We start from the raw sequence: 112,902 nt of genomic DNA, 5'->3' as shown, positions 1-112,902 counted from the left end.
TGTCTGCCGGATCTGCCGCCGATCATCCAGTCGCCTGCCAGGGGAAGTCTTGCGATGAGCGATAATATCTACAACGTCCTGTTTCTCTGCAACGCCAATTCGGCGCGATCCATCATGGGGGAAGCCATCCTCAATCGGATCGGCGCTGGCAAGTTCAAGGCCTTTTCCGCTGGTTCGCAGCCGAAGGGCAAGGTCAATCCCTACGCGCTGCAGCTGCTCGAAAGTCTCAACTACGATACGAGCTTCGCCCGCTCGAAAAGCTGGGACGAATTCGCCGAGCCCGACGCGCCGGAAATGAACTTCGTCTTCACGGTTTGCGATAGCACCGCTAATGAGTCCTGTCCGATCTGGCCCGGTCATCCAATGACCGCGCTTTGGGCAATACCGGACCCCGCCAAAGCGAAGGGCACCGAAGCCGAACTTCATTTCGCCTTCGCTGATGCCTATCGCATGCTCAACAATCGCATCTCGCTGTTCGTCAACCTGCCGATGGGTACGCTCGACCATCTGGCGCTGCAACATCATCTCGACGAGATCGGCCGCGACCAGCCGAAGCCAAACTCTTGAATGCAGGCAACGACCGTGGTTCAGGATCCGGCTTCGCCACCGTCTCCCAGAACCTCGGCCACGGCCCGCTCGAAACGCGATGCTTCAGTCACCAGCCAGTCGGCCATCGCCGGCCAATTGTCCTCGGCAAAGCAGTTCACGCGCCACAGTGAATTGATGCCAAGCCCCTCGGAACGTTGTTCCGGCTTGAGCTTCAATCTGTCTTCGATCACCGTCTGAAATGGCCGCAGTCGCGCCCAGGCTTCGGTGGCGCCAAGCCTCTGGTTACGGCCGAAGAAGACGCCGGCCACGTTCTCGCTGGGCGCGACATACATGCTGATGACCAGTTGGAATTCGGGCAGCCCGCGCTGCCAGAACCATGGTCCGCGCCTCGCCAACCGGGTCTTTTCTTCCGGATGCCGCTCCGCGAACAGAGCCCAGAAACCGCGATGGCGGAACTCCGAGGCTCGACGGGCGCCGAAGTCGAACTCGCTCATGAGTAGAACCATTTTTTCAGCGACCAGGATCGCCGTTGAAGTAGGCTCCTACCCTTACACCATGCCGAGCGCGGCCTTGTAGAGGTCGAGGATGGATTCTTCCTCCTGCCGCTCGGCCTGGTCCTTCTTGCGTAGCCGGATGATCGAGCGCATCGCCTTGGTGTCAAAGCCGGTGCCCTTGGCCTCGGCAAACACTTCCTTGATGTCGTCGGCGATGGTCTTCTTCTCTTCCTCGAGCCGCTCGATGCGCTCGATGAAGGCGCGCAACTGGCTGGCGGCAACAGTCTGGCTGGTCTCGGTGATGTCGTCGGCCATATTTCTCTCCGCGTCGTTTCTCGCCGCGACTCGAATGTGAGCGGCGAATTTGCAGCGGGTTCGATGCCCGACCGGGCGCGGCGGGTCAAGATATTATCGATGCGGCATGAAGTGCTGCTGCCAGGCGCAGACAAAGCTCCCCGACAACTACCCGAATGCGATCAGCAGATCCTTGGCATCGATCTGGTCACCGGCTTTGACCAGCACTTCGGCGATCACTCCGTCACGTTCGGCATGCAGCGCCGTCTCCATCTTCATCGCCTCGATCGACAGCAGCACGTCGCCGGCCTTAACCGCTTGGCCGGCGGCAACCGCAAGCGCCGAGACGACGCCCGGCATCGGCGCGCCGACATGCGCCTCGTTGCCCGGCTCCGCCTTGCGTCGCGCCTTGGCGGCGGAAGCGCCATGCGCCCGGTCAGGCACCTTCACCCGGCGTGGCTGGCCGTTGAGCTCGAAGAACACGGTGACCATGCCCTTCTCATCGACGTCGCCGATAGCCAGGCAGCGCACCACCAACGTCTTGCCCTTCTCGATGTCGACGAAGATCTCATCTTCCGGTTTCATGCCGTAAAAATAGGTCGGCGTCGGCAGCACGCTGACCGGACCGTAGGTCTCCTGTGCAGCGGCAAAGTCAGAAAACACCTTCGGATACATCAGCCACGAGGCGAATTCGAACTCGCTGAGCTTGCGCTCCAGCTTCTCCTCGATCTCCTTGCGGCTGGCCTTGAGATTGGCTGGCTTGAGCAGCGAGCCGGGCCGCACCGTGATCGGCTTGTCGCCCTTCAGCACCTTCTTCTGCAGCGCCGCTGGCCAGCCGCCCGGCGATTGGCCGAGATCGCCGCGCAGCATCGATACCACCGAGTCCGGGAAGGCGATGTCCTTGTTGGGGTTCTCGACATCGGCGACCGTCAAGTCCTGGCTCACCATCATCAGCGCCATGTCGCCGACCACCTTGGACGACGGCGTCACCTTGACGATGTCGCCGAACATCAGATTGACGTCGTGATAGGTCTGCGCCACTTCGTGCCAGCGCGTCTCCAGCCCGAGCGAACGCGCCTGTTCCTTCAAATTGGTGAACTGCCCTCCCGGCATCTCGTGCAGATAGACTTCCGAAGCGGGTCCCTTCAGGTCGCTCTCGAAGGCGGCGTACTGGTTGCGTACCGCCTCCCAGTAGAACGAGATGTTCCGGATCCACTGCGGGTCGAGGCCCGGATCCCGCTCGGTGCCCTTCAGCGCCTCGACGATCGAGCCCAGGCAGGGCTGCGAGGTGTTGCCGGAGAAAGAATCCATGGCAGCATCGATGGCGTCGACGCCGCTCTCCACCGCCGCCAGCACCGTTGCCGCCGACAGGCCCGATGTGTCGTGGGTATGGAAATGGATCGGCAAGTCGGTCGCCTCGCGCAGTGCCTTGAACAGCACGCGGGCAGCGCTCGGCTTCAATAGCCCGGCCATGTCCTTGACCGCGACGATATGGGCGCCGGCCGCCTGCAATTCCCTGGCCAGCGCGACATAATATTTGAGGTCGTATTTGGCGCGTGCCGGATCGAGTATGTCGCCGGTATAGCAGATCGCCGCTTCGATCAGCTTGCCCTCGGCGCCGACCGCGTCCATGGCGACGCGCATGTTCTCGACCCAGTTCAGGCAATCGAAGACGCGGAACAGGTCGATGCCGCCATCCGCCGCCTGGCGGACGAAATGCTGGACAACATTGTCGGGGTAGTTGGTGTAGCCGACGCCGTTGGCGCCGCGCAGAAGCATCTGCAGCAACAGGTTGGGTGCTGCCTCGCGCACCAGCGACAGCCGCTCCCAAGGATCCTCGGTGAGGAAGCGCATGGCGACGTCGAAGGTCGCACCGCCCCAGCATTCGAGCGACAGCAGTTGCGGCAGCGCGCGCGCATAGGTGCCGGCAATGCCGGCGATGTCATACGTGCGCACCCGGGTGGCGAGCAGCGACTGGTGGCCGTCGCGCATCGTCGTGTCGGTGACCAGCACCTCTGTCTGATCGCGCATCCAGGCGGCGAATTTCTCCGGTCCGAGCGCATCGAGCTTCTGCTTGCTGCCATCAGGCACCTTGCCGTTGAGATAGGGCACCACCGGTGCAGCCGCATCGGCCTTCGGCATGGGCCGGCCGCGCGTCTCGGGATGGCCGTTGACGCTCACATCGGCCAGATAGTTGAGCAGCTTGGTCGCACGATCCTGCCGTTTGACCTGCTGGAACAGCTCCGGCGTCGTATCGATGAACTTGGTGGTGTAGGAATTGTCGGCGAAGCTCGGGTGGTTGATGATCGCCTCGAGGAAGGTGAGGTTGGTCGCCACGCCGCGGATGCGGAATTCGCGCAGAGCCCGGTTCATGCGGGCGATGGTCTCGACCGGCGTCGGCGCCCAGGCCGTCACCTTTTCCAGCAGCGGATCGTAGAAACGGGTGATGACCGCGCCCGAATAGGCAGTGCCGCCGTCGAGACGGATGCCGAAGCCGGTGGCGCCGCGATAGGCGGTGATGCGGCCGTAGTCCGGGATGAAATTGTGCTCGGGATCCTCCGTGGTGATGCGGCACTGCAGGGCGTGGCCGTTCAGCCTTATGTCCTTTTGCGCCGGCACACCCGATTCCGGCGTGCCGATGGCAAAACCGTCGAGGATGTGGATCTGCGCCTTTACGATGTCGATGCCGGTCACCTGCTCGGTGACGGTGTGCTCGACCTGGATGCGCGGGTTGACCTCGATGAAGTAGAACTTGCCGGTATCGGCGTCCTGCAGGAACTCGACCGTGCCGGCGCCGATATAACTCGTTTCACGCGCAATCTTCAGCGCGTGGCCGCAAAGCTCTTCGCGCTGCGGCATCTCGAGGTATGGCGCCGGCGCGCGCTCGACAACCTTCTGATTGCGGCGCTGGATCGAACAGTCGCGCTCGAACAGATGCACGGCGTTGCCGTGCATGTCGCCCAGCACCTGCACCTCGACGTGGCGGGCGCGCTCGATCAGCTTCTCGAGATAGACCTCGTCCTTGCCGAAGGCGGCCTTGGCCTCGCGCTTGCCTTCAGTCACCTCGCGGGCGAGATCGGCTTCGGCGCGGATGGCGCGCATGCCACGGCCGCCGCCGCCCCATGATGCCTTAAGCATCACCGGATAGCCGATGGTCTTGGCGAGTGCTTTTACCGCTTCCATGTCGTCCGGCAAGGGATCGGTGGCGGGAACCACCGGCACGCCGACCTCGATCGCCAGATTGCGCGCGGCGACCTTGTTGCCGAGCCTGCGCATCGTCTCCGGCCTGGGCCCGATGAAGGTGATGCCGGCGCTGGCGCAGGCTTCGGCGAATTCCGGGCTTTCGGACAGAAGCCCGTAGCCCGGATGGATGGCATCGGCGCCCGAAAGCCTGGCGACGCGGATCACCTCCTCGATCGACAGATAACTTTCGATCGGTCCCATGTCCCTGGCCAGATGCGGCCCGCGCCCGACCTGATAGCTCTCGTCGGCCTTGAAGCGGTGCAGCGAATATTTGTCCTCCTCGGCCCAGATCGCCACGGTTTTGAGGCCGAGTTCGTTGGCCGCACGAAAGACGCGGATGGCGATTTCGGACCGGTTGGCGACAAGGATCTTCGTGATTGCCAAGGACAAGGCTCCAGACGGACGGGATGGGGGCTGAGGCAATGATTAACGTGAAAATGCTGCAGTGCAAACAAAATCGCGAGAAGATTAAACCGATTTAAATCGTTTCCCAGCGTTGAAACGCTCCGCCGCTGATCCAGCGAGCGCGGGCACTGTCGATCCGGTTTTTCGGAAAGGCCGGTTTTTTTGAAAGGATCGCGCTTCACACGAAAAATGCCCGGCGCAGAGCGCCGGGCATTCGGGATTCGAAGACGTTTGCCGGCTTATTGTTCGAAGTAGGTGTACTTGCCGTCGTCACCCTTCTTCCAATTGTACATCACGTAGTCGGGGCGGGTGATGTCGCCCTTCGCGTCATAGCCGATCTCGCCTATGGCCGTCTTCCACGGGCCGCTCGCCTTGATCGCTTCGGCAACCTTCTGCGCGTCGTCGGAGGCGCCAACCTTGGTGGCGGCGGCGGCAACGATCTGCATCGCAGCGTAGGAGTAGAGCGTATAGGCTTCAGGCTCGAAACCGGCGGCGCGGAACTTCTCGACGAGGTCCTTGGCGTTCGGGTTCTTGCGCGGATCGGGAGCGAACGTCATCAGCGTGCCATCGACGGCGTCGCCGGCGATCGAGGCCAGTTCGTTCGACACGATGCCGTCGCCTGACATGAACTGCGCCTTGAGGCCCTGGTCGGCGAGCTGGCGCATGATCAGGCCGGCTTCCGTGTGCAGGCCGCCGTAGTAGACGACGGAGACGCCGGCGTCCTTCATCTTGGCGATGAGCGCCGAGAAGTCCTTGTCGCCGACATTGATGCCTTCATACATGGCTTCGGTCACGCCATTGCCGTTGAGCGCCTTCTTGGTTTCGTCGGCGAGGCCCTGACCATAAGGCGTCTTGTCGTGGACGACAGCGATCTTGGCATCCTTGAAGCGCGCGGCAAGATAGTCGCCGGCAACCTTGCCCTGCTGGTCGTCGCGTCCGCAGGTGCGGAACGTATTCCACAGGCCGCGCTCGGTCAGCTGCGGATTGGTCGCCGAAGGCGTGATGACGAGAATGCCGTTCTCTGCATAGACTTCCGACGCCGGGATGGTAACGCCCGAGTTGAAGTGGCCGATGACATACTTGACGCCGTCGGCGACGAACTTGTTGGCGACCGAGATGCCCTGCTTCGGATCGGACACGTCGTCTCCGACTTCGAGCTTGATCTTTTCGCCATTGATGCCGCCGGCCGCGTTGATGTCGGCGGCAGCCTGCTCGGCGCCCTTCTGCAACTGGGCACCGAACGCTGCGTTCGGGCCAGTGATCGGACCGGCAACGCCGATCAGGATGTCAGCCCACGCGCTGCCACTGAACGCGACAAGCGCGGTCACGGCGACGGCGGACAAGAGTGACTTTTTCATGTAAAACGCTCCCATTTACCGAACGGGCGTGGATGATGCTTTCATGCGATGCCCGCTCTTACTCGCAGAAAGCGTACTTTGCCGATTTTCAGGCACTTGTCACGCCGATTCATCCCCGAAACGGCGTTAATTATGAACGTCAACCTTTCGGTTTCCAGCTCAAGAGAGAAGCTCTTTCGTAGAGCCAATTATATTGTGTCACCATCTGGTTGGTGCGTGTGTATTGGTAGCCGATGAAGCCCAATATCATCAGCACGATTGTGTCGACGATATAGTAATGCAGCGAGAACATCGTGCCGCCGAACAGCGCATGATGGATGAATCTTATGCCGATGCCGAGACCGAGCATGTAGACGAACAACTGGGTGAAGCTGCGCCATGTCTGGGCGCAGGCCTTGCCCGTCATCCACGCCGCCCAGCCACCGAGCAGGCAGGTGACGAAGAAGAACTGCCAGATCGAGGGTTCCTCGTGGAGAATGCCCTGCATGATGAAGACTCCTGAACTCAGTGATGGCCGCCTTCGAGATAGGCGGCGCGCACTTCCGGATTGGCGAGAAGTTCCTTGCCGGTGCCGGTCATCGTCACATTGCCGTTGACCATGACATAGCCGCGCGTGGCGAGCTTCAGCGCGCCGAAGGCGTTCTGCTCGACCAGGAACACGGTCAGCCCCTGGGTGCGGTTCAGTTCGCGGATGGCATCGAAGATCTGTCTGACGATCAACGGCGCCAGCCCAAGCGAAGGCTCGTCGAGCAAAAGCAGCTTCGGCCGCGCCATCAGCGCGCGTGCGATCGACAGCATCTGCTGTTCGCCGCCGGACAGCGTGCCGCCGCGCTGGGTAATGCGCTCCTTGAGGCGCGGGAACAGCGTGAACACCTTCTCGACATCCTCGTCAAAGTGCTTGAGGTTGTCGAGGCTGGCGCCCATCTGCAGGTTTTCCATCACCGTCATGCGCGGGAAGATGCGGCGGCCCTCCGGCGATTGCGCGATGCGCATGCGCGCGATCTCGTGGGTCGGCATTTGGGTGATGTCGGTGCCGGCGAAGGTGATGGTGCCCGCGCGGGCGCGTGGGGCACCAAAAATGGTCATCATCAGCGTCGACTTGCCGGCGCCGTTGGCACCGATAAGCGCCACGATCTCGCCCTCCTTGACGGTGACATCGACGCCGTTCAGCGCCCTGATGTTGCCGTAGTAGGTCTGGACGCCCTTGATATCGAGCAGCGTTGTTCCGACCATTATTTACGCCCTCCGCGCTTGCCCGCCGCAGGCCCGGTGGTCTTTCCGGAAGCGCGGCCAGAAGGAGCCTTGGCGGCCGGTTTTGCCTTGGACGATTTCGCCGCGGAAGATTTCGCCGCCGACTTGGCTGCGGGCGATGCGGCCTTGCTTGCCGCCGCCTTTGCACGCTCGTCGACCTGGCCCGCTCTCGAGGCACCCTTCGACACCGTGACGCGCTCACCCTCGCTATGGCCGATCGTGTCGGTCACCGGTCCGGCAAGATATGAGGACGACGTACCCGGGCCGTGTGCCGAGTCGGGACCGGCATCCAGTTGCTCGATGACGTCTTCGTCGCCGACCTCGGTCAGCACCGTCTCGACCTCCTCGTCGTCGACACCAAGATAGGCGGCGATGACGCGCGGGTCGGTCCGCACCGATTGCGGATCGCCGTCGGAGATCTTGCGTCCGTATTCGAGCACCACGACATGGTCGGAAATCTGCATGACCACGGACATGTCGTGCTCGATCAAAAGGATGGAGGTGCCGGTGTTGTCCTTGATGTCCATCAGCAGCGCATTGAGCGCCGCCGATTCCTTCGGATTGAGGCCGGCGGCCGGCTCGTCGAGGCACAGAAGCTCCGGCCCGGTGCACATGGCGCGGGCGATTTCCAGACGCCGTTGCGCGCCATAGGGCAGGTCACCGGCCGGATCGTCGGCGCGGTCGACGAGGTTGGCCTTCTCCAGCCAGTGCCTGGCCAGTTCGATCGACTCGGCCGAAGCCTTGCGATAACCGCTGTAGCCGAACAGGCCGAGGATGGTGTAGCCGGATGCCTTCATCAGCTTGTTGTGCTGGGCGACCAGAAGGTTCTCCAGCAGCGTCATGCCGGAGAACAGCCGGATGTTCTGGAACGTGCGGGCCACCTTGGCACGCGCCGGGATCTCGTGGTTCGGCAGGCGCTCGAGCAGGAAGTTGTTGCCGTCGCGCAGATTGAGCGTGATCATGCCTTCCGACGGCTTATAAAAACCGGTGATGCAATTGAACACGGTGGTCTTGCCGGCGCCGTTCGGGCCAATCAATGCGGTGATCTCGCCGCGTTTGGCCTGGAACGACAGGTCGCCAATGGCGACCAGGCCGCCGAACTTCATCGACAGATGCTCGACCTGGAGGATGGCGTTGTTCATGGATGAGCTCGCATTCATCAGCCGTGTCCTTCCTTGGTGAAGGACCCTGATACGGCTCTGCGTATCTTGAGGAAGGCGGTCGGCTCACGGCTGCCAACGAAGCCGCGCGGCTTCCACAGCATGACGATGACCATGGCCATGCCGAACAACAGCATGCGGTAGAGTTCCGGCGTGAAGTCGGGACCGAAGATCCGCTTCAGGAAATCGAGTTCGCGCAGCGCCTCGGTGCCGCCGATCATCACCAGCGCGGCGACGGCGATGCCGACAAGCGAGCCCATGCCGCCGAGCACGACGATAGCGAGGATGATCGCAGATTCCAGGAACACAAAGGATTCCGGGCTGACGAAGCCTTGCCTTGCGGCGAAGAATGAGCCGGCGAAGCCGCCGAACATGGCGCCGGTGGCGAAAGCGGTGAGCTTGGTGGTGGTGGTGTTGATGCCGAGCGAGCGGCAGGCGATCTCATCCTCGCGCAGCGCTTCCCAGGCGCGGCCGACCGGCATGCGCCTGAGCCTTACCGTGACGAAGGCGGTCAGCAGGCAGAGCCCCAGGATCAGGTAGTAGAGGAAGATCTTGTAGTAGGCGCCCGACTGGGCGATGCCGAGAACCTTGGCGATGTAGTTCGGATCGGAGACGTTGAACGATATCAGGCCGAAGAATGAGACCTTCGGGATGCCGGAAATACCGGCCGAGCCGTTGGTCACCTCGCGCCAGTTGACGATCACCAGCCTTATGATCTCGCCAAAGGCGAGCGTCACGATCGCCAGATAGTCGCCGCGCAAGCGCAGCACCGGAAAGCCGAGCATGACGCCCCAGAACGCGGCCATGGCGCCGGCGGCCGGCAGCAGAATCCAGAATGACAGGCCGAAATGCGTGCCGAGCAGCGCATAGGCATAGGCGCCGACGGCGTAGAAGGCGACATAGCCGAGGTCGAGCAGGCCCGCGAGGCCGACGACGATATTCAGTCCCCAGGCCAACATGACGTAGATCAGGATCTGGATGCCGAAATTGTCGACCCATTTCAGCGAGCCTTGGAAACCGCCGACCATCGATCCCGTATAGAGAGCAATCACCAGCACCACGACGATCGGATAGAGCGCCAGCGCGGTTATGCCCAGGGCCGAGAAATGTGCAAGAATGAAGACACGGAAATAATAGATCACCCAGGCCAGTGCATAGATGATCGCCAGCGCCCGCACGAACCGCGCATAGTCTGCGAGATCCGGCCCCACCAGCCCATCAAGGGAGCCAGCCAGAAGCAGCAGCACGACGGCTATGGCGATGGCCGCGATGAAATACGGCAGCCGGAAGAACCGCGTCGCCACGCTTTCCGGCAGCAAGCCGGTGGCGACGTCGACGATCTTCTGGTTCGCAAGGAAGGGCTGGCCATAGGCGACGTAGAGGAAGCGCCCGACCATGGTGGCAATCACCACGGCCGCGAGCAGGCCCCAGCGCTGCACCAGGATCAGCTCGTTGGAAATGTTCTGATCGGTCCTCAGGCCGATGAACAGCACGAACAGGCCAAGCGAGATGGCCCCCGCGTAAAGCGCCTCGCGCGTAGCGCGTTGGACGGGCGTGGCGACGACGTCGCTTTCCGGAGACACGGTAACCGCCATGATCTCAGACCTTTTCGACTTCGGGCCGGCCCAGAATGCCGGAAGGCAGGAAGATCAGCACGATCGCCAGGATGGAGAATGCGGCGACATCTTTGTAGTCGATCGAGAAATAGGCCGACCACATGCTCTCGATGAAGCCGATCATCAGCCCGCCGAGCACGGCGCCGGGCAGCGAGCCGATGCCGCCCAGCACGGCCGCGGTGAACGCCTTCACACCAGGGGTGAAGCCGTCGGAAAACACCACGACACCGTAATACATCAGGAACAGCGTGCCGGCGACAGCGGCAAGGGCGGCGCCCATGACGAAGGTTATCGAGATGGTGCGGTCGACATCAATGCCCATCAGTGCCGCCATCTTGCGGTCCTGCTCGCAGGCGCGTTGCGCTCGACCAAGCGCGGTCCTGTTGACGAGATACCAGAAGATCGCGAGCAGGATCACGGTGACAAGGACGATGATGATCTGCTTCAGCGACACGCTGATGCCGTCGATCGTGTAGACCCTGGACACCATCGGCGGCACCGGCTTGTTGCGCGGCCCTTGCGTCACCTGGACGAAATTGGACAGCGCGATCGACATGCCGATCGCAGTGATCAGCGGCGCTAGCCGGAACGAACCGCGCAGCGGCCGGTAAGCCACCTTCTCGATCGTCCAGTTGTAGAGGCTGGTCAAAAGCATCGCCACGATCATCATGATCAGCAGCGCGATGACGATCGGCACCGAATAGAACAGTGCGCCAAGGATGAGGAACACGATGAGGGCGGCGAAGGCGCCGACCATGAAGATGTCGCCATGGGCGAAATTGATCATGCCGATGATGCCGTAGACCATCGTGTAACCGATTGCGATCAGCCCATAGATCGATCCCAGCGTCAGCCCATTGATAAGCTGCTGGACAAAATACTGCATGCTGCCGTAGCTCCCCTGGAATGTCGCCCATGCAGACGCATTCCTTTTCGTATTTCCCCTAGTCGTAAAGTTTCGAGCCCGGATTGCAACGTGATTTTTCGATCGGAACGCGTGTTTTCGCCGCACGCTGCCCGATCGCCCGTTCTTTTCCTATCCGACCCCTGGACCATCGCGGACCCTATCATTGGCACAACGCAATGTCTTTGACGATTCAGCGGCATCATGCACCCCGTTTCGAAGAAATCGCCGTCAAAATAAGTTGATGAGCGGGATCGTTGCGTCACTGAAGGCAATCCCTTTTCGCCCCTTTCGCTTCCGTCAGGTCAAAGAATCGCTCACTTGACGACGAAACCATGCGCGAACGGATCGCGGTCGTCGATGAAGATGGTGTTCAATCCGGTCATGCGCGCCCAGCCACCGATCGAGGGAATGATTGCCGGCTTGCCTGCAACGGTGACTTCCTTCTCGACCTTGCCGTTGAACAGCGAGCCGATGATCGATTCATGGACGAAGCTATCGCCGGCCTTGAGCTTGCCCTTCGCATGAAGCTGCGCCATCCGCGCCGAGGTGCCGGTGCCGCACGGTGAGCGGTCGATCGCCTTGTCGCCGTAGAAGACGGCATTGCGCGCATCCGCCTTGGGGTCGGTCGGCTTGCCGGTCCACAGCAGGTGTGACAGCCGCTTGATGCCAGGATTGTCGGGATGCACGAAGGGGTATTTTTCGTTGAGCCGCTGCCGCACCACCGGGCTCCAGGCGATGAGGTCGCCGGCCGAATGGTCGGCCATGTCGCGATAATTCTTCTGCGGCTCAACGATGGCGTAGAAATTGCCACCATAGGCGACATCGACGCTGATCTCGCCGAGCTGCGGGCACTCCACCGTCAGCCCCTCGGCATGGAGGAAGGACGGCACATTGGTGATGCGCACCTCCTCGACGTGGTCGCCGACCTGTTTGTATTCGGCGATAACCAGACCGGCCGGCGTGTCCAGCCTGAGCACGCCAGGCGTCTTCGGCTTGATCAGCCCCTGCTCGATGGCAAAAGTCACCGTGCCGATGGTACCGTGGCCGCACATCGGCAGGCAGCCCGAGGTTTCGATGAACAGGATGGCGATGTCGCAATCCTGGCGCGTCGGCGGATAGAGGATCGAGCCGGACATCACGTCATGGCCGCGCGGCTCGAACATCAGCCCGGTGCGGATCCAGTCATATTCAACCAGGAAATGCGCGCGCCGCTCCATCATCGTCGCGCCGTTCAGCAGCGGTCCGCCGCCGGCGATCAGCCGCACCGGATTGCCGCAGGTGTGGCCGTCGATGCAGAAGAAGGAATGACGCGCCATTTTTCGACCCTTGTCAGAAACGGTTCGGAGAGAAAGCAGATAGGTCAAGCGCAGGATTTTGCCCGAGAACGAGGTCGCGGATCAACCGTCCGGTCGCCGCGGCTTGCGTGAGGCCGAGATGACCATGGCCGAAGGCATAGCTCACCGCCGGGCTTTTCCGCGCGCGCCCGATGACGGGAAGCGAATCCGGCAGCGATGGCCGGAACCCCATCCATTCGCGGCCGCCTGACGGATCGAGCCCCGGCAAAAAGCTCTTGGCTTTCTTCAGCATGGCTTTCGAGCGGGCGAAGTTCGGCGGGCGCTCCAGGCCGCCTAGTTCGACAGCGCCGCCAATGCGCAGCCCGGCTTCGAGCGGCGTGATGACGAAGCCATGCCCGGAGAATATAAGCTGCCGCTTCACATCGAAAGCGGTCTTGGGCAGCGTCGTATTGTAGCCGCGTTCGGTTTCGAGCGGGATGCGGTCGCCGAGATTTTCCGCCAGCAGATGCGACCATGCGCCTGCCGCGATGACCAGGTGCTTTGCCCGCCGGATCGCACCGTCGGCCAGCGTCAGCGTCGCTTGATCCTGCCCGGCGTCAACATGCTCGATCCGGGCCTTTTCAAAACGCGCACCCTTGCTCTCGGCATAGGCCCAGACCGCCTTGCCAAGCAGTTTTGGGTCGGCGACGGTCTTCCATCCCGGCACGAACGTGCCCTTGACGAAACGCGGCGAGAGCCCCGGCTGCAAGGCTGTCAGCTCCTCGCCCTCGACATGGCGGAAGCCGATGCCGAAGCGCTGCCTCGCCGCCCAACCGGGCAATGATGCCCTGAACTCGGTCTCGCTCTCGTAAAACTCCAGCGAGCCGTCTTCGCGCAGCATCGGCCGCGCACCCGAGCGATCGAGCAACGGCATCCATTCCGCTTCGGCGAGCTTCATCATCCCGGCCTGCGCGGCAAGGCCGGCCTCGTAGCGATTGCTTCGCCCGGCACGCCAGAAGCGGATCAGCCAGGGCATAAGTCTCGGCAGGTAGGCGGGCGGGATGCTGAGCGGGCCGAGCGGGTCGGCAAGCCATTTCGGCAATTGCCTGATCATGCCCTTGTGGGCAAGCGGCAACACATCGGAAAAGGCGAAGGCAGCGGCATTGCCGGAACTGGTTTCCTCGCAGATGCCGGTGCGGTCGAAGACAGTGACGCGACGTCCCGCTTCGGCCAGATAAGCGGCGACGCAGATGCCTATGATGCCGCCACCGACAATTGCGATGTCGAGTGCAGCATCACCATTCATGGCCGGGTTAGGAGGCATAAAGACGAATGCTCTACTGTTGCTTCAAAACGCCGGCAGTTCCGGCCGCACCGCCATGGCGCCCTTGACGATCTTTTCGACCGTCTTGCGGCACTCGCCCGACAGCGGCTGGCGCGGCATGCGCACGCGGTCGTTGCTGTTGATTGCGAACACTTCCGCGAGCTTGATGTTCTGCACTAGGTAGGTCGACACGTCGAGGTCGAGCAGCGGCCGGAACCAGCGGTAGATCTTCAGCGCCTCCTCACGGCGGCCCTGCTTCATCAGCTGGTAGATCGCCACCGTCTCGCGCGGGAACGCGGTAACCAGGCCCGCCACCCAGCCGATGGCGCCGACCGACAGCGCCTCGAAGGCGAGATTGTCGACGCCGGTGAACAGGTCGTAGCGGTCGCCGAAGCGGTTGATGATCTCGGTCGAGCGTCGGATGTCGTCGCAGGACTCCTTGATGGCGACAAAGCGCTTGTCCGCCGCAAGCTCCTCCATCTGGTCGACGGTGACGTCGACGCGGTAGGCAAGCCGGTTGGAGTAGATCATCACCGGCAGGTCGCCGGCCTCGGCGACAGCGCGAAGTGCTACGACTGTCTCCTGCGGATTGGTATGGTAGATTGGGCTCGGCACCACCATCAGCCCATTGGCGCCTTCCTTGGCAGCACGGCGCGCGATGCTTACCGCTTCGCGGGTGCCGGGCTCATTGACCGTCAGCAGAACCGGCTTGTCGCCGGCGATCTTCTGCGCCGTCTTCAGCACCTCGATCTTCTCGTCATGCGACAGCATCGGCCCCTCGCCGAGCGAACCGCAGACGATGATGCCGTCGCAGCCAGCCTCCATCTGCAGCGCAAAGCAGCGCTCCATCTCGGCGTGGTCGAGGCGGTCGTCCTCGGTGAATTTGGTCGTGACGGCGGGAAAGACTCCGGTCCACATAGCGGTTGCTCCATCTGATATATCAGTGATATATTTCATGCGCGAAGGCAGCTGTCAATGCGTAATCCGCTATGATATATCCAAAATATATCAGGAGACATCCTTTGGCACTGGTCGATGAAGGCTCAAGCGCCGAGCCGGTGGCGGCGAAGGCCTACCGCACGCTCGAGCACATGATCGTGACGCTCGAACTGGCGCCCGCGAGCTTCGTTACCGAAGGCGCTTTGATTGAAAGGCTCGGGCTCGGCCGCACGCCGGTGCGCGAGGCTATACAGAGACTGGCTTGGGAGGGTTTGCTGGATGTCCGGCCGCGCGCCGGCATTGCCATAGCCCCGCTTCATCCCGGCGACTGGCTGCGCGTTCTCGATGCCCGTCGCGGCGTCGAGGTGGTCCTCGCCCGCTCGGCCGCCCGCTTCGTCACCCGCGAGGCGGCCGACCTGTTCCATGATGCGGCCCTTGCCATGCAGAAGGCAGTGATAGCAGGCAACGTGCTTGCCTTTATCCAGGCCGACAAGGCGCTCGATGAGGCGCTGGCGCTGGCAGCCGACAACCCTTTCGCCGCGCGGCTGGCGGCGCCCTTGCAGACCCACAGCCGCCGCTTCTGGTTCCGCTACAAGGCCGACACCGGCCTCGTCGAATCAGCCGAGCATCATGTTGTGCTGATCCGCTCGATCCTCGCCGGCGACGAGGAAGCCGCGGCCAAGGATGCCAAGCGCCTGATGGCGCTGCTGCGCGGCCATGCCGAGGCGGCTGCCACGCGCTGAGCACCGCCCGCTCCCTATGAGTTCTGGCCGGACAGAGCCACCACGCTTTCCCAATTGTCGCCGGCCGCGACGATGCAGCTTCTGCCGGCAACGTCGGTCACGATGATTGTCCAGCTTCCGCTCTCGGCGACAAAAACCTCCATAATCGCCTCCTGACCGATCAGCCCGAGAGCAAACTGTCTTTCCTGGAAATTCTCAGTCAGGTGGGCGACGAGGTCGCCATGTTCAACACAGTATTGATATTGGGCGCTTGCGGCGCTCGCACCCGTCGCGAATACGCCTGCAAGAGCCAGGGTCTTCACCCATCCTACCAGCGATTTGCGTGCCATAGGGCACCTCCTTTGCCATCACGTTCCGGCAAGGGAGGCGGTTGACGGTCTCATTTTGCCGGAGCGATCCAGGCCGGTTCCGACGTCATCATCGCGTCGCTCCTTTCTGTGTTCCGGTCTGCCGTCAGCGGGAACGATTTCTCGGTGTTCTCGCTATGTTCCATATATGGTACGACGACGGGAAATAGCAAGCGTGCCAGCAAAACCGTTTCGAGGTTGTCGCAGAGAAAATGAAGCCGCAGGCCATGGCCTGCGGCTTTGAAGGGATCAACTTGTCAGTTCCGCGTCCGGAAAAAACGCGCCAGCAATCGTTCAGATCCCGGGCAGCGCCGCCGTCGTCATCGCGCTCTGCCAGCCTTCACCAGCAGAAAGCACGCAGCTTTGACCTTGTGTGTCGGTGGCGAGGATGGTCCAGGTGCCTCGCTCTGAAACGAAGACTTCCACGATCACATTCGGATTGATCATGCCGACAGCCGCCGCATTTTCATGAAACTTTTCACCGAGCGCCTTGACCATGTCGGTACGTGCCGCGCATTGCTCGGCCGCCGCTGCCGGGGCGATGGAAAACGCCGTAGTTGCCGCGAAAACCATAGATGCCATAAGGCGTGTCATCTGACACCTCCTTGCGCCAGACGATCCCCTCGGAAGCTGTCGCCAGCGCCATTGGTTGATCACCGCGCCTCCTTCGCGGCAGGATTGCTGTCTAAGGCCGTTACGGCCCGCTTGGTTCCATCACATTAGCGATCAGGCAACAAAAAGCCCGGGTTCCGGGCCCGGGCTTTTTCGTCTTCCGTCTTCAAATCTGTCCGGCTAGTTCATCGTCGGAATGACGAACTCCGCACCGTCCTTGACCCCGGACGGCCAGCGCGAGGTCACCGTCTTGGTCTTGGTGTAGAAGCGGAACGCGTCCGGCCCGTGCTGATTGAGGTCACCGAAGGACGACGCCTTCCAACCGCCGAAAGTATAATAGGCGATCGGCACCGGGATCGGCACGTTGATGCCGACCATGCCGACCTGGACCCTCGACGCGAAGTCGCGCGCCGCATCGCCGTCGCGGGTGAAGATGGCAACGCCGTTGCCCATTTCGTGCTCATTGGCGAGCTTGATCGCGTTCTCATAGGTCGGCGCACGCACCACCGAGAGCACCGGCCCGAAGATCTCCTCCTTGTAGATGCGCATGTCGGCGGTGACGTTGTCGAACAGGCAGCCGCCCATGTAGTAGCCGTTCTCGTAGCCCTGCATGGAGAAGCCGCGGCCGTCGACGACCAGCTTGGCGCCTTCCTTGACGCCGATGTCGACGTAACCCTTGACCCGCTCCAGCGCCTGCGCTGTCACCAGCGGGCCGAAATCGGCGGAGGAATCCGTCGACGGACCGACCTTCAGGCTTTCGACGCGCGGGACCAGTCTTTCCATCAGCCGGTTGGCGGTGTCGTTGCCGACCGGGACAGCCACCGAGATCGCCATGCAGCGCTCGCCGGCGGAGCCGTAGCCGGCGCCGATCAGTGCGTCGACCGTCTGGTCCATGTCGGCGTCGGGCATTATGATCATGTGGTTCTTGGCGCCGCCGAAGCACTGCACCCGCTTTCCGGCCGCGCAGCCGCGCGAATAGATGTACTGGGCGATCGGCGTCGAGCCGACAAAGCCGATGGCCTTGATGTCAGGATCGTCGAGGATGGCGTCGACCGCCTCCTTGTCGCCGTTGACGACGTTGAGGATGCCCGCCGGCAGGCCGGCCTCGATGAACAGTTCGGCGATGCGCAGCGGTACGCCGGGGTCGCGCTCCGAAGGCTTCAGGATGAAGGCATTGCCGCAGGCGATGGCCGGCGCGAGCTTCCACAGTGGGATCATCGCCGGGAAATTGAACGGCGTGATGCCGGCGACCACGCCGAGCGGCTGGCGCATCGAATAGACATCGATGCCGGGGCCGGCGCCGTCGGTGAATTCGCCCTTCATCATGTGCGGCGCGCCGATGCAGACCTCGACCACTTCGAGGCCGCGCTGGATGTCGCCCTTGGCGTCGGCGATGGTCTTGCCGTGTTCGCGCGCCAGGATATCGGCTAGCGCGTCATAGTCCCTGGCGACCAGTTCGAGGAACTTCATCAGCACGCGCACGCGGCGCTGCGGGTTGGTCGCCGCCCATTTGGACTGTGCTTCCTTGGCGTTTGCAACGGCTGCGCGCAGTTCCGCCTGCGATGCCAGTGCCACTGTGCCGCGCACCGTGCCATCCATCGGCTGCATGACATCCTGCTTGCGGCCGCTGGTCCCAGCGACATGTTTGCCGCCGATGAAATGACCGTATTCGATCATGATCTCTCTCCCTGTGTTGTGATGACGCATTGTCCGCCTTTGCGTTGTCGATGGCAACGCGAGCGAGAACGCAACCGCTGTGCAGAAAATAGATAACGGTAGAAGCCTGTGCATCAATTCCCGCAAATGGTAGGGTGTGATCGTTATCCCTGGAGCTGTTAAGTTGAGTCCCTTCGCGCCCCCCTCTGTCCTGCCGGACATCTCCCCCACGAAGGGGGAGATTGCCCCGTCATCTCTGCTTTCGCTACTCACCACTGTTGCTAAGGGGGAGCTGTCGGCGAAGCTGCCGATCTCCCCCCTCGTGGGGGAGATGTCCGGCAGGACAGAGGGGGGCGCGAAAGAGCTCAGCCTTAGCTATCGTAATCCGGACCACTCCCATGAACTGGGATGACGTCCGCATCTTCCTGGCGGTGGCGCGCGCCGGCCAGATTCTGGGCGCAGCCAGGCGGCTGGAGCTCAATCATGCCACCGTCTCGCGCCGAATCGCCGCACTCGAGGACGCACTCAGGACAAAGCTTTTTCGCCGGCTCACCACCGGCAGCGAGCTGACCCCGGCGGGCGAGCGTTTCCTCGATATTGCCGAGCGTATGGAAGGCGACATGATCGCCGCGCGCTCGACCGTGGCCGGCGAAGGCGACGACGTCTCGGGCACCGTGCGCATCGGCGCACCGGACGGGTTCGGCGTCGCCTTCCTGGCCAAGCGCCTCGGCGCGCTGACGGCGCTTCACCGCGAACTCACTATCCAGCTGGTGCCGGTGCCGCGATCATTCTCGCTGTCCAGGCGCGAGGCCGACATCGCCATCACCGTCGAGCGGCCGACGGAAGGCAGGCTGGTGGCGGGGAAGCTGGTCGATTACACGCTCGGCCTGTTCGCGTCCCGCGCCTATACCGAGGCGCACGGCTTGCCGCAAACCGCCGACGAGCTTGGCCGGCACACGCTGATCGGCTACGTGCCTGACCTTATCGTCAGCCCCTCGCTCGACTATGCGGCCGAGTTCAGCGCCGACTGGCGCACCAGCTTCGCCATTTCCTCCGCACTCGGCCAGGCCGAGGCAGTGCGTTCCGGCGCCGGCATCGGCATCCTACACACCTTCGTCGCGCGCTCGATGCCGGAGCTGGTGCCGGTCGACATGGTGGCGCCCATCCGCCGCGCCTACTGGCTGGTCTACCACGAATCGGTCAGGCCGCTGCGCCGCGTCCAGATCGTCGCCAACTTCATCACCAAGGCAGTGGAGCGGGAACGAAGCCTGTTCGTCTAGCTCAGAACGCGGTGAAGGAAGTCTTCTGATCCTAGCGTTGGTACCGTTCCGGCCCGAGATCACGCACGTTGATGTCCGGCACCCGGCTGGAGATGATGTCGGCCAGCACCTTGGCCGAGCCGCAGGCCATGGTCCAGCCGAGCGTTCCGTGGCCGGTGTTGAGATAGAGGTTGGAAAACTCGGTGCGGCCGACCAGCGGCGGCCCGTCTGGCGTCATCGGCCGCAGCCCGCACCAGAAACTTGCTGCCCGCATATCGCCGCCACCCGGGAAGAGGTCACCGACCGAATGCTCGAGCGTGCGACGCCGTGTTTCATGCAGCCTCAGGTCGAAACCTGAGATCTCCGCAGTACCGCCGACACGGATGCGGTCGCCGAGCCTTGTGATCGCCACCTTGTAGGTCTCATCCATCACCGTCGACGCCGGTGCGGCGGCGGCGTCCTTGATCGGTACGGTGATCGAATAGCCTTTCACCGGGTACACCGGGATCGGCCGTTTCAGCATACGCATGAATTTCGCCGAATAGCTGCCCATCGCCATCACATAGGCGTCGGCACGCAGCCAGCCCTTGCTGGTGGTGATGTTGGCGATGCGGTTGCGGTTCTTGATGATGCGCCGGATCGACACGTCGTATTCGAAGGTGACGCCGCGCGCCACGCAGAGCTCGGCCAGGCGGTCGGTGAAAATCTTGCAATCGCCTGTCTCGTCGCCCGGCAACCGCAGGCCGCCGACAAACTTCTCGCGCACGCCGGCCAGCGCGGGTTCCGCCGCGATGCAGCGATCCGGATCGAGTATCTCGTAGGGAACACCGTATTTCTTCAGCACCTCGACATCGCCGGCGGTGCCATCGAGTTGTTGCTGCGTGCGGAAAAGCTGCAGCGTGCCCTTCGTCCGCTGGTCATAGGCGATGCCGGTCGCCTCGCGCAGCGCCCTCAGCGTGTCGCGGCTGTATTCGGCCAGCGGCACCATGCGCGCCTTGTTCACCGCATAGCGCTCAGCCGTGCAGTTGCGCAGCATCTTGGCCAGCCATATCCACATATGCGGGTCGAAGGTCGGCCGCACCACCAGCGGACCATGCTTCATCAAAAGCCACTTGATCGCCTTCAGCGGCACGCCGGGTCCGGCCCAGGGCGAGGCATAGCCGGGCGAAATCTCGCCGGCATTGGCAAAGCTGGTCTCCAGCGCCGGACCTTTCTGGCGGTCGACCACCGTTACTTCGTGGCCGGCTTCGGCGAGATAATAGGCCGTGGTGACCCCGATCACGCCGCCGCCCAGCACGAAGATCTTCATCGCATAGCTCTCCACAACGAGGTCTTGTCAGGGGATTGGGGGCTGGGGCTGTCGTTGCCTTCTATCTGCCGGATTTTACGCCGTCCGCCAAGTGCCTGCGTGCGTGTCTTATCCGTTCACGTAGCGCCGATGGAAGCGGTGTCCCAGGCTGGTCAGGATCTCATAGCCGATCGTGCCGGCATGGCCGGCCGCGTCATCGACACTCTGGGACGGGCCGAGCAGTTCGACGAGATCGCCTTCCCTGAGCCTGCTGGGCGGCAACGCCGAAACGTCGAGGATGATCGAATCCATCGACACGCGTCCAAGAAAGGGCAGCCGCGCATTTTCGAACCAGGCGGCTGATGCGGCGCGGCGGTGCCAGCCATCGGCATAGCCGAGCGAAATCGTTGCCGCTCTCAACGGCTCTGTCGTACGAAATGTATGGCCATAGCCTACGCCTGCACCCTTTTCGAGGCTGCGCGTCTGGATGACTTTTGCCTGAAGCCGCACCACCGGCAGCATCGGGTTTGGCTCGGCCGGTGTTGGATTGATGCCGTAGAGCGCTGCACCGGGGCGGGCAAGATCGTGGTGAAAGGGCTGCCCAAGAAAGATGCCGGAGGAATTGGCGAGCGAAGACGGCGCCTTCGGCAGCATCCTGCGCAGCCGCTCGAATTCCAGGCGCTGCTGTTCGTTGGCCGGATTCTGCGGTTCGTCGGCGCAAGCCAGATGGCTCATCACGAAGGCGACGTCGATGCCGTCGAAGGCTTGCGGATCAGCGGTAACCGCTTGCACCTCTTCCGCAGCCATGCCGAGCCTCGACATGCCGCTGTCGACCTGCAGCGCAGCCGATAGCTTGCGGCTGGCCCGTTGTGCCGCCGCACGCCAGGCGGCCAGTTGGGCGGCGCTGTTGATGACGGCACCGAGCTCCGCTTCGACCGCCTCGCCTTCGGCGCCTGGCTGAATGCCGTTCAGCACATGGATCGCCGGCTTTGAGCCAAGCGCCTTGCGCAGCAGGACGCCTTCGGCCAGATGCGCGACGAAGAAAATGTCGCAGCCCTCGGCCGCCAGCGCCGCCGTCACCGGCCCGGCACCGAGCCCGTAACCGTCGGCCTTGACCACGCCCGCACAGCGCACGCCGCGAAGCCGCGCCTTCAACCGCCGATAGTTTTCACGGATCGCACCAAGGTCGATGGTCAGGATCGCTCCTGCTGCTGCTTCGCTGATCAGCCTGCCGTCTTTGGCGGTGATGCTTTCCGAGGGAGGTTCTTTGGAGGCGCCGTTCATGCTGACCCCTTGTTTGCAGTAGACGGGCCATTGATAAGGCCACCGCGCCGGCGCAGCAACCATGGTCGGCGCCATCGCTGCCGCCGACGGCTATGCCACCAGATGCCGGAACGTCGCCACCACATCCTCATAGACCTTGCGCTTGAACGGCACGATCAGGTCGGGCAGGTCGCGCATCGGCCGCCACGCCCATTGATCGAATTCAGCCGTATGGCCACCCGGCGGCGGGTTGATCTCGATCTCGCTTTCGTTGCCGTGAAAACGGTAGGCGAACCATTTTTGCGTCTGGCCGCGATATCGCCCCTTGAAAGCGACGCCGACCAGATGCGCCGGCAGGTCGTAATTGATCCAATTCGGCGCCTCGGCCAGCAATGAGACGCTGCGCATGCCGGTCTCCTCGTAGAGTTCCCTCTCCGCCGCCCGCAGCGGCTCCTCGCCCTTGTCGATGCCGCCCTGTGGCATCTGCCACAGCTGCGTTGTGCCGGCAAATTCGCTATCGGCCTCGGCAATGCGACGGCCGACCCAGACCAGCCCGTCGCCGTTGAGGACCATCACTCCGACGCATCGGCGGTAAGGCAGCGTCTCTGGATCGACATTTGTTCTTGCCATCAATCAATCTTTCCAGCGGTTTCTGAGAATTTGGCTCAGTAGGCGAAGCGGGTTTCGAGACGGCTGCTAGCCTTTTTCCGGGTCTACCGCCACCGCCGAGATCGGCACGATCTCGATGCCGCGCTTCTTGGCCTCGAGCACCCAGGACGACACGGTGTCGACCGTCAGGTCGAAGGCCGAGCCTATGCCGACGGCATAGCCTTTTGCCCGCGCCGTGGCTTCCAGCCCGTCCAGCTTCTTGAGGATCGCGCCGCGGTCCTGCACGGCATCGATCGAGGTGTCGCCGGCGACAAACGGCACGCCGTTCTTCAGCGCCAGCTCCGGTGCCAGGCTGCGCGCCGACGAACCGTCGTCGACATAGGCAAGGCCACGCTTGCCGAGCTCGGCCATCAGCGGCCCCATCGCCATCGCATCGGCCGAGAAACGCGCACCCATATAGTTCATGATGCCGGTGTAGTTGGTCGTCCGTGACAGCGCCCAGCGCAGGTTCTTCAAATTCTCGTCCGGCGTCGCCGTGACCGTCAGCGTGTTGCGGCCGGGATTGACGTTGGGATAGTCGAACGGCTCTAGCGGCACCTGCATGACGATCTCATGTCCGCTTTGCCGCGCCGCCTGCATCCAGCGGCCGATGCTGTTGCCCTGCGGCGCAAAGGCCAGCGTCACCTCCGCCGGCAGCTTGGCGATGGCCGCCTGTGTGCCTGTCTGCGACACCGCCAGCCCGCCGACGATGATCGCCACGCGCGCGCCGCGCGCGCCGGACCACGGCCGCGCGTAGACATCGAACGGCCGCCTGCCGTCGGCGGCACGAACCGGCAGCGGGCCGGTTTCGGTGGCCTCGATCAGCGCCCTGTCGGGAAGATGCGCGACCTTCAGGTTCTGGCCGACCGTCGACGGATCGTGGATGACAATGGCTGCCTTGGGCGGACCGTCGCCCTCCTCGGTTTGCACATGGATGATCTGCGGCCCGCCTGCCTTGGCTGGTGCCGGCTTGGGCGCCGCCGTCGCCGCCTCTGTGACCGGCGCCGTTGCCGGCTCTGCCGTCACCCTCGGCGTCGAAACAGCGGCTTCCTGCGGCTTGCGGAACGGCTTCTCGCGCAGCGCGATCGCACCGGAAACACCAACCACGGCCAGCACGACGAGAGCGGCCGCGACCGCACCGGCTCTGATCCCTCGCGATATGGCGCGCGGCGGCCGGATGGTCTGTCCGAGCGGGCGTTCGATGTCCTTGCCGATGTCAGCCACGCCACATCCCCGGTTTTCGAAAAGTGGGCACTCCCCGGAAGGACCATGCGCAAATTCAAACTGTTGGCGCGTTCCCCGAGACGCGACGCTCCCGCCGCGGCTCCCCCGAATCAAACTGCCGGAACCTCGCGGTCCCGGCAGCATCGCATCGCTTCGATCAGACGGCCAGAGCCGTTCGATCTTACTGGTTGAGCACGGCCTTGTCCGGATTCGGCGGGAACGCCGGATCGGTCTTCTGGCCGCGCAGCAGCTGCTCTGCATAGATGAGCTGCAGGTCGTCCTTCGGCTCCGGTGGCACATAGGCGGCCGAGCCCGAACCGGTATCGCCCTCGTCGGCGCCCTTGATATGACCCTTGAGGTCCGATTCGCCGCGCGTCAGGTCCCTGCCCTGCAGGTCCGGCGGCAATGGCTGGTCAACCTTGATGTCGGGCGTGATGCCCTTGCCCTGGATCGACTTGCCGGACGGCGTGTAATAGAGCGCCGTCGTCAGGCGCAGCGCACCGTTCTCGCCAAGCGGGATGATCGTCTGCACAGATCCCTTGCCGAAGGACTGCGTGCCGACCACCGTGGCACGGCGCAGGTCCTGCAGCGCGCCGGCGACGATTTCGGACGCGCTGGCCGAACCGCCATTGACGAGCACCACCAGCGGCTTGCCGCCGATGTCGTCGCCAGCCCGCGCATCGAAGCGAGTGACATCTTTCGGATCGCGGCCGCGCGTCGAGACGATCTCGCCGCGGTCGAGGAAGGCGTCGGAGACACTCACCGCCTGGTCGAGCAAGCCGCCCGGATTGAGGCGCAGATCGAGCACATAGCCCTTGAGCTTATCTTTCGGCACCTGCTTCTTGATGGTGTCGATGGCGTTCTCGAGGTCGTCATAGGTCTTCTCGGTGAACGAGGTGATCTTCATGTAGCCGATGTCGTTCTCGACCCGGAACTTGACCGCCTTGACCTTGATGATGTCGCGCACCACCGTCAGCTCGATCGGCTTGTCGGCGCCCTGGCGCAGGATGGTGAGCTTGATCGGTGTGTTGACCAGGCCGCGCATCTTCTCGACCGCATCGTTGAGGGTCAGGCCGCGAACCTCTTCGCCGTCGATCTTGGCGATATAGTCGCCGGCAAGCACGCCCGCCTTGGCGGCCGGCGTATCGTCGATCGGCGTGATCACCTTGACCAGGTCGTTCTCCATGGTGACCTCGATGCCGAGGCCGCCGAACTCACCCTTGGTCTGCACGCGCATGTCCTGCGCCTGCTCGGCATTCATGTAGGAGGAGTGCGGGTCAAGCGAGGTCAGCATGCCGTTGATGGCGTTCTCGACCAGCGACTTGTCGTCGGGCGGGGTCACATATTGTGCCCGCACGCGCTCGAAGATGTCGCCGAAGATCGCCAGTTGCTTGTACGTCTCGGAGCCCGCAGCGTTCGCCGTCGAGCCAGGCGCACCATAGACCAGGCTCATCGCTGATGCGCCCATCAGCGCGCCGGCAAACAGAAGCGACAGTTTCCGCATCATTTCACGTCCTTCCAGAAAAACGGTCCGCCCACCATGGGGCCGGATCGACGGGTTTTCCATCCTTGCGGAACTCGACATAGAGCTCCGGCGTGGCATTTCCATTCTTCGAAGCCGAGGTGCTCGCCACCCGGGCTTCTCCCATCGCGCCGACCGGCTCTCCTGCGAGCACCGACTGGCCAGACGCGACGCTGATTCTGCTCATCCCCGCCAGGACGACATGATAACCGTCGCCTGCATTCAGGATCAAGAGTTGACCATAGGAGCGAAACGGCCCTGCATAAAGCACATTTCCATCCGCCGGTGCGGTCACGATGGCTCCCGATTGTGTCGCAACCATGTCGCCAAGCATCACTGCGCCGTTACCGTCGTCGGCTCCAAAGCGCCGCTTGATCCTGCCGGTGACAGGCAGCGCCACTTGGCCCTGAAGCGCCGAAAACGGCGCGGCGGCGGTGAGCCGGTTGCTTTCCGGCACCGGCAGCGCCGCCAGTTCCGCCGGCGCCGCGGTCTTGCCGTCGCCGGCCGCTTTGGCGTCATTTGCCGCCTTTTCGGGGGCTGCCTGGCGCGCCGCTTCCGTCGCCTTGCGGTTCTTGTCGGCCTCGGCCTCGAGCGATGCGATCAATTCCTTCAGGCTGCCGGCCTTGGCCGCCAGCGCCGCGGACCGCTGCTTTTCGGCTGCCAGCGCCGATTCGGCATCGGCCTCGAGCTTCCGCTTGGCTTCGAGCAGCATCGTCAGCCGCTTCTTTTCCGCCGTTTGCTCGCCGACCGCCTCCGTCAACCGGGCCCGCTCGGCCTCGATCGAGGCCGTCACTCGCGATTGCTCCTTGAGATCGGCCAGCAATATGTCGGTCTGCTGGCGCAGTTCCGGCACCACGGCGCCGAGCAGGATGGCGCTGCGCACCGACGACAATGCGTCCTCCGGCTTGACCAGGATCGCCGGCGGCGGGTTGAGTCCCATGCGCTGCAGCGCGCCCAGCACTTCGGCCAGAACGTCGCGCCGCGCCGTCAGCGAGGCACGGATTTTCTGCTCCTGGCTCTTCAGGCCCTCCAGCTTGGCGCCGATGTCCTCAATGTCCTGGCCAAGCTTCTGCTCGGTCATCGCCGACTGGATCAGCGCGGCGGTGATCGAGGCATGGTCCTTCTTGACCGCGGCGATGTCGGCGGCGAGCTTGGCCAGCCGCTCCGACGACAGCGTGATTTCTTTCGACACTTGTTCGTATTCGGCCCGGCTCTGGTCGGGGTCGGGCGCCATGTCGAGCGTGTTCTCGGCTCGCGCGGCACCGAACGAAAGCATGACCGCCGCCACAGCGATGCCGCAGCGTGCGCGCCAGGAGCCCGTTCTCGATTTCCAGCCTTCAGACATTGAAATCAGACTCTATCTGCGGCTTCGTTAACGAACCATCAACCATGTTCGACAGCCTGCCTGCCCCGTCAATCTCATCGCGCATTGGGGCGGAAATCCGGGCGACGCGCTGGTTTTGATCACGATCGGTGATAGGGATGTCCGGAAAGGATCGTCGCGGCGCGATAGAGCTGCTCGCCCAGCATCACGCGGACCAACTGGTGCGGCCAGGTCAGTGCGCCGAACGACACCACCAGATCGGCCTGGTCGCGCAGCGACTGATCGTGACCGTCGGCGCCACCGATGGCGATGACAAGTGCCTTGCGGCCGCCATCACGCAACAGGCCGATGCGCCCGGCGAAATCCTCGGACGAAAAACTCCTGCCGCGTTCGTCGAGCAGCATCAGCGCGATACCAGGCTGCAACTGCGTCTGCAGTTTCTGGCCTTCCTCGCGGCGACGCTCGTTGGCGGTCTGGGCGCGGCCCTCCGGAATCTCGACAACCCCTGAGAATTCAAGCCCCACTGCCGGCCCGCTTTTGGCGAAGCGCTCGAAATAGCGGTCGGCAAGCTGCTTCTCGGGGCCGGCTTTCATCCGGCCCACGGCATGAACAGTAATTTTCATCCCTGCCTCGAAGAGCCGCTAGTGCATGTCACCCGAAAAGTGGTCACCGGTTTTGGGAAACGACATGCATCAACCAAATACGGCTCAGTGGAGGGTCTCCTCCTCGAGGTCCGGCGCCTGCCACATCTTTTCGAGATTGTAGAATTCGCGGACTTCGGGACGGAAGACATGAACGATAATGTCGCCCGAATCGATCAGGACCCAGTCGGCGCTGGCCAGACCCTCGACGCGCGCCATGCCGAGCCCGGCATCCTTGAGCGCCTTGAGGAGATGATCGGCGACAGCCGAGACATGGCGGTGCGATCGGCCCGACGCGACGACCATGTAGTCGCCGAGGCTCGATTTTCCCTGAATGTCGATTGAGACGATGTTTTCGGCCTTGGAGTCTTCCAGACTGGCAAGGACTGTCTTGATGGCGCGGGACACGGCGTCGTTTACGCTGATCCCGGCCGGCGAAGGCACGATGTCGGCCTTCTTCCGCAGTGCTGTTCTCAGTGTATTTCCTTTCGCAGCAAGAACAACCAAATCACCCATCAAATCAGGTGACACCACTTAGATAGGCAGAGTTCCGTTGCAGTTTCAAGACGGCACGTCTGCCATCGCCGAACGCACTGCCGATCCTTCGGTTCCGCAGCCCAAGAAAAATCGGAACCCTTGTCGCCTTGCCGGGGTTATCGCCGCATTGACCAATCGAGTTTTTGTCATGCCGATCGACCCCCAGGACACCCTTCTCACCGTACAGGCAGGCCTTGCGCAACTCAGCACGCTTATCGTCTCCTACTCCTTTTCGGCCATCGGGGCCATTATCCTGCTGATCGTCGGCTACATCGTCGCCGGCCTCGCCCAGCGCTCGATCTACGCCGGGTTGGGCCACATCCACGGCTTCGACGAGACGCTGCGCCACTTTTTCTCGAGGATCGTCCGCTACACCATCCTGATTCTCGTCGTCATCATGGTGCTCGGCCAGTTCGGCGTGCAGACGGCCTCGATCATTGCCGCCATCGGCGCCGTCGGCCTGGCGATCGGCCTCGCACTGCAAGGCACGCTGCAAAACATTGCCGCCGGCATCATGCTGCTGGCGCTGCGACCATTCCGTATCGGCGAATACGTCGAGGTCGGCGCAATTTCGGGAACCGTCGAGGAAATAGGGCTATTCGCCACCAAGCTGAGGACAGTCGAGGGCGTCTACATCCTCGCGCCCAATTCGACATTGTGGAATCAGCCTGTCCGCAACTATACGCGCAACGGCGTCCGCCGCAGCGACATCACGCTGACCATCGGTTCGTGGAACGATATCGATCTTGCGCAAAAGACCATGCTCGGCGTCGCCAATGCCGAACGGCGTGTCAGGCGGGAACCGGCGCCGATTGCCTTTGTCGCGACCGTCGGCGACAGCACCGTCGCGATCACCTTGCGCTACTGGACCTCGGCGGCGGATTTCTTCGCCACCCAGATCGATCTCACCAAACGCGCCAAGCAGGCCTTCGACGTCGAAGGCATTTCGATTCCGGTGCCGCCGCCGGCGCCACCGCAGGAGGCCTCCGACACCAGACAGTGAGATGACCAATTCCCAGCCTAGGATCAAACACCTAGGTCTACTTGTCCGCCCGGCGCTGCTCTTCCGGCGCAAAGGCAAGCTCCACCGGCAGCGGCGCTTGCGCCGTCATCGGCGCAAAGCTGCCGGTCTCGGCTGCGGGAACCGGTTGCACCATCACCACCCGCCACAGCACGAACAGGCAAAAGCCTGCGGCAATGCCGATCGCCACGTAGATGAAGGTCTGTGTTCCGTAGATGGCGGAAAGCGCCGTCACGATGCCCGGCACGACGAAACCCGACAGCGACCATGCGAACAGGAGCGAGCTGGACAGCGCCACCATGTCGTCCTTGCCGGCGCGATCGGCGGCATGTGCGCTGGCCAGCGAATAGATCGATTCCGACGCCCCGTCCCAGACCACGTAGATCAGGACCAGCGCCGCCAGCGCGCCGCCGTCGAAGCCAATGGCAAACAGCCCTGCCACCACGGCGAGCGCTGAAGCGGCGGCCAGCACGTAACGCCGGTCGGTTCGGTCGGAGATCCAGCCGAGGGGGATCTGCAGGATCAGCGTGCCGACCGGCATCGCCGACAGCAGCAGTGCCACGTCGGCCTGGCTGTAGCCCTTGGTCGTGGCATGGATCGGCACGAAGCCCGAAATCGCCATCGACAGGCCACCGACGGCAAGCATGCCGGCGACGCCCACGGGTGAAATCCGCCAGGCCAGGCCGAGCGCAACGGATGCAGCCTGCGGCGGCGGCGGCTGGGCGAGCCGCGTCAGCCCGACGGGAAGGATCGACAGCGCGGTGAAGGCGATGCCGATTAGCGGCGCGTCCGCTGCCCCGATGTCGATCGCCGCCAGCGCGGCATAGCCAACACCGAGCCCGGCGACGTAGGCGACGTAGAACACCGCCATGACCCTGCCGCGTACGGTGTTGGCGACGGCATCGTTCAGCCAGCTCTGCGCCACGATGAACAGGCCGCATATGGCGAAGCCGTAGAGCGCGCGCGCCGCCAGCCACAGCACCGGATGCGGGCCGGCGCCGACGGCGGCGTTGGACAGCGCAATCAGCGCCGACAGCACCATGAACGCGCGAGCATGGCCGACCCTTCGCACCAGCGGTCCGGTGAGGATACAGCCTGCGAGACCGCCGGCGGAAAGGCCGGTGACGATCAGCCCGGCCCAGGTCGGATCGAAGCCCTCTGCGCCAAGCCGGACCGGGATGTAGGCGAACATCAGCCCGTTGCCGACCGCGACCAGCGCCATAGACAGCACGACGCTGGCAATGGCGATCGCGGGCGCCGGCTGGCTACCCTGCTCAGGATCGGTCTGGGTCTGGTGGAGAATCGTCATGTCTGCTGAAGATTGCCCACAAAACAGGCAAAGGCAGCCGCAAAAGCGACATGCTCGGACTTGCCTTCTCCCTCTGTGGGAATCCGTGCGGCCCTATTCGTTCGCCGAATTGCGGATCGCGGTCGACGACAGCGACGAGCGCGGGCCGTGGATGAAGGTCCAGGCCGGCGCCTTCATGCGGGCGAGCCGCGGGGCGTCGCCCTCGTCGACGCGGGCGTAGTCGAAGGTCTTGGCGACCACCGACGACAGGAACGACAGCGTCGCGCCCGGCCGGTCGATCACCGCGATCGGAAACGTCATCACGATCTGGCGCCAGCGCTGCCAGTGGTGAAAATCGCGAAGCGAGTCGGCGCCCATGATCCAGACGAAGTCGACACCTGGGTTGCGCGCCTTGACCAGCGCCAGCGTGTCGGCGGTGAAACGGACATGGTGGGCGGCCTCGAAGGCGGTGACCTTGATCCGCGGGTTCCTGGCAACCTGCTCGGACAGGTTCAACCGCTCGGCCAGCGGCGCCAGTTCGTGCGCGTTCTTGAGCGGATTGCCCGGTGTCACCATCCACCACAGCTGGTCGAGCGCCAGGCGTCTCAGCGCAATCTCCACGACCAGTGCATGACCGGCATGGGGCGGGTTGAACGAGCCGCCGAACAGGCCGACCGCAAGGCCCTTGCCGGCATACGGCATGCGCAGATAGCAGGGGGAGATAGGAAGCTTGGCAGATGACAGCATTGTGCTAGGCGCCCCCCTCTGCCCTGCCCTCTTTGCCAAAACTTGGCATCTTCCCCTCATGGGGGGAGATTGGCAGCTTCTTTGGCGGCGCAGATTTTGCGAGGCTGGGAATTGGCGAAATCACAGATGACGGCCAATCTCCCCCCTTGAGGGGGAGATGCCCGGCAGGGCAGAGAGGGGTTGATGCGCGCAACGCCCTCAAGCTCTAGCGGCAAACAGCTTCAAGGCCTCACCTGTCCCGACCCGCGTACGCGGTATTTGAACGAGGTCAGCTGCTCGACGCCGACCGGCCCGCGCGCATGCATCTTGCCGGTGGCGATGCCGATCTCGGCGCCCATGCCGAACTCGCCGCCGTCGGCGAACTGGGTCGAGGCGTTGTGCAGCAGGATTGCCGAATCGATCTCATTGAAGAATTTTTCGACAGCCTGCGCATCCTCGGCGACGATTGCCTCGGTGTGGTGCGAGGAAAACATCTCGATATGTTCGATTGCGCCGGCAACGCTGTCGACCAGCTTCACCGCTATGATGGCGTCGAGATATTCGGTCACCCAGTCGGCATCGGTCGCGGGCTTGGCGTCGGCGAACGCCTTCAACACCTCGGCATCGGCGTGGATTTCGCAGCCCGCTGCCCGCAGCGCTTCGAGGATCGGCACCAGATGGGTGGGGGCGGCAGCCCGGTCGACCAGCAGCGTCTCGGCGGCACCGCAGACACCGGTGCGCCGCATCTTGGCGTTGACGGCGATGTTGACCGCCATGTCCAAATCAGCCGAGCGGTCAATGTAGAGATGGCAGATGCCTTCGAGATGGGCAAAGACCGGCACCCGCGCCTCTTTCTGCACACGCTCGACCAAGCTGCGGCCGCCGCGCGGGATGATCACTTCGAGATTGCCGGAAAGTCCCTTCAGCATCTCGCCGACGGCAGCGCGGTCGGCGGTCGGTACCAATTGTATCGCGTCTTGCGGCAGCTTGGCCGCCTTCAGCCCCTCGACCAGGCAGGCGTGGATCGCAGCGGAAGAGTTGAGCGAATCCGAGCCGCCGCGCAAGATCACCGGATTGCCGGCCTTGAGGCAGAGCGCCCCGGCATCGGCCGTCACGTTCGGCCGGCTCTCATAGATCACGCCGATAACGCCGAGCGGCGTGCGCACCCGCTCGATATGCAACCCGTTCGGCCTGTCCCATGCGGCGATGACGTGGCCGACCGGATCGCGCAGTTCGGCGATCTCGCTGATCCCGTCGGCGATGGCGCGGATGCGGGCCGGATTGAGCTTCAGCCGGTCCATCAGCGCCGCCGACAGGCCGGCCTCCTCGCCATTCCTGACGTCGATGGCGTTGGCGTCGAGAATATCGCGCTCGCGGCGAAGGATTGCCTGCGCCATGGCGACCAGCGCGGCATGCTTGCGCTCGGCCGTGGCGACGGCCAGCGGTCGGGCCGCGGCACGCGCGCGGCGGCCGATATCGGCCATCAGCGCGACAGTATCGTCCTGGGACTTTTCATGCAGCTTCAGCATGGCTCATCCTCCGCTGGGTAGTTGCTGGCCGGCCCGTAATTGGTCAGCGGCCCGTACTTGGTCACCGGGATGGCTCACCACAAGGTCGTCGCGGTGGATCATCGCCGAACGCGCTTCGTAGCCGAGCACGGTTTCGATCTCGGCCGTCTTCAGGCCCGCGATCCTTACGGCATCGGCGGCATCATAGGCAACCAGCCCGCGTGCGATCTCGCGACCTTCGGGCGACAGGATCGCCACAGTGTCGCCACGCGAGAAATTGCCGCTGACCAGTTTCACCCCGGCCGGCAGCAGCGACTTACCCGACAGCAGCGCGCCGATGGCGCCGGCATCGACGGTTAGCCGCCCTGCCGGTTCGAGCTGCCCGGCGATCCAGGTCTTGTAGCCTCTGACCGGATTGGCGCTCGGCCGGAAGAAGGTTGCCCGCTCACCGCGCTCGATCGCCATCAGCGGCGACTGGCGGGTGCCGGCGGTGATGATCATGGCGGTGCCGGCGGCGGTGGCGATCTTGCCGGCGTCGAGCTTGGTGCGCATGCCGCCGCGCGACAGCTCAGAAGCGGCAGCACCCGCCATCGCCTCGATCTCGGGGGTGATGCGGTCGACCACCGGAATGAACTTTGCTTGCGGGTCGCGCGCCGGCGGCGCCGTGTAGAGCCCGTCGATGTCGGACAGCAACACCAAAAGGTCGGCACCCATCATGGTGGCGACGCGCGCCGCCAGCCGGTCGTTGTCGCCATAGCGGATCTCGGAGGTCGCCACGGTGTCGTTCTCGTTGATGACCGGAACCGCCTTCATCTTCAGCAGCGTCGAGATCGTCGCCCGCGCGTTGAGGTAGCGGCGGCGCTCTTCGGTGTCGCCGAGCGTCAACAGGATCTGGCCCGATTTCAGGCCATCCTTGCCGAGCGCATCCGACCAGGCGCCGGCCAGCGCGATTTGTCCGACGGCGGCGGCGGCCTGGCTCTCCTCGAGCTTCAGCGCCCGCTTACCGAGGCCGAGAATGGTGCGGCCAAGCGCAATGGCGCCGGAGGATACGACAAGGATTTCGGCGCCGCCTGCGGCCAGCCCGGCGATGTCGTCGGCAAGCGAATTCAACCAGTCGCGCTTCAGGCCTGTCGAGCGGTCGACGAGCAGCGCCGAGCCGATCTTGACGGTGATGCGCCGGTATTTCTTCAGCGACTGAGTGGTCATCGCCAGCGCGTCTCGACCGGAGCGGCAACGGCCTCGCGTGCTTCGGCGACAACCGCCATCAGCGCGCGCAACACCGCCTCGACGCCTTCGCCGGTGACCGCCGAAAGCAGCATCGGTGCGCGGCCGGCGGCGCGCTTCAGCGAAGCAGCCTTCTTCTTGCGCGCGTCTGCATCAAGTATGTCGACTTGGCAAAGCGCGACGATCTCGACCTTGTCGGTCAACCCGTTACCATAGGCTTCGAGCTCGGCGCGCACGGTCTTGTAGGCCTTGCCCGGATTTTCTTCTTGCGCGGAGACAAGGTGCAGAAGGACGCGCGTGCGTTCGACATGGCCGAGGAAACGGTCGCCGATGCCGACGCCCTCGTGCGCACCCTCGATCAGGCCCGGAATGTCGGCGATGACGAATTCGCGCCCGTCGACGCGGGCAACGCCGAGGCCGGGATGCAGCGTTGTGAAGGGATAGTCGGCGATCTTCGGCTTGGCCGCGGTGACCGCAGCCAGAAAGGTCGACTTGCCGGCATTGGGCAGCCCGACCAGGCCGGCATCGGCGATCAGCTTCAGCCGCAGCCAGATGTTGAGCTCCTCGCCCGGCAACCCTGGATTGGCCCGGCGCGGCGCCTGGTTGGTCGAGGTCTTAAAATGCTGGTTGCCGAAGCCGCCATTGCCGCCCTTGGCCAGCAGGAAACGTTGGCCGACCACGGTCAGGTCGCAGATCAGCGTCTCGTTATCCTCGGCAAACACTTGCGTTCCCGCCGGTACTTTCAGGGTCACGTCGGCGCCCTTGGCGCCGGTCATATTGCGGCCCATGCCGTGCGTGCCGGTCTTGGCCTTGAAATGCTGCTGGTAGCGATAGTCGATCAGCGTGTTCAACCCGTCGACCGCCTCCAGCCAGACGTCGCCGCCGCGGCCGCCATCACCGCCGTCCGGTCCGCCGAACTCGATGAATTTTTCGCGCCGGAACGACACCGAACCGGCGCCGCCGTCGCCGGAGCGGACATAGACCTTGGCTTGATCGAGAAATTTCATCGGATCGCTGAGTTTCTGCTAGTGGCTTTGCGGGATTGCTCTAAACCAAGGCGGGGCGAAGGGCGAGGCCGTTTTGCAACTACAGCGCGGCGCACCCCTTTGGATCCGTAAGATGCCAGCGCCGGAGAGATGTCGGAATGAAGCTTGTAACTTACAACATCCATTACGGCATCGGTCTCGACGGCCGCTACGATGTCGGCCGCATTGCCGACGCCGTGCGCGGCGCCGATGTGATCGCGCTGCAGGAGGTCACTCGCGCCAATCCCAACAATGAAGACCACGACATGGTGGCCGAGCTCGGCGAGGCGCTGCCCGACTATTTCGCCGTCTACGGCAGCAACTTCGAGGTCGACGCCGGCTCGCGCCTGGAAAACGGCCGCGCCATCACCACCACCTTCCAGCTCGGCAACATGGTGCTGTCGAAAACCCCCATTCATCTGTCGCGCAACCTCCTCTTGCCGCGCAGCCGCAGTTTCGAAGCGATGAATTTCCAGCGCGGCGCGCTGGAAGCGCTGATCAAGACGCCGCTTGGTTTCATCCGCTGCTATTCCACCCATCTCGACCACCGCAGCCCGGTCGAACGCACCGGCCAGCTCCGGTTTCTGCGCCAACGCCTGTTGAACTACGGCTTCGAAGGCGGCGGGCTGTCCGGCGTCGCCGAGGTTGGCCTGCCCGAGCTGCCTTGCCCCGAGGCCTTCGTCGTCATGGGCGACTTCAACATGCTGGCCGGGTCGCCGGAATATGTCGAATTTGCCGGCCGCCCTGATCACGAATTCGGCATGCCACTGACCGCCGATCTCGCCGTCGATGCCGCCGCCCGCCTAGCCGTCGCCGGCGCCGATCTGGTCACCTGGGTCGACCCCAAGCGGCCCGAAGACACCAGCCGGCACAAGTGCATCGACTATGTCTTCACCAGCGCCTCGCTCGCCGGATCGCTGAAGCGCCTCTGGGTCGACCGGCAAGCGGCCGGCTCGGACCATCTGCCGGTCTGGGCCGAATTGGCCTGACCGGCGCAGAGTCCCTTTCGCAGCGTCAGAAATGCACCCAGTTCCTCAGGCTGGTCCAGGTCTTGCGGTCGAGACGGTAGCGCTCGACCGGCACCTGGCCGGCTACGATCGAGTTCAGCATGCCCTGGCCGGCATACTGGAAGCCGCATTTGTGGATGACACGGCGTGAGGCCGGGTTGATGACCCGCGTCGAGGCGTGCAGCACCTGGATCGCCGTCTTCTGGAAGGCGAGGTCGACCAGCGCATGCGCGGCTTCCGTCGCATAGCCGCGCTTCCAGTAGGGCTCGCCGATCCAGTAGCCGAGTTCCAGCCCGCGATCGGTGGTGTTGAGGCCGGCGCAGCCGACGAAGATTTCGGTGCCGGCCAGCGTCAACGCATAGGCAATTCCCGCCCGGCGCGCTGCAGTCATCGCCAGAAAGGCGCGTGCTTCGGCCTCGCCGTAGGGGTGCGGCATGCGGGCCAGCATTTCGGCGACATGGCGGTTGTCGGCGAGCGCCACCAGCTGCTCGATATCCCTTTCACGCGGGGGCCGCATGACCAGCCGCTCGGTGGCCAGGACCGGGCAATCTATCGCGTAACTTTCGTCGTCTGAGTCTTCCGCTTCGGCAACCATGTCAAAAGTCCTCCAGGCACAAGAAAAAAGGGAGATGGAAACCCATCTCCCCTGATCCTTTTCCTGGCTTGGCCAGACACCGGTCCCGAGATGGGTGCCGGTGTTCTCGTGCGGAACCGGCTACTCCGCTGCCTTCGTCATCGGGTTCACCGATACGTAGGTTCGGCCATTGGCTTTTTTGTTGAAGGTGACTGCGCCAGCCTCGAGCGCAAACAGCGTGTGGTCCGTGCCAATGCCGACATTGGTGCCCGGATGCCATTGCGTGCCGCGCTGGCGAATGATGATGTTGCCCGGAATCACGGCTTCGCCGCCGAACTTCTTCACGCCGAGCCGCTTGGAATGGGAGTCGCGACCATTGCGCGACGAACCGCCAGCTTTCTTGTGTGCCATCTAACTAACTCCGATGCGCCGCAAGGGCGCTTGAAAGGTCTTATGAACGCGTTCGCGTTCCGTTTCAAGTCCGATCCGGCGACGATTGCGCCGGATCGCTTTACTTCTTCGCCAGCTCCTTGGCCTGCTCGCGCCAGTCCTTGATCTGGTCGGCGCTGAACGGCATGTGCTCGTCGATCTTGGCCACGTCCTTGTCGGCGAGCTTGGCGAGCTGGGCGAAGGTGGTGATGCCCTGCTCGTTGAGATCCTTGGCGGCGACCGGGCCGATGCCCTTGATCACGGTCAGGTCGTCCGGCTCGCCCTTCGGCGCCTTGAACAGCGGCGCAGCGGCGGCTTCCGTGGCCTTGGCCTCCTTCTTCGGCGCTGCTTCGGCCTTGGCTTCCTTCTTCGGCGCGGCCTCTGCCTTCGCCTCAGGGGCAGCCTCTGCCTTGGCTTCCGGCTTCGCAGCGGCCTTCTTCGCCGGCTTGGCGCCACCCAGCAGGATCTCGGCGATCCTGACCGTGGTCAAAAGCTGGCGGTGGCCGATCTTGCGACGCGAATTCTGCCGGCGGCGCTTCTTGAAGGCGATGACGGTGCGGTTCTTGCCCTGTTCGACGACTTCGGCGGTAACAGTCGCGCCATCGACGAACGGCGCGCCGAACGTGACATTCTCGCCCTCGCCATGCGCGAGCACCTGGCCGATCTCGACGATATCGCCGACCTTGGCTTCGACTTTTTCGATCTTCAGAAGATCGTTGGCGGCGACGCGATACTGCTTGCCGCCCGTTTTGATGACTGCGAACATTTTTTTGCCTTTCGCTGTTCGGTCGGCCTTGATGAACCGCATCTCGCGGTTCGGCCGTCTTTTTGTCAGTCTGCGGGTTCAAAAAACAAGCGGCGCGGAAGAAGCCTCCACGCCGATTGCGCGCTGTCCCTAACCGAAGGTTGGGCGCAAGTCAAGGCAAGCGCCGGCAAGCGAGCAGCCGCAGGTTCAGGCTACCGTCCTGCGTCGGGCTTCCTACGTCCGGCCATCCTGCGCCGGGTTGCGAAAGGAAGCTGCATCGCCGGGCAGATTTGGCCTTGTAACCTGCCGGTCCAGCCGTTATCTAGTGCGCCGCGCCGGCAACGGCCGACCATGACCGCGGAGAGGTGGCAGAGTGGTCGAATGCACCGCACTCGAAATGCGGCATGGGTGCAAGCCCATCGGGGGTTCGAATCCCTCCCTCTCCGCCAACGTCCCAACTGTACGGCCCGGAGACATGGGTAACAGTTTGTACCTAAGACATGGTGGACAACCTCGTGCCGAACGGGTTGTCGATGGTCTGCAAGGTTCTCTGTTCCAGGTCGATATATTCCAGATCATAATGCATGAAGCTGACGAGCCAAATGCCGTCGTCATAGAGACGCTTCAGGCGCAGTTCGGCCTCGGCCGCCCGCTTGTTCAATTCGGCTATATGTTCGCGGCGCCGCTCGGCGTGATCCTGCCGGCGGTCGATGACCAAGGCCAGAACCTCCTCCAGCCGCTCGGCGCCAGCACCCGATCCTCGATATAGCTGGCGACCAGGCCGTCCAGCTTGTCCATCGGGATCGCCTGGCAAACATATCGGTCTCCTTTCCAATCCTTAAGGACAAGGGTGGGTCGTTCTGTTCTGTCGATAGATTGGCGAGCCGACACTAGCGGCTGACAGCATCTCTGATCGGATCGGTGATGGCTTAAGATGGCGGGCATATGCACCCTTCCGCCGCAATTGGCTCACGCTCAGCCACACCGCCGAAACTAGGAAGTAGAAGGCGCCTACTGCGGCATAGCCGGCCACGTCGGTGATGGATGGCGGCATCGGCATCCGTGCCTGCACGATGAAAAACGTGCCTGCCAGCGCTGATTGCCCTCCGCTCAGGACCATCGCCCACTGCGCACCATAGCTCTTCCAACGGCGGACTGCGGTGCCGAGTTGAAACAGGCCAGACAGGATCGCCCATACGCCAAACACCCCGAGCACCCAATTCATGCTCATCTCCAGCGCGAGAACCACCGCGAGCGTGGTCGCCACACTGACCACGACGTTGATAGTCTGCGTGCGATTCTGTCCCAATCCTCCGCTGCGCGATGCGTCGACAAAATTGGCGAGGGCATCCCATGCAGGATAAGCCACAAGTAAAACCGCCGCGATCACCCAGGAATGTTGTCCCACCGTAAAGGCAGCCGCCATCCAGACAGCCGAGAACGCTGTCCGAGCGAAGTAATAGAGCTTGAGCCATTGTTCCTGGCTGGCGCGAGAAAGATCGCCACTGTGAACCGTCATCGGATCGTCCTTTCGACTAGTAGGTAGATGCTCTCGACGAACGTCGCAGAGCGATCACGGCTATGGTTATTTGAGATCTAGGACCGTATCTGGAGGGAAGCGCGGAGCGAGTCGCTGCAAGAGCGGGCCTGTCACGACGCCGAATATCTTCGGATCGCCATAGGCCCGCGCCGAAAGCATCGCGCCGTGAACCGTCGCCATGAACGCTTCAGCCTCGGCACGAGGGGTACTCATCAGTTGAAGTTGACCGTGCCGCGCGCCGTGCTCCAGTACGGATGTCAGCCACGCTGACAGGGAGCGGAAATGCGCCCGGACCTCTAGGCAAACTTCCTCGGGCAGATCGGGGAGCTGGCTTGCCAGCAGCGCGCAGACACAAAACGGAGCGCTGGCGTCCGCGATGCAGGCTTCCCAATACCCAGCGTAGAACCGAAGCTGTTCGAGCGGATCGGATACCTGAAGTTCGAGATGCGCCATCCCCGCTTCAGCTTCTTCCCGATATCGCGCAACCAGCGTTCGGACCAGATCGACCTTGCTTTGGAAATGGTGATGGATGCTCGCCTTACGAATCCCGACCACATCAGCGATGTCGGCATAACTGAAACCGTTGTAGCCGCCAGCGACGATCAGACAACGCGCACAAGCCAGGATGTCGTCAGAGGTGGTAGATAAGTTGCTCATGCCTTAACCTACCTTCTGGTAGGATGGCTGCCAAGACCCCTCGCAACGCGAGCGACAAACAGGGAGGGATCAGTAGCGTGGAATTAGGTAGCTATTGGCGTAGACGTAGTTCTCATCTTCATTGTTCTCGGCCCGCCAGTCCAGAGCAGAACTGCGAACGCAAAGCGTAGCCGGTTCCCGCCCGACTTTTGAACAGGGTGGCCGATACTTGCGGCGCGCGCCTTCACGGGCTTGCGATCGAGCGCAGATCAGGCGGCGTTGGGTAACGGGCGGGCACGTTCGATCCGCTCGCGTTCCTTCGGGTCATGCATCGCCGCCCACAGATCGCTGCGTCGCTGCACGTTGAGCCAGAAGTCGGGGCTGTTGCCGAACACGCGCGCGAGGATAAGTGCGGTTGGTGCGGTCACGTTGCGACGGTTGTTGCAAAGTTCGTTGACGTGCTTGCGCTGCACGCCCATCGCCTCGGCCAAGGCGGCCTGCGTGAGGCCCATCGGCTGCATGAATTCTTCCACCAGAATCTCGCCGACCGTGGCCGGCTTGCGCTTGGTCGTCAGCATGCTCCACCTCACCTGTAGCTGTGGTCGTCGAGATAGACGCCCGATGCCTCGCCGCGACGGCCATCCCATTGGAAGACCAGCCGACATTGCTTGTTGACGCGGATCGAGTGGAAACCCTCTAGATTGCCGCGCAGCTTTTCGAAGTGATTGCTGGGCGGCGCGCGCAAGTCCTGATCGATCGTCGCGTCGTCGATCATCTGGAGCTTACGGAACAGCCGGCTCTCAAGGCCGGATGGAATATTCCTGGAGTGCACATCGTCCACGAAAAAGGCGCGCAACCATTCATCCCGAAAGCCAACGATCATTACGTCATCCGATGCAGAGGCATAGTACTACTCTATAGTACAGACGGCAAGCGGAGTGGACTGGCTATCCCCAACGCCTCCGGACATTCGATGAAGCGCCCCTTGGCGTGCGGTTCGCCATCGGAAACTCGCTGGAGCAGGCTTTTTTTTCGGCATTGGTCATTGCGGTGATCGTCCGTCGAACCATATCCGGTGGCGCCCCGCCTGGACCTGCGACCGGAGTTCGCTCCGCCACTGCCTGGACGAGATCGCGGTCGATACAGAAAAATTCGGCGAAGCTTCGTGCGCACTGGTCGATGGCCATTCCCGGCATCGGCTCTCCGGGTCACCCTGGGCAAGCAAGTTTAATACGAACTGATACCCGAGTAGCTGCGGTCATCCAGATAGATGCCAGCCGCCTCGCCCTCTGCACAGGAATCTGCCGACCTGCCTTGGACGAGCTGTTGAAAGGCTGATCATCCGGCGTAGATTTGGCAGAGGCGAACGAACGAGGACGGCATGAGGAAGGAAGAACTGGAATCTATCCTTGGCCATGGCAAGCCCGGCTTTGATCTTGGTCCGATAGAAGACTACCTGCACGCCGTGGCAAGCGAACGGCAATTGCCGGATGTCGCAATCATTCACTGCATCGCAAGGATTGAAGAATCCGCTCCAGCGCTGCGGCAGTCCTGACAAGAGCAGCCGATGGCGAAGTTCTGTCGGGAGAGGAGGAGGTGCTCCTCTTCAGAGGCCTGTACATCCTGGGTGGCGCGCGCGACAGCCAGGCATGCCAGCCCCTGCTGCGCCTGTTGCGTCGTCCGCCGGAGGAGGTCGAAAGACTGCTCGGCGATGCCGTAACGGAAGGCTTGGCGCGCATCACTGCTGGCGTGTTCGATGGCGACGTCAATAGCCTCTTCAGCATCATCGCCGACTCAAGCCGCGACGAGTTTCTCCGCGATGCGCTGCTGGGCGCAGCGACCTTTCTGACCTGGGAAGGTCGTATCGAGCGCGACCGGATGCAGAGTTTCCTCAAGCGGTTCTACGAAGAACGGCTGGCTGCCGACGACGACTTTGCCTGGATTGCCTGGCAGGAAGCGATTGACCTGCTCGCCTTGCCCGACCTGGCGCCGCTCGTCCACAGTGCGTGGGATCAAAACCGCGTACCAATGGGCATGCTTGAGCTCAGCGATTGCGAAAACGACCTCTTGGACGCCGAGCAGAGGCCGAACGACATTGGCCGATTCAAACGCGCCAATCTCGGCTATATCGACGATGTGCTGGAAGAGCTGGCCTCCCGGATCAGCTATGCGGAAGACCTTGACGAAGAAGATCCGCAATCACCTTTGCCAGACGAAACCTGGGATGCACCTTGGGCGGACGCAACGCCGGCGATCAATCCTAGGCGTGATGTCGGGCGTAACGATCCATGCCCCTGTGGAAGCGGCAAGAAATTCAAGAAATGCTGCCTTGCGAAGTGACAATCATGGCGAAACCGCCGGCAAAATCGATTCCGACTTTCGAGATCATGCGTTTGTCTGGCTCTTCTTGATCGAGTCCTCAGACCGATGCACCGGATTGATGCCCGGCGATCGCGCTCAGAAAAATCTGCCCGAATTCCCTAAGCTTGGCGGCGCCGACGCCGTTGACTTCGGCGAAGGCGTCGAGGTTGCGCGGGCGGCGCTCGGTCATGTCGATCAGTGTTCGATCGGAGAAGATCACGTAGGCCGGCACCTGGCGCTCCCTCGCCAGGCGCAGCCGCAGCGCCTTGAGCGTCGCCAGCAGCGAAGCATCCAGGCCTTCCGTGTCCGCAGCGAGCCCCTGGGCGGAGCGCATCTTGCCGCGCGAGGTGCTGCTCCGCACCTCGACGCGGTAGTGGAACGAGGCTTCGCCACGGCCAAGTGCATGGCCGCTTTCGGCGATGGCGAGACCGCCATGGCCGCTTGGATCCGGTGCCAGAAAACCACCCGCGATAAGCTGGCGGATCAGGGACAGCCACATGTCCTTCTTGTGCGTCAGCCCGCTCCCGAAGCTAGCAAGCCTGTGATGCCCTCTGGCCACGATCTTCTCGGTTTCGTGGCCAAGCAGAATGTCAATGACATGGGCAGCGCCGAAGCGTTCGCCGCTCTGCGCGATGGCGGCGAGGATGATCCGCGCCTCCGCCACGCCATCCGCACGCGGCGCCTGGTCAAGGCAGTTGTCACAATTGCCGCAAGGTGCCGCTGTTTCACCGAAATAGCCGAGCAGCACCTGGCGGCGGCACTGCGCCGTCTCGCAGTAGCCGATCAAGGTGTCGAGTCGGCCATGAGAGCGCCTCTTGTGCTCCGCCGGCGCGTCCTCGTCCTCGATGAAGAGCCGGCGCATGCGGATGTCGCCGAGGCCAAACAGCAGATGCGCCTCCGCAGGCCGCCCGTCGCGGCCCGCACGCCCGATTTCCTGATAATAAGCTTCAAGGCTGCCCGGCAGATCGGTATGGAAGACGTAGGCGACATCCGGCTTGTCGATCCCCATGCCGAAGGCGATGGTCGCAACCATCACCACGCCGGACAAGGTCATGAAGCTGTTCTGGTTGGCATCGCGGGCCTCTTTGCTCATGCCGGCATGATAGGCGAGCGCGCGAACGCCGTTCCGGTCGAGGAACGCCGCCGTCTCTTCCGTCTTCTTGCGCGACAGGCAATAGACGATTCCGCTGCGACCGGCATGGCGCTCTACGAAGCTCAGCAATTGACGCTTGCCGTCCTGCTTGGCCTCGATGGCAAGCTTGATGTTCGGCCGGTCGAAACCCAGCACCAAGGTTTCGACACGCGCGGCAAACAGCTGCGCGGCGATGTCGGTGCGCGTGGTCTCGTCTGCTGTCGCCGTCAGCGCAATGATCGGCACATCAGGGAAAATGGCGCGCAGCCGCGACAGGTCTTCATATTCGCGCCGGAATGCCGGGCCCCATTGCGAGATGCAATGCGCCTCATCGATAGCAATCAGGCGGACATCGAGCCTGCCAAGCGCCTCGAGCATCCGTTCGGTCATCAGCCGCTCCGGCGCAAGATAGAGCAGGCGTGTCTGGCCCGCCGCGACGCGGCGCCATGCGGCGATATTGGCATCACGGTCGAGTGAGGAATTGATCGTATCGGCCGCCACGCCGGCAAGACGCAACGCGGCGACCTGGTCCTGCATCAGGGCCACCAGCGGCGAAACGACAATGGTGAGCCCGCCGAGGACCAGCGCCGGGACCTGGTAGCAGAGCGATTTGCCAGCGCCGGTCGGCATTACCACCAACATATGACGCCCGGCCAGCAGCGCCTCCATGACCGCAGCCTGGCCGGGACGAAAATCATCGAAGCCGAACACATCCTTCAAGACGCGCCGCTTGGGATCCTGAGCCGGGAGGCTCGCCGATGTCTGCATCACGGAATTCTTGCAATCGGCGCCGCCCGAAAAGCGGGAACGGTGGGGGACGAAATCCACGCCGGCTCGCAATGGGTCTCGACGCGGGAGCAAAATAGGCTGGGATTGAAATTCCGCGGATTGGGGAAGACGTGGAAACCGATCAAACTACCCTCCCGCAAGCCACTTGCCTTAGCGCAGCTGTCTTCGAACCACAACAAGAACAAGTTCCAGCGCGCCTAGGCATGGCGCGATCTGGCAGGCTGCAGGAAATGTCGGAATGGTTCTGGAGCGCGCCGATACGCGCCCTCGGCGTCATCACGCTTTCCGTGGTGATCTGGGGTGCGCATCTCTTGCAGTTCTGGCTGTTTTCGCAGGCTTTGAACGGCCATGTGCCGGTTCTCGAAAACGCCGCGTTCGCCACACTGTCGATCCTGGTGGGTCTCCTGCCGTTCACGTTTGCCGGCATCGGCACCCGGGATGCGGCGATTGTCTTTTTCTATGCGCCGTACCTGTCTCCCGCCGCAGCGGCTCTGCTTGGTATTCTCGCCACCTTGCGTTACGTGCTTCCGGCCATCGCCGGAGCGCCTTTCGTCGCCGATTTCCTCGGGCTTCTGCGGCCATCCGAGAAGATCGGCAGTAATTCGCGACAGCCGCAGGGGCGGAAAAGTTGAGCGTCCGATTGTCTATGACCCGCCGCTTCAGGGTGTCTGCTTTCCCGGGCTTTCTCAGGGCGCGCTTGGAGCGCCGCGATGAGGACCATATCTGGTTACCAATGGCATTGGGACTTGGGCTGATCGCCAGCCTGTCTTTCCTGGTAGCGGTGTTTCGGATCGAGGGATCCGTTCAGGACGACGCGCGGATGTTCCTGTCGTGGATGGGCCGCTGGGACGATCCCGACGTCCTCAAGGGGGACCTAGTCGCGGACTACTGGTACTCGGTCAGCCCCTGGTTTTACCGCGGCGTCTACCGCGCAGCCTGGCTGCTTGGCGTCAAACCGCTTGTTTTCGTCAAGATTCTGCCGGCGCTGCTGTTTCCGCCAATTGCGTTTTTTAGCTACAGGCTGCTTAGGGCGATGCAGGCCGATCCGCTCGCCGCGTTCTTTGTGACGGTCTTTATCCTGCACGTCATGGTACGGCATGAGATAGTGGTCAGCGGCACCCCACGCGCCTTCTGGCCGTTGCTGCTGCTGATCGGGCTGGATGGCCTGGCACGATCGAAGATTTTGCAGGTTGCGCTGGCCCAACTCCTCATGGCGGGCGTTTATCCGCAAGCCGCGCTTGTCATGGCGGCGGTGATCGGAATGACCGCCTTTACACCTTGGCGAAGTCCGTTGGTCGATTTCAGCCGTCGACAACTGGCGCTGATTGCGATTGCTGCCGTAGCAACGGTCGTCGGCGTTGCTCCCTTCCTGCTTAGAGCTAACCAGTTCGGCCCCGTCTTCACGCTCGCTGAAGCCAGGAACATTCCGACATTTCTATACGAGCAGCGGGGTGCGGTCTTCGAACCGGATGGCTCAGTCGACCTCTTGTGCCAGAAGCGGATTGGCATTTTCGCGGCAGAATGCAGTGGCTTGCTGGATCCTCGGCTGGCTCTGCTCGTCCTTGTCAACTTCGCTGGACCCATTTTCCTGTTTGCCAGAATGTTCCGGCCTGGGCCGCCCTTTGGCTCGCGCTCGCCCCTGCCACTCTTTCTCTTGGTGAGTTCTCTTATGTGCGCGGCGCTATCGGCCGCAGTTATGTTCAGGCTGCACGTGCCCAACCGTTATGCGTCTGTGTTGCGGCTGCTGCCCTATCTGGCGACCTTGCCAGTTCTGTTCGACTGGATCCGTTCGCGGCTTTCGCCTCAGGCTTTGATCGAGCGGTATCACGGCAGAACCCTATTGATCGGCACCTGCATTGTGATGACAGTCTGTGTGCTCGCGGTCAGCATCGTCCATACCTCCAACAAGTCGCCGGCCAATCGTGAACTGATTTCAGCGATCCGGGCTTTGCCGAAGGACGCGGTCGTTGGCGGCTTTGTTGACGACCTCGATTTTTCGCCGGTTCTGACCCAGCGGTCGACGTTGTTCGGCCGGGAACTCTCCGTTGCCTACGAGAAAGGGTACTATCAGCCGGTGTACCGGCGGATGGAGATCGTTCGAGATATCGTTCTGGCGACAGACGCCATTGTTCTGCTCGACCGAATGCAGTATCTGCCGATCGACTGTCTCATTGTCGCGAAAGAAACTCTTGTTCATCCGCGGGTTCCCACGTCCTTTCGAGGGTTTTTTGGTGCTGACCTCTTGGACATGGAGACCCAGGCTGCTCAAAACGGACCGACGCTCGTTGCTCGGTTGGCGCAGGGATGCACGACGGGCGTTTATCGTGATGTTGTGATGTTAAGCATGCGTTGCTTGCTCCAGGAAGCAACGCATGACCTTGATCGACAAAGAACGCGCGGCGCGATCAACAAAGATCGATCGGCTGCGGCAGCAGCGAGCACCGACCCGAGTTTGGTTGGTTCGACGCCTGCGCCATCTACAACCCAACCTTGAGTGCGAGATAGGGAGCCAGGGCAAGCGAATAGCTCGCAGTCAAGTGATGATGATCCCGCCAAACGATAATGTTGCCGACAACGGCCGGGCATAGTTGCGGCCCGCATAGGGCATCGATCATATCCACGACAACCACATTTTTCTGGGTCCTCGCTGCCAGCGCCAGGATGTCGCTCGGCTCAGCTTCGCTTCGCCTGGTGAAGCATTTCGTTGGTGTGGCGCTCAAACAATCGCCGGGATCGAACTTCATATAAGGCGTATTGCGGATTGCGACGATCTGCGAGCCTGCTTCCGTTAGTTTGCTCCAGATGTTTTGCAAACCCTCAACCATCGATTCTTGCGGAACGGTTCCGTAGTTGGACTGACTGGTAAAGATCATGTACGGCTTCAGTTTGATAATCTCGACGAGCACCTCCTCTCGCCACTCCTCGCAGGAGGAATAGCGCTTACCATTTTCTATGATGGCCACGCGGCTGAACGGGCAGGCGGATTTTGTAAAGCTGACTAGTTTGAGTTTGCGGTCCTTGGCAATCTTGTTCAACGCCGGAATCCATTGGGTAGCGTGAGAGTCTCCCACGATGACAATGGTCCTGGCTCCCGCCGGATCGCCGAGAGAACATCTTGTTGGTTTCGAGCTTCCCTCCCTCTGGTGACACTTCGAGACGTACACAATTGGGACGTCCTGTTTGAGTCGGGCCAGCGGGGGAAGAGTATCCACATCGTCCGGAACTGAGGTGCCAGACAGCAGCGCAGCAGGCCCGGGATAAGAAGGCGTTCCGATCAACGCCGTGTTGATGCTTTCGGTGTTGAGGGCGTAGAGGAGAACGCCGGAGGTGAGCCCGCATGTGAGGACCGCGAGCGTGCCATATGCCAGCGGTTTCCACCACACGTCGGTTGGGACTTTTCTATATCGTTGTTCGACATGTCGGTAAGACAGGTCCGATAGCGCAATCGTCAACGCAATCAGACCAATGCCACTGGCGAGCGTCCTGGAAATGCCTTGCGCCACAAAGAACGTTATCAGTGGCCAATGCCAGAGATAGACTGAATACGAGCGATCGCCAATGAAGCGAAGCGCCCTTGAATCAAGTGCGCGAAACCGCCCGAACTCGACTTCGCCAGCCAGAATGACAAGCACGGTAGCGAAGGTCGGCAACAAGGCGCTTGCACCTGGAAAGGGCGTTGCCGCGGAAAACAAGGTGGCGGATGCGACGATGCCTGCCACGCCTGCGATCACCAATGATTGCCTTGCGAATGTTCCCAGCCGAAACCGATGCTCGGTGAGCACCAGCAGCCCTCCTAGCGCCAATTCCCATATGCGCGTTTGGCTCACGAAATAGGCCTGGGCGGGGTCGATTTCCGTCAAGACAACCGAGGCGATCAGCGATCCGGCGAAAACGAGTGACAACGCCCCGACCAATGAACGTCTCAGCGGAACGTTCTGGCGGCGCGACAGCCAGATCACCGCGATCATCAGGATCGGCCAAACGATGTAGAACTGCTCTTCTATTGAGAGCGACCAATAATGCTGGACGGGGCTGGGGAGGCTATCGGCATCAAGATAGCTGACCGCGATCGAGGCCAACCGCCAGTTCTGGACATAGAACGCGCTCGCCACGATCTGGGTGGCCGTTTCCTCCCAACGCGCCTTCGAAACGAACAACAGCGTTCCACACAGCGTCGCAAGCAGCACCAGAGTGGCTGCCGGCAGAAGCCGCCGGATCCGTCGCGAGTAGAACCCGATCAGCGAGATCCGGCCATCGCGCATTGCCATCTGCGCGAGCACGCCGGCGATGAGATAACCCGAAATGACGAAAAAGACGTCGACGCCGACATATCCGCCTGGAAGAACATTCGGCCACACGTGAAAAACAACGACCAGAGTGACTGCCAGGCCGCGTAGCCCCTGTATCTCGGGCCGAAACCCACGCCCATCGTGCACTGACTGCAAGATGCCTCCGAATCCGATTTGTTCTTATATGAATGGCGTAGCGCACAGATTTTGCTTTGTCTGCAAACATGCGAAGGATAGCCGTTCCGAGTCCTTCTTTGTCATCGGATCTCTGTAGTCCACCTCACACCCGTCGGATGCAGCGGCACACTGTCTTGCGCTCAATCCCGTGCAGTCAGCCGAGGAAATCGGCGCGCTGCGGGGTGAAGCTGTCGACCAGGCGTCCAGCCTCGAGCGCCTTGACGCCATGGACCAGGTTGGAAGGGACGATGAAGCTGCTTCCGGCGTCCAGGATTTCGGTCCTGCCGTCTATCATCACCTCGAAGAGGCCTTCGGCGACGTAGCTCGCTTGGACATGCGGGTGCGAATGCAGCGCGCCGACGCCGCCTTTGTCGAAAGCGAACTCGACCAGCATCAATTCATCCGTATACAGGAGAACGCGCCTGCGATTGCCGTCCGGGGTCGGTGTCCACGCGCCCTCGCCGGCATGCGAAAAGTTTTTTGTTCCTGTCATCGCCAGATCCTCAGCATCTGCTATCGCGCCAGCCAGCCACCGTCGACCGGCACCACGGCGCCATGCATGTAGTTGGACGCCGGCGCCAGCAGGAAGACGGCCGCGTCGCCGATGTCCTCCGGCGTGCCCCAGCGCCCGGCCGGGATGCGCGCCAGGATGGCGGCGCTGCGGTCGGGATCGACGCGCAGTGCCTCGGTGTTGCTGGTCTCGATATAGCCGGGCGCGATGGCGTTGACGTTGATGCCTTTTGCCGCCCACTCGCAGGCCAGCAATCGGGTGATGCCGAGCACGCCGTGCTTCGAAGCGGTGTAGGAGGCAACGCGGATGCCACCCTGGAAGCTCAGCACCGATGCGATGTTGACGATCTTGCCGCGCCGTTCCGGATCGGCAAGCACGCGCCTGGCGAAGCTCTGGCTGAGAAAGAAAACCGTCTTCAGATTGACGTCGATGACGTCGTCCCAGTCGGCTTGCGTCAGATCGACGGCATCGGCGCGCCTTATGATGCCGGCATTGTTGACCAGCCCGTCGAGCGGTCCCGTATCGCCCCAGATGCGATCGAGCATCGCCTGGGCGGCGGCATGGTCGGCAAGATCGCAGCGCACGGCCTCGAAGCGTCCGCCCGCCGCCGAGACCTTCTCAGCCGTCTCGTCCATCCCCGAACGGCCGACGCCGACCACCGCGCCGCCGGCGCGTGCGATCGACACGGCGATGCCTTGGCCGATGCCGGTGTTGGCGCCGGTGACGAGGATGCGCCTGCCGGCGAGGCTGAAGGCGGAGAGGTCGCTCACCGCAGCTCTTCCATCGACACCGGATCGACATCGGTATAGTCGACATTGTCTCCGGCCATCGCCCAGATGAAGGCGTAGTTGGAGGTGCCGGCGCCCGAATGGATCGACCATCCCGGCGACAGCACCGCCTCCTCGTTGCGCATCACGAGATGGCGGGTTTCGTCCGGCTCGCCCATGAAATGGAACACCCGGGCCGCCTCCGGCAGATCGAAATAGAGATAGGCCTCCATGCGCCGGTCGTGCACATGGCACGGCATGGTGTTCCAGACCGAGCCGGAGGCAAGCTGCGTCATGCCGACGACCAGTTGGCAAGTTTTTACGCCTTCGGCATGGATGAACTGGAAGATCGAGCGTTCGTTGCAGGTCGCCTGGCTGCCAAGATCGAGCCGCTTGGCATCGCCGATGCGGATGAGGCGGCTGGGATGGCTGTGATGCGCCGGCGCGCTGAGCAGGTAGAATTTGGCCGGCTCGGCAGAATTCGCCGAAGCGAACGACACCTCGTTGGCGCCCATGCCGAGATAGAGCATGTCGCGCGCCTGCAGCTCGTAGGACTGGCCGCTGGCTTTCACGACGCCGGTACCGCCGATGCTGACGATGATCATTTCGCGGCGATCAAGAAAATTCGCGGTTCCTGTCGGCTTGATCGCCTGCAGCGGAAGCGGCGCGGCGACGGGCATGGCGCCGCCGACGATCATGCGGTCGTAATGGGTGTAGGTCAGGCTGATGCACCCAGGCTGGAACAGGCCTTCAATCAGGAAATTATGCCGAAGCTCGTCCGTTCCCATTGCCGCGGCGGCAGCCGGATCGATGGCAAAGCGCGAGGTGAAATCCGTGTGGTTCTGGTTCATTGCTGCCCTAACTGGAAGATGGTTATTCGGTTGCCGCCGCCTTTACCGAGTCGGCATAAAAAACCTGGCGTGCGTGCAAACGCTCGCGATAGCGCTGCTGGCTGGCTGAGAGGTGCGCGCGCATCGCCTCGCGAGCCGCCTCGGCGTCACCGGCCGAGATGGCATTCAGGATCGCCAGGTGCTCGCGCTGCAGCCCCCGCTGGTAGCTGTCGGACTGGGCGAGTTCGGTGGACCAGGGCGACGTCACGTCGCAAGGAATGGCGCGGCGGCCAAGCACGTCGAGCATTTCGATATAGAACGGATTGTTGGTTGCGCTGGCGATGGCGCGGTGGAAGGCAAGGTCGGCCGGACCTGTCGGCTCGCCATTCAGCAGCAGCCGTTCGAACTCGAAGAAGGCTTCCTGGATCGCTGCTTCCTGCGCGGCGTTGTGGCGTATGGCGGCGAGCCCGGCGGATTCGATCTCGATCGCCAGGCGCACTTCGAGCACGTTGAGCGCGATCGAGTCCTTGCTGCCCATATCCGCGGCCAACGCCCCGAACATCGTCGAGATATGCTCGGTGACGAAGACGCCGGCGCCCTGGCGCGGCTCGACCAGCCCGTCGGCGGCAAGCTTGGCCAGCGCTTCGCGGATGACGGTGCGGCTGACGCCAAAAGTTTCGGTCAGCTGGCCTTCGGTCGGCAGCTTCTGTCCCGGCTGGATCTCGCCCGCCTGCAATTGCTTGCGGAGCGCCGCCACAACGGTCTCCGAAAGCTTCGGCTTGCGTTCGACCCTGAGGTCCATTGCGGTATCCGATGCCATGTTGCACCCCTATTTGAAGACGCTCGGCAACCAGAGCGAAATGGCCGGAATGTAAGTGACGAGCCCCAGCACCACGAGGCCTGCCGCATAAAACGGCCAGATCGAGCGCATCGCTTCCCAGACGGATATCTTGCCGACTGCGCACGCCACGAACTGCACTGCGCCCACCGGCGGGGTGTTCAGCCCGATGCCGAAGTTGAGGATCATGATGACGCCGAAATGCACCGGATCGACGCCGTAGGCCTGCGCCACGGGCAGGAAAATCGGCGTGCAAATGATGATCGTCGGCCCCATGTCCATGAAGGTGCCGAGGAACAACATCAAGACGTTGAGCAGGAGAAGTACGATCAGCGGATCGTCCGAGATCGCGTTCATGGAGGCTATGAGCGCTGCCGGCACTTTCAGGAAGGCCATCAACCACGAGAACGCCGCCGCCATGCCGATGATGAGCAGCACCATCGCCGTGGTGCGCACGGCACCATGGGTGGCATGAACGAAACCTTCCCAAGTCATCTGCCGGTAAACGAAAACAGTAACGAGCAACGCATAGATGACGGCAATGCAGGAACTCTCGGTGGCCGTGAAAACGCCCGATCGTACGCCGCCGAAGATGATGGCGATCAGCAGCAGGCCAGGCACTGCGACAGCGAAGAGATGCGCGACGGCGATGAAGCCTGGAAACGGCTCGGTCGGATAGCCGCGGGAGCGCGCCACGAAATAGGCGGTGATCATCAGTGACAGGGCCAACAATAGGCCTGGGATGATGCCGGCGGTGAACAGGTCGGCGATGGAGATCTTTCCGCCTGCCGAGATCGAGTAGATGATCATGTTGTGCGACGGCGGCAGGAGCAGCGCGATCAGCGCCGCCATCGACGTGACGTTGACGGCGTAATCAGCTCCATATCCACGCGCCTTCATCTGCGGGATCATCAAGCCGCCTACCGCCGCTGCCTCCGCCACCGCGGAGCCCGAAATGCCGCCGAACAGTGTAGCGGTCGCGATGTTGACCTGCCCGAGGCCCCCGCGCAAATGGCCGACGAGCGAGCCGGCGAAGGCAACGATCTTGCTGGCGATGCCGCCGCGCACCATCAAGTCGCCGGCGTAGATGAAAAAGGGGACGGCCAGCAGCGAAAAGACGCTCATGCCGGAGTTCAGGCGCTGGAACACGACGAGCGGCGGCAGGCCCATGTAGAGGACCGTGGCAAAGCTTGCGACGCCGAGGCAGAAAGCGATCGGCGTGCCGATAAGCATCAGAAGGGTGAAGACGCCGAAGAGTATCCAGAGTTCCATGGCGTCAGACCTTCACTTTCGCCGTGTCGAGTTCGGCTGCGACTTCCGCCGGCGGCAGTTCATCGAGCGCATCGTCGATCGGCGCACCGGAGAGGCGAAGCACGATGCGCTCCAGCGTGAAGAGCACGACGAGCGCGCCTCCCGCGACAAGCGGGATGTAGTCCCAGCCCCCCGATATGCCGAGCGATGGCAGGGTAGTGCCCCAGGTCAAAGCGACCAGCTGGCCGCCATACCAGATCATGCCGATGCCGAAGGCGAGCGCGACGAGGTCCGAGATCATCCTCAGCCAACGCTTGCCGCCTTTCGGCAGCACGTAGAGCAGGACGTCGAAGCCGAGGTGATAGTTCTCGCGCACTCCGACGGCAGCGCCGAGGAAAATGAACCAGCTCATCAGCATCACCGAGCCCGGCTCGGTCCAACTCGGCGAGCGGTTCAGAACATAGCGGCCAAACACCTGCCAGGCGACGAAGGCGGTCATCAGCACTAGCCCAATGCCGGCGATCCACAGCGCCGCCGTGCTGACGCGCGACATCACGCGCGTAACGCCGGACAGGGGCGGTCTTTGTTCTGGGCTGGAGGTCATCTGTTCTCTCCCGACGAGGATGGCGGCGCGGAATGCCCGCGCCGCCGCTTGATCACTGCACGGCCCTGATCGCCTCGACCATGGCCTTCAGCTTGTCGTCCTTGACGTGCTTCTCGTAGACCGGACCCATCGCATCGATGAAGGGCTGCTTGTCCGGCGTCGTGATCTGCGAACCGGCCGCCTCGACCTTGGCGCGCGATTCCTTGACCTTGGCGGCCCACAGCTCGCGCTGCTTGGCGACGCTTTCCTTGGCGGCCGCCTTGAAGATCGCCTGGTCTTCCGGCGTCAGCTTGTCCCAGCTCGACTTCGCCATGACGAAGGCTTCGGGCACCATCGTGTGCTCGTCGAGCGAATAGAACTTGGCGACTTCCGCATGCTTGGCGGTGTCGTAGCTCGGAAAGTTGTTCTCCGCGCCGTCGATGACCCCGGTCTCGATCGCCGAATACACCTCGCCATACGGCATCGGCGTCGCGTTGGCGCCGAGTGCCGCCACCATGTCGACGAAAATGTCGGACTGGATGACGCGGAACTTCATGCCGGCCATGTCGGCTACAGAGTTGATCGGCTTCTTCGAATTGTAGAAGGAGCGCGCGCCGCCGTCATAAAAGGCGAGCAGCACCAGCCCGACCTGTTCGAAGGCCGCTGCGATCTGGTCGCCGACCGCTCCGTCCATCACCTTGTGCATATGGTCTTCCGAGCGGAAGATGTACGGCAGCGAGGGCACGGTGGTTTCGGGGATGAGCCCGTTGAACGGCGCCATCGAGACGCGGTTGAGGTCGATCACGCCGGTGCGCACCTGCTCGATCGTGTCCTTCTCCTCGCCGAGCTGCGCGGAATGATAGACCTCGACCGCATAGCGGCCGGCCGTGCGCTCCTTCACAAGCTCGCCGAAATATTTGACCGCCTCGACCGTCGGATAGCCGTCCGGGTGCGTGTCGGACGAGCGCAGAACCGTCTGGGCGCTTGCCGTTCCGGCCATCAGCGCGGCGGCAAGTAGCGCAGCTCCCGCCAATCTTGAAAAATGCAACATGACTTCCTCCCTTTTTAGACGTGGCGCCCGGCTCAGAGCCGGTACGCCTTCTTTGCAAGCGTGTAGGCAAGTTCCTGCGCCAACTCGTGCGCCTCATCTTCGCCGATCCGATGCTCGGCAACGAGACGCGCGAGAAAGGCACAATCGACCCGGCGCGCCACATCGTGGCGCGCCGGTATGGACGGAAAGGCGCGGGTGTCGTCATTGAAGCCGACGGTGTTGTAGAAGCCGGCCGTTTCCGTGGTCATCTCGCGGAACCGGCGCATGCCCTCGGGGCTGTCGTGGAACCACCAGGCCGGCCCGAGCTTCAGTGCCGGATAGACGCCGGCGAGCGGCGCTAGTTCGCGCGCGTAGCTGGTCTCGTCGAGCGTGAACAGGATGATAGTGAGGTCGCGCTCCAGCCCGACGCAGTCGAGCAGCGGCTTCAGCGCCGTCACATAGTCGGTCCGGGTCGGGATATCGAAACCTTTGTCCCGGCCGAACTTCTGAAAGACGGCAGGCGAATGATTGCGCCAGGAGCCGGGATGGATTTGCAGGACGAGCCCGTCGTCGCGGCTCATCTTGGCCATCTCGGTCAGCATCTGGGCGCGAAATAGCTTTCGCTCGCGCTCGTCATCCGAGCCACGGCGGATGCGGCTGAACAGCTCGGCGGCGACAGCGTCCGACAGGTTGGCGGTGTCCGCCGTCGGATGGCCGTGATCGGACGAGGTCGCGCCGAAACTTCTGAAGAAAGCACGCCGCTGGCGATGTGCATCGAGATAACCGGTCCAGCTGCCGGTGTCGCAGCCGGTGATGTCGCCAAGTCGATCGAGATTGGCCGAAAAACCTTCGAAGTCGGGATCGACGACAGCATCCGGCCGGTAGGCGGTGACGACGCGGCCCTGCCAGCCGCTGTCGCGGACCGCCTTGTGCCATTTGAGGTCGTCGAGAGCGCTTTCCGTCGTCGCGATGACCTCGATGTTGAAGCGCTCGAACAGAGCACGCGGGCGGAAATTGTCACGCTGCAGCAGCGTCGCGATCGTGTCGTAGTGCCGATCGACCGTCGCAGCGTTCAGCGGCTCTTCAATGCCGAACAGATGGGCAAGCACGTGGTCGAACCACAGCCGCGTCGGCGTGCCACGGAACAGGTAATAATGCTCGGCGAAGCGCCGCCAGATCGCCCTGCCGTCGGTCTCCACCGGCGCGCCGTCGAGGCTCGGCACGCCTAGATCTTCGAGGCGCACGCCCTGGCTGAACAGCATCCGGAAAATGTAGTGGTCGGGCACGATCAGCAATTGCGCCGGATCGGGAAACGCCTCGTTGAGCGCATACCAGCGCGGATCGGTGTGACCGTGCGGGCTGACGATGGGCAGGTCCTTGACGGCAGCGTAAAGATCGCGGGCAAGCGAACGCGGATGCGCCTCTGACGGAAACAGCAAGTCCGGATCGGTCAATGCGGCCAAGTCGTCCTCCCAATCCGGTCATCGGTAGGGTCGGACAGAAATAATGTCAACATACAAAAAATGGATTGTTGTATGATGACTTTAAGCAGCGACTGCCCCATTGTGCGGGAAAGAAACGGATGTTACGCCGCATGCCATCATGCCCCCGGACGATCTCGATCAGGCACGTCGCACTATGACAAACAGACGCCTTTCCGACAGTACGCAGCAGGCGTTACCGGCTTCGGTCGCAGTTCCTCGATACGAACGCAACAGTGTATCGCCCGGCATTGTCCATCTCGGCGTCGGTGCATTCCATCGCGCCCATCAGGCGGCCTATGTCGATGATTGCCTGGCGGCGGGGGAAACCGGCTGGGGCATAGTCGGCGTCTCGCTGCGCAGTCCCGACACTCGTGACGCGCTGGCGCCGCAGGATGGGCTCTACACGCTGGCAATCACAAGCAGCGGTGGCGAAAAGCTGCGCGTCATCGGCTCGATCCTGGCGATGCTGGTGGCGCCGGAGGATCCGGCCGCGGTGCTCGCCGCACTGGCTGACCCGCGCACCCGCATCGTCACCCTGACGATCACCGAAAAGGCCTATCTGAGGGCAGCCGGCGGCGGTCTCGACAAGATCCATCCCGACATCGTTCACGATCTGGCGAACCCGCAGGCCCCGCGAACGGCGCATGGCTTTCTGGCCGAATCTCTTTCGCGCCGCCGCGCCGCCGGCATTCCGCCTTTCACCGTGCTCTGCTGCGACAATCTCCCAGCCAACGGCGCCACGCTGCACCGGCTGCTGGTCGAATTCGCCGCGCTGCGTGATGCCAGGCTCGCGGCACCCAGCGATGCCAGGCTCGCCGGCCATATAGCCGACGGCGTGGCGTTTCCGTCGAGCATGGTCGATCGCATCGTGCCGGCGACCACCGATGCCGACCGGGCACGGATCGCCGGCCAGCTTGGTGTCGAAGACGCCTGGCCGGTGATGACCGAACCGTTCTGCCAATGGGTGATCGAAGACGATTTTCCGGCAGGCAGGCCGGCCTGGGAAAAGTTCGGCGTCACCATGGTCGGCGATGTCAGGCCATTCGAGGACATGAAGCTGCGGCTGCTCAACGGCTCGCATTCGGCGATCGCCTATCTCGGCCTGCTCAGCGGCCATGCGACGGTCGACCGCGCTTTTGCCGATCCGGCGATCCGGCGGTTCGTCGACGGATTGTGGGCCGAGGCCATTCCGACGCTGCCGCAGAATGCCGAGCTCGACACGGCCGGCTACACGACTGAGCTCGCCGAGCGTTATTCCAACACCGCACTCGCCCACCGCACGGCGCAGATCGCCAATGACGGCAGCCAGAAATTGCCGCAGCGCATCGTTGCCTCGGCGGTCGAGCGGCTGACTGCCGGTGCTTCGCCCGCGCATCTCATGCTGGTGGTGGCGGCCTGGATCGCCGCTTGCGAGGCGCGCGGCAAAGCCTTGCCCGAAAGCCATTTCACCGATCCGCTCGACGCGCAGCTGGCTTCTCTCGCCCACAGGCAGCTGTCGGCTGGCGAAGCGGCGATGGCAGTGTTCGATCTGGCCGGTTTTGCCAGGGACCACGCCGAGCGCCAGACGCTGATCGAACTGACAGCCGCCCATCTCGAACGCTTGCGAACCGGCGGTCCGGCCACAGCTTTCGCAGCCCTTGATATCGCTTAATCCCTCAGTGTACGGAGTGAAGAATCATGAGACAGACCTGGCGCTGGTTCGGACCCGACGACCGGGTCACGCTCGCTCATGTCCGTCAGGCCGGCGCTGTCGGTGTCGTCAGCGCGTTGCATCATCTGAATGACGGCCGCGCCTGGCCGGCGGATGAGATCGCCAAGCGCAAGGCCGAGATCGAGGCAGCAGTCCTGACCTGGGACGTGGTCGAGAGCATCGTCGTCCATGAAGACATCAAGACGCGCAGCGGCCGCTGGTGCGAGCTGATCGACAATTACAAGGCCTCGATCCGCGCCGTCGCTGCCGCCGGCATCAAAACCGTCTGCTACAATTTCATGGCGATCACCGACTGGACGCGCACCGATCTCGACTATCCGATGCCGCATGGCGGCACGGCGCTGCGGTTCGACATCGTCGAATTCTGCGCCTACGACGTCTTCGTCCTCGAACGCAAGGGCGCCGAGGCCGACCATCCGCCGGCGCGGATCGAAGCCGCGCGTGCGCGGCTGCAAGGCATGAGCGAAAGCGACTTGGCAAGGCTGGAGCGCAACCTGATCGGCTGGGTGCCGGCGCGCGAATTCATCTTCGACCGGGCAAGCTTCCGCCGCGCGCTCGACCTCTACAAGGACATCTCCACCGAAGGCTTGCGCGAAAACCTGTTTGCCTTCCTGCGCGAGATCGTGCCGGTGGCGGAAGAGGCCGGCGTCAGGATGGCGATTCACCCCGACGATCCGCCCTTCCCGCTGTTCGGCCTGCCGCGCATCGTCTCCAAGGCTGCCGATGCTCGCGCTCTGCTCGAGGCCGTCGCTTCGCCGGCCAATGGGCTGACGCTATGCACCGGCTCCTATGGTGCGAGCGCGCAGAACGACCTGCCGGCAATGGCCAAGGAATTCGCGGAAAACATCCATTTCGCCCATCTGCGCAACGTCACCAAGGAGCCCGACGGCTCCTTCCACGAGGCCGAGCACCTCGACGGCGACACTGACATGGTCGCCGTGGTTTCGGCGCTGCTGGCTGAGGAGCGGCGGCGCAAGGCGGCAGGCAGGGCGGACTGGGAGATGCCGATGCGGCCGGACCATGGCCATGCCATCGTCGACGACATCGGCAAGAAGGTGAACCCCGGCTATTCCTGCATCGGCCGGCTGAAGGGCCTGGCCGAACTGCGCGGCGTCATGCGCGCGGTTGAAGCGCTGACGGTTTGAGGCAGCGCCTGATGGGCAAATAAAAAGCCGGGCGATGCCCGGCTTTGAGTGACGACAAAATGAGCTTTGCCTACGCCGGCGGGATGGCGCTTTCGAGCGTTGTGAGCTGGCTGAGGAACTGTTCCGCCTTGCTGCGGACCTGGTCGTCCTTGGCGTCGGCGGCGTCTTCCCGGGCTTCCTGGATGCGGCGGGCAAGGTCGGCGCGGTCGATGTCGCCGACGGCCACCGCCGATTCGGCGAGCAGCGTGCAGCCGGCCGGAACGATGTCGGCGAAGCCGCCGAACACCACGTAGCGTTCTTCCTTTCCGGCTGCGCTTTTCACCGTGACGACGCCCGGCTTGATCGTGGTCATCACCGGCGCGTGATGAGCCATGACGGTCATCTCGCCTTCGGCGCCCGGGATGACGACGGACTCGACCTGCTCGGAAACCAGCAGGCGCTCCGGCGAGACCAGTTCGAATTTGAAAGCTTCAGGCATGCCAACTTAGCGAATGGTGAATGGTGAATGGTGAATGGTCAGAAAAGAACGACCGTCCCTCAGTCCCGATTTCCTGTCCGCTACTCCCCATTCACCATTTCACTATTGACCATTCACTCTTTAAGCTGCTTCGGCCGCCAGGCGCTGTGCCTTCTCGACCGCCTCGTCGATGCCGCCGACCATGTAGAAGGCAGCCTCCGGCAGGTGATCATAGTCGCCATTGCAGAGGCCCTTGAAGCCCTTGATGGTGTCGGCCAGGTCGACCAGCTTGCCCGGGGCGCCGGTGAAAACTTCAGCGACGAAGAAGGGCTGCGACAGGAAGCGCTCGATCTTGCGGGCGCGGGCAACCGTCTGCTTGTCCTCTTCCGAGAGCTCGTCCATGCCCAGGATGGCGATGATGTCCTGCAGCGACTTGTAGCGCTGCAGGATCGACTGCACCTGGCGCGCGACCTGATAGTGCTCTTCGCCGACGACCATCGGGTCGAGCATGCGCGAGGTCGAATCCAGCGGGTCGACGGCCGGGTAGATGCCCTTTTCCGAGATCGCGCGGTTGAGCACGGTCGTCGCATCGAGGTGGGCGAAGGAGGTCGCCGGCGCCGGGTCGGTCAAATCGTCGGCCGGCACGTAGATCGCCTGCACCGAAGTGATCGAGCCCTTGGTTGTCGTGGTAATGCGCTCCTGCAGCGCGCCCATGTCGGTGGCCAGCGTCGGCTGGTAGCCCACGGCCGAAGGAATACGGCCGAGCAGCGCCGACACCTCGGAGCCCGCCTGCGTGAAGCGGAAGATGTTGTCGACGAAGAACAGCACGTCCTGGCCCTGGTCGCGGAAATATTCGGCAACCGTCAGGCCGGTCAGGCCGACGCGAGCGCGCGCACCCGGCGGCTCGTTCATTTGGCCATAGACCAGTGCCGCCTTGGAACCGGCGCCGCCGCCCTTCTTGTTGACGCCGGACTCGATGAACTCGTGATAGAGGTCGTTGCCTTCGCGGGTGCGCTCGCCGACGCCCGCGAACACCGAGAAGCCGCCATGCGCCTTGGCGACGTTGTTGATCAGTTCCTGGATCAGCACCGTCTTGCCGACGCCGGCGCCGCCGAACAGGCCGATCTTGCCGCCGCGGGCGTATGGCGCAAGCAGGTCGAGAACCTTGATGCCGGTGACCAGAATCTGCGCTTCCGTCGACTGCTCGACATAAGTCGGCGCCGGCTGGTGGATGGCGCGCATCTCGATGCCGTCGACCGGGCCTTCCTCGTCGACTGGCTCGCCGATGACGTTGATGATGCGGCCGAGCATGCCCGGGCCGACCGGCACGGTGATCGGCGCGCCGGTGTCAAAGACCTCCTGGCCGCGGACTAGACCTTCGGTCGAGTCCATGGCGATGCAGCGCACGGTGTTCTCGCCGAGGTGCTGGGCGACCTCGAGCACGAGGCGGTTGCCGACATTGGTCGTCTCCAGCGCATTCAGGATCGCCGGAAGATGGTCGCCGAACTGCACGTCGACAACGGCGCCGATGACCTGGCGGACCTTGCCAGGCACGCCCACTTTGACGGAAGCGGTAGGCGCCTTCGCCGCAGCGGTCTTGGCGGGTGCGGCCGCCTTCTTGGCCGGGGCGGCCTTCGCCGCTGCTGCCGGTGCCTTTGCCGGTGCCGCCGCCTTCGGGGCCACCTTCTTGGGGGTCGCTGCTTTCGCCATCGTCTTTACCCTTTTTCGTCTCTTTGTTTCTCACGCAATCCGCTGGAAGGTCGGCGACCTTCCCGGGATCGCGCCTAGAGCGCCTCGGCGCCCGAAATGATTTCGATCAATTCCTTGGTGATCTGCGCCTGTCTCTGGCGATTGTAGGTGATCGACAATTTGTTGATCATTTCGCCGGCGTTGCGCGTCGCATTGTCCATGGCGCTCATCTTGGCGCCCATCTCGCCGGCTGCGTTTTCAAGCAGCGCGCGGAAGACCTGCACGGAGATGTTGCGCGGAATGAGGTCGGAGAGGATTTCGCCCGGCTCCGGCTCGTATTCATAGACAGCATTGCCGCCGTCCGTTGCCTCGGCGGCAGCGGAAGGTGCACCCGCCGGGATGATCTGCTGCGCCGTCGGGACCTGGCTGATCACCGACTTGAACTGCGAGTAGAACAGCGTGGAGATGTCGAAACCGCCCTCGTTGAACAGGTGGATGACTTTCCTGGCGATGGCATCGGCATTGGCAAAGCCGAGCGTCTTCACCTCGCGCAGGTCGACGCGTTCGAGGATCAACGCTCCGTAATCGCGGCGCAGGATGTCGAACCCCTTCTTGCCGACGCAGATGATCTTGACCTTCTTGCCGTCAGCCAGAAGCTTGCGGATGTGATCGCGGGCGAGACGGGCAATCTGCGAGTTGAAGCCGCCGCACAGGCCGCGCTCGGCGGTGCAAACGATGAGCAGATGCACGTCGTCCCTGCCGGTGCCGGTCATCAACGCCGGGGCATCGCCACCGCCGCCGACCGCTTGGGTGATGTTGGCCAGCACCGCGCCCATGCGCTCCGAATAGGGACGCGCCGCTTCCGCGGCTTCCTGCGCACGACGCAGCTTGGCCGCGGCGACCATCTGCATCGCCTTGGTGATCTTCTGCGTCGCCTTGACCGAGGCGATACGGTTACGAAGGTCTTTTAATGAAGGCATGCTTCAAACCTGATCCCGTCCGTCCGGCTTCGTTCAAGCAAAGGTCTTGGCGAAAGCGTCGATTTCCGCCTTCAGCTTGGCGCGCAGATCGTCCGACAGCGCCTTCTCCTTGCCGATGCTGTCGAGCACGTCCTTGCCGGCCGAGCGCATATGCGACAACAGGCCATGCTCGAACTTGCCGACTTGGTTGAGCGCCAGCTTGTCGAGGTAGCCGTTGACGCCGGCAAAGATCACCGCGACCTGCTCCTCGACCTTCAGCGGCGAGAATTGCGGCTGCTTCAGCAGCTCCGTCAGGCGTGATCCGCGGTTGAGCAGGCGCTGCGTGGCAGCATCGAGGTCCGAGCCGAACTGCGCGAAGGCCGCCATTTCGCGGTACTGCGCAAGCTCGCCCTTGATCGAACCGGCGACCTGCTTCATCGCCTTGATCTGCGCCGAGGAACCGACGCGCGACACCGACAGGCCGACATTGACCGCCGGGCGGATGCCCTGGAAGAACAGGTTGGTTTCCAGGAAGATCTGGCCGTCGGTGATCGAGATGACGTTGGTCGGGATATAGGCCGACACGTCGTTGGCCTGCGTCTCGATGATCGGCAGCGCGGTCAATGAACCGCCGCCATTGTCGTCATTGAGCTTGGCGGCGCGCTCCAGAAGGCGCGAATGCAGGTAGAACACGTCGCCCGGATAGGCTTCGCGGCCCGGCGGGCGGCGCAGCAGCAGCGACATCTGACGATAGGCGACCGCCTGCTTCGACAGATCGTCGTAGCTGATCAGCGCATGCATGCCGTTGTCGCGGAAATATTCGCCCATCGTGCAGCCGGCGAACGGCGCCAGGAACTGCATCGGCGCCGGATCGGAAGCGGTGGCGGCGATGATGATCGAATAGTCGAGCGCACCGCGCTCTTCCAGCACCTTGGCGAACTGCGCCACGGTCGAGCGCTTCTGGCCGACGGCGACATAGACGCAGTAGAGCTTTTCCTTCTCCGGTCCGTTGTCGTGCACCGCTTTCTGGTTGAGCATGGTGTCGAGAATGATCGCGGTCTTACCGGTCTGGCGGTCGCCGATGACCAGCTCGCGCTGGCCGCGGCCGACGGGGATCAGCGCGTCGATGGCCTTGAGGCCGGTCGACATCGGCTCATGCACCGACTTGCGCGGGATGATGCCGGGCGCCTTGACGTCGACGCGCTTGCGCTCGGTCGCCTTGATCGGGCCCTTGCCGTCGATCGGATTGCCGAGCGCATCGACGACGCGGCCGAGCAGGCCGGGGCCGACGGGAACGTCGACGATGGCGCCGGTGCGCTTGACGGTGTCGCCTTCCTTGATGTCGCGGTCGTTACCGAAGATGACGACGCCGACATTGTCGGCTTCGAGGTTGAGCGCCATGCCGCGGATGCCACCGGGGAATTCGACCATCTCGCCGGCCTGGACATTGTCGAGGCCGTAGACGCGGGCAATGCCGTCACCGACGGACAGAACCTGACCGACTTCGGAGACCTCGGCCTCCTTGCCGAAATTCTTGATCTGGTCTTTCAGAATTGCGGAAATTTCCGCGGCGCGGATGTCCATCAGCCGACCTCTTTCAGTGCAAGCTTGAGCGAATTGAGTTTGGTTTTGAGCGACGTATCGATCTGGCGCGAGCCGATCTTGACCACCAGCCCGCCGAGCAGCGACGGATCGACGGTGACGGCGATCGCCACATCCTTGCCGGCGACGCTTTTCAGCGCCGCCTTGAGCTCGGTCTGCTGGGCCGCCGTCAGCGCGTGCGCCGAGGTGACCTCAGCGGCGGTCTCGCCGCGATGCTCGGCGGCGATCTGGCGGAACGCCTTGATCATGCCCGGCACCGCGAACAGCCGGCGGTTCCTGGCGACGACGCGCAGGAAATTGCCGGTGAGGCCGGTAATCCCTGCCTTGTCGGCGATCGCCGCGATCGCCTTGGCCTGGTCCTCGCTGGAGAACACCGGGCTCTTGATCAGGCGGGAAAGGTCGGCGCTGCCTTCGAGCATCGCTGCGAAACTATTGAGGTCTGCCTCGACCTTGGCAACCGAGTTTGCCTGCAGCGCGAGCTCGAACAGCGAACCCGCATAGCGTTCTGCGACACCTGAGATTGGCGATGACGATTGGGCCACGGACCGTCTTTTCTCTTGTCTGACAGGCCGCAGATTGTTGGCGCGAGCGAAAACTCTGGCTAAATCTTTGACCTTACTGCATTTTTCCAAGCACGGAGGCGCGGCTTCCGCTATCCCCGGCCGAAAGTCGATTGCCGTCTAGCACAGGGCTTTTAAGACCGCAATGCATCGTCCTGCATGGTTTCAGGCACTATTGTCGCATCCGGCGGCGGAGTTCAACAGCCGGTCCCGGATTAGCCCCTGATTCAGGGCAAAAAGCCGAAGGCGAAGCCGAGTGGCAGCGCCGCCAGCACCAGTTCCACGACGATGGAAGCCCAGTTGAAAGGCGTGTTGGCACTGTCCGACATCATCGACAGCAACCGGCCGAAGGCGGTGAACAGCCAGGAAAAGCCGAGCGCCATGTAGAGCAGCGGCTGCGCCAGCAGGATGCAGCACAGGCTGACGCCGAGATAGAAGCCGGACATCCTGCCGCGCCCCTCGGCGATCGCCGCCGCTTTCTCCGGCTTGACCTGTAGCCGCAGGATGCGGAAGGCAAGCCCCGGCGCCAGGAACAGCAAAAGGCCGAGCAACAAGGTAACGACGGCGCTCGACCATGCCAGCCACTCGCCCTGACTCACCGGCCATGGAAACGCAAATTCCATCTTGTCCCTCGAAAATGCCTGTTCGAAATTCCGGGCATTCTAACGAACGAAAAGACCTGCGCCAGATGGCGGTTGGCAATTTAGGAGGAGCGCATCAACCCAGAACGAATTCGATCGCCGCCTCGGCATGAAGGCGCGTCGTATCGAACACCGGAATACCGAAATCCGGCTGACCGATGAGCATGGTGATCTCTGTGCAGCCCATGATGACGCCGTCGATCTTTTCCTCGCTCCGCATGCGGGCGACCTCATTGAGATAGGCCGCTTTCGATTGTCCGCTAACGATGCCCTGGCAGAGCTCGTCATAGATCACCTGATGCACCATTTCGCGCCCGGCCTGGTCCGGCACCACCGGCTCAAGGCCATACTTCTCCGTGAGCCTACCCTTGTAGAAATCCTGCTCCATGGTGAACCGCGTCGCCAAGAGAGCCGGGCGTTTGACGCCGGCTTCAGTGACCGCGACGGCGGTGGCGTCGGCGATGTGGATCAGCGGGATCGACACCGCAGCCTGCACCTGGTCGGCGAGCTTGTGCATGGTGTTGGTGCAGATCAGCAGGCATTCGGCGCCGGTCGCTTCCAGCTTGCACGCCGCCTCAACGAGAAGCACCTCGGCGCCTTGCCAGTCACCGGTATGCTGCCGCTCTGCAATCTCGGCGAAGTCGAACGACCACAGCAGCAGCTTGGCTGAATGCAGCCCGCCCAGCCGCTCACGCACAATCTCGTTGAGCAGGCGGTAATAGATCGCCGTCGATTCCCAGCTCATGCCGCCGATCAGGCCAAGGGTTTTCATGACGGGCTGCTCCTTTTCCTGTGCAACCCCTATATTGTGACCACATGAGACCACAAGGAGGTCGAAGTGAAAACGATTCAGCTTCGAGAGGCCAAGGCAAGACTCTCGGCACTTGTCGAGGCCGCGGGGGGCGGTGAGCCTACTATCATCACCAACCATGGCAAGCCGACTGCCATGGTTGTCCCGATTGATGAGGGGCGAAAGCTCTATCCACAAGACAGCCAAAAGGCCTTTGTGGACTTTCTGCTTCAGTATCCCGGCGGCATCGAATTTGAGCGAAACGAATCGCCATCGCGGGAAGTTGAGTTTTGAGCAACTATCTGCTCGATACATCTTTTCTCTCGGCCTTTGCGTCTGGCCACCCTGCGCTTCCGTCACATGCGCAGAAGTGGGTTGCTGAACAGCGAGAGCGTGGCTCCTGGCATATGTCGTCGATCGTGGTTTTGGAGGTGGAAAGAGGAATCGCGAAACTCGAGCGATCAGGTGGCCATGCTAAGGCAGAACGCATCAGTCTCTGGTTCGAAAATCTGGTCATCGAGTTCAACCAACGCATCCTCCCAGTCGACGCGGCCGTCGCGCGAGAAGCTGGACGGCTGGAGGATGCCACTATCGCGCGGGGCTTCAGTCCGGGCCTGGCAGATGTCGTGATTGCAGCGACTGCCCGTTTGAACGACCTTTCTGTGCTGACAGCCAACATCCGGCATTTTGCCGCTCTCGATGTGCCTTACCTGAACCCGTTCGCCGAGGGTGGTGCGGCAGTGTAACCCTTCGTCCTGGTCCTTACAAAAAGCTTTGTGGGTCGATGTCGACCTGTACCCTGACCGAGCCGCGCTGCTTCGGTCCCTCGGCCAGCATAGTGCGGATGAACCCCTGCATGTCGGCGCGCCGCTCGCCCTGGATCAACAGGCGAAAGCGATGGCGGCCGCCGATCAGCGATAGCGGCGCTTCGGCCGGACCGAGCATGGACAGGTCGGTAGCCTGCGGCGCGGCGCGGCGCAGGCCCCTTGCATGCGCCTCCGCTTCCGCCCGCGTCGCAGCGCTGACGATGACGCCGGCGAGCCGGCCGAAGGGCGGCAGCGCCGCCCGCTCGCGCTCGGCGATCTCGCGCTCGTAAAAGGCCTCGGCATCGCCGGAAACGATCGCTCGCATCACCGGATGGTCGGGCTGGAAGGTCTGCAGCAGGCCGAGGCTCTTCTTGCCGGTGCGGCCGGCGCGGCCGGTCACCTGGCTGAGCAGTTGGAAGGTGCGCTCGGCGGCGCGCGGGTCGCCATTAGCAAGCCCGAGATCGGCGTCGACCACGCCGACCAGCGTCATATCAGGGAAATTGTGACCCTTGGCGACGAGCTGCGTGCCGATGACGATATCGGCCTCGCCATTGGCGATCGCTTCGAGTTCGAGCCGCAGCCGCCGCACGCCGCCCATCAGGTCGGACGACAGCACGATGGTGCGCGCGTGGGGGAAATGCGCAACGACCTCTTCGGCGATGCGTTCGATGCCCGGCCCGCAAGCGACCAGATGGTCGAGCGTGCCGCATTCCGGACAGGCCTCGGGCCGCCGCTCATTGTGCCCGCAATGATGGCAGACGAGCTGGCCGCGGAAGCGATGTTCGACCAGCCAGGCCGAGCAGACCGGGCAGCCGAAGCGATGGCCGCAAACCCGGCATAGCGTCAGCGGCGCATAGCCGCGGCGGTTGAGGAACAGCAGCGATTGCTCTTTTCTCTCCAGCGTCTGCCGCATCTGGTCAAGCAGCACTGGCGACAGGAAGCCGCCGCGCGCCGGCGGCGCTCGCCGCATGTCGATCGTCTTCAGGTCGGGAAGTGCCGCCTCGGCAAAGCGTGCCGAAAGCACCGCCCTGCTGTAGCGGCCTTGGCTCGCATTGACCCGGCTTTCGACCGACGGCGTCGCCGAGGCGAGCACGACCGGAAAGCCGCCGATATGGCCGCGCACCACCGCCATGTCGCGCGCATTGTAGAAGACGCGATCCTCCTGCTTGTAGGCAGGGTCGTGCTCCTCGTCGACGACGATCAGGCCGAGTTCCCTGAACGGCAGGAACAATGCCGAGCGCGCACCGGCAACGACCAGCACGCCGCCTTCCGCCACCTGCCGCCAGACCCTTTCGCGCATCCTTGGCGGCAGGTCCGAGTGCCATTCCGCCGGCTTGGCGCCAAAACGCTGCTGGAACCGCTCGAGGAAGGCGTGCGTCAGCGCGATCTCTGGCAGCAGGATCAGCACCTGCTTGCCCTGGTCGAGCGCCGCTGCCACTGCTTCGAAATAGACTTCGGTCTTGCCGGATCCGGTCACCCCGTCGAGCAAGGTGACGCCGAACAGGCCGGCCGCGACATTGGTGCGCAGCATGTCGGCCGCATCGGCCTGGTCCGGCATCAGCGCCGGTATGGCGTAGCTCGGATCGGGTGCTGCGACCACTGGTCGCGGCGGGATCATCACGGTCTCGAACACGCCTTGCGCCTTCAGCCCGTCGATGACCGTCGACGACACGCCTGCTGCATGCGCCAGGCCGGACCGCGTCCAGGCGAGCCCGCCTTCGGCTGTCTCCAGCACGCGCGTCCTCGCCTCCGTCATCCGGTCAGGCTGGGCGAAGGTGCGTTGCAGCCCCTCGATCCACGGTTCCGGGTCGAAGGCTTCCGGTGCCCGAAGCAGCATTCGCGCTACCATGCCGGGCGGCGACAGCGTGTATTGCGCGACCCAGTCGACGAAACGGCGCATGGCGCGGTCGATCGGCGGGCAGTCGAAGACCTGCTCGATCGGGCGCAGCTTTTTTGCATCGACCTTTTCGACGGCGCCGTCCCAGACGATGCCGGCAACCTGGCGCGGACCGAGCGGCACGCGCACGATCGAGCCCGGCACCACACGCATGCCGGCTGGCACGGCATAGGTGTAGGGCCGCTCGGCGGGCATCGGCACCAGCACCGGTGCGGCTGCGACAAAGGGCGAATCTTCGATCATGAGGCGTGACCTTGCCCCGACTTTCGTCTAGATCAAAGTCCGACGCCAAATGTGCCTGCCGGCACTAGAGCGACGTGCGTCCATCCGGACGCACAAAGTACGCTCTAGAACTTTAAACCTCGCATCGGCCCGAAAATCGAATTCGATTTTCGGGCCGATGCGACAGAAATCTTCAGGAGACCGTCATGAAATTTTTTGTCGACACCGCCGACGTCAAGGAAATCCGTGAGCTGAACGATCTCGGGCTGCTCGACGGCGTCACCACCAATCCTTCGCTGATTCTGAAATCTGGCGGCAAGATCTCCGAGGTCGTCAAGCAGATCTGCGACATCGTCGACGGCCCGGTTTCGTCGGAGGTCGTGGCGACCGAATACAAGGACATGATGGCGGAGGCCAAGATCCTGGCCAGGATCGCCGACAATGTCTGCATCAAGGTGCCGCTGACGCTGGACGGGCTGAAGGCCTGCAAGGCGATCCGCTCGGAAGGCAGGCTGGTCAATGTGACGCTGTGCTTCTCGGCCAACCAGGCGCTGCTGGCGGCCAAGGCCGGCGCCTCCTTCATCTCGCCTTTCGTCGGCCGCATCGACGACACCGGCTCCGACGGCATGGAGCTGATCGCCGAGATCAAGCAGATCTACGACAATTACGATTTCCCGACCGAGATCCTGACGGCTTCGGTGCGTACGGTGAATCACGTCAAGCAGGCCGCGCTCATCGGGGCGCATGTCATCACCGCCCCGCCGGCGACGCTGAAGGCGCTGGTCAAGCACCCGCTGACTGACAAGGGCCTCGATGCCTTCCTCGCCGACTGGGCAAAGACCGGCCAGACGATCAGCTGAGATGACGATCAGCTGAGATCAAGACCGCATATGCAAAAAAGGCCGAACAATCGGCCTTTTTCGTATGCGACCAATCTCAGGCGAGTGCTCGGCGATAAGCAGAACGGGTTCGATTCCGGCCGAACAATCCTAGCTTGCTGCCGTCTTTCCGTGCTTGACCAGATCCTGGGCAATGGACAGCCGCAGCAGATCGGCAAGTTCGCGCGCCGCGCGGTTCTCGGCATCGATCTGCGCCCTGTATGAGGCGAACTCCTGGCGCGGTCTGTCGAACGACGATGGTACCGAGCGCTTGCCGGTGGCGATCACTGCACCGGTCCTGGCGTCGGTCAGCACATAGTTCGCAGTCAGCGTCACCGTGCCCGCCGTCGGCTCGTCCTCGTCGGTCTGGACCTGCACCAGCGCGGCTGATTCGACCAGTTCGCTTACACCAAGATCGAGCGAATAGACCGGTGAGGCCGGCTCGCCCGCACCCTGGCCAAGCGCGAAGATCAGATTGTTGCGCACCTGCTGGGCATAGCGGGTCCCGACCGGCTTGACCGAAATCGACGCCAGTTCGGCCGCGGCACCGACCTGTGAGCCGGTAGTCAGCGGCGCGCTCGAATAGAGCGGACGCACGGTGCAGGCGGATACCAGCGCAACCGAGGCGACCAAGCCGCAAAGCGCGATGCGGCGCAGCAGGAGCGTCACTTCTGTCTTTTCCGGATCAGGCAACGACATTGACGATCCTCTGCGGCACGATGATCACCTTGCGGGGCGCCTTGCCTTCGAGCGCTTTCTGCACGAAGTCGAGCGCCAGGACCGCCTTTTCGACCGCACCTTGGTCTGCGTCGCGGGCAATTGTCAAATCGCCGCGCTTCTTGCCGTTGACCTGGACCGGCAGCACGATCTCGGCGTCGACGATAAGCGACGGATCGTAGGCAGGCCACGGCCGTTCGGCGACCAGGTCGGTGCCGCCGAGCGTCTGCCAGCACTCCTCGGCCAGATGCGGCATGACAGGCGCGATCAGGTGCACGAGGATCTCCACGGCTTCGCGGCAGGCAGCTTGCAGCGTCGGATCGGCCTTGCCTTCGGCCGCCTCGTTGAGCGGCGTGGTCAAGGCGTTGGCAAGCTCGTAGATGCGGGCGATGGCGCGGTTGAAGGCGAGTTTCTCGATATCCTCACCGACAGACTTCAGGATCTTGTGCGCTGCCTTGGAGACGGCGCCAGCCTCGCCCTCTTTCGCCGCCGCCGGCTTGATCGCGGCAAGCGTTTCTGACGCCATCGAGACCAGGCGCCAGATGCGCTGGACGAAACGGTGCGCGCCGGCAGCGCCTTCATCGGTCCATTCGACATCGCGCTCCGGCGGCGAATCCGACAGCATGAACCAGCGGGCGGTGTCGGCGCCGTAGCTGTCGGTGATCTCTTCCGGGCTCACCGTGTTCTTCTTCGACTTCGACATCTTTTCGAGCGGTCCGATCGTCGCCTCGTCGCCGGTGGCGATTTCGAAGGCGCGGCGTTTGCCGTCGGCCTCCTCCAGCCGCACCTCGCTCGGCGCAAGCCAGCGGCCATTCGATGCGCCGCCGACCCGATAGGTCTCGTGCACCACCATGCCTTGCGTGAACAGGCCCTTGAACGGCTCGGCCAGGTCGAGATGGCCGGCTTCGCGCATAGCGCGGATAAAGAAGCGCGAATAGAGCAGATGCAGGATCGCGTGCTCGATGCCGCCGATATACTGGTCGACCGGCAGCCATTCATTCGCCGCCTTGGGATCGGTCGGATCGTTCGCAACGGGAGCGGTGAAGCGTGCGAAATACCACGACGAATCGACGAACGTGTCCATCGTGTCGGTCTCGCGCCGCGCGTCCTTGCCGCATTGCGGGCATTTGACGTGCCGCCATGTCGGATGGCGGTCGAGCGGGTTGCCGGGCCGGTCGAACTCGATATCGTCCGGCAGCTTGACCGGCAGGTCGGCCTTCGGCACCGGTACCACGCCGCAATCCTCGCAATGGATCATCGGGATCGGGCAGCCCCAGTAGCGCTGGCGCGAAATGCCCCAGTCGCGCAGGCGGAAATTCACCTTGCGCTCGGCCATCGGCCGGTTGCCGACGGTTTTTTGCTCGAGCAGCTTCGCAACTTCGTCGAACGCCTGATCAGGCTTCATGCCGTCGAGGAAGCGCGAATTGATCATCACGCCGTCGCCGACATAAGCCTCGTCAATGATCTGGAAGCTTCCTTGATTCTCGCCTTCCGGCATCACCACCGGAATGACCGGCAGGCCGTATTTGTTGGCGAAGTCGAGGTCGCGCTGGTCACCGGACGGGCAGCCGAAGATGGCGCCGGTGCCGTACTCCATCAGCACGAAATTGGCGACGTAGACGGGCAGCGTCCAGTTCGCGTCGAACGGATGGACGACACGGATGCCGGTATCGAAACCCTTCTTCTCTGCCGTCTCCAGCGCCGCCACCGAGGTGCCCATGTGGCGGACGTCCTCGATAAACTTCGCCAGCGCCGGATCGGTCTCGGCAGCCTTCCTGGCCAGCGGATGATCGGCGGCAACCGCCATGAAGGAGGCGCCGAAGATGGTGTCCGGCCTCGTCGTGTAGACTTCCAGCTCATCTTCGCCGTCGACCGGCGCGGCCAGCGGCCAGCGGATCAGCAGACCTTCCGAACGGCCGATCCAGTTCGCCTGCATCAGCTTCACTTTTTCCGGCCATTCGTCGAGGCCGTCGAGCGAATCCAGCAGATCCTGCGCATAGTCGGTGATCTTGAAGAACCATTGCGTCAGCTCGCGCTGTTCGACCAGCGCGCCCGAACGCCAGCCGCGTCCGTCGATGACCTGCTCGTTGGCGAGCACCGTCATGTCCTCCGGGTCCCAGTTGACCTTGGAGGACTTGCGCGTTACCAGCCCCATCTCGACGAAATCGAGGAACAGCATCTGCTGGCGGTGATAGTAGTCGACGTCGCAGGTGGCGAATTCGCGTGCCCAGTCGAGCGACAGGCCCATGACCTTGAGCTGCTCGCGCATGGCGGCGATGTTCTGGTAGGTCCAGTCGTTGGGATGGACCTTGTTCTGCATCGCCGCGTTCTCGGCCGGCATGCCGAAGGCGTCCCAGCCCATTGGGTGCAGCACGTTGAAGCCCTTGGCCCGCTTGTAGCGCGCTACCACGTCGCCCATCGTGTAGTTGCGGGTGTGACCGATGTGGATGCGTCCCGACGGATAGGGGAACATCTCCAGCACGTAGTATTTCGGACGCGGGTCGTCGTTATCAGCTTCGAACAGCTTCTTGGCGTCCCAGGACTTCTGCCATTTGGGCTCTGACGCGCGTGGATTGTATCGTTCGGTTGCCATGACCGGTTTTTCACTTACAAGGGCGGCTTGAATGGGTTGGCCGGACCTTCACCATGGTTTGCCAAACCCGTCAACCATATGGGCACGCCGAGCGTTCAAAAACAGCGGGCCAAAACTAGCGGGATTTGGATATGGTCGATGCCGTCGAACAGTTTTTCGCCGTCAAGGCCAGGATCGCCGCCGCCGAGCACGAGGCCGGACGCGAAGCCGGCGCGGTGACGCTGGTTGCCGTTTCGAAGACCTTCGATGCCGCCGCCATCCGCCCTGTCATCGGAGCCGGCCAGCGTGTCTTCGGCGAGAACCGCATCCAGGAAGCTCACGCCAAATGGCCGGCGCTGAAAGAAGTATTCCCCGATATCGAACTGCACCTGATCGGCCCGCTGCAGTCGAACAAGACAAAGGAAGCGGTCGCGCTGTTCGATGTCATCGAGACGGTCGACCGCGAGAAGATCGCCGCCGAGCTCGCCAAGGAGATCGCCAGGCAGGGGCGGGCGCCAGGCCTCTATATTCAGGTCAACACCGGCTCTGAACCGCAAAAGGCCGGCATCGAGCCGCGCGAGGCCGTCGCCTTCGTTGCCCGCTGCCGCGCGGTTCATGGCCTCGCCATAGACGGGCTGATGTGCATTCCGCCGGCCGACGAGAATCCCGGCCCGCATTTCGCGCTGCTGGAAAAGCTTGCGCACGAGGCCGGCGTCGAAAGACTGTCGATGGGCATGTCCGGCGACTACAAGACAGCGATAGCCTTCGGCGCAACCAGTGTCCGGGTCGGCTCGGCGATCTTCGGCAGCCGTTAGCGGACACATCGTTGTTTGGCCGGGGCTGCCATCCTTGATATTCAGGCGTGTCGGGTATATATCTAGCCAAGCTAGCTAGAACATTCACCATGAACTGGCATCTTCAGGACGCGAAGAACAATTTTTCCAAAGTGGTCCAGCGCGCGCGCAGCGAGGGACCGCAGACGGTAACCCTGCGTGGCGAGCGCGCTGCGGTGGTGCTTTCTGCCGAAGACTACGACCGTTTGGCGGGAAAAAAGAAAACGCTGGCCGAGTATCTTTTGACCGGACCGGTCTGGGACGATGATTTCGCCGAGGAGGTCACACGTCGCTCGGATACGATGATCCGGGATGTCGACCTATAGTGTATCTGCTCGACACGAATATCGTTTCGGACGTGCAGCGGCGCCTGCCCAAGCCGACCGCCTGGTTGGCTTCGATAGATCCAGCTTCGGCGTATCTCAGCGTTATCACCATCGGCGAGATCGAGCGCGGGATCGTCGAGCAGCGCAAGGCCGATCCCGAAAGGGCCAAGCGTCTTGACATTTGGCTGCGAGAGCTTCGCCGAGGCAATGCCGATCGCATCCTTGCGGTTACCGAGGAGGTCGCTTTGAGTTGGGGCCGCATTTCGGCTGGCCGCACCAAAGGCAGCGCCGATACGCTCATCGCCGCGACCGCCCTTGTCCACGATCTCATCCTGGTTACACGCAACGTCGCCGACTTCGACGATACCGGCGTGACGGTTCTCAACCCCTGGGAAATCTGACCCCATTTTCCATGATGGTGCGGCTGACTGACCGCCAAGCAAGCCGCGAGACCTTTGAGCCAGCCGAGCAAGTCTGAGGCAGGGCGGCCGCGTCATAGCACCGCATTGCGAGGCCCGGGTCGCGTCTTACGTTTTTGTTAAGACCAAGATGAAGACCACGAGCGACCAATCATGGCCGTTCCTTTGCGATGTCGAAGGAGGGCACCATGAGCAAAGAACGCGTTTACCATAACCGGTATGTCTCCGACGGGCTGCATCCATATGTCTACCGGGCAATGATCGGGCTTGTCGTGTGGTACGCGCTGTCGGCCTGGGCAGGTTTCGGCGGCGGCAGCTACGCCAACTATCTTCTCGTCGTCATGACCGGATTCCTCATCATCTCGGTGGCGTTGCCAGCCATTGCCGGCCGCCTCTGGCTTCGACACCATCACCGGGAGCCGCAACCGCCAGCAACTTCGAGGACTGAATCGCCGGCGAATTCGATACCGGAGAGGGTCGCATGGATGCCAAGACGGCGCTGATCGAGATCCTGCTGCCGCTCGCCGCCGTTGCCTTCGGCATGACCGGTTTCGCGATTGTCACGCGCCTGGGTAGTGGTTGACGGCATGCCTGTGCGGTTGCCTCCACAAGAGCGAGCATACCGCGCCGTGGCGATCTCCTGCGCCCGGCAAACACGCGAAAGCGGAATCACGACCTCGCAGCAGAACCGCGCCGGCGTCAAATTGAATGTTCTTCATCGACAAGGATGGAGACCAAGCAGTCACGCTCGCCGTCGCGGCGTGGATTGCGCCGCAATCCCAGCGGGGCCGTGTCCGGATTAGTTCTGGAATTGACGTTCTCGGGATCGCGCGCGAGTTGCCCGAGTTGCCGTCGGCGCCCGGAGGGGCAAGCTAGGGCCGGCCGCATAACTCCGCTCTTCCGATAATGAGCCCCAGGTCGCCAGCACGCACGTCACTGGTTTCGGTCGCAAATGCCTGGTTGACGAGATAGATCTTGGCGGCGAAGTGCGCGATGCTCGCGGAATTAAGCAGATCCCAAGGTTCCCCATTCGCGTAGAGCTGCCAACTCGATATAAGGCGTGTGTCGGAGGCGTAGAGTCCCTTGTTCGTGGGCCAAGAGATCTGGCCGTCCTGTTCTGTCACCAGAAAGCTGCGGCCTTGATTGATAGCCAAGCGCGGCGGTCCGATCGCAATTTTTGAAGTCATCGCGGGCATTTCTCACTGGGACGACAGATCCTGTGCGCAGCAGCGTTCAAGTCCGAGGCGGGGATCGCTGGCTCCACGGTGTCGACGCGATTCTCTGGCTCGTTGCTTTCAACCATAGGTATGATTTGGATCACCGGCGAAACTAGGCAAGCGGCTGGGGCAGCACGCGCCGAAGACAGCATGGGCGGCCTGCAGGACAAGTTTCACCATTCGGCCCAGTCCAGAAATTCTTTGTGACAAACCTGGAAACGAAACGTATCGTTCCTATATGGTTTGAAGTCGTCATCACACCTCTGGAGCCGCACCATGCGCTACAATCAACTTGGGAATACGGGGATGTTCGTCTCCGAACTTTGCCTGGGCACCATGACCTTCGGCGCCGCCGGCGAAAACGCCCAATGGGGCCTGATCGCCAGCCTCGACCAGGATGGCGTCGACAGGATCGTCGAGCGCTCGCTCGCCGCCGGCGTCAATTTCTTCGATACTGCCGACGTCTATTCCTTCGGCGCGTCGGAACGGTTGCTCGGCCAGTCGCTGAGGAATCTCGGCGTCAGGCGGCAGGACGTCATCATCGCCACCAAGGTCCAGGGCGCCATGGGCAACGGGCCCAACCAGCGCGGCTCCTCGCGCGGCCACATCATGGATTCGATCGACGAGAGCCTCGAACGATTGCAGCTCGACCATATCGATCTCTATCAGCTTCACGGCACTGACACGGTGACGCCGATCGACGAAACGCTGCGGGCGCTCGACGATCTGGTTGCCAGTGGCAAGGTCCGTTATGTCGGCGTCTCGAACTGGCAGGCGTGGCGCGTCGCCAAGGCGCTGGGCATCGCCGACCGCAAGGGCTTTGCCCGCTTCGAGACTGTCCAGTCCTACTACTCGATCGCCGGCCGCGATCTGGAGCGCGAGATCGTACCCCTGCTCAACGAAGAAAAGCTCGGGCTGATGGTCTGGTCGCCGATGGCGGGTGGTCTGCTATCCGGCAAATACGGGCCCGGCGCGCCCGGCAATGGCGAGGGCCGCCGCGCCAGCTTCAATTTCCCGCCGGTCAACGAGGATCGCGCCTGGGCGGCGGTTGCCGTCATGCGCGAGATCGCCGGCAAGCACGGCGTCGGCGTCGCCACCGTGGCGCTCGGCTATGTGCTGGCAAAGCCGTTCGTGATGAGCGTCATCATCGGCGCCAGCCGCATGGAACAGCTCGAACAGAACCTTGCCGCCACCGAGCTGAGGCTCGATGCCGACGATCTCGCCCGCCTCGACGAGGTCAGCGCGCTGCCGTCCGAATATCCGGGCTGGATGCTCGAACGACAGGCGGCAGGCCGGCGACCGGCGCCGTTCACGCCAAAGGCTTGATTTCGATTAACGTCACAGCCGGACAGTCTCGACCAGAAAATCGAGAAAGGCCCGCACCCGCGCCGGCAGATGTTTGCCCTGGCCGACATAGACGGCGTGGGTGAGTTCCTCGTCGCCGGGGTTGAACTCTTCCAGCAGCGGCATCAGCCGCCCGGCGGCGATGTCGGCCTCGACATGCCAGCGTGCCAGCCGGGCGATGCCCGTGCCGGAGAGCGCCATCAGCCGCATCGCCTCGCCATCGCTGACCAGCGCGTTTCCGCTGATCGGGACGATGAATGCCTCGCCGGCCGCGTCGACGAAGGGCCAGCCGTCGATATGCCGCGCGAAGCAGAAGCCCATCCGGTTGTGGCGATCGAGATCGGCCGGCGTCTGGGGCGCGCCATGTGTCTCGAGGTAGGATGGCGCCGCGATGACAACCACCGGACTTTGCCCGAGCTTGCGCGCCACCAGCCGCGATTCTGCGAGCGGCCCGGCACGGATGGCGACATCGGCGCGCTCCTCCATCAGGTCGATGACGTGGTCGGTCAAGACGAGGTCGACCGAGATTTCCGCATAGCGTTCGAGGAAGCGCGGCAGAAGCGGGATCAGCCGGTGCTGCCCGAAAGGCACATAGCTGTTGACGCGCAGCCGTCCTCGAGGTGCTGCGCCCGCCGCCGCCTCGCGCTCGGCCGCCGCCATGTCGGCCAGGATGCGCAGGCCGCTTTCGTAGAAGGCGGCTCCTTCCGGCGTGAGTTGCAGCTTGCGCGTCGAACGGCTGACCAGCCGCGCGCCAAGCCGTGCCTCCAGCCGCGCGATCAGCTTGCTCACCGCTGACGGCGTCATCCGCAGCATCCGCGCCGCAGCCGAAAAGCTGCCTGCCTCGACGACGCGGACGAACACTTCGATCTCGCCGGAGCGGTTGATGTCAGGCCTGGTCATTCGTGAATCTATTTCACAGAAAATGTGCCCCTAGCAAGGCTGGTTCACAATTCACTGCAACACGATCTTCCGGGCAGGGCGCGGGAAGACACGGGCGCCCGTCGTCAAACTGGCCGTCAACGAACCGGAAGGTCGCCATGCCTGTTGCTCTCTACGCCCTCGCCGCCGGTGCCTTCGGCATCGGCGTCACCGAATTCGTCATCATGGGCCTGCTGCTCGACGTCAGCACCGACCTCGGCGTCTCGATCTCGGCTGCCGGCCAGCTCATTTCGGGCTATGCGCTCGGCGTCGTCGTCGGCGCACCGCTGCTGACCATCGTCACCGGCCGCTGGCCGCGCAAGACCGTGCTGCTGGCGCTGATGGCGATCTTCACGCTTGGCAACCTCGCCTGCGCGCTGGCCCCCGACTATTGGACGCTGATGGGCGCTCGGGTGCTCGCTGCCTTCGCTCACGGCACCTTCTTCGGCGTCGGCTCGGTGGTGGCGACCGGGCTGGTGGCGCCCAACAAGAAGGCCTCAGCGATCGCCCTCATGTTCACCGGCCTGACCATCGCCAACATTCTTGGCGTTCCCCTCGGCACCTGGCTCGGCCAGGCCTTCGGCTGGCGAGCGACCTTCTGGGCGGTGACATTGGTCGGGGTCGCGGCCTTCGCCATCATTTTCCTGCTGGTGCCGCGCAGCCAGGCAGCGCCCGAAAAGAGCGACCTGCGCGGCGATCTCGCCGTGCTCGGCCGCAAGCCCGTCCTGCTTGGCTTCGCCACCACGGTGCTTGGCTATGCCGGCGTCTTCGCCGTCTTCACCTACATCGCGCCCTTGCTGACCGAGATCAGCGGCTTCCGGGAAGCGGCGGTGTCGCCGATCCTGCTCGTCTTCGGCGGCGGCCTCATCGCTGGCAATTTGCTCGGCGGCAAATTCGCCGACCGCTGGCTGGTGTCCTCCGTGCTCGGCAGCCTTGTCGTGCTGGGGCTGGTGCTCGGCACGATGACCTTTGCCCTGCACAGCCAGTTGACGGCTATCATCTATGTTGGCCTGCTCGGCGCCGCCGCCTTTGCCACCGTGGCGCCGCTGCAGATGTGGGTGCTGGAAAAGGCTGAAGGCGCCGGCCAGAGCCTCGCCTCATCCTTCAACATCGCCGCCTTCAATCTCGGCAATGCGGCCGGCGCATGGCTCGGCGGCGTCGTCATCGCCCATGGCCCCGGGCTCGGCGCCGTCACCTGGGTCGCCGCCCTGCTGCCGCTCTTCGCACTCGTGGTGGCGGCGCTGGCGCTGCGCCTCGACACTACAGCGCCGCGCGTCCTCTTGGACGCGCAAAGGACGCTGTAGCACTTTGATTTTGCGCATGATCCTTTCCGAAAATCGACTTCGATTTTCGGGGTCATGCGCTGGTCCGCTGCTTGCCGCACCTGCATCCATCCGGTCGAGACGATCCCAGCCAAGCCATCTTTCGACATCACAACATCACAAGGAGCAAGATCATGGACTATCGACGTCTCGGCGCCTCCGGCCTGAAGGTGCCGGCGCTTTCATTTGGCACCGGAACCTTTGGCGGTTCGGGGCCGCTGTTCAGCGCCTGGGGCAACAGCGACGCCAGGGAAGCGCGGCGGCTGCTCGACATCTGCCTCGAGGCCGGCGTCAACCTGTTCGACACCGCCGACGTCTATTCGAACGGCGCTTCCGAAGAGGTGCTCGGTGATGCCATCAAGGGCCGCCGCGATGTCGTGCTGATCTCGACCAAGACCTCGCTGCCGATGGGCGACGGGCCGAACGACGCCGGCTCCTCCCGTTCGCGGCTGATCAAGGCCGTGGACGACGCGCTGAAGCGTCTCGGCACCGATTACATCGACCTTTTGCAACTGCACGCCTTCGACGCCGGAACGCCTGTCGAAGAGGTGTTGTCGACGCTGGACAATCTGGTGCGCGCCGGCAAGCTGCGTTATGTCGGCGTCTCCAACTTTTCCGGCTGGCAGGTGATGAAATCGCTCGGCCTGGCCGAAAAGCATGGCTACCCGCGTTACGTCGCCCATCAGGTCTATTATTCGCTGGTCGGCCGCGACTATGAATGGGAGCTGATGCCGCTCGGCCTCGACCAGGGCGTCGGTGCGCTGGTGTGGAGCCCGCTCGGCTGGGGCCGCCTGACCGGCAAGATCCGCCGCGGCGAACTGCTACCGGAAAATAGCCGGCTGCACGACACCGCGAGCTTCGGGCCGCCGGTCGAGGACGAGCAGCTCTACCGGGTCGTCGACGCGCTTGACGCCGTGGCCGAGGAAACCGGCAAGACGGTGCCACAGATCGCCATCAACTGGCTGCTGCAGCGGCCGACCGTGTCGTCCGTCATCATCGGCGCCCGCAACGAGGAACAGCTGCGCCAGAACCTCGGCGCCGTCGGCTGGACGCTGACATCAGACCAGATGAAAAAGCTCGATGCCGCAAGCGCGGTCACAGCGCCCTATCCCTATTTTCCCTATCGCCGCCAGGAAGGCTTCGCCCGACTCAACCCGCCGGCAGTCTGACCGTCGCGATACATCAAACGTCCGGGGATAAAGGTGTGTCGAGATTCAGGTCAGGCCGAGCCGAGAGAGTGGCTTCCGAGAACCGGAGCGGCGGCCTCACCTGAATATCGACACGCCCTAATGCAGCACGAACTCGCCGTCCACCTTGCGCCATTCGTTCGGCGCGATCAGCTTCTGGTGCGTGTAGACAACCGAGTGCAGCGGCCCCTCGATCCTGGTTTTCCAGAATTCGATGAACCGGACCAGCACCGGAAAGTTCGGCGCGATGTCGTAGTCCTGCCAGATGAAGCTCTGCAGCAGATGCGGATGATCGGGAAAGTGATAAAGAATCTTGGCCGTGGTCAAGCCATAGCCTTTGAGCATCAGGTCCATTTCGGAAAGGTCGCGCATCGCGGTCCCTGGTTGATTCTCCTTTCCTCCCAGCATTGGATTCTGCGCGCCGTTGCTTAACTGTCTATTGATTTTTCCTGATCGAAGCTGGGTTTTTCACGCGAAAACATGTAGTTAGCAGCGATCGCATGCGAGTGCTGACACTACAGCGCCGCGTCTTCTTGGACGCGCAAAGGACGCTGTAGCACTTTTGATTTGGCGCATGATCCTTTCCGAACCGAAGGTCAGCGAAGCAAAAATCGGTCCCGATTTTCGGGGTCATGCGCTAGCGGAGAAGACGGCTGCGGCATCCCGCCGCGCGAATCCAACGTCTAATATTGCCGTTATCGCGGAACTGTTAATAATGCGCGCGAATTCGCGGCCGCATCGTCGCGAGCCCGCCCGCGGTCAAGCCGGCGGCTTGATTTGGGGAGGAAAGTGAAGAAATGTCCGATGCTCATGTCCATCGCGTCCAGCCGGCGTGGAAGAAGAACGCGCTGATCGACAACGACACGTACCTGAAATGGTATGCTGACAGCGTCAAGAATCCGGACAAGTTCTGGGGCAAGCACGGCAAGCGCATCGACTGGTTCAAGCCTTTCAGCAAGGTCAAGAACACCTGCTTCGATGGCAAGGTCTCGATCAAATGGTTTGAGGATGGCAAGACCAACGTATCCTGGAACTGCATCGACCGGCATCTGAAGAAGCGCGGCGACCAGACCGCCATCATCTGGGAAGGCGACAACCCCTATGACGACAGGAAGGTCACCTACAACGAGCTTTACGGACATGTCTGCCGGCTCGCCAATGTGCTGAAGAAGCACGGCGTCAAGAAGGGCGGCCGCGTCACCATCTACATGCCGATGATCCCCGAAACGGCCTATGCGATGCTCGCCTGCACGCGCATCGGCGCCATCCATTCGGTCGTCTTCGGCGGCTTCTCGCCGGACGCGCTGGCCGGCCGCATCGACGATTGCAAATCGACCTTCGTCATTACCGCCGACGAGGGCCTGCGCGGCGGCAAGTCGATCCCGTTGAAGGACAATACCGACAAGGCGATCGAGATCGCCGCCAAGGCCGGAACCAAGGTCGAAAAGGTCATGGTGGTGCGTCGCACCGGCGGCAAGACCGGCTGGGTCGCCGGACGCGACGTCTGGTATCACGACGAGGTCGCGACGGTTAAGGCGGAGTGCAAGCCGGAGAAGATGAACGCAGAGGACCCGCTGTTCATCCTTTACACCTCAGGCTCGACCGGCAAGCCGAAGGGTGTGCTGCACACCACCGCCGGCTATCTAGTCTATGTCTCGATGACGCACCAATATGTCTTCGACTACCATGACGGAGACATCTACTGGTGCACTGCCGATGTCGGCTGGGTCACCGGCCACAGCTACATCGTCTACGGCCCGCTCGCCAACGGCGCCACCACGCTGATGTTCGAGGGCGTGCCGAATTATCCGTCGCAATCCCGCTTCTGGGAGGTCATCGACAAGCACAACGTCAACATCTTCTACACCGCGCCGACGGCGTTGCGCGCGTTGATGGGTGCCGGCGACGCCCATGTCACCAAGACATCGCGCAAATCGCTGCGCGTGCTCGGCACGGTCGGTGAGCCGATCAATCCCGAAGCCTGGGAGTGGTATTTCAATGTCGTTGGCAACGGCAAGGTGCCGATCGTCGACACATGGTGGCAGACCGAGACCGGTGGCATCCTGATAACGCCGCTGCCCGGCGCCACCGACCTCAAGGCGGGCTCGGCGACGCGGCCCTTCTTCGGCGTCAAGCCGCAGCTGGTCGACGGTGACGGCAAGCTGCTCGAAGGCGACGGCGACGGCAATCTCTGCATCGCCGATTCGTGGCCGGGCCAGATGCGCACTGTCTATGGCGATCACGAGCGCTTCGTGCAGACCTATTTTTCGACCTACAAGGGCAAATACTTCACCGGCGACGGCTGCCGCCGCGACGCCGACGGCTATTACTGGATCACCGGCCGCGTCGACGATGTCATCAATGTCTCCGGCCATCGCATGGGCACAGCAGAGGTCGAATCGGCACTGGTCAGCCACGACAAGGTCTCCGAGGCAGCCGTTGTCGGCTACCCGCACGACATCAAGGGCCAGGGCATCTATTGCTATGTCACGCTGATGGCCGGCGAAAAGCCGAGCGAGGAGTTGCGCAAGGAACTTGTCGCCCATGTCCGCAAGGAGATCGGCGCCATTGCTAGCCCGGACAAGATCCAGTTTGCGCCGAGCCTGCCCAAAACCCGGTCGGGCAAGATCATGCGCCGCATCCTGCGCAAGATCGCCGAGGACGATTTTTCCACGCTCGGCGACATCTCGACGCTGGCCGATCCGGCTGTGGTCGACGACCTGATCGCCAACCGGCAGAACAAGAAGGCCTGATGCAGGCAGCAATAGGCGTCGTCGCCCAACTTTGGCGCTATCCGGCGAGTTCGCTCGCCGGCGAGCGCCTTGACGCGATCTCGGTCGGTCCGGAAACCATCGACGGCGACCGCCTGTTCGGCCTTGTCGACGCTTCGAACGATGAGATCGCACGGCCCGATCGCGACGCGAAATGGCACAAGGTGCCGCGCATCCGGACCCGGCTGACCGGTGACCGCGAACTTGAAGTCGCCGTCCCCGGTGGCGACTGGTTGTCCGCGCCGGCAGCCGAAAGCGACCGCGCCGTCTCCGCCTATCTCGGCTTTGCGGCCTCGATCCGGCCGTTTCGCCGTGAAAACGCCGCGTCCAGCTATTCCGGGCCACTGACCGCCGAGCGTTACCGAAAAGCCCCCATTCACCTCCTGACTACGGCCTCGCTGGCTCGCTTGAGAGCGTTGCATCCAGAAGGCGCTGCCGATCCGCGCCGTTTCCGCGCCAACATCGTCGTCGACATGCCGGCGGTCGAGGGCTCGTTTCCCGAGACGGAATGGATCGGCCGCAAGCTGGCGATCGGCGAGCTGCTGTTGACCATCTCCGAACCGTGCCGCCGCTGCGGCTTCACCATCATCGCCCAGGGTGGCTTCGAAAACGACCCGGCAATCCTGCGCAATCTGGTCCGCCACAACGCGCACAATCTCGGCGTCTACTGCACAGTCGGCCGGCCCGCCCATGTTGAGGTGGGCGAGATGATGCGGTTCGTTTAGTTCCTCGACTCATGCCTTCGTCATCCTGGGCGAAGCAAGGAGCGAAGTGACGCGGCGCAGACCCCAGGATGACGAAGGCGTGGGTGGCAACAGCCTCCGTTCTATCGTCTAGGACGGACATCCTCCCGGTACAAATCCGCCCGCGTCGGCGGCAGGCCGCTTGGCCCCCGCGCGCGCTTGGTGACGACTGTCTGGAAAATCTGCGCCGAGGCGCGTTCGAAAGTGATCGAACAGCCCGTCAGATAGAGCAGCCACAAGCGCGCCCTGGCTTCGCCGACCTCGGCGATCGCCTCGTCGAAGCGTGCGTGGAGGCGCTCGGCCCAGAGGCGGCAGGTGCGGGCGTAGTGCTCGCGCAAATTCTCGACGTCGTAGACGAGGAAGCCGTGCGCCTCGAGATTGCCGAGCGTCATGCCGATGGTGTCGAGTTCGCCGCCGGGGAAGATGTATTTGATGAGCGCCTTGTATTCCGGCCCCTTGCGAAGGGTCTTCCGCATATCGCCCTTGCTGCGCCTGGTGATCGCGTGGTGCAGATAGATGCCGCCCGGCTTGAGCAGGCGATGGATCGTCGAGAAGTAGGCGGCATGGTTGACGAGGCCCAGATGCTCGAACATGCCGATCGACGATATCTTGTCGAAGGAGCCGGAGAGCTCGGCATAGGATTTTATCTCGATGGTGATGCGATCCTCCAGCCCTTCGGCGCGAATGCGCTCGCGGGCGAGTTTCGTCTGGGCCTCCGACAACGAGACGCCGTGGCCGACGACACCATAGTTTTTCGCGGCGTGCATGAGCATCGCTCCCCAGCCGCAGCCGATGTCGAGCAGCCTTTCGCCCGGCTTCAGCCTGAGCTTGCGGCAGATGTGGTCGAGCTTGTCGATTTGCGCCTGGTCGATGTCGTTGGAGAAATCCTTGAAGTAGCCGCAGCTGTAGACCATGCGCTCGTCGAGGAAGAGCCGGTAGAAGGCATTCGAAATATCGTAGTGATGCTGGATCGCCTCCTTGCTCGAACCGCTGACGAAAGGATTGCGGCCGGAAAGATCGCTGCGCGCCGTCATCTGCTTTCGCGAAAACAGCACCGCCGGCAAGTCGCGCAGGATCGCCAGCTTCGGCAATGACTTCAGCTTTGTCCTGAGCTTGCCTTGCGAAGGCAAGGCGTAGAAGTCGAACAGCGAACCGTCCTCGATGTCGACCGTCTTGGAAATCCACATCTCGATCAGCGTCGACAAGGAGGGCCGGCGCAGCATCTGCCAGACGATGTCCTGGTCATTGATGGTCAGCACCGGCCCGCTGGCCGGGCCGATCCGCTCGCCGGTCCACAGCCTGACCGCAAAGCCCGGCTTCAGCGTTTCGATGACCGTTCGAACGATCCGGGCTGCCCTCTCGGCTGCCTCCATGCCTGTTCCCTCCCATATCCGACCCATATCCGGCGACGATCTTGCCTGTCCGCTCGGCCGGCCGCAACCCGCTGTGGCGCGGCAGCAACCCAAGCGGCTTTTTCAGTACGGCGCCTTGCCATTTGCCGAGCCGCACCCCATCATGCGGGCGTGTTCAACAAATCGAAAGGAGGTGATCCGATGTCGAGTGATTTCGTTTTCCAGAACGTGGCCTCAGCGGATCGCACTTTCGGGAAGCAGTCTTCCCGTTAAGGCGCGAGATGCGCGGCTGGCGACGCCTAGAGCGCCGCGCGTCCTTTGGACGCCCAAAGGACGTTCTAGCATTTTGAAGCGTCGCCGCCATGAGCCGCGCCATGGACGGAAACACGGAAGGCCGCCGGCTTTGCAGGAAGCGGCGGCCTTTTTCCTTTGGCTCGCTACTTGGTGCGGGCGATCTCCTTGAGAAGCGCTTCGACGCCGCCTTCGCGGCCTATGCCAGCATCTGCGTGCTGATCGTCCTGTTCACGCCGTGATAAGGCGGCTTGAACAGATTGCGTTCCTGCTCGTAGGTCCAGACCTTGAACAGGCTGAGCCGGTGCTGGCCGAAACTGTGCAGCAGCGGCACGTCGGTGGCGTCGCGACCACGCGCGATGACGACGCGGCCGATCCTCGGTTTGTTGTGACGGGGGTCGAACGTGTACCATTTACCGTCGAGGAACACTTCCAGCCAGGCCGAGAAATCCATCGGCGCCGGGTCGATCGGCACGCCGATGTCGCCGAGATAACCGTTCACGTAGCGGGCCGGGATGTTCATGCAGCGGCAGAGCGTGATCGCCAGATGGGCGAAATCGCGGCAGACGCCGACGCGCTCCTCATGCGCCTGCGCCGCGGTGCGGGTCGGACGCGCATAGCCGTAACCGAAGGACAGGCGGTTGTGGACATAAGCGACGATCGCCTGCACCCGTGCCCAGCCGGGCGGAAGTGGGCCGAAAAGCTGCCAGGCCAATCCGCTGAGGTGATCGGTCTCGCAATAGCGGCTGCCCAAGAGATAGCCGAGCACGTCGTCCGGCAACTCGGCCACCGGCACTTCCCTGGCCAGCGTGTTGACCTCGTCCGTTTCGCCGCTGTCCTCGATGACCGCGTCGTAAAGGATGCGAAAGCCGCCGGCCGGCGCCGTGAAACGGCGGCAGGCATTGCCATGGACGTCGTGATAGACCCTGGTCGGCACCGCAGGCGACGTCAGCACGCGCGTCTGCCGCTTGATGTCGGCCTGACGGTCCCTGTGGATGTCGAGCAACGAGATGACCGGCGTGGCTTCAGCACATTCAATGGCGATTTCATAGCCGAGCCGGATCAGCATCACGGTTCCCCCCTTCGGTCATGATGGAAGACAGTTTTGCTCAACGCGGGGAGGTGACCATGGTTCCCGCTGGAACCATCGAAAAGTCGCCGCGCGCCTTCCAATCGAGACGCCGCGACGTTACCGTCGATCGACACGCCGTGATCCTCCCGAAACGACCCAGGACATCAGATGTTTGCAGGCAGAGAATTCGCAGCCTTCCTGTTCGATATGGATGGCACCGTGCTCAATTCGATTGCCGCGACAGAACGGGTCTGGGCACATTGGGCACGTCGGCAAGGTCTCGACGTGGCCGCATTCCTGCCGACCATCCACGGCGTGCGGGCGATCGAGACCATCGGCCGGCTGGCGCTGCCAGGCCTCGATCCTGTCCGCGAAGCCGATTGGCTTTTGAAGGCCGAGGCGGCCGATCTCGACGGCATTCATCCGATCGCCGGTGCGGTAGCGTTTCTGGCTTCGCTGCCGCCCGAGCGCTGGGCCATAGCCACGTCGGCGCCGCGCGAGCTCGCCCTGCTGCGCATGAAGGCCGCCGGCATCCCGGTCCCCGCCGTGCTTGTCGCCGGAGAGGACGTTTCACGCGGCAAACCGGCGCCTGACTGTTTCCGGCTCGCGGCCGAGCGGCTCGGCGTCGACGCCCGAGACTGCCTTGTCTTTGAGGATGCTCCGGCCGGCATAGCGGCAGCCGAAGCTGCGGAGGCAGCGGTCATGGTGATCAGCGCCACACACCAGCAGCCGTTGCAGACGCCGCATGCCGCCATCGCCGGATACGAAATGATCAGCATCGCCGTCGACGACCGCGGCTGGATCGCCATCGAGCCCGCGCGTTCGGCGGTCTACCTGGATTAAAAATCGCTGGCCAGGCCCTTGACCTCCCAGTCCCCGTAGCGGCCGGGCTCCTTGCCGCCGCGGCCACCGATCTCGTTCGGCATTGCGGCTTCCTTCTCGCGGTATTTTTCGCGCCTTGCTTCGGCTTCTGCCAGAGCGCGGCGGGCCGCCGGCGACAGCGTCTTTTGCGGCGTCTGACCGGGGTTGGCTTCGGTTTTGCTGGTTTCGTCGATCATGCGATATTCCGGGCGGATTGAAACAGGCCCGATTGAAACGTGGGCCGGCATTTCCCATCCTATAGCGACGAGTAGCGCATGACCCCGAAAATCGGAATCGATTTTCGGATAGGATCATGCGCAAAATAAAAGTGTTACAGGCGTCCTTTGCGCGTCCAAAGCACGCGCGGCGCTGTAAGGGGATCGACCCTTTTTTGCCAGTCGGGCTGAAATGGAGCAGACGATGAACACACTTCGCACTGCCATGCTTTTGGCCGCGATGACGGCACTGTTCATGGGCGTCGGCTATATGATCGGCGGATCGGGCGGCATGGTGATCGCGCTGCTGATCGCCGCCGGCACCAACCTTTTCAGCTACTGGAACGCCGACAAGATGGTGCTGGCGATGAACCGCGCCGTCGAGGTCGACGAAAAGAACGCGCCCGAATATTTTGCCATCGTGCAGGGTCTCGCCAACCGGGCCGGCCTGCCGATGCCAAGAACCTACCTGATCGACAACCCGCAGCCGAATGCCTTCGCCACCGGCCGCAACCCGCAGAATGCGGCGGTCGCCGCCACCACCGGCCTGCTGCAGCGGCTCTCGCATGAGGAGGTCGCCGCGGTGATGGCGCACGAACTCGCCCATGTGCAGCACCGCGACACGCTGACCATGACGATCGTCGCCACGCTTGCCGGTGCAATCTCGATGCTCGGCAATTTCGCCTTCTTCTTCGGCGGCAACCGCGACAACAACCCCTTCGGCTTTGTCGGCGTGCTGGTGGCGATGATCGTGGCGCCTTTTGCCGCCATGATCGTGCAGATGGCGGTCAGCCGCACCCGCGAATACGAGGCCGACCGGCGCGGTGCCGAAATCTGTGGACACCCGCTCTGGCTCGCATCGGCCCTTGACAAGATCGCCGGTGACGCCGAACGCATCCGCAACCCGGATGCCGAACGCAATCCGGCCACTGCCCACCTCTTCATCATCAATCCTCTTTCCGGCGAGCGCATGGACGGCCTGTTTTCCACCCACCCGAGCACCGACAACCGCATCGCCGCCTTGCAGGCGATGGCGCGGAACATGGGCGGAGCGCCCGAAGCAGCCGTGGCGCCTCAGCAGGAAGACGAACGGCAGCCGTCGGGCCCGTGGGACAGGGCCGCGCAGCCCGAGCCGCCGGCCGAACCGGCCAGGCCGAAATCCAATCCCTGGGGGCGCAATCCGACCGGACCCAAAGGTCCGTGGTCGTGAACGAAGCCAAGCGCCGGCACGGAATTTCAGGCGATCGTGAAGACAATGCAGGCGGCAAGCCCGTTGCCGGCCTCGCCGCGCGCAAGGCGGCCGCCCGTCTGCTTGCCGCCGTCATCGATGCCAGGACCCCGCTCGACGGGCTGACCGACCATGAGAACGGCCATCCGCAATACAAGGCGCTAGACCTGCGCGACCGCGCGCTGGTGCGCGCCATACTTGTCACCGCGCTGCGCTACCGCATGACCATATCAGGGCTCTTGGCCCGCCGCCTGGAAAAGCCGCTGCCGCCCAACGCGACCGCGCTGTCGCATATATTGCATGTGGCGGCGGCGCAGATCCTGTTCCTAGACATTCCGGACAGCGCTGCCGTCGACCTTGCCGTGACCCATGCCAAGTCCGATCCACGGACCGTGCGCTTTTCAGGCCTCGTCAACGGCCTGCTGCGCACGCTGGTGCGTTCCAAGCAGGCCGAGCTGGCCGCAGCGCTTGCCGCCACCGACGAGGCGCCAAAATGGTTTTCCGACCGGCTGAAGGCAACCTACGGCACTGACAAGGCCAGGCAGATTCTCGCGGCCCACCGCCACGAGGCGCCGGTCGATTTCACCGTCAAATCCGACCCCGCGCTGTGGGCGGAAAAGCTCGGCGGCATTGTGCTGCCGACCGGCACGGTGCGAGTGGAAAAGCTCAGTGCTTCCGTCCCCGAACTGCCCGGCTTCGTAGACGGCGCCTGGTGGGTGCAGGATGCGGCGGCCAGCCTGCCGGCCCGGCTGTTCGGCGATGTCAAAGGGCTTGGCGTCGCCGATCTCTGCGCCGCTCCCGGCGGCAAGACCGCCCAGCTCATCCTCGCCGGCGCTCATGTCACCGCCGTCGATAGCTCGAAGAACCGGCTGGCGCGGCTGGAGCAGAATCTCGATCGGCTTGGCCTGTCGGCAGAGATCGTCCAGGCCGACCTGCTCAAGTACCAACCGGAGCACCTATTCGACGCCGTTCTCCTTGACGCGCCCTGCTCTTCGACCGGCACGGTGCGGCGCCATCCCGACGTGCCTTGGACCAAGACGCCGGCCGATATCGAAAAGCTCGCCGACCTGCAGGTAAGGCTGCTCGCCCGCGCCGCCACTTTGGTCAAGCCAGGTGGGAGGATCGTCTTTTCCAACTGTTCGCTCGACCCGCTCGAGGGCGAGGAGCTCTATCGCTCCTTCCTCGCGGGGACGGCGGATGTCGTCGACGATCCGATCCGGATCGGCGAAATTGCCGGCATCGATCCATTTCTGGCGCCGCAAGGCACGCTGCGCACCACGCCCGCCGATATGGCGCTCGATTCACCTGGGATTTCCGGCCTCGACGGCTTCTTTGCCGCCCGCATGCGCAAAGCCGGCTAAAGACTCCAGCCTCTAAAATTTGTCGACTGTTTTAGGGAGGACATCCGGCAACAGCGTGAACTCTTTCACGTCCACGGAATTCGCCTTCGCATAAGTTCTTGAATCATATAATCTTGTCTCCGGGGTATGAGACGATCTGGAGGGTTTTTGGCATTCGTTGCCGGCAACACGGCGCGTCTATGGACGCTTGTCGCGAAGGAGTTCTGGCGCAAGACGCGCCGGCGCCTGCGTGCTGGTCCCGTCTATCGCTGGCGCTATTCCGGCCGCACGCCTGAACGTGTTTTGATTGCGCCGCCGGACCTGCGGCTCGCCGACCCACAGATCGCGCTCGAGATCTATTATGGCCGCTATCCGCTGTCCGGGCATCTGGTCGAGACCGGTGGCAAGTCGCCGTTCCAGATCGACGTGCCCAATCGCGGCTGGCAAAAGTCGCTACACGGCTTTCGCTGGCTGCGCCACATGCGCGCCGCCGGTACCGAGCTTGCCGCCGCCAATGCCCGTGCCCTGGTCTCCGACTGGATCGCCATGCATGGCAGCAATATTTCCGGCATCGCCTGGGAGCCCGGCACGACGGCCAAGCGCGTCATTGCCTGGCTGCAGCATTCCTCCGTCGTGCTGCAGGGCGCCGAATTTCCCTTCTACCGGGCCTTCCTCAAATCGCTGGCCATGCAGATCCGCTATCTCAGGTCGATGGCGCGCGAGATGCCGGACGGCAAGGACAGGCTGCGTGCCCGCATCGCGCTTGCCTTTGCCGCCCTGTCGTTGCCGGCTCCGGCATCGGCGCTGCGTGGCGCCACCCGCAACCTCGCCGAGGAGCTCGACGGCCAGATCCTTCCCGACGGCGGCCACATTTCCCGCAATCCGATGGCCGTCCTCGAGCTTCTCGCCGACCTACTGCCACTGCGCCAGACCTACGCCAATCAGGCCGAAACACCGCCTGCGGCCCTGATGGGCGCCATCGACCGCATGCTGCCGGCGCTGCGCTTCTTTCGCCACCAGGATGGCAGCCTTGCCCGCTTCAACGGCATGGGCGCGACCATTCACGACCGCATCGCCACCATCCTGCGCCATGACGACACGGCCGGCGCGCCGTTGCTGCATGCGCCGCATTCGGGCTATGAGCGCCTGTCCATGGGTGGCGTGACGGTGATCGCCGATACCGGCCTGCCGCCGCCCGTCGACGTTTCCAATGCCGCCCATGCCGGCTGCCTGGCCTTCGAACTGTCCTCCGGCAGCCAGCACTATGTCGTCAATGCCGGCATAGACACCTATGGCGCCGCGGAATTCCGGCCGCTGGCCCGCGCCACGGCAGCGCACTCGACCGCCACCATCAATGACACCTCGTCGGCGCGGTTCAGCCATTCGCTGCGCGTCAACGACCTGCTCGGCTCGCCGCTGATCGGCGGCCCGCAGCATGTGCCTTGCAAACGCACCGACCAAAAGGGCAGCCAGGGTTTTCTCGCCCGCCACGACGGTTATGTCGTGCGCTTCGGCTTCCTGCATGAGCGTGAGCTGACATTGTCGACGAACGGCAACGTGCTCGCCGGCAGGGACCGTTTCCTGCGGCCCGGCGGGGCGGCGATCCGCAACAACGGACGTGATCTCGTCGCAGTCCGCTTCCACATCCATCCCGACATAAACCTGCTCCAGGACGAGCACGACCGCCTGGTGCTGACCGCCGACCAGGCCGACACCTGGGTGTTCACCTGCGGTGAAATTGTGCCGGAAGTGGAGGAATCGATCTATTTCGCCGGCCTTGGTGGCCCGCGCCGCAGCCGGCAGATCATGCTTGCCTTCAAGGCATCGGAGATCGTCGAGGTTCACTGGCAACTGACGCGGACGGTCATCGCCGGCCAGCGGGAAAACAACTGACCGTGTCTGCCGGGACGGCGCTTCCGGCTTGATTTCCAGGCGTCATGTGCTACGGCGCGGACATCTCCCACTAGTGAAAGGCCGCCAGCCCATGGCCGTCGCCGCCAAGAACATTCCTGCGCCCGACCTCGTTCCCGTCCGTCGCGCTCTGCTTTCGGTTTTCGACAAGACCGGCCTGATCGATTTCGCCAGGGCGCTGGCAGCGGCCGGCGTCGAGTTGGTCTCCACCGGCGGCACCGCAAAGGCGATCGCCGCGGCCGGCATGGCGGTGCGCGATGTGTCCGAGCTGACAGGCTTTCCCGAAATCATGGATGGTCGCGTCAAGACCTTGCACCCGTCGGTGCATGGAGCGCTGCTCGGCGTGCGCGACGATCCCGAGCACGCCGCCGCGATGCGCGATCACGGCATAGAGCCGATCGATCTCGTGGTCTCCAATCTCTATCCCTTCGAGGAGGTCCGCCGTTCCGGCGCCGAGTATGCCTCGATCGTCGAGAACATCGACATAGGCGGTCCGGCTATGATCCGCGCCGCAGCCAAGAACCACGCCTACGTCGCCATCGTCACCGATCCCGACGACTATGCCCCGGTGCTCAACGCGCTGGAGATGAATATCGGCTCACTGTCGCTGGACTTCCGCAAGAAGCTGGCGGCCAAGGCCTTTGCCCGCACCGCTACCTACGACGCGGCGATCTCCGGCTGGTTCGCCGAGGCGCTGGAGATCGAGCATCCGACATGGCGCGCTTTCGGTGGCAGGCTGGCAACGGTGATGCGCTACGGCGAGAACCCGCACCAGGGCGCCGGCTTCTACGTCGATGGCGACAAGCGGCCGGGTGTCGCCACCGCGCGCCAGCTTCAGGGCAAGCAGCTGTCCTACAACAACATCAACGACACCGACGCCGCCTTCGAGCTGGTCGGCGAGTTCGATCCGGCCCGCTCCGCCGCCGTCGCCATCATCAAGCACGCCAACCCGTGCGGCGTCGCCGAGGATGTGTCACTAAAGGCAGCCTACGCCAAGGCGCTGGCCTGCGATCCGGTTTCGGCTTTTGGCGGCATCGTTGCCATGAACCGCATCCTCGATGCCGAGGCCGCCGAGGAGATCGTGAAAACCTTCACCGAGGTCATCATCGCGCCGGACGCCTCCGAGGAGGCCATCCACATCGTTGCTGCCAAGAAAAATCTGCGCTTGCTGGTCACCGGCGGCTTGCCCGATCCGCGCGCCGCCGGCACCACCGTGAAGTCCGTCGCCGGCGGACTACTCGTCCAGGGCCGCGACAACGCGGTTGTCGATGACCTCGACCTCAAAGTGGTGACCAAACGCGCCCCGACGCCGGCCGAGATAGCCGATCTGAGATTTGCTTTCCGCATCGCCAAGCACGTCAAGTCCAACGCCATCGTCTATGCAAAGGACGGCGCGACGGTCGGCATCGGCGCCGGCCAGATGAGCCGCGTCGATTCCTCGCGCATCGCCGCCCGCAAGGCGCTCGACGCGGCCGAGGCCGCGGAGCCGCTGACCAAAGGCTCGGTCGTCGCCTCCGACGCCTTCTTTCCATTCGCCGACGGGCTGTTGTCGGCTATCGAAGCCGGCGCCACCGCTGTCATCCAGCCGGGTGGCTCGATGCGCGACGACGATGTCATCGCCGCCGCCGACGAGCATGGCATCGCCATGGTGTTTACCGGCGTACGACATTTCAGGCATTGAGCCCTTTCCTTCTCCCCTTGTGGGAGGAAGGGCCTACTCGGCCGGCCGGTCCGCCGGATAGGGCGTGCGGACCAGGATCGCGATGCCGACGCCAAGGAACAGGATGATCACCGACATGCCAAGCCGCGCCGATCCGCTGACAGCGGTGATCGTTGCGAACAGGAATGGCGCCAGGAAGCTGGTTGCCCGTCCGGCCAGCGCGTAGATGCCGAAATAGCGGCCCGATTCCGCTGCGGTGACGCTGCGCGCCATGTAGGAGCGCGAAGACGCCTGCACCGGCCCGAAGGCAAGCCCGATGAGCAGGCCGTAAAAGATGTAGGCCTTTTCCGCCGCCGTGCCGAACAGGCCGCCAGAATCGGCGGCGGAAAACGGCAGCGCGCCGAAAAGCGTGTAGCCCGGCCCGGTCGAGACGACGCCGACGGTGGCGGCCGACAGCATCACCAGGGCGATCAGCACCACCATCTTGGAGCCCAGACTGGTATCGACGCGGGCCGCGATCCAGCAGCCGAAGATGGCGACGACGTTGAGGATGATGCCGAACAGGCCGATCTCAGTGATCGACCAGCCGAACATTGCCGCCGCAAACGTGCCGCCCAGCGACAGCAGCGCATTGACGCCGTCCTGATAGATCATGCGGGCGACAAGGAAGCGGAAGATGCCACTGCGCTTGCGCACTTCGGTCAGCGTCGATTTCAGTTCCGACAGCCCCTCGCGCACCGCAGGTCTGATCGGAATGCCTTTGATGGCGTCGGGTGTGAACAAGAACATCGGCAGGATGAACAGGAAATACCACGCCGCCGACAGCGGACCGGTGGCCCGCGCGTCCTCGCCGAGTTTCGGGTCGAGCCCGAGGATCGGGTCGAGGCCGAGGATCGTCTTGCCGGTCTCCGGCGAACTGGCCATGACGGCGACGACGAAGATCAGCGCGATCATGCCGCCAAGATAACCAAGGCCCCAGGCGATATTCGAAATCCGGCCAATCTCGCTCTTCGGCACCAGGCGCGGCATCATCGAATCGTTGAACACGGTCGAGAATTCCGCCGCCACCGAGGCCAGCGAGAAGAACAGCACCACCAGGAAAAGGTTCGAACCCGGCGCAGCGAACCACAGTAGGCTGAGGCAGGTGATCTTGATTGCGGCGAAGAAAGCGATCCACGGCTTGCGCGGCCCGGTCTGGTCGGCAATCGAGCCGAGGATCGGCGACAGAACGGCGATGACCAGCCCCGCCGCAGCGATGCCGTAGCCCCAGGCGGCCTGGCCCGTCTCCGGGTTGCTTGCCATGCGCGAGACGAAATAGGGTCCGAAGATGAAGGTGGTGACGACCGTAAAGAACGGCTGCGCCGCCCAGTCGAATAACATCCACCCCCAGATGCCGCGCCCCGAGGCCCGCTGCACTGCCATCTCCGTCATGTCCCCTCCGTCATTTTTGTTGATCTTGCCCGAAACCGGCTCCCGCTTTTCGCTGCCGCGGACCTGCGGTTCGGGATCATGCCTGGCGGAACCCCGAAGCAGGGCGCCGCTTTGCTCTATAGCGCAGTTCTTGCCGGCAATCTTGCAGGATGCGGCCAGCAGTCATCGCACCGTCAGGTCGCTCATCAGCCCCGACGCCACCGATAGCCGCGACACCGTAATCTCGCCACCCTCGGTCAAAGCCTGCAGCCGCTCGCGGATGCGCGCCACCCGCTCGCCGCCGGCCTCCAGCCACGCTGCGACCGGGTCCGCCGCCTTGGCATGGCCGGTAAGCGCCGCCTCCGCGATGCCGCGCCTGGCCGCGCCGATCGTGTCGCTGGCACGGGAAAGAGCCAGTTGGTCGTAGTAATCCGAGGGTGAGATCGAGCGCGCCGCGTCCTCGACGCGCGGAATGCGGAAGGCATCGCTGACCGCGAAAAACGCCTTCGCGGCGGCGACGATGTCGGCATTCGCGGTGCGAGCGGTCAGCGCGATATCGGGGATGACTCCAGCGACATCTGTCAGCGCCAGCTGTTCTGCCAGGCTTTCGGGCGCACCGTCCTTGAACAGGCCGTGCCGCCGCTCTTCGATCCGCTCGCGCGAGAAGGCCGGCAACAGCGAAACGAGCTTCGGATCCAGCGCCTTGCGCGCCTCCTGCAACTCGGCGATCCGCTGGCCAAGGGGTGCTGCGCCGGTATCGTTCTTCAGATACCATCCACTGGTCGTATAGATCAGCCGTCCGACCGCCTGATAGAGGTCGAGTTGCACCTGTCCGTCGATCTGATTGTCGAGCGCGTCGATCTCGCGATAGAGCGCCGGCAGCGCAAAACCGTCCCGCACCACGGCGAAGGTGCGAACCACGTCGGCGGCGCTGCGGCCGCTTGATTCCTGCAGCCTGTTGACGAAGGACGGCCCGCCGCGATTGACCAGGTCATTGGCGACGACACGGGCGATGATTTCGCGGCGCAGCCGATGGCCATGGATTTCGGCCGCGTATTTCTTCGCCATGCGAGCCGGGAAATAGCCCATCAGGTCGTGGTCGAAATGCGGATCATCGGGCACGTCGCTGGCGACGATGTCGGAAAACAGCACGATCTTGGCATAGGCAAGCAGCACGCCAAGCTCGGCCCTGGTCAACGGCTCGCCGCGCGCCTCGCGTTCGGCAAGGGCTGCCGGCGACGGCAGCGTCTCGACGGCGCGGTCGAGCAGGCCGCGCGCCTCCAGCGCCGTCATGAAGCGGCTCTGGTGGGCTATGTCGGCGAGGCCGCGCTTGCGGGCGATGGAAAGCGCCAGCGTCTGCTGGTAATTGTTGGCCAGCACCAGGGCGCTCACCTCGTCGGTCATCTCCGCCAGCAATTTGTTGCGCGCCGGGCGGGTCAGCGATCCCTTGCGCATGGCGGAGGCCAGCGCGATCTTGATATTGACCTCGACGTCGGAGCAGTTGACGCCGCCCGAATTGTCGATGGCGTCGGAATTGCAGCGGCCGCCATGCAATCCGAACTCGATGCGGGCCCGCTGCGTCGCGCCAAGATTGGCGCCCTCGCCGATGACCTTGGCGCGCACCTCGAGCGCGGTGACGCGGATGGCATCGTTGGCACGGTCGCCGACCTCCTGGTTGGTTTCGGTCGATGCCCTGAGATACGTGCCGATGCCGCCGAACCACAGGAGATCAACCGGCGCCTTGAGGATGGCGTTCACGATCTCGACCGGCGTGGCGGTCGTCTTGCTTAGGCCGATGGCCGCGGCGGCAGCTGCGTGCAGCGTGATCGACTTCTGGCCGCGCGAGACAATGATGCCACCTTCGGACAGCTTCGTCTTGTCGTAGTCCTGCCAGCTCGAACGCGGCAAATCGAACATGCGTCGGCGTTCGGCCATCGAGGCCGCCATGTCGGGATCGGGATCGATGAAGATGTCGCGATGGTCGAAGGCGGCGATCAGCCGGGTCTGCTCCGACAACAGCATGCCGTTACCGAACACGTCGCCCGACATGTCGCCGACGCCGACGACGGTGAAGGGCGAGGTCTGGATGTCGCGGTTCATCTCGCGGAAATGCCGCTTGACCGCCTCCCACGCGCCCTTGGCGGTGATGCCCATCTTCTTGTGGTCATAGCCGGCCGAGCCGCCGCTGGCGAAGGCATCGTCGAGCCAGAAGCCATGTTTCTCGCTGATCGCATTGGCGATGTCGGAGAAGGTCGCCGTGCCCTTGTCGGCGGCGACGACGAAATAGGGATCGTCCGGATCGCGCCGCACCACGCCGGCCGGCGGGATGACCTCGTCGACGCCGATATTGTCGGTGATCGACAACAGGCTGGAAACATAGTTCGTGTAGGCCGAGGTGCCGGCCTGGAAGATGGCGTCGCGGCCGGCGCTCATCGGCAGCTTCTTCGGATAAAAGCCGCCCTTGGCGCCGACAGGCACGATCACCGCGTTCTTGACCTGCTGCGCCTTGACCAGGCCAAGCACCTCGGTGCGGTAATCCTGGGCGCGGTCCGACCAGCGCAGGCCGCCGCGGGCGACCGGGCCGAAGCGCAGATGCACGCCCTCGACCTCGGAGCCGTAGACGAAGATCTCGCGCCATGGCCGCGGCGCCGGCAAGCCAACGACCGCCTGCGAATCGAGCTTGATCGCCAGCGATTGGCCTTTCTCCTTCTTGTCGGCAATGAAATGGTTGGTGCGCAGCGACGCTTCGATCAGGTTGAGGTAGCGACGGATGATGGTGTCGTCATCGATGTTGGGAACCTCTTCCAGCGCATCCCTTGTCTTGGCCTTGAGATGCTTGGCCGCCACGACGCCTTCCGTCTCGGCCGTCGGTCCAAGGCGGGCAACGAACAGCCCATACAGGCCGCGCGCGATCTCCGGATAACGGTTGAGCGCAGCGGCGATGAAATCCTGGCTTTGCGCGATGCCGACCTGCTGCAGATAGTGGCCATAGGCACGCAGGACGGCGATCTCGCCCGACCACAGGCCGGCGGTCTGAGCAAGGCCGTTATAGCTGTCATTGTCGGTGTCGCCGCGCCAGACGGACAGGAACGCGTCTTCGAACAGCGCGCCACCGTCGCTGAGGTCGATCGGCTGGCCGTAGCTGTTCTCAAGCTCCATGTCGTGGATGAAGACCATGCCCGAGGCATCGTCGCCGACCTCGAAGGTGCGCTCGCTGATGACGCGGAAGCCGATGTTTTCCAACACCGGCACCCGCCGCGACAACGCCACCGGGCTGCCATGGTGATAGATCTTCAGCGCCGCCTGATGTGGCTGCTGGTCGCCATGGCGGTAATAGTCGATGGCGATCGGATTGGCAGCATTGATCCCGGCGATGCGCCTGGCATCGGCCAGCGCCACGGCCGGCGGGAAACTGTCGCGATAGCTTTCCGAAAAGCGTGAGGCAATCGCCGTGAGCGTTGCATCGGTGCCGGTTTCGGCCGCGGTCTCGCGCAGCACGTCATCCCAGGTCCGCACGATGTCGCGGATCGCCGCTTCGATCGCCGCCTGCTCAACCTTCGGTGTCTTGCCGCCGGAACGGCCGATGATGAAGTGGACGCGGGCCAGCCCGCCTTCCGGGAAGGCGGGGTAATAGGCCGACAGCCGGCCTTGGAATACCGTCTTCAGGTACGTGCCGATCTTCTCGCGCACGACGCTGTCGTAGCGATCGCGCGGCACGAAGACGAGGATCGAGACGAAGCGGTCAAATTGGTCGGCGCGCACCAGCGCCCTGACGCGCGGCCGTTCAATCAGCCCCAGAATGGCTTCGGCATGCTTGCGCAGGATCGGCACCGGGACCTGGAACAACTCGTCGCGCGGATAGCTCTCCAATACGTTGATCAGCGCCTTGCCGGAGTGGTCGCCTGGATTGAAGCCGGATTTGGCGATGATGGTTTCGGCCTTCGAGCGCAGATAGGGGATTTTCATCACCGAGCGCGTGTAGGCGGTCGAGGTGAACAGGCCGACGATGCGCAGTTCGCCCGCAAGCACCCCCTTGGCGGTGTAGGTCTTGACGCCGATGTAATCGAGATAGATGCGGCGGTGCACCGACGACTTGGCGTTGGCCTTGGTGACGATCAGCGGCTCCGGCCCATGCAGGAAGGCGCGGATTTCCGGCGTCGTCGACACCGCTTCGGTGCCGCGCCGCAGCACCAGCACGTCGGGATCGGACAGGATGCCGAGGCCGGGCTTTTCGGCACGCTCCAGCATGCCGCTCTTCTCGCCGCCGGTGTAGTTGAACTCGCGCATGCCGAGGAAGGTGAAATTGTCGTCGCGCAGCCATTCGAGGAAGGCGATCGCCTCGGTGACGTTAGCCTTGTCGAGCGGCACCGGCGAATAGCGGAATTCGGAAATCGCGTGGTCGAGGCGGGCCAGCATCGGCTTCCAGTCGGTAACGGCGGCACGCACTTGGCCCAGCAGCTTCTTCAGCCGTCCGGCCAAAGCCTCGGCCTGGTCGGCCGAAATGCGGCCGATATGGACGTGGATGACGGAGAGCCGGTCATGGCTTTCGTCGCCCTTGGCGAAGCCACCGTCACCAAGGATTTCTTCAACGCCGCCCTTGCCATGCCGCACGACGATGACCGGGTGGGTGACCAGCAGAGGCTCGCCGGCGCTCTCTGTGACCTCGCCGAGGATGGAATCGAACAGGAACGGCATGTTGTCGTTGACGACGGTGATCACCGTCATTGGCCGGCCCTGGCGGACGACGCCGGAATCGACGTCTATGGCGACAACGCAGTCGCCCTTCTTGTGCCTGGCCACAGCGCGCCCGGCGAGATCGGCGGCGCGTTCGAGGTCTGCGACATCGTAGGCTGCGACGTCTTCAGCCGGCGTTCGGGCGAGCAGGTAATCGGCGAGCCTGCCGGGCCTTTCGCCCCCCTTTGCCACGCCTCCCTTTATCGGACCCCCCTTCACCGGACTCGTCTTTTTCGGCTGGCTCGCGGTTTTCAGGCTGGCCATGGCGCTAATTCCCTCCCGTCATATGCTTTTACGACTATGGTAGCAGATGACCGCCATTTGGCGACAAAGGTTTGACGGCTTGCAAAGAATTATCGGAATTCGGCGACGGACCGGTGACTGCGACCATCTTCGCCATGTCGAACGGGGCGGGGCTGCAATCGATATACCGCGCCATGGCGCGGTGACGGATGGCGGTTCGAACCCAACCGCGCCGTATATTAGCTGCCTCGCATTCTTCGTTGCATGTTTGCCAGTTTGGTCCGATGATTGGTGTGCGGCATGACCGCATGCCGGTTCGATGCCGCTGATCAAGGAGGAGAACATGGCGAAATTTCTCTACGTCTATCACGGCTCGGGCAAGATGCCGACCGAGGAGGCCGAACGGAAAGCGGCAATGGACGCCTGGAACGGCTGGTACGGCAAGCTTGGCTCGGCCGTGGTCGATGGCGGCAATCCGGTCGGCATGTCGAAGACGGTGCTGCCCGGCGGCAAGGTCGAGAACAATGGCGGCAGCAATCCGACCGCTGGCTATACAATCATTGAAGCAAACGACATCGACGATGCCGTCGGCAAGGCCAAGGATTGTCCCATTCTGATGGACCCGGCTTTCAGCGTCGAGATTGCGCCGATCATCGAAATGAGTTGACGCGCCGTTTGTTTGAGCATGATCTTTCCGAACCGAAGGTCAGCGAAGCAAAAACCGGGTCCCACTTTTCGGGATCATGCTTTACCGCGCCGCTATCGCCGCTGCGGCCCCTGCCATGGTCGTGGCGCTGACGCGATTGGCGATCTTCATCGCCCGCTTGCTTTTGAGCAGTTTGCGCGCCTGCGCTGCGGCGAGCACCCAGGCAAGATCGATGGCGACCAGGACCACCGCCATGGTCAGCGTCAGCTCGGCCCAGCCGACGATGCTGACCGACGCAAGGTCGATGATCGTCGGCAGCAGCGCCAGATAGAACATCATGATCTTGGGGTTGCCGAGCGTCACCGCCATGCCGGCCAAGAACAGCTTGGCCGGCGAATCCTCGCGCGGCATCTCGCCTTCTCTTGCCTCGACCGGCGCGGTCCACATCTTCCAGCCGAGGTAGGCGAGATAGGCGACGCCGAGCCATTTCACGATGACGAAAGCGAAGTGGAAGGTCTGCGCCACCACCGCCAGCCCGAACACTGCCAGCGACAGCCAGATGCCCTCGCCGATCCACATGGCAAGCAGGAACGGGAACACGTCGCGAAAACCTTTGGCGATGACCCGTGCCACAAGTGCCGCGATCGACGGGCCGGGCGAACCGGCGGCGACAACCAGCGCCCCGGCGAAGATCAGGAGAGAGGTGAGATGCATGACCAGGATCTCTGTTTAAGAGGTTCGATCCATCAACACTAACCCAACTGACCCGGCGGCGGTAGCACCGGCAAGACGGAGACTTGCTGGCCCGCCACCTCGCAGCTAGAAGTTCCGTCCCGACACAATTTCGAGCATCACTTTGCCTACGTAATCACCGGTCTCGTCAACTCCCCCGACACAATGCAGGGCGTCGCATTCGCGATGCCTGTTTTTCATCATGTGTTCTTCAGGGTGGCGGTTCGAGACCGGTTTGGCACTGCTGAACCGTCGTCGTGCCCCTGTCACCCACGACGCCTGACTTTCCGATCGCCGCTGATTTTCCGATCGCCACAGCTTCTCGCCACGCCGTGCCCGCATGGGCATCTCGACATCGCCGGCTTGACGAACTTCCCGACGGGAAGGGCTTTTCGGCATGTCTGCTCTATTGCGTATCCGCTGGGCGATCGCACCCAGGACCGCACCTCAACCTCACATCAACTGCAATCGCTGCGGCGGCCTGAAGGCCTATCGCTGCAGTTGGAAATTCCGCGTCAACGCCAACGGCAAACGCATCGACGCGTGGCTGATCTACCGTTGCGTCGATTGCGACAACTCCTGGAATTTCGGCATCCTGGAACGGTGCAATCGCCGCGACATCGAGCCGGCATTGCTCATGGCGCTCGAAAGCAACGATCCGGCCCTGGCGCGCCGCCATGCCTTCGATGTCATTGCGCTGCGAAGCCGGATCGGACGCGTCGAGGAATTTCCAGAAGTCGCAGTGCACAAGCAGATGCTTGGCGACAGACTGGAAAATACGACGGTACTGGAGCTGCAGCTCGGGCTCGAAATGCCGACGTCGTTGCGGCTTGACCGGTTGCTCGCCAGTGAACTCGGCATCTCCCGGTCGAGGCTTCAGGTATGGCAACAGCGGCAATTGCTGGCCATCGGCCCGGATGGGACCAAAGCCTTGCGCAAGCCGGCCCGAATGGGGACGGCGATCCGCATCGACCTGGCCGGCGAACCCGACCGGAACGACATCATTTCGGCTGCCAGCGCATAAAAGCTGCCAGCGCATAAAATAAAGGGAGGGAGCACGCACGTGCTCCCTCCCGGTAACTCACTTCGATGATGAGAAAAGCTTACGCCGCGCCGACCACTTTCGCCGACTTCTCGAAACGCTTGCGCTCGTTCGGATCGAGATAGAGCTTGCGCAGCCGGATGGTCTTCGGCGTCACCTCGACCAGCTCGTCGTCCTGGATCCACGCCAGCGCCCGCTCCAGCGTCATGCGGATCGGCGGCGTCAGCTTCACCGCCTCGTCCTTGCCGGCGGCGCGGATGTTGGTCAGCTTCTTGCCCTTCAGCACGTTGACCTCAAGGTCGTTGTCCCGGCTATGGATGCCGATGATCATGCCTTGATAGACCTTGACGCCCGGATCGATGACCATCGGGCCGCGGTCTTCCAGGTTCCACATGGCATAGGCCACCGATTCGCCCTGTTCGTTGGAGATCAGCACGCCGTTGGTGCGGCCCGGCAACTCGCCCTTGTAGGGCTCGTAGGCATGGAACAGCCGGTTCATCACCGCGGTGCCGCGCGTGTCGGTCAACAGTTCCGACTGATAGCCGATCAGGCCGCGCGTCGGCGCGTGGAAGACGATACGCTGGCGGTTGCCGCCCGACGGACGCAGCTCGACCATCTCGGCCTTGCGCTCCGACATCTTCTGCACGACGACGCCGGCATGCTCCTCGTCGACGTCGATGACGACTTCCTCGACCGGCTCCAGCAATTCGCCGTTGTCGCCCTTCTGCATGACGACGCGCGGCCGCGACACGGCGATCTCAAACCCTTCGCGGCGCATCGTCTCGATCAGCACGGCAAGCTGCAATTCACCGCGTCCGGAGACGAAGAACGAATCCTTGTCCGGCGATTCCTCGATCTTCAGCGCGACGTTGCCTTCGGCCTCGCGCAGCAGGCGGTCACGGATGACGCGGCTGGTCACCTTGTCGCCCTCAGTGCCGGCGAGCGGCGAGTCGTTGACGAGGAACGACATCGTCACCGTCGGCGGATCGATCGGCTGCGCATGCAGCGGCTCGGTCACGGAAGGGTCGCAGAAGGTGTCGGCGACGGTGCCCTTCGACAGGCCGGCGATGGCAACGATGTCGCCCGCCTGCGCCTCGTCGATCGGCTGGCGCTCGAGCCCGCGGAAGGCGAGGATCTTCGAGATGCGCCCGGTTTCGACCTGGGTGCCGTCATGGTGCAGCACCTTGACCGCCTGGTTGGATTTCAGCGTGCCGGATTCGATGCGGCCGGTGATGATGCGGCCGAGGAACGGATTGGCTTCCAGGATGGTGCCGATCATGCGGAACGGGCCGGGGTGAACGACCGGCGCCGGCACATGCTTGATGACGAGATCGAACAGCGGTGCCAGGCCCTGGTCCCTCGGACCTTCGGGGTTCTCGGAGACCCAGCCGTCGCGGCCTGAGCCGTAAAGGATCGGGAAGTCGAGCTGCTCGTCGGTCGCGTCGAGCGCCGCAAACAGGTCGAACACTTCGTTGACCACCTCGACATGGCGGGCGTCCGGCCGGTCGATCTTGTTGATGACGACGATCGGCTTCAGGCCGACCTTGAGCGCCTTGCCGACGACGAACTTGGTCTGCGGCATCGGCCCTTCGGCGGCGTCGACCAGCACGATGGCCGAATCCACCATCGACAGGATGCGCTCGACCTCACCGCCGAAATCGGCGTGGCCGGGGGTGTCGACGATGTTGATGCGGGTGTCCTTCCAGTCGACCGAGGTCGCCTTGGCCAGGATGGTGATGCCGCGTTCCTTTTCGAGGTCGTTCGAATCCATGGCGCGCTCGGCGACGCGCTGGTTGTCGCGGAACGAGCCGGACTGCTTCAGAAGCTGGTCGACGAGGGTGGTTTTCCCATGGTCGACGTGCGCGATGATCGCGATGTTACGAATTTTCATGTTGTGGTCTCGGGAGCGTTGCAGGCAGCGGGCCAAATGGCGCCGCCTCTTTCGGTTGCGCGGCTCATACAGGGTTTTTCGCATTTGCGAAAGAGGAGGTCGATAACCAAATACGTGGTCACCAAATCTTAAGCGTCTGCGTGTGTAATGGTTTTGTTAACCAAGGCGGAACCTTTCGCGGTCCGGGCAGTTTGATTTTTCATGACACATTCAGTCAACAATTTCCGGACGATCGTGTGGGCAACCCTTGCCGTCGTCCTCGCCGTTGGCGCCGCGCAGTCGGCAGCAACGCTTAAAGAGCCGCGGCCGGCCGCGCCGCCCAATACGCAAACCGCCGAGCAGCTTTTCGCCGACGCCCCCGACGGCGTCGACCCGGTGGTGACCGGGCCGGTCAGTGCTGCCTTCAAGCAGCGGCAGCAGGCCGCCAACTGCGACAGCGCCGTCTGGCCGAAGATTCCAACCGTTTGCTATCCCGACTAATACCTCACGCCGACCGTACCGGATCGAGCGTCACCTTGTAGAGTTCGTTGTCGTCGCGATCCATCAGCCGCACCGTCATCTGCTCGGTGGCGCCACTGATATCGACGAGGCCGAAGAACTGCAGGCCCGCTGACGGCGGCAAATTCTGGCCCTGCTCGGCAGTCGGCGCCTTGATGAACTTCAGTTCCGGACCGAAGGTCATGTCGAAGTCGTTCGGGCCGAAGGTGCCGGCGTGGAGCGGACCGGAGACGAATTCCCAGAACGGATTGAAATCCTGGAACTGCGCCTTGTCCGGATTATAGTAATGCGCCGCCGTGTAGTGGACGTCGGCAGTCAGCCATACGGTGTTGCTGATGCCGACATTCTTTATATAGCGAAGCAGGTCGGCGATTTCCAGCTCGCGTCCCTTTGCCGGGCCGTTGTCGCCGTTGCTGACCGCCTCGGCCCCGACCTTCTTGGTGCCGTCGTTCCAGACGATGAGGCCGAGCGGCATGTCGGCGGCGATGATTTTCCAGGTCGCGTTGGAGTTTGCCAGTTCGCGCTTCAGCCACTTCATCTGCTGTTCGCCGAGGATACGCGATTCCGGCGTCATCGTGTCCTGTATGTCCGGACCGTTGGGCCCACGATAGGCCCGCATGTCGAGGAAGAACACGTCGAGCAGCGGCCCATAGGCGATCTTGCGGTAGACGCGGCCGGGCTCGGACGGCTCGTAGCGGATCGTCGTCATCTCGTGGAAGGCGCGCGCCGCACGTGCCGCCAGAACATGGATGGATTTCTCGCTGTAGCGGTTGTCGCCCGTCAGGTCCTTCGAATCCGACCAGTTGTTCAACACCTCGTGGTCGTCCCACTGGTAGAAGGTCGGGCAGATGGCGCTGAGCCCCAGCACGTTTTTGTCCATCATGTTGTATTTCCACTGCGCCCGGTATTCCTCCAGCGTCTCGGCAACCTTGCGCTTTTCGTCGACGAGGACCGTGTTCTTCCACTTGCCGCCGCCGGGCAGGTCGACCTCGTCCTTCATCGCGCCGTCGGCATAGATGGTGTCGCCGGAATGCAGGAAGAAGTCGGGCGTGTGCTTGCCGATCGTGGCGTAGGTCTTCATGCCGGTGTCGTCGATGCCCCAGCCCTGGCCTGCGGTGTCGCCCGACCAGGCGAAACGAATGTCGCGCTTCGAGGCCGGCGCTGTGCGGAAGCGACCGACGATCGGCTCGGAGACGGCGTTGATGTCGGCGAGATCGGCCGCGGCCATGCGGTAGAAGATGTCCTGGTCGGAGGCGAGGTCGGTGAGCAACCGCTTCACCGTGTAATCGCTGGCCGGCGACGTATCGAGCGGCGCAAGGCGGGTGGCATTGGCGAAATTCTCGGTCGACGAAACTTCGAACATGACGCGTGACGGGCGATCGGTGCGCGTCCACACCATGCCGCTGGTGGCGTCGACATCGCCGGACTGGATGCCATGGGTAAAGGCCGGCCGCTGATTGGCGCGCGAATAATAGGGCAGTGCAAGCCCCGAGGCGCCGACGAGGCCAATGGCGCTGGCGGACGTGACGAAGGCGCGCCGCGTCATCGAATTCTTGTTCATGGCTGTCTCCTGGATGGCGTTGAACGTCCCCGCCAAGGTCCAGCGTCAATGTTTCAGGCACATCTCGAAACCATGAAGGTTTCATTACAACCAACAGCCAAGCTGCCGATCTCCCCCCTTGTGGGGGGAGATCGCCGGCAGGCCAGAGGGGGGCGCTGCCCCTCCGACATAGAAGGATTGGACAAGCCGCAGACTGTTTGAAGCAGAACTCAGGGGAGGGTTAGAGGCCGGCGATTCTTCGCGCCCCCCTCTGCCCTGCCGGGCAACTCCCCCACACGGGCCCACACGGGGGGAGATCGGCAATTTGACCGACAGCGCTCAAGCCGCTTGCGGTTCCGGATCGAAGGCCGGGCGGCTGGTGTTGATCAGCAGCGAGATGCAGGCGGCGGCTATTGCCGTCATGCCGGCGATGAGGAAGGCAAGCTCGTAATTGCCCTGCAGCTCGCGCATCGTCCCGCCGAAGAAGGCCGCGGTCGCCGCACCAACCTGATGGCCGGCGACGATCCAGCCGAACACGATCGGCCCGCTGCGGTCGCCGAACGCCTCGTTGGAAAGCCGCAGCGTCGGCGGCACCGTGGCGATCCAGTCCAATCCGTAAAGCACAGCAAAGATGATCAGGCTGGCCGCCGAGAAGCCGGAATAAGGCAGATAGATCAGCGACAGGCCGCGGATGCCGTAATAGACGCCGAGCAGCTTGCGTGGATCGAAGCGGTCGGTGAGCCAGCCCGACAGTGTCGTGCCGATCAGGTCGAAGATGCCCATCATCGACAGCAGACCGGCGGCCTGCACCTCGCCGATGCCCATGTCGCCGCAGAAAGCGATAAGATGCGTGCCGACCAGCCCGTTGGTGGTGAAGCCGCAGACGAAGAAGGTAGCGAACAGGTACCAGAACACGCGTGTGCCGGCGGCGCGGCGCAGCGTGGCGAGCGTGTGCGTGAGGAAATTGCCCTGCGACGCCGGCGGCACAGGCGGCACGTCGTCGGCCTCCGCGCCGTAGCGCACCATGCCAATCGAGGCTGGGCGCTCCGGCACCAGCAGCCAGACCAGCGGCACGAGACAGGCGGTGGCGACCGCAATGGCGATGGCGACCGGCTTCCAGCCGCCCGATTGGGCGAGTGAGGCAAGCAACGGTAGGAACACCAGCAGGCCGGTGGCGCTGGAGGCCGACATCAGCCCCATCACCAGGCCGCGATTGGTCTTGAACCAGCGGTTGACAATGGTGGCGCCGAGCACGGTGGCGACCGCGCCCGAACTAACGCCGGAAAATACGCCCCAGGTGACGAGCAGATGCCAGGGCTTGGTCATCAACAGGCTGAGCGCCGTCGAACCCGACATCAGCAGGAGCGCGGCAAGCAGAGTGCGGCGTAGCCCGATCCGTTCCATCAACGCTGCAGCGAACGGCCCTGTCAGGCCGTAAAGGAAGATGCCGATGGCCGCAGCCAGGGAGACGACATCACGCCGCCAGCCGAAACTTTCTTCCAGCGGCAGCATCATGACGGAGGGCGCCGAACGGAGGCCAGCTGCGATCAGCAGGCAGAGGAAGATGACGGCCACCACGACGAAAGCGTAGCGCTGGCCAAACGGTCGGGATTGAGCTATCATGTTACTGACCGGTACGTTGCAGATGGGTCAAAGGTATACGTACCGATCGGTAACATTGTCAACTAGGCAACTGACATGTCGAGAATGAAAAGCATTGATCCATCGATCAAGCCGGGTGAAGCAACCCCGCCCCGCGCCGCCGAAAGGATCCTCGGCGTGGCGCGCGACCTGTTCTACCGGCGAGGCATCAGGGCGATCGGCGTCGACGAGATCGTGCGGCGGGCCGGCGTCACCAAGCCCAGCCTCTACCGCAGCTTTCCGTCCAAGGATGAGCTCGCCGCATCCTATCTCCGGCAATATGATCTGGAATTCTGGGAACGCTTCGACGAGGCGGTGGACGCCCATCCCGGCGACCCGCGCGCGCAGATCAAAGCCTTCCTGATCCGCGTCGGCAAGCGCACGCAAAAGACTGACTATCGTGGCTGCGGCATGACCAACGCTGCGGTCGAGTACCCCGAACGTGGCCACCCGGCCCGCGTGGTGAGCGAAGCCAACAAGCAGGAGTTGCGGCGGCGCCTGCGCGCCATGGCAACAGCGATGGGTGCCGGCGACGCCGACACGCTCGGCGACGGGCTGCTGCTACTGATCGAGGGCGCTTATATCAGCGGCCAGTTGTTCGGCGCCGGCGGACCGGCGCAATCGGTGGCTCGCAACGCCGACCTGCTGATCGAAGCGAGCTTGAAGAAATAGCGTTTGATATTAGAGCCTGTTCCATCCCGATAGAATCGGGATGGGGCTCTATCTTTTTGTTTGAGCATGATCTTTTCCGAACCGAAGGTCCGCGCCGGCGAAACCGGATTCCACTTTTCGGGATCATGCTCTAGGCTGCGGCAGCCCGAAACGGAGTTGTCGGCCATGCGCGCGCTTTTGATCCCGCTTGCCCTCGCCGGTCTCTGCCAGGCGGCCCAGGCCGGCGACATATCCAGCGTCTACACCGATCTCGACTGGAAGCAGGACTGTGTGACCTATGCGCAGGCGGAGGAAGGCGACGGCGACTGGGCCAGCCTCGCCTGTTCGGGCTATCGCGGCTACCCGGTGCTGGTCGCATACGACGACGCCCGCGAATCGCTGTTCTACGGCTTTCCGTCCAGCGACATGACCTCGGTCTGGGAAAGCTTTTCCAGTTTCAACTCGGCTAGACCCAAGGTCGAGTGGCGGATCGAGACCAAGGGCGATGTCGCCGTTCCTTTCGCAGTCATCCACCGCCGCTCGATCAGCAATCCCGACGACGACAACAAGCCGACCGAAGTGCTGCTCGTCGCCAAGGTTGCCCAGCCCGACAGCCATGAGGGCTGTACCGTCGGGCTGGTGCTGGCCACCGGCAATCCCGACGCCAACGATCAGGCGCGTAAGCTCGCCGACGACAAGGCGCGGAGCTTTGCTTGCGGCACGGACAGGCATGTGGTGATCGGCAAGACCCCGGATTTCGGCCGCGTCGACAACTGATGCATGTCGCCCAAAAGTGCGCAGCGGTTTTGGGGTAACGACATGCATAAACACAAAAATTTGAGGCGCGTCGCCTGAATCCCTCCAGGCGCGACGCGCTTGAGCAGTCGGACTACTTGCGCTTCGCCCGTTCGATCGCCTCGACGATCATCCTCTTGGCATAGACGGAATCGTGCCAGCCCTCGATCTTGACCCATTTGCCGGGCTCGAGATCCTTGTAGTGTTCGAAGAAGTGCTGCACCTGCTGCCGGGTGATGTCGGGCAGGTGCGTAAATTCGGTCACGTTCTCGTAGCGCAGCGTCAGCTTGGGCGAGGGCACGGCGATGATCTTCTCGTCCAGGCCGGCATTGTCTTCCATGACCAGCACGCCGATCGGCCGCACATTGATGACGCAGCCTGGCACCAGCGCGCGCGTGTTGCAGACCAGCACGTCGATCGGATCGCCATCGCCCGACAGCGTGTGCGGCACGAAGCCGTAATTGCCGGGATAGCGCATCGAGGTGTGCAGGAAACGATCGACGAACAGCGTGCCGGCCTCCTTGTCCATCTCGTATTTGATCGGTTCGCCGCCGATCGGCACCTCGATGATGACGTTGACGTCCTCAGGCGGGTTCTTTCCGGTGGCTATGGCTGCGATGCGCATGGCTCTTTCCCTCTCTCGATTTCAAAACCGAATAGCGGGCGGCGCGGCACGGTGCAATGCGGCGAATGGTGCCGATCGGGCGGAGTACTCAACCGCGCAGCGCGCCCTTCTGGACACGCAATGGAGATTGCCTTGATTTGCAATAATCGTTTCGGAACCGAAACCGTTTCGGGATCATGCGACAGCTGTCATTCCCAGACGAAAGCGACCTTCTTCAGTGCCTTCTGCTCGAAGATCTCGACACCCTCGGCAACATCGCGGCCGCCGGCACCGGCATAGAAGGCGAGCGCGTTCTGGTTGTCTTCCAGCGCCCACACCACCATGCCTTTCAGCCCGTGGTCGGCCAGGCGGGCGCGCGCTGCCTTGAACAGCCGGCTGCCCAGCCCGATGCCTTGATATTCGGGGCGCAGGTAGAGCTCGTAGATCTCACCCTGCTGCTTGAGTTCGCGGGCACGGTTCTTGCCGATGGTGGCATAGCCGGCGACCTTGCCGCCGATCTCGACGACCAGAACCGTAGCGGCACGGCGGATGGCGTTCGCCCACCAGGCGGGGCCGCGGCGGTTGATCATCGATGTCAGCGTGCGGTGTGGAATGATGCCGGCATAGGCGCCGAGCCAGGCTTGCTGGTGCACGTCGGCGATCGCGCCGGCGTCGCGCGGCTCAGCTTTCCTTATGTCGATGGTCACCGTGTTCATGATTCATTAACCATAAGCCGGCATCGCGCGATTGCAAGAGTCCGGCTGAAGGGCGCGGCGCTTTCGCACAGGCGGATGGAGACACTCCTGACATCGGAGAACCTGCCTGGAACGCGCTCTGCCGAAGCGGATGGCGCGGTTTACGAGAACCGAAGCGCAGCGGACATCTGGTACTTTGATTTGCGCATGATCCTTTACCGAAATCGAACTCGATTTCGGGGTCATGCGCCTGGTTCTCAGATTTCGACTAGGTGATCGTCCAACTCGTTGCTATCGCCTGGTGAAACGGGGAAATGCTCGGCCAGCACCCGCCCCATCGCTTCGATCGCCTTGACGAAACCATCGGCGAGACGGTCGTCGCCGGCATGCGCGGTAAGGTCGCGCACGGCATCGTCCCAGACATGCTGGCCGACGCGGCTGTTGATACCGCTGTCGGCGACCACTTCGGCATAGCGCTCGGCGATAGACACGAACACCAGCACGCCGGTGCGCGCCGTGGTGCGGTGGACATTGCGGGCGAGGAACTGCTTGACCGCGTTGGCATGCGCGGCCTGGTAGCGCAGCCGCCTCGGCACGAGATGGATGCGCAAGCCGGGCAGCGCCCAGAGCAGAACAAGCACCGAGGCGAGCGCCAGAAGCTGGGCGAAGACAAAATGCGGCAGGCGGATCGACAGCCACCAGGCTTCCAGCCCGTAGCCGACGGCGAGACTGACGATCAGCATGGCTGATGTCGCCATGAACGCGGCCGGGAAGAAATAGCCGTCGCTGGCATGCGCCACCACGCAGTATATCTCGCCATCGGTCTTTGATTCGGCGGCGCGGATCGCCGTGGCGATGCGCTCATGATCCTCGTGGCTGATCGGTCGTGTTGCCATATGTCTCACCAGCTTCCTGAAGAACCGCCGCCGCCGGACGAGCCGCCGCCACCTGAAAATCCGCCACCACTTGAGCCGGAAGACCAGCTGCTGCCGGAACTGCCTGACGACCAGCCGCTGCCGGACGAGGAGCCCGATGTCCAGCTGCCACCCCGGGACCATGACCTCGACCCATGGCTGTAGCTGAAGGTCATGCCAAGCCATTTATACACGCCCGGCGACAGCTTTGTGCCGAAGACCGGCGGCAGGAACGCCATCGCCAGGCCGCCCAGGAACAGCGTCACCCACAGGATGACGAACAGCGCGACGATCGGATCGATGGAGATGGTATCAGGCGGGTTGCGGGCGCCGCGCGCCTCCAGCTCCTCCGGATTGCCCTCCAGCACCATGACCATGTCGTCGACGGCCTTGCTGATGCCGCCGGAGAAGTCGCCGGCGCGGAATGCCGGCACCATGTCGTTTTCGATGATCAGCTTGGTATGCAGGTCAGTCAGCGTGCCTTCCAGCCCGTAGCCGACCTCGATGCGCATCTTGCGGTCGTTCTTGGCCACCAGCAACAGCACGCCATTGTCCTCACCGCCCTGTCCGAGCTTCCAGGCGCGGAACAGCCGGTTGGCGTAGGGTTCGATCTCCTCGCCGTCGAGGCTATTGATTGTCGCGACAACGATCTGGTCGGAGCCTTTTTTTTCGAAGTCGGCGAGCTTCTGGGTCAGTGCCGCCCTGGTCCCGGCATCGATGATGCCGGCATCGTCGACGACCCGCCCGGTGAGTGCCGGCAGGTCTGCGGCGACAGCCGTGAAGCTGACGAGCAACAGCGCCATGGCAATCAAGGCGGCGCTGATCGTGGTTGCGAGGCGGTCAGGCTTTGGCGGTGTGATCACGTGTCCTGTCATGCCGTCACCAGCTTCCCGAAGAGCCGCCGCCACCTGACGAGCCGCCACCACCGGAAAAGCCGCCGCCGCTTGAACCCGACGACCATCCCCCGCCGGAACCTCCCGACGACCAGCCGCCGGATGACCGTCGACCCGGCTCGAAGGTCATGCCGAGCCAGCGATAGCGGCCAGGGCCGATCTTCTGGCCAAAGATCGGCGGCAGTATGGAAACGGCGATGCTGCCGAAGAAGATGACCGCCCAGATGCCGATGAAGACGGCAAAGAACAGATCGTCGGCATTGAACGGCGTCTGCTGGTTGCGAGCGCCGCGCGCCTCCAGCTCCTCCGGATTGCCCTCCAGCACCATGACCATGTCGTCGACGGCCTTGCTGATGCCGCCGGAGAAGTCGCCGGCGCGGAATGCCGGCACCATGTCGTTTTCGATGATCAGCTTGGTATGCAGGTCAGTCAGCGTGCCTTCCAGCCCGTAGCCGACCTCGATGCGCATCTTGCGGTCGTTCTTGGCCACCAGCAACAGCACGCCATTGTCCTCACCGCCCTGTCCGAGCTTCCAGGCGCGGAACAGCCGGTTGGCGTAGGGTTCGATCTCCTCGCCGTCGAGGCTATTGATTGTCGCGACAACGATCTGGTCGGAGCCTTTTTTTTCGAAGTCGGCGAGCTTCTGGGTCAGTGCCGCCCTGGTCCCGGCATCA

At 63.2% G+C, this 112,902-nt stretch carries 105 protein-coding genes, 1 tRNA gene and 3 pseudogenes; 35 read left to right on the top strand and 74 right to left on the bottom strand.

From position 1 onward, the window contains the following. The first annotated feature begins 54 nt into the window (after window positions 1–54). Entirely contained in the window at window positions 55–567 is a 513-nt protein-coding gene (locus tag EN859_RS09605) for an arsenate reductase ArsC (RefSeq protein ID WP_127853112.1), read from the top strand. Between the two features lie 20 nt (window positions 568–587). Here EN859_RS09605 and EN859_RS09600 read toward each other — a convergent pair whose 3' ends face one another. From EN859_RS09600 to EN859_RS09545, 13 genes and pseudogenes are all read right to left on the bottom strand, one after another. Next, complete coding sequence (locus EN859_RS09600; RefSeq protein WP_127853111.1) at window positions 588–1,043, bottom strand: hypothetical protein; 456 nt, start codon at window positions 1,041–1,043, stop codon at window positions 588–590. 54 nt (window positions 1,044–1,097) lie between these two features. Further along, complete coding sequence (locus EN859_RS09595; protein WP_127853110.1) at window positions 1,098–1,358, bottom strand: DUF2312 domain-containing protein; 261 nt, start codon at window positions 1,356–1,358, stop codon at window positions 1,098–1,100. A gap of 147 nt (window positions 1,359–1,505) precedes the next feature. Continuing rightward, window positions 1,506–4,964: a pyruvate carboxylase gene (gene pyc, locus EN859_RS09590; RefSeq protein WP_127853109.1), complete on the bottom strand. Its 3,459-nt coding sequence runs from the start codon at window positions 4,962–4,964 to the stop codon at window positions 1,506–1,508. 260 nt (window positions 4,965–5,224) lie between these two features. Beyond that, entirely contained in the window at window positions 5,225–6,343 is a 1,119-nt protein-coding gene (locus tag EN859_RS09585; RefSeq protein WP_127853108.1) for a branched-chain amino acid ABC transporter substrate-binding protein, read from the bottom strand. Between the two features lie 139 nt (window positions 6,344–6,482). Then, on the bottom strand, window positions 6,483–6,830 hold the full coding sequence (locus tag EN859_RS09580) for a DUF6867 family protein (RefSeq protein WP_127853107.1): 348 nt from the start codon (window positions 6,828–6,830) through the stop codon (window positions 6,483–6,485). 17 nt (window positions 6,831–6,847) lie between these two features. After that, window positions 6,848–7,576: an ABC transporter ATP-binding protein gene (locus EN859_RS09575; protein WP_127853106.1), complete on the bottom strand. Its 729-nt coding sequence runs from the start codon at window positions 7,574–7,576 to the stop codon at window positions 6,848–6,850. Next, window positions 7,576–8,736 carry an ABC transporter ATP-binding protein gene (locus EN859_RS09570; protein ID WP_281015601.1) on the bottom strand — a complete coding sequence of 387 codons (1,161 nt, stop codon included), beginning with the start codon at window positions 8,734–8,736 and terminating at the stop codon, window positions 7,576–7,578. The genes EN859_RS09575 and EN859_RS09570 overlap by 1 nt, the downstream gene beginning before the upstream one ends. 17 nt (window positions 8,737–8,753) lie before the next feature. Continuing rightward, window positions 8,754–9,863, bottom strand: a pseudogene (gene livM, locus EN859_RS09565) (high-affinity branched-chain amino acid ABC transporter permease LivM); the annotation flags it as partial. A 162-nt stretch (window positions 9,864–10,025) separates the two neighbouring features. Further along, window positions 10,026–10,349: pseudogene (locus EN859_RS40460) on the bottom strand (DUF3382 domain-containing protein); the annotation flags it as partial. Between the two features lie 4 nt (window positions 10,350–10,353). Further along, window positions 10,354–11,256, bottom strand: a complete 903-nt coding sequence (locus EN859_RS09560; protein ID WP_127853103.1) for a branched-chain amino acid ABC transporter permease LivH — start codon at window positions 11,254–11,256, stop codon at window positions 10,354–10,356. A gap of 335 nt (window positions 11,257–11,591) precedes the next feature. Then, window positions 11,592–12,593 (bottom strand): 4-hydroxyproline epimerase, encoded by a 1,002-nt coding sequence (locus EN859_RS09555; RefSeq protein WP_127853102.1) that lies wholly within the window; start codon window positions 12,591–12,593, stop codon window positions 11,592–11,594. A 13-nt stretch (window positions 12,594–12,606) separates the two neighbouring features. Further along, window positions 12,607–13,857 carry an FAD-binding oxidoreductase gene (locus EN859_RS09550; protein ID WP_127853175.1) on the bottom strand — a complete coding sequence of 417 codons (1,251 nt, stop codon included), beginning with the start codon at window positions 13,855–13,857 and terminating at the stop codon, window positions 12,607–12,609. Window positions 13,858–13,899: 42 nt separating this feature from the next. Further along, complete coding sequence (locus EN859_RS09545; protein ID WP_127853101.1) at window positions 13,900–14,793, bottom strand: dihydrodipicolinate synthase family protein; 894 nt, start codon at window positions 14,791–14,793, stop codon at window positions 13,900–13,902. Window positions 14,794–14,864: 71 nt separating this feature from the next. Between EN859_RS09545 and EN859_RS09540 the strand changes: the two genes are divergently transcribed. Then, complete coding sequence (locus tag EN859_RS09540; RefSeq protein ID WP_127853100.1) at window positions 14,865–15,557, top strand: GntR family transcriptional regulator; 693 nt, start codon at window positions 14,865–14,867, stop codon at window positions 15,555–15,557. 14 nt (window positions 15,558–15,571) lie between these two features. Here the strand turns inward: EN859_RS09540 and EN859_RS09535 are convergent, their stop codons facing one another. From EN859_RS09535 to EN859_RS09525, 3 genes are all read right to left on the bottom strand, one after another. Beyond that, window positions 15,572–15,886: a hypothetical protein gene (locus EN859_RS09535; RefSeq protein WP_127853099.1), complete on the bottom strand. Its 315-nt coding sequence runs from the start codon at window positions 15,884–15,886 to the stop codon at window positions 15,572–15,574. Between the two features lie 312 nt (window positions 15,887–16,198). Then, window positions 16,199–16,477, bottom strand: a complete 279-nt coding sequence (locus tag EN859_RS09530; protein ID WP_245525512.1) for a hypothetical protein — start codon at window positions 16,475–16,477, stop codon at window positions 16,199–16,201. Between the two features lie 219 nt (window positions 16,478–16,696). Further along, entirely contained in the window at window positions 16,697–18,193 is a 1,497-nt protein-coding gene (locus EN859_RS09525) for a CoA-acylating methylmalonate-semialdehyde dehydrogenase (protein ID WP_127853098.1), read from the bottom strand. Window positions 18,194–18,570: 377 nt separating this feature from the next. Here EN859_RS09525 and EN859_RS09515 point away from each other — a divergent pair, with 377 nt between their 5' ends. Next, on the top strand, window positions 18,571–19,452 hold the full coding sequence (locus tag EN859_RS09515; RefSeq protein ID WP_127853096.1) for a LysR family transcriptional regulator: 882 nt from the start codon (window positions 18,571–18,573) through the stop codon (window positions 19,450–19,452). Between the two features lie 31 nt (window positions 19,453–19,483). On the opposite strand, the gene EN859_RS09510 is transcribed toward EN859_RS09515, so the two are convergent. The 8 genes from EN859_RS09510 to rsfS all read right to left on the bottom strand — a co-directional run bounded on the left by EN859_RS09510 (window position 19,484) and on the right by rsfS (window position 27,785). Further along, entirely contained in the window at window positions 19,484–20,740 is a 1,257-nt protein-coding gene (locus EN859_RS09510) for a D-amino acid dehydrogenase (RefSeq protein WP_127853095.1), read from the bottom strand. A gap of 108 nt (window positions 20,741–20,848) precedes the next feature. Continuing rightward, a complete protein-coding gene (alr, locus tag EN859_RS09505) occupies window positions 20,849–22,003 on the bottom strand; it encodes an alanine racemase (RefSeq protein WP_127853094.1) in 1,155 nt (384 codons plus the stop codon). Window positions 22,004–22,093: 90 nt separating this feature from the next. Next, window positions 22,094–22,612, bottom strand: coding sequence for an RNA pyrophosphohydrolase (locus tag EN859_RS09500; protein WP_127853093.1), 519 nt, complete (start codon window positions 22,610–22,612; stop codon window positions 22,094–22,096). A gap of 66 nt (window positions 22,613–22,678) precedes the next feature. Then, complete coding sequence (locus tag EN859_RS09495; protein WP_127853092.1) at window positions 22,679–23,854, bottom strand: divergent polysaccharide deacetylase family protein; 1,176 nt, start codon at window positions 23,852–23,854, stop codon at window positions 22,679–22,681. 181 nt (window positions 23,855–24,035) lie between these two features. Next, window positions 24,036–25,361 carry a S41 family peptidase gene (locus EN859_RS09490; protein ID WP_189501798.1) on the bottom strand — a complete coding sequence of 442 codons (1,326 nt, stop codon included), beginning with the start codon at window positions 25,359–25,361 and terminating at the stop codon, window positions 24,036–24,038. 1 nt (window position 25,362) lies between these two features. After that, window positions 25,363–26,721, bottom strand: coding sequence for a murein hydrolase activator EnvC (locus EN859_RS09485; protein ID WP_127853091.1), 1,359 nt, complete (start codon window positions 26,719–26,721; stop codon window positions 25,363–25,365). Window positions 26,722–26,840: 119 nt separating this feature from the next. Then, window positions 26,841–27,323, bottom strand: a complete 483-nt coding sequence (gene rlmH / locus EN859_RS09480) for a 23S rRNA (pseudouridine(1915)-N(3))-methyltransferase RlmH (RefSeq protein WP_127853090.1) — start codon at window positions 27,321–27,323, stop codon at window positions 26,841–26,843. 84 nt (window positions 27,324–27,407) lie between these two features. Next, window positions 27,408–27,785, bottom strand: coding sequence for a ribosome silencing factor (rsfS, locus tag EN859_RS09475; RefSeq protein WP_127853172.1), 378 nt, complete (start codon window positions 27,783–27,785; stop codon window positions 27,408–27,410). Window positions 27,786–28,026: 241 nt separating this feature from the next. Here rsfS and EN859_RS09470 point away from each other — a divergent pair, with 241 nt between their 5' ends. Next, window positions 28,027–28,881: a mechanosensitive ion channel family protein gene (locus EN859_RS09470; RefSeq protein WP_127853089.1), complete on the top strand. Its 855-nt coding sequence runs from the start codon at window positions 28,027–28,029 to the stop codon at window positions 28,879–28,881. A 37-nt stretch (window positions 28,882–28,918) separates the two neighbouring features. Here the strand turns inward: EN859_RS09470 and EN859_RS09465 are convergent, their stop codons facing one another. From EN859_RS09465 to obgE, 5 genes are all read right to left on the bottom strand, one after another. Then, window positions 28,919–30,208, bottom strand: coding sequence for an MFS transporter (locus EN859_RS09465; RefSeq protein WP_127853088.1), 1,290 nt, complete (start codon window positions 30,206–30,208; stop codon window positions 28,919–28,921). 93 nt (window positions 30,209–30,301) lie between these two features. Next, window positions 30,302–30,889 carry a nicotinate-nucleotide adenylyltransferase gene (locus EN859_RS09460; RefSeq protein ID WP_127853171.1) on the bottom strand — a complete coding sequence of 196 codons (588 nt, stop codon included), beginning with the start codon at window positions 30,887–30,889 and terminating at the stop codon, window positions 30,302–30,304. A gap of 266 nt (window positions 30,890–31,155) precedes the next feature. Beyond that, window positions 31,156–32,442: a glutamate-5-semialdehyde dehydrogenase gene (locus tag EN859_RS09450; protein ID WP_127853086.1), complete on the bottom strand. Its 1,287-nt coding sequence runs from the start codon at window positions 32,440–32,442 to the stop codon at window positions 31,156–31,158. Window positions 32,443–32,445: 3 nt separating this feature from the next. Further along, window positions 32,446–33,627 carry a glutamate 5-kinase gene (gene proB / locus EN859_RS09445; protein WP_127853085.1) on the bottom strand — a complete coding sequence of 394 codons (1,182 nt, stop codon included), beginning with the start codon at window positions 33,625–33,627 and terminating at the stop codon, window positions 32,446–32,448. Then, entirely contained in the window at window positions 33,624–34,652 is a 1,029-nt protein-coding gene (gene obgE, locus EN859_RS09440; RefSeq protein WP_127853084.1) for a GTPase ObgE, read from the bottom strand. Before obgE ends, proB begins: the two co-directional genes overlap by 4 nt. 137 nt (window positions 34,653–34,789) lie before the next feature. On the opposite strand from obgE, the gene EN859_RS09435 reads away from it, so the two are divergent. Next, window positions 34,790–35,659 carry an endonuclease/exonuclease/phosphatase family protein gene (locus EN859_RS09435; RefSeq protein WP_127853083.1) on the top strand — a complete coding sequence of 290 codons (870 nt, stop codon included), beginning with the start codon at window positions 34,790–34,792 and terminating at the stop codon, window positions 35,657–35,659. Window positions 35,660–35,684: 25 nt separating this feature from the next. Here EN859_RS09435 and EN859_RS09430 read toward each other — a convergent pair whose 3' ends face one another. The 3 genes from EN859_RS09430 to EN859_RS09420 form a co-directional block, all read right to left on the bottom strand. Next, window positions 35,685–36,272 (bottom strand): GNAT family protein, encoded by a 588-nt coding sequence (locus tag EN859_RS09430; protein ID WP_127853082.1) that lies wholly within the window; start codon window positions 36,270–36,272, stop codon window positions 35,685–35,687. A 120-nt stretch (window positions 36,273–36,392) separates the two neighbouring features. Then, entirely contained in the window at window positions 36,393–36,662 is a 270-nt protein-coding gene (gene rpmA / locus EN859_RS09425; RefSeq protein ID WP_127853081.1) for a 50S ribosomal protein L27, read from the bottom strand. Window positions 36,663–36,762: 100 nt separating this feature from the next. Beyond that, window positions 36,763–37,446 (bottom strand): 50S ribosomal protein L21, encoded by a 684-nt coding sequence (locus tag EN859_RS09420; RefSeq protein ID WP_127853080.1) that lies wholly within the window; start codon window positions 37,444–37,446, stop codon window positions 36,763–36,765. Window positions 37,447–37,784: 338 nt separating this feature from the next. On the opposite strand from EN859_RS09420, the gene EN859_RS09415 reads away from it, so the two are divergent. Next, window positions 37,785–37,874: transfer RNA gene (locus EN859_RS09415), tRNA-Ser, on the top strand. A gap of 44 nt (window positions 37,875–37,918) precedes the next feature. Here EN859_RS09415 and EN859_RS38045 read toward each other — a convergent pair. The 5 genes and pseudogenes from EN859_RS38045 to EN859_RS09390 form a co-directional block, all read right to left on the bottom strand. After that, window positions 37,919–38,143 (bottom strand): hypothetical protein, encoded by a 225-nt coding sequence (locus tag EN859_RS38045; RefSeq protein ID WP_189501810.1) that lies wholly within the window; start codon window positions 38,141–38,143, stop codon window positions 37,919–37,921. A gap of 228 nt (window positions 38,144–38,371) precedes the next feature. Further along, window positions 38,372–38,944 (bottom strand): annotated as a pseudogene (locus EN859_RS09405) (DUF308 domain-containing protein); the annotation flags it as partial. 66 nt (window positions 38,945–39,010) lie between these two features. After that, window positions 39,011–39,622 carry a TetR/AcrR family transcriptional regulator gene (locus EN859_RS09400; protein ID WP_127853079.1) on the bottom strand — a complete coding sequence of 204 codons (612 nt, stop codon included), beginning with the start codon at window positions 39,620–39,622 and terminating at the stop codon, window positions 39,011–39,013. 248 nt (window positions 39,623–39,870) lie between these two features. Then, a complete protein-coding gene (locus EN859_RS09395) occupies window positions 39,871–40,179 on the bottom strand; it encodes a HigA family addiction module antitoxin (protein ID WP_127853078.1) in 309 nt (102 codons plus the stop codon). A gap of 8 nt (window positions 40,180–40,187) precedes the next feature. Beyond that, window positions 40,188–40,484 (bottom strand): type II toxin-antitoxin system RelE/ParE family toxin, encoded by a 297-nt coding sequence (locus EN859_RS09390; protein ID WP_127853077.1) that lies wholly within the window; start codon window positions 40,482–40,484, stop codon window positions 40,188–40,190. A gap of 498 nt (window positions 40,485–40,982) precedes the next feature. On the opposite strand from EN859_RS09390, the gene EN859_RS38040 reads away from it, so the two are divergent. After that, window positions 40,983–41,156, top strand: coding sequence for a hypothetical protein (locus EN859_RS38040; RefSeq protein WP_189501796.1), 174 nt, complete (start codon window positions 40,983–40,985; stop codon window positions 41,154–41,156). Continuing rightward, a complete protein-coding gene (locus EN859_RS09385) occupies window positions 41,129–41,941 on the top strand; it encodes a DUF1186 domain-containing protein (protein WP_348632920.1) in 813 nt (270 codons plus the stop codon). The genes EN859_RS38040 and EN859_RS09385 overlap by 28 nt, the downstream gene beginning before the upstream one ends. 79 nt (window positions 41,942–42,020) lie before the next feature. Here EN859_RS09385 and recQ read toward each other — a convergent pair whose 3' ends face one another. Then, window positions 42,021–43,862, bottom strand: coding sequence for a DNA helicase RecQ (gene recQ / locus EN859_RS09380; protein WP_127853075.1), 1,842 nt, complete (start codon window positions 43,860–43,862; stop codon window positions 42,021–42,023). 224 nt (window positions 43,863–44,086) lie between these two features. On the opposite strand from recQ, the gene EN859_RS09375 reads away from it, so the two are divergent. Both EN859_RS09375 and EN859_RS09370 read left to right on the top strand, forming a co-directional pair. Continuing rightward, complete coding sequence (locus EN859_RS09375) at window positions 44,087–44,515, top strand: lysylphosphatidylglycerol synthase domain-containing protein (RefSeq protein WP_127853074.1); 429 nt, start codon at window positions 44,087–44,089, stop codon at window positions 44,513–44,515. A 14-nt stretch (window positions 44,516–44,529) separates the two neighbouring features. Continuing rightward, complete coding sequence (locus EN859_RS09370) at window positions 44,530–46,377, top strand: hypothetical protein (RefSeq protein WP_127853073.1); 1,848 nt, start codon at window positions 44,530–44,532, stop codon at window positions 46,375–46,377. Here EN859_RS09370 and EN859_RS09365 read toward each other — a convergent pair. The 9 genes from EN859_RS09365 to uxaC all read right to left on the bottom strand — a co-directional run bounded on the left by EN859_RS09365 (window position 46,361) and on the right by uxaC (window position 55,622). Beyond that, complete coding sequence (locus EN859_RS09365; RefSeq protein ID WP_245525516.1) at window positions 46,361–48,319, bottom strand: acyltransferase family protein; 1,959 nt, start codon at window positions 48,317–48,319, stop codon at window positions 46,361–46,363. The genes EN859_RS09370 and EN859_RS09365 overlap by 17 nt on opposite strands. 184 nt (window positions 48,320–48,503) lie before the next feature. After that, window positions 48,504–48,842: a cupin domain-containing protein gene (locus tag EN859_RS09360; protein ID WP_127853071.1), complete on the bottom strand. Its 339-nt coding sequence runs from the start codon at window positions 48,840–48,842 to the stop codon at window positions 48,504–48,506. Window positions 48,843–48,862: 20 nt separating this feature from the next. Next, window positions 48,863–49,630, bottom strand: a complete 768-nt coding sequence (kduD, locus tag EN859_RS09355) for a 2-dehydro-3-deoxy-D-gluconate 5-dehydrogenase KduD (RefSeq protein ID WP_127853070.1) — start codon at window positions 49,628–49,630, stop codon at window positions 48,863–48,865. Continuing rightward, window positions 49,627–50,478 carry a 5-dehydro-4-deoxy-D-glucuronate isomerase gene (gene kduI / locus EN859_RS09350; protein ID WP_127853069.1) on the bottom strand — a complete coding sequence of 284 codons (852 nt, stop codon included), beginning with the start codon at window positions 50,476–50,478 and terminating at the stop codon, window positions 49,627–49,629. Before kduI ends, kduD begins: the two co-directional genes overlap by 4 nt. Before the next feature lie 22 nt (window positions 50,479–50,500). Beyond that, window positions 50,501–51,277, bottom strand: coding sequence for a FadR/GntR family transcriptional regulator (locus tag EN859_RS09345; RefSeq protein WP_127853068.1), 777 nt, complete (start codon window positions 51,275–51,277; stop codon window positions 50,501–50,503). A gap of 9 nt (window positions 51,278–51,286) precedes the next feature. Beyond that, window positions 51,287–52,567, bottom strand: coding sequence for a TRAP transporter large permease (locus tag EN859_RS09340; protein ID WP_127853067.1), 1,281 nt, complete (start codon window positions 52,565–52,567; stop codon window positions 51,287–51,289). A gap of 4 nt (window positions 52,568–52,571) precedes the next feature. Then, window positions 52,572–53,150: a TRAP transporter small permease gene (locus EN859_RS09335; protein WP_127853066.1), complete on the bottom strand. Its 579-nt coding sequence runs from the start codon at window positions 53,148–53,150 to the stop codon at window positions 52,572–52,574. Window positions 53,151–53,202: 52 nt separating this feature from the next. Continuing rightward, the gene (locus EN859_RS09330; protein ID WP_127853065.1) at window positions 53,203–54,180 is read right to left on the bottom strand and encodes a TRAP transporter substrate-binding protein; all 978 of its coding nucleotides are present in this window, start codon (window positions 54,178–54,180) and stop codon (window positions 53,203–53,205) included. 32 nt (window positions 54,181–54,212) lie between these two features. Then, window positions 54,213–55,622, bottom strand: a complete 1,410-nt coding sequence (gene uxaC / locus EN859_RS09325; protein ID WP_127853064.1) for a glucuronate isomerase — start codon at window positions 55,620–55,622, stop codon at window positions 54,213–54,215. A gap of 175 nt (window positions 55,623–55,797) precedes the next feature. Between uxaC and EN859_RS09320 the strand changes: the two genes are divergently transcribed. Both EN859_RS09320 and uxuA read left to right on the top strand, forming a co-directional pair. Then, window positions 55,798–57,294, top strand: a complete 1,497-nt coding sequence (locus EN859_RS09320) for a mannitol dehydrogenase family protein (RefSeq protein ID WP_189501790.1) — start codon at window positions 55,798–55,800, stop codon at window positions 57,292–57,294. Between the two features lie 26 nt (window positions 57,295–57,320). After that, window positions 57,321–58,499, top strand: a complete 1,179-nt coding sequence (uxuA, locus tag EN859_RS09315) for a mannonate dehydratase (protein WP_127853062.1) — start codon at window positions 57,321–57,323, stop codon at window positions 58,497–58,499. A 70-nt stretch (window positions 58,500–58,569) separates the two neighbouring features. Here uxuA and EN859_RS09310 read toward each other — a convergent pair whose 3' ends face one another. From EN859_RS09310 to EN859_RS09280, 7 genes are all read right to left on the bottom strand, one after another. Next, window positions 58,570–58,977, bottom strand: a complete 408-nt coding sequence (locus EN859_RS09310; protein ID WP_127853061.1) for a F0F1 ATP synthase subunit epsilon — start codon at window positions 58,975–58,977, stop codon at window positions 58,570–58,572. Window positions 58,978–59,097: 120 nt separating this feature from the next. Further along, window positions 59,098–60,666: a F0F1 ATP synthase subunit beta gene (atpD, locus tag EN859_RS09305; protein ID WP_189501789.1), complete on the bottom strand. Its 1,569-nt coding sequence runs from the start codon at window positions 60,664–60,666 to the stop codon at window positions 59,098–59,100. Between the two features lie 74 nt (window positions 60,667–60,740). Then, window positions 60,741–61,625, bottom strand: a complete 885-nt coding sequence (locus tag EN859_RS09300; RefSeq protein ID WP_127853060.1) for a F0F1 ATP synthase subunit gamma — start codon at window positions 61,623–61,625, stop codon at window positions 60,741–60,743. A gap of 33 nt (window positions 61,626–61,658) precedes the next feature. Then, the gene (atpA, locus tag EN859_RS09295; RefSeq protein ID WP_127853059.1) at window positions 61,659–63,188 is read right to left on the bottom strand and encodes a F0F1 ATP synthase subunit alpha; all 1,530 of its coding nucleotides are present in this window, start codon (window positions 63,186–63,188) and stop codon (window positions 61,659–61,661) included. Further along, entirely contained in the window at window positions 63,188–63,748 is a 561-nt protein-coding gene (locus tag EN859_RS09290) for a F0F1 ATP synthase subunit delta (RefSeq protein ID WP_127853058.1), read from the bottom strand. Before EN859_RS09290 ends, atpA begins: the two co-directional genes overlap by 1 nt. Window positions 63,749–63,993: 245 nt before the next feature. Next, the gene (locus EN859_RS09285; RefSeq protein WP_127853057.1) at window positions 63,994–64,389 is read right to left on the bottom strand and encodes a DUF4345 family protein; all 396 of its coding nucleotides are present in this window, start codon (window positions 64,387–64,389) and stop codon (window positions 63,994–63,996) included. A gap of 94 nt (window positions 64,390–64,483) precedes the next feature. Then, a complete protein-coding gene (locus tag EN859_RS09280) occupies window positions 64,484–65,179 on the bottom strand; it encodes an aspartate/glutamate racemase family protein (protein WP_127853056.1) in 696 nt (231 codons plus the stop codon). Between the two features lie 66 nt (window positions 65,180–65,245). On the opposite strand from EN859_RS09280, the gene EN859_RS09275 reads away from it, so the two are divergent. Both EN859_RS09275 and EN859_RS09270 read left to right on the top strand, forming a co-directional pair. After that, entirely contained in the window at window positions 65,246–65,491 is a 246-nt protein-coding gene (locus tag EN859_RS09275; protein WP_127853055.1) for a type II toxin-antitoxin system Phd/YefM family antitoxin, read from the top strand. After that, entirely contained in the window at window positions 65,488–65,943 is a 456-nt protein-coding gene (locus tag EN859_RS09270) for a type II toxin-antitoxin system VapC family toxin (RefSeq protein WP_127853054.1), read from the top strand. Before EN859_RS09275 ends, EN859_RS09270 begins: the two co-directional genes overlap by 4 nt. Before the next feature lie 16 nt (window positions 65,944–65,959). On the opposite strand, the gene EN859_RS09265 is transcribed toward EN859_RS09270, so the two are convergent. Further along, on the bottom strand, window positions 65,960–68,143 hold the full coding sequence (locus EN859_RS09265; protein WP_127853053.1) for a primosomal protein N': 2,184 nt from the start codon (window positions 68,141–68,143) through the stop codon (window positions 65,960–65,962). Between the two features lie 185 nt (window positions 68,144–68,328). Between EN859_RS09265 and fsa the strand changes: the two genes are divergently transcribed. Next, complete coding sequence (gene fsa, locus EN859_RS09260) at window positions 68,329–68,982, top strand: fructose-6-phosphate aldolase (RefSeq protein WP_127853052.1); 654 nt, start codon at window positions 68,329–68,331, stop codon at window positions 68,980–68,982. A 129-nt stretch (window positions 68,983–69,111) separates the two neighbouring features. Here fsa and lptE read toward each other — a convergent pair whose 3' ends face one another. Next, window positions 69,112–69,699 carry an LPS assembly lipoprotein LptE gene (lptE, locus tag EN859_RS09255; RefSeq protein WP_127853051.1) on the bottom strand — a complete coding sequence of 196 codons (588 nt, stop codon included), beginning with the start codon at window positions 69,697–69,699 and terminating at the stop codon, window positions 69,112–69,114. Next, the gene (gene leuS / locus EN859_RS09250; RefSeq protein WP_127853050.1) at window positions 69,686–72,310 is read right to left on the bottom strand and encodes a leucine--tRNA ligase; all 2,625 of its coding nucleotides are present in this window, start codon (window positions 72,308–72,310) and stop codon (window positions 69,686–69,688) included. Before leuS ends, lptE begins: the two co-directional genes overlap by 14 nt. Before the next feature lie 131 nt (window positions 72,311–72,441). On the opposite strand from leuS, the gene EN859_RS09245 reads away from it, so the two are divergent. The 4 genes from EN859_RS09245 to EN859_RS09230 all read left to right on the top strand — a co-directional run bounded on the left by EN859_RS09245 (window position 72,442) and on the right by EN859_RS09230 (window position 74,370). Next, window positions 72,442–73,104: a YggS family pyridoxal phosphate-dependent enzyme gene (locus EN859_RS09245; RefSeq protein ID WP_127853049.1), complete on the top strand. Its 663-nt coding sequence runs from the start codon at window positions 72,442–72,444 to the stop codon at window positions 73,102–73,104. A gap of 89 nt (window positions 73,105–73,193) precedes the next feature. Next, window positions 73,194–73,448: a type II toxin-antitoxin system Phd/YefM family antitoxin gene (locus tag EN859_RS09240; RefSeq protein WP_127853048.1), complete on the top strand. Its 255-nt coding sequence runs from the start codon at window positions 73,194–73,196 to the stop codon at window positions 73,446–73,448. Then, on the top strand, window positions 73,448–73,849 hold the full coding sequence (locus EN859_RS09235) for a type II toxin-antitoxin system VapC family toxin (RefSeq protein ID WP_127853047.1): 402 nt from the start codon (window positions 73,448–73,450) through the stop codon (window positions 73,847–73,849). Before EN859_RS09240 ends, EN859_RS09235 begins: the two co-directional genes overlap by 1 nt. 206 nt (window positions 73,850–74,055) lie before the next feature. Continuing rightward, window positions 74,056–74,370: a hypothetical protein gene (locus EN859_RS09230; RefSeq protein ID WP_127853046.1), complete on the top strand. Its 315-nt coding sequence runs from the start codon at window positions 74,056–74,058 to the stop codon at window positions 74,368–74,370. Between the two features lie 369 nt (window positions 74,371–74,739). On the opposite strand, the gene EN859_RS09225 is transcribed toward EN859_RS09230, so the two are convergent. Continuing rightward, entirely contained in the window at window positions 74,740–75,054 is a 315-nt protein-coding gene (locus EN859_RS09225) for a glycogen debranching N-terminal domain-containing protein (RefSeq protein ID WP_245525511.1), read from the bottom strand. Window positions 75,055–75,360: 306 nt separating this feature from the next. On the opposite strand from EN859_RS09225, the gene EN859_RS09220 reads away from it, so the two are divergent. Then, window positions 75,361–76,410, top strand: a complete 1,050-nt coding sequence (locus EN859_RS09220) for an aldo/keto reductase (protein WP_127853045.1) — start codon at window positions 75,361–75,363, stop codon at window positions 76,408–76,410. A 12-nt stretch (window positions 76,411–76,422) separates the two neighbouring features. On the opposite strand, the gene EN859_RS09215 is transcribed toward EN859_RS09220, so the two are convergent. Beyond that, complete coding sequence (locus tag EN859_RS09215) at window positions 76,423–77,328, bottom strand: LysR family transcriptional regulator (RefSeq protein ID WP_127853044.1); 906 nt, start codon at window positions 77,326–77,328, stop codon at window positions 76,423–76,425. Window positions 77,329–77,465: 137 nt separating this feature from the next. On the opposite strand from EN859_RS09215, the gene EN859_RS09210 reads away from it, so the two are divergent. Then, entirely contained in the window at window positions 77,466–78,650 is a 1,185-nt protein-coding gene (locus EN859_RS09210; protein ID WP_127853043.1) for an MFS transporter, read from the top strand. A 152-nt stretch (window positions 78,651–78,802) separates the two neighbouring features. Next, entirely contained in the window at window positions 78,803–79,837 is a 1,035-nt protein-coding gene (locus EN859_RS09205; protein WP_127853042.1) for an aldo/keto reductase, read from the top strand. Between the two features lie 117 nt (window positions 79,838–79,954). Here the strand turns inward: EN859_RS09205 and EN859_RS09200 are convergent, their stop codons facing one another. Further along, window positions 79,955–80,227, bottom strand: coding sequence for an aspartate-semialdehyde dehydrogenase (locus tag EN859_RS09200; protein ID WP_127853041.1), 273 nt, complete (start codon window positions 80,225–80,227; stop codon window positions 79,955–79,957). A gap of 425 nt (window positions 80,228–80,652) precedes the next feature. On the opposite strand from EN859_RS09200, the gene acs reads away from it, so the two are divergent. Both acs and EN859_RS09185 read left to right on the top strand, forming a co-directional pair. Beyond that, entirely contained in the window at window positions 80,653–82,608 is a 1,956-nt protein-coding gene (acs, locus tag EN859_RS09190; RefSeq protein WP_127853039.1) for an acetate--CoA ligase, read from the top strand. After that, window positions 82,608–83,351, top strand: a complete 744-nt coding sequence (locus EN859_RS09185) for an MOSC domain-containing protein (protein ID WP_127853038.1) — start codon at window positions 82,608–82,610, stop codon at window positions 83,349–83,351. The genes acs and EN859_RS09185 overlap by 1 nt, the downstream gene beginning before the upstream one ends. 101 nt (window positions 83,352–83,452) lie before the next feature. On the opposite strand, the gene EN859_RS09180 is transcribed toward EN859_RS09185, so the two are convergent. Further along, entirely contained in the window at window positions 83,453–84,742 is a 1,290-nt protein-coding gene (locus EN859_RS09180; RefSeq protein WP_127853037.1) for a cyclopropane-fatty-acyl-phospholipid synthase family protein, read from the bottom strand. Between the two features lie 353 nt (window positions 84,743–85,095). Between EN859_RS09180 and EN859_RS38035 the strand changes: the two genes are divergently transcribed. After that, window positions 85,096–85,254 carry a hypothetical protein gene (locus tag EN859_RS38035; RefSeq protein WP_189501787.1) on the top strand — a complete coding sequence of 53 codons (159 nt, stop codon included), beginning with the start codon at window positions 85,096–85,098 and terminating at the stop codon, window positions 85,252–85,254. Here the strand turns inward: EN859_RS38035 and EN859_RS09175 are convergent. Next, window positions 85,212–86,081 (bottom strand): transglutaminase family protein, encoded by an 870-nt coding sequence (locus tag EN859_RS09175; RefSeq protein ID WP_127853036.1) that lies wholly within the window; start codon window positions 86,079–86,081, stop codon window positions 85,212–85,214. The two genes, EN859_RS38035 and EN859_RS09175, sit on opposite strands and share 43 nt — an antisense overlap. Before the next feature lie 171 nt (window positions 86,082–86,252). Here EN859_RS09175 and EN859_RS09170 point away from each other — a divergent pair, with 171 nt between their 5' ends. Then, window positions 86,253–86,927, top strand: a complete 675-nt coding sequence (locus tag EN859_RS09170; RefSeq protein WP_127853035.1) for an HAD-IA family hydrolase — start codon at window positions 86,253–86,255, stop codon at window positions 86,925–86,927. Here EN859_RS09170 and EN859_RS09165 read toward each other — a convergent pair. Continuing rightward, on the bottom strand, window positions 86,924–87,142 hold the full coding sequence (locus tag EN859_RS09165; protein ID WP_127853034.1) for a DUF1674 domain-containing protein: 219 nt from the start codon (window positions 87,140–87,142) through the stop codon (window positions 86,924–86,926). The genes EN859_RS09170 and EN859_RS09165 overlap by 4 nt on opposite strands. A gap of 223 nt (window positions 87,143–87,365) precedes the next feature. Here EN859_RS09165 and htpX point away from each other — a divergent pair, with 223 nt between their 5' ends. From htpX to purH, 4 genes are all read left to right on the top strand, one after another. Then, complete coding sequence (gene htpX, locus EN859_RS09160; protein WP_127853033.1) at window positions 87,366–88,370, top strand: zinc metalloprotease HtpX; 1,005 nt, start codon at window positions 87,366–87,368, stop codon at window positions 88,368–88,370. Then, window positions 88,361–89,749, top strand: coding sequence for an RsmB/NOP family class I SAM-dependent RNA methyltransferase (locus EN859_RS09155; protein ID WP_189501785.1), 1,389 nt, complete (start codon window positions 88,361–88,363; stop codon window positions 89,747–89,749). Before htpX ends, EN859_RS09155 begins: the two co-directional genes overlap by 10 nt. Before the next feature lie 147 nt (window positions 89,750–89,896). After that, a complete protein-coding gene (locus EN859_RS09150; RefSeq protein WP_127853032.1) occupies window positions 89,897–91,621 on the top strand; it encodes a heparinase II/III family protein in 1,725 nt (574 codons plus the stop codon). Window positions 91,622–91,712: 91 nt separating this feature from the next. Further along, on the top strand, window positions 91,713–93,320 hold the full coding sequence (purH, locus tag EN859_RS09145) for a bifunctional phosphoribosylaminoimidazolecarboxamide formyltransferase/IMP cyclohydrolase (RefSeq protein WP_127853031.1): 1,608 nt from the start codon (window positions 91,713–91,715) through the stop codon (window positions 93,318–93,320). A gap of 33 nt (window positions 93,321–93,353) precedes the next feature. On the opposite strand, the gene EN859_RS09140 is transcribed toward purH, so the two are convergent. Together EN859_RS09140 and EN859_RS09135 are read right to left on the bottom strand one after the other, a co-directional pair. Next, entirely contained in the window at window positions 93,354–94,730 is a 1,377-nt protein-coding gene (locus tag EN859_RS09140; RefSeq protein WP_127853030.1) for an MFS transporter, read from the bottom strand. 162 nt (window positions 94,731–94,892) lie between these two features. Then, window positions 94,893–99,707, bottom strand: a complete 4,815-nt coding sequence (locus EN859_RS09135; RefSeq protein ID WP_127853029.1) for an NAD-glutamate dehydrogenase — start codon at window positions 99,705–99,707, stop codon at window positions 94,893–94,895. Between the two features lie 322 nt (window positions 99,708–100,029). On the opposite strand from EN859_RS09135, the gene EN859_RS09130 reads away from it, so the two are divergent. After that, window positions 100,030–100,353, top strand: coding sequence for a hypothetical protein (locus EN859_RS09130; RefSeq protein WP_127853028.1), 324 nt, complete (start codon window positions 100,030–100,032; stop codon window positions 100,351–100,353). 81 nt (window positions 100,354–100,434) lie between these two features. Here the strand turns inward: EN859_RS09130 and EN859_RS09125 are convergent, their stop codons facing one another. Next, window positions 100,435–101,046: a LysE family translocator gene (locus tag EN859_RS09125; protein WP_127853027.1), complete on the bottom strand. Its 612-nt coding sequence runs from the start codon at window positions 101,044–101,046 to the stop codon at window positions 100,435–100,437. 415 nt (window positions 101,047–101,461) lie between these two features. Here EN859_RS09125 and EN859_RS09120 point away from each other — a divergent pair, with 415 nt between their 5' ends. After that, a complete protein-coding gene (locus tag EN859_RS09120; protein ID WP_127853026.1) occupies window positions 101,462–102,088 on the top strand; it encodes a DUF1062 domain-containing protein in 627 nt (208 codons plus the stop codon). 79 nt (window positions 102,089–102,167) lie between these two features. Here EN859_RS09120 and typA read toward each other — a convergent pair whose 3' ends face one another. Beyond that, window positions 102,168–103,997, bottom strand: coding sequence for a translational GTPase TypA (typA, locus tag EN859_RS09115; protein ID WP_127853025.1), 1,830 nt, complete (start codon window positions 103,995–103,997; stop codon window positions 102,168–102,170). A 201-nt stretch (window positions 103,998–104,198) separates the two neighbouring features. Here typA and EN859_RS09110 point away from each other — a divergent pair, with 201 nt between their 5' ends. Beyond that, a complete protein-coding gene (locus tag EN859_RS09110) occupies window positions 104,199–104,477 on the top strand; it encodes a hypothetical protein (RefSeq protein WP_127853024.1) in 279 nt (92 codons plus the stop codon). A gap of 4 nt (window positions 104,478–104,481) precedes the next feature. Here EN859_RS09110 and EN859_RS09105 read toward each other — a convergent pair whose 3' ends face one another. Together EN859_RS09105 and EN859_RS09100 are read right to left on the bottom strand one after the other, a co-directional pair. Next, window positions 104,482–106,056, bottom strand: coding sequence for an alkaline phosphatase (locus EN859_RS09105; RefSeq protein WP_127853023.1), 1,575 nt, complete (start codon window positions 106,054–106,056; stop codon window positions 104,482–104,484). Window positions 106,057–106,374: 318 nt separating this feature from the next. Next, window positions 106,375–107,658, bottom strand: a complete 1,284-nt coding sequence (locus EN859_RS09100; RefSeq protein WP_127853022.1) for an MFS transporter — start codon at window positions 107,656–107,658, stop codon at window positions 106,375–106,377. Window positions 107,659–107,733: 75 nt separating this feature from the next. Here EN859_RS09100 and EN859_RS09095 point away from each other — a divergent pair, with 75 nt between their 5' ends. Together EN859_RS09095 and EN859_RS09090 are read left to right on the top strand one after the other, a co-directional pair. After that, the gene (locus tag EN859_RS09095) at window positions 107,734–108,348 is read left to right on the top strand and encodes a TetR/AcrR family transcriptional regulator (protein ID WP_127853021.1); all 615 of its coding nucleotides are present in this window, start codon (window positions 107,734–107,736) and stop codon (window positions 108,346–108,348) included. Window positions 108,349–108,513: 165 nt separating this feature from the next. Then, window positions 108,514–109,104 (top strand): hypothetical protein, encoded by a 591-nt coding sequence (locus EN859_RS09090; protein WP_127853020.1) that lies wholly within the window; start codon window positions 108,514–108,516, stop codon window positions 109,102–109,104. 112 nt (window positions 109,105–109,216) lie between these two features. On the opposite strand, the gene ppa is transcribed toward EN859_RS09090, so the two are convergent. The 5 genes from ppa to EN859_RS09065 all read right to left on the bottom strand — a co-directional run. Beyond that, on the bottom strand, window positions 109,217–109,747 hold the full coding sequence (gene ppa / locus EN859_RS09085; RefSeq protein ID WP_127853019.1) for an inorganic diphosphatase: 531 nt from the start codon (window positions 109,745–109,747) through the stop codon (window positions 109,217–109,219). Between the two features lie 188 nt (window positions 109,748–109,935). Continuing rightward, window positions 109,936–110,442 (bottom strand): GNAT family N-acetyltransferase, encoded by a 507-nt coding sequence (locus EN859_RS09080; protein ID WP_127853018.1) that lies wholly within the window; start codon window positions 110,440–110,442, stop codon window positions 109,936–109,938. Window positions 110,443–110,678: 236 nt separating this feature from the next. Continuing rightward, a complete protein-coding gene (locus EN859_RS09075; protein WP_127853017.1) occupies window positions 110,679–111,317 on the bottom strand; it encodes a TPM domain-containing protein in 639 nt (212 codons plus the stop codon). Window positions 111,318–111,322: 5 nt separating this feature from the next. Beyond that, window positions 111,323–112,138 (bottom strand): YgcG family protein, encoded by an 816-nt coding sequence (locus EN859_RS09070; protein ID WP_245525515.1) that lies wholly within the window; start codon window positions 112,136–112,138, stop codon window positions 111,323–111,325. Between the two features lie 76 nt (window positions 112,139–112,214). After that, window positions 112,215–112,902: YgcG family protein (locus EN859_RS09065; RefSeq protein ID WP_135913526.1), on the bottom strand; the 688-nt coding region annotated here is incomplete at its 5' end.

This window comes from Mesorhizobium sp. M00.F.Ca.ET.216.01.1.1 (genome assembly GCF_004010325.2).
Lineage (GTDB): Bacteria > Pseudomonadota > Alphaproteobacteria > Rhizobiales > Rhizobiaceae > Mesorhizobium.
This window is presented reverse-complemented; position numbering and strand designations above follow the sequence as displayed.

Excerpts from the sequence above, each read along its gene's own strand:
- EN859_RS09300 (WP_127853060.1), bottom strand. The coding sequence starts at position 61,625 with ATGCCTTCATTAAAAGACCTTCGTAACCGTATCGCCTCGGTCAAGGCG.
- EN859_RS09470 (WP_127853089.1), top strand. The coding sequence starts at position 28,027 with ATGCCGATCGACCCCCAGGACACCCTTCTCACCGTACAGGCAGGCCTT.
- EN859_RS38040 (WP_189501796.1), top strand. The coding sequence starts at position 40,983 with ATGAGGAAGGAAGAACTGGAATCTATCCTTGGCCATGGCAAGCCCGGC.
- EN859_RS09075 (WP_127853017.1), bottom strand. The coding sequence starts at position 111,317 with ATGGCAACACGACCGATCAGCCACGAGGATCATGAGCGCATCGCCACG.
- EN859_RS09510 (WP_127853095.1), bottom strand. The coding sequence starts at position 20,740 with ATGAAGATCTTCGTGCTGGGCGGCGGCGTGATCGGGGTCACCACGGCC.
- EN859_RS38035 (WP_189501787.1), top strand. The coding sequence starts at position 85,096 with ATGGACGGAAACACGGAAGGCCGCCGGCTTTGCAGGAAGCGGCGGCCT.
- obgE (WP_127853084.1), bottom strand. The coding sequence starts at position 34,652 with ATGAAATTTCTCGATCAAGCCAAGGTCTATGTCCGCTCCGGCGACGGC.
- EN859_RS09240 (WP_127853048.1), top strand. The coding sequence starts at position 73,194 with ATGAACTGGCATCTTCAGGACGCGAAGAACAATTTTTCCAAAGTGGTC.
- EN859_RS09330 (WP_127853065.1), bottom strand. The coding sequence starts at position 54,180 with ATGTTGCATTTTTCAAGATTGGCGGGAGCTGCGCTACTTGCCGCCGCG.
- EN859_RS09175 (WP_127853036.1), bottom strand. The coding sequence starts at position 86,081 with ATGCTGATCCGGCTCGGCTATGAAATCGCCATTGAATGTGCTGAAGCC.
- EN859_RS09220 (WP_127853045.1), top strand. The coding sequence starts at position 75,361 with ATGCGCTACAATCAACTTGGGAATACGGGGATGTTCGTCTCCGAACTT.
- EN859_RS09585 (WP_127853108.1), bottom strand. The coding sequence starts at position 6,343 with ATGAAAAAGTCACTCTTGTCCGCCGTCGCCGTGACCGCGCTTGTCGCG.
- EN859_RS09285 (WP_127853057.1), bottom strand. The coding sequence starts at position 64,389 with ATGGAATTTGCGTTTCCATGGCCGGTGAGTCAGGGCGAGTGGCTGGCA.
- EN859_RS09210 (WP_127853043.1), top strand. The coding sequence starts at position 77,466 with ATGCCTGTTGCTCTCTACGCCCTCGCCGCCGGTGCCTTCGGCATCGGC.
- EN859_RS09575 (WP_127853106.1), bottom strand. The coding sequence starts at position 7,576 with ATGGTCGGAACAACGCTGCTCGATATCAAGGGCGTCCAGACCTACTAC.
- EN859_RS09320 (WP_189501790.1), top strand. The coding sequence starts at position 55,798 with ATGACAAACAGACGCCTTTCCGACAGTACGCAGCAGGCGTTACCGGCT.
- EN859_RS09185 (WP_127853038.1), top strand. The coding sequence starts at position 82,608 with ATGCAGGCAGCAATAGGCGTCGTCGCCCAACTTTGGCGCTATCCGGCG.
- EN859_RS09110 (WP_127853024.1), top strand. The coding sequence starts at position 104,199 with ATGACACATTCAGTCAACAATTTCCGGACGATCGTGTGGGCAACCCTT.
- rpmA (WP_127853081.1), bottom strand. The coding sequence starts at position 36,662 with ATGGCACACAAGAAAGCTGGCGGTTCGTCGCGCAATGGTCGCGACTCC.
- EN859_RS09515 (WP_127853096.1), top strand. The coding sequence starts at position 18,571 with ATGAACTGGGATGACGTCCGCATCTTCCTGGCGGTGGCGCGCGCCGGC.
- EN859_RS09245 (WP_127853049.1), top strand. The coding sequence starts at position 72,442 with ATGGTCGATGCCGTCGAACAGTTTTTCGCCGTCAAGGCCAGGATCGCC.
- EN859_RS09070 (WP_245525515.1), bottom strand. The coding sequence starts at position 112,138 with ATGGCGCTGTTGCTCGTCAGCTTCACGGCTGTCGCCGCAGACCTGCCG.
- kduI (WP_127853069.1), bottom strand. The coding sequence starts at position 50,478 with ATGAACCAGAACCACACGGATTTCACCTCGCGCTTTGCCATCGATCCG.
- EN859_RS09560 (WP_127853103.1), bottom strand. The coding sequence starts at position 11,256 with ATGCAGTATTTTGTCCAGCAGCTTATCAATGGGCTGACGCTGGGATCG.
- EN859_RS09180 (WP_127853037.1), bottom strand. The coding sequence starts at position 84,742 with ATGGAGGCAGCCGAGAGGGCAGCCCGGATCGTTCGAACGGTCATCGAA.
- htpX (WP_127853033.1), top strand. The coding sequence starts at position 87,366 with ATGAACACACTTCGCACTGCCATGCTTTTGGCCGCGATGACGGCACTG.
- rlmH (WP_127853090.1), bottom strand. The coding sequence starts at position 27,323 with ATGAAAATTACTGTTCATGCCGTGGGCCGGATGAAAGCCGGCCCCGAG.
- EN859_RS09130 (WP_127853028.1), top strand. The coding sequence starts at position 100,030 with ATGGCGAAATTTCTCTACGTCTATCACGGCTCGGGCAAGATGCCGACC.
- leuS (WP_127853050.1), bottom strand. The coding sequence starts at position 72,310 with ATGGCAACCGAACGATACAATCCACGCGCGTCAGAGCCCAAATGGCAG.
- EN859_RS09165 (WP_127853034.1), bottom strand. The coding sequence starts at position 87,142 with ATGATCGACGAAACCAGCAAAACCGAAGCCAACCCCGGTCAGACGCCG.
- EN859_RS09490 (WP_189501798.1), bottom strand. The coding sequence starts at position 25,361 with ATGATGCGGAAACTGTCGCTTCTGTTTGCCGGCGCGCTGATGGGCGCA.
- lptE (WP_127853051.1), bottom strand. The coding sequence starts at position 69,699 with ATGTCGTTGCCTGATCCGGAAAAGACAGAAGTGACGCTCCTGCTGCGC.
- EN859_RS09400 (WP_127853079.1), bottom strand. The coding sequence starts at position 39,622 with ATGAGCAACTTATCTACCACCTCTGACGACATCCTGGCTTGTGCGCGT.
- uxuA (WP_127853062.1), top strand. The coding sequence starts at position 57,321 with ATGAGACAGACCTGGCGCTGGTTCGGACCCGACGACCGGGTCACGCTC.
- EN859_RS09335 (WP_127853066.1), bottom strand. The coding sequence starts at position 53,150 with ATGACCTCCAGCCCAGAACAAAGACCGCCCCTGTCCGGCGTTACGCGC.
- EN859_RS09100 (WP_127853022.1), bottom strand. The coding sequence starts at position 107,658 with ATGATAGCTCAATCCCGACCGTTTGGCCAGCGCTACGCTTTCGTCGTG.
- atpA (WP_127853059.1), bottom strand. The coding sequence starts at position 63,188 with ATGGACATCCGCGCCGCGGAAATTTCCGCAATTCTGAAAGACCAGATC.
- typA (WP_127853025.1), bottom strand. The coding sequence starts at position 103,997 with ATGAAAATTCGTAACATCGCGATCATCGCGCACGTCGACCATGGGAAA.
- EN859_RS09120 (WP_127853026.1), top strand. The coding sequence starts at position 101,462 with ATGTCTGCTCTATTGCGTATCCGCTGGGCGATCGCACCCAGGACCGCA.
- EN859_RS09105 (WP_127853023.1), bottom strand. The coding sequence starts at position 106,056 with ATGAACAAGAATTCGATGACGCGGCGCGCCTTCGTCACGTCCGCCAGC.
- EN859_RS09230 (WP_127853046.1), top strand. The coding sequence starts at position 74,056 with ATGAGCAAAGAACGCGTTTACCATAACCGGTATGTCTCCGACGGGCTG.
- EN859_RS09465 (WP_127853088.1), bottom strand. The coding sequence starts at position 30,208 with ATGACGATTCTCCACCAGACCCAGACCGATCCTGAGCAGGGTAGCCAG.
- EN859_RS09430 (WP_127853082.1), bottom strand. The coding sequence starts at position 36,272 with ATGGTTGCCGAAGCGGAAGACTCAGACGACGAAAGTTACGCGATAGAT.
- EN859_RS09310 (WP_127853061.1), bottom strand. The coding sequence starts at position 58,977 with ATGCCTGAAGCTTTCAAATTCGAACTGGTCTCGCCGGAGCGCCTGCTG.
- EN859_RS09360 (WP_127853071.1), bottom strand. The coding sequence starts at position 48,842 with ATGACAGGAACAAAAAACTTTTCGCATGCCGGCGAGGGCGCGTGGACA.
- ppa (WP_127853019.1), bottom strand. The coding sequence starts at position 109,747 with ATGCGCATCGCAGCCATAGCCACCGGAAAGAACCCGCCTGAGGACGTC.
- EN859_RS09280 (WP_127853056.1), bottom strand. The coding sequence starts at position 65,179 with ATGAAAACCCTTGGCCTGATCGGCGGCATGAGCTGGGAATCGACGGCG.
- EN859_RS09140 (WP_127853030.1), bottom strand. The coding sequence starts at position 94,730 with ATGACGGAGATGGCAGTGCAGCGGGCCTCGGGGCGCGGCATCTGGGGG.
- EN859_RS09265 (WP_127853053.1), bottom strand. The coding sequence starts at position 68,143 with ATGATCGAAGATTCGCCCTTTGTCGCAGCCGCACCGGTGCTGGTGCCG.
- EN859_RS09345 (WP_127853068.1), bottom strand. The coding sequence starts at position 51,277 with ATGGCATCGGATACCGCAATGGACCTCAGGGTCGAACGCAAGCCGAAG.
- EN859_RS09390 (WP_127853077.1), bottom strand. The coding sequence starts at position 40,484 with ATGATCGTTGGCTTTCGGGATGAATGGTTGCGCGCCTTTTTCGTGGAC.
- EN859_RS09080 (WP_127853018.1), bottom strand. The coding sequence starts at position 110,442 with ATGAACACGGTGACCATCGACATAAGGAAAGCTGAGCCGCGCGACGCC.
- EN859_RS09200 (WP_127853041.1), bottom strand. The coding sequence starts at position 80,227 with ATGCGCGACCTTTCCGAAATGGACCTGATGCTCAAAGGCTATGGCTTG.
- proB (WP_127853085.1), bottom strand. The coding sequence starts at position 33,627 with ATGACCACTCAGTCGCTGAAGAAATACCGGCGCATCACCGTCAAGATC.
- EN859_RS09170 (WP_127853035.1), top strand. The coding sequence starts at position 86,253 with ATGTTTGCAGGCAGAGAATTCGCAGCCTTCCTGTTCGATATGGATGGC.
- EN859_RS09460 (WP_127853171.1), bottom strand. The coding sequence starts at position 30,889 with ATGCCGTATGCCGGCAAGGGCCTTGCGGTCGGCCTGTTCGGCGGCTCG.
- EN859_RS09570 (WP_281015601.1), bottom strand. The coding sequence starts at position 8,736 with ATGAACAACGCCATCCTCCAGGTCGAGCATCTGTCGATGAAGTTCGGC.
- EN859_RS09205 (WP_127853042.1), top strand. The coding sequence starts at position 78,803 with ATGGACTATCGACGTCTCGGCGCCTCCGGCCTGAAGGTGCCGGCGCTT.
- EN859_RS09215 (WP_127853044.1), bottom strand. The coding sequence starts at position 77,328 with ATGACCAGGCCTGACATCAACCGCTCCGGCGAGATCGAAGTGTTCGTC.
- EN859_RS09125 (WP_127853027.1), bottom strand. The coding sequence starts at position 101,046 with ATGCATCTCACCTCTCTCCTGATCTTCGCCGGGGCGCTGGTTGTCGCC.
- EN859_RS09545 (WP_127853101.1), bottom strand. The coding sequence starts at position 14,793 with ATGTGGACCGGAGTCTTTCCCGCCGTCACGACCAAATTCACCGAGGAC.
- alr (WP_127853094.1), bottom strand. The coding sequence starts at position 22,003 with ATGAACGGCGCCTCCAAAGAACCTCCCTCGGAAAGCATCACCGCCAAA.
- EN859_RS09435 (WP_127853083.1), top strand. The coding sequence starts at position 34,790 with ATGAAGCTTGTAACTTACAACATCCATTACGGCATCGGTCTCGACGGC.
- EN859_RS09135 (WP_127853029.1), bottom strand. The coding sequence starts at position 99,707 with ATGGCCAGCCTGAAAACCGCGAGCCAGCCGAAAAAGACGAGTCCGGTG.
- EN859_RS09555 (WP_127853102.1), bottom strand. The coding sequence starts at position 12,593 with ATGGCGCGTCATTCCTTCTTCTGCATCGACGGCCACACCTGCGGCAAT.
- EN859_RS09605 (WP_127853112.1), top strand. The coding sequence starts at position 55 with ATGAGCGATAATATCTACAACGTCCTGTTTCTCTGCAACGCCAATTCG.
- EN859_RS09090 (WP_127853020.1), top strand. The coding sequence starts at position 108,514 with ATGCGCGCGCTTTTGATCCCGCTTGCCCTCGCCGGTCTCTGCCAGGCG.
- EN859_RS09420 (WP_127853080.1), bottom strand. The coding sequence starts at position 37,446 with ATGTTCGCAGTCATCAAAACGGGCGGCAAGCAGTATCGCGTCGCCGCC.
- recQ (WP_127853075.1), bottom strand. The coding sequence starts at position 43,862 with ATGCAGACATCGGCGAGCCTCCCGGCTCAGGATCCCAAGCGGCGCGTC.
- EN859_RS09485 (WP_127853091.1), bottom strand. The coding sequence starts at position 26,721 with ATGTCTGAAGGCTGGAAATCGAGAACGGGCTCCTGGCGCGCACGCTGC.
- acs (WP_127853039.1), top strand. The coding sequence starts at position 80,653 with ATGTCCGATGCTCATGTCCATCGCGTCCAGCCGGCGTGGAAGAAGAAC.
- atpD (WP_189501789.1), bottom strand. The coding sequence starts at position 60,666 with ATGGCGAAAGCAGCGACCCCCAAGAAGGTGGCCCCGAAGGCGGCGGCA.
- EN859_RS09600 (WP_127853111.1), bottom strand. The coding sequence starts at position 1,043 with ATGAGCGAGTTCGACTTCGGCGCCCGTCGAGCCTCGGAGTTCCGCCAT.
- EN859_RS09450 (WP_127853086.1), bottom strand. The coding sequence starts at position 32,442 with ATGCTGAAGCTGCATGAAAAGTCCCAGGACGATACTGTCGCGCTGATG.
- EN859_RS09395 (WP_127853078.1), bottom strand. The coding sequence starts at position 40,179 with ATGCTGACGACCAAGCGCAAGCCGGCCACGGTCGGCGAGATTCTGGTG.
- EN859_RS09500 (WP_127853093.1), bottom strand. The coding sequence starts at position 22,612 with ATGGCAAGAACAAATGTCGATCCAGAGACGCTGCCTTACCGCCGATGC.
- EN859_RS09370 (WP_127853073.1), top strand. The coding sequence starts at position 44,530 with ATGACCCGCCGCTTCAGGGTGTCTGCTTTCCCGGGCTTTCTCAGGGCG.
- EN859_RS09595 (WP_127853110.1), bottom strand. The coding sequence starts at position 1,358 with ATGGCCGACGACATCACCGAGACCAGCCAGACTGTTGCCGCCAGCCAG.
- EN859_RS09375 (WP_127853074.1), top strand. The coding sequence starts at position 44,087 with ATGGCGCGATCTGGCAGGCTGCAGGAAATGTCGGAATGGTTCTGGAGC.
- EN859_RS09550 (WP_127853175.1), bottom strand. The coding sequence starts at position 13,857 with ATGAATGGTGATGCTGCACTCGACATCGCAATTGTCGGTGGCGGCATC.
- EN859_RS09225 (WP_245525511.1), bottom strand. The coding sequence starts at position 75,054 with ATGACTTCAAAAATTGCGATCGGACCGCCGCGCTTGGCTATCAATCAA.
- EN859_RS09095 (WP_127853021.1), top strand. The coding sequence starts at position 107,734 with ATGTCGAGAATGAAAAGCATTGATCCATCGATCAAGCCGGGTGAAGCA.
- EN859_RS09530 (WP_245525512.1), bottom strand. The coding sequence starts at position 16,477 with ATGGTTTTCGCGGCAACTACGGCGTTTTCCATCGCCCCGGCAGCGGCG.
- purH (WP_127853031.1), top strand. The coding sequence starts at position 91,713 with ATGGCCGTCGCCGCCAAGAACATTCCTGCGCCCGACCTCGTTCCCGTC.
- fsa (WP_127853052.1), top strand. The coding sequence starts at position 68,329 with ATGAAATTTTTTGTCGACACCGCCGACGTCAAGGAAATCCGTGAGCTG.
- EN859_RS09540 (WP_127853100.1), top strand. The coding sequence starts at position 14,865 with ATGATATATCCAAAATATATCAGGAGACATCCTTTGGCACTGGTCGAT.
- EN859_RS09535 (WP_127853099.1), bottom strand. The coding sequence starts at position 15,886 with ATGGCACGCAAATCGCTGGTAGGATGGGTGAAGACCCTGGCTCTTGCA.
- EN859_RS09580 (WP_127853107.1), bottom strand. The coding sequence starts at position 6,830 with ATGCAGGGCATTCTCCACGAGGAACCCTCGATCTGGCAGTTCTTCTTC.
- EN859_RS09525 (WP_127853098.1), bottom strand. The coding sequence starts at position 18,193 with ATGATCGAATACGGTCATTTCATCGGCGGCAAACATGTCGCTGGGACC.
- EN859_RS09340 (WP_127853067.1), bottom strand. The coding sequence starts at position 52,567 with ATGGAACTCTGGATACTCTTCGGCGTCTTCACCCTTCTGATGCTTATC.